Genomic DNA, 111,873 nt, shown 5'->3' with positions numbered 1-111,873 from the left:
GTCGTGCTTGCCGGCGCCCGCCAGTTGAGCCAGGCGCTCGCTGCGTTCCGGGGCATCCCAGGAGTTGGACAACTGCATGCCGTAGCCACGCGGTGCGGTGCGCTGGTTAGCCATGCCCAGCCAACCCTGGGGCGGGTCCTGGTCATACGGGTGGAGCATTGCATCGGCGTAGCCATCCCAGTCAAAGCGCCCATCCCAGCCTGGCGACGGCAGCAGGCCCTGGCCTTCGCGACGGTTGGGGAAGCGGCCGGTGACTTGCCAGCCAATGCTACTGGCGTCGGCGAAGATCATGTTCAGGGTGATGGCGCGGATTTCACGAGTGGCATCGGAGGCTTTGCTGGCGTTTTGTGCCCGGGACAGGTCGAACAGCGCGTCCAGGCTCTTGTCATCCTTGAGGTCTGCGGTTTGCAGGGCCAGGCCGTAGCCGCTGCCGAGAGACTGGGCGCTGTTGAGCAGGGCGCCATGCCGGGTTTCGTAGACTGTTTCGCGAATCGGTCGCTGACCTTTGGCGAAGAAGGTTTCGTTGCGCACCACGGCAGGCAACCATTTTCCATTGCTCTCGTAGTACAGCGCGCCGCCTTGGCGTCTGACTTTTTCCAGGAACAGGTCTTGGGTATCGCCCTTGGCTGCGCTCATGCTCCATGCGACTTTACCGTTGAAGCCCGCAAACAGCGTCGGCAGTCCTGCAATCGAGACGCCGGCGGCCTGGTACTTCGGTGCGCGAATCTGTACGTAGTTCCAGGGTGATGGTGTTTGCAGCCTGGATGACAGGTCATTGGCCAGCAGGCTCTTGCCGCTGCGACTGCGTTGCGGGGCAATGGCCCAGTTACTGGAAGTGGTCGAGCCCAGGCTATTAAAAGCGCGCAGTTGCTGGATGGCGGCGTCCAGCGCGGCGAGGCCGCTGATCTGGCTCAGGTTCACGCCCTTGAGATTGTCGGCCTCGCTCGATGCCAAGGGTTCATCCGGGGCTACAGGCGTCAGCCAGGCGAGTTTATCGGCCCCGACTGTTTGGGCGAGTACCAGCGATGACAACTCTTCCTGCAGGTTGGCCGACTCGCTGAAGTTCAGCAGGCAGAACAGAAGTGCCGAGTCTTCCGGTTTCCAGTACTCCGGTTTGTAACCAGTCTGGGCCAGGTCCGACGGCAGCTTGTCGCGGTAGCGGAACAGGTACGCATTGACCCCTCGGGCATACACCTCAAAGAAGCGCTTGAGGCGCGGTGAAGATGCGTTATATAGCTCGCCCGCGCTTTTTTTCAGATTGACGGCCCGCATCAAACGGTCGACATCCAGCGCGTCCGGCCCCGACATTTCTGCCAGGCGGCCCTGGGCCAGCAGCCGCAGGGTGACCATCTGGTTGATCCGGTCACTGGCATGGACGTAACCCAGGGAGAACAACGCGTCATGGAACGTATTGCTTTCGATCAGCGGCATGCCCTGGCTGTTACGTCGCACCGAAACGTTTTGTGCCAGCCCCTTGAGCGGCTGCACGCCGGAAAGAGGGGGAAGGGTGTCCTGGGTGTTCAGTGACTGGCAACCGGCCAGGCCCAGGGCGCTGACCACTGCCGCGACAACGCCGAACCGGGGAAGAAAATGTGAGAGGGCTGGCGAGGCCATGGCAAAGCTCCTGCGGGGGTTACGTCAGTAAAGGCGCTACGTTAGTGAGCGCGACGAAACGACGCAAGCGGGAGGCGCTGCTTATTTTGTGGTTTTGCTTGAGCAAATGTAGAAGCTGTCGGGCTTGCGTCGGCAGCTTCCGAATGAAAAGGCGTCACGGCTTCGGCGGATTTACCTTTGCCACCAGCTCATAAGCCCGCACTGTCGCCGGCCGGTCCTTGATATGGTTGAACCAGCGCAGCAGATTTGGAAAGTCTTCCAGTTTTTGGCTCTGCCACTTGTGGGATACGATCCAAGGGTAAATCGCCATGTCGGCGATGCTGTAGTCCTCGCCGCCGACAAATGTCCGGCCTGCCAGGCGCCGGTCGAGCACACCGTACAGACGGGCCGTTTCATCTACATAGCGTTTGATGGCGTAAGGGATTTTTTCCGGGGCGAACTGGCTGAAGTGATGATTTTGCCCGGCCATCGGACCAAGCCCACCCATTTGCCAGAACAGCCATTGCGAGACCTCCTGGCGTGCGCGTAGGTCTTTGGGCAGAAACTGGCCGGTTTTTTCCGCCAGGTACAGCAGGATCGCACCGGATTCGAACAGGGAAATCGGTGTGCCACCGTCGACCGGGTCCTGGTCGACAATCGCCGGAATGCGGTTGTTGGGCGATATTTTCAGGAAGTCGGGCTTGAACTGCTCGCCCTGGCCAATATTGATCGGATGCACCTTGTAGGGCAGGCCTGCTTCTTCGAGAAACAACGAAATCTTGTGGCCGTTGGGGGTGGTCCAGTAATACAAGTCGATCATGAAGCTCTCCTGTAGGGATAGCGCGTGAACAGACAAAAACAGCGCCGATGCGTGGGATCACCACACATCGGCGGGGTTCAGGGCATCAAGCCCCGTGGCACTTCTTGAACTTCTTGGCGCTGCCGCATGGGCAAGGATCGTTGCGGCCGACGTCCTTCAATGTATTACGCACGGGTTCCTGGTGCGCGTGGCCGCAATTGGGCCCGTGGACATGGCCATGGTCGTGATGATCGTGGTCATGGTTGCAGTCTGGACCATGGACATGGGGTTGCTGAGTCATCGATGTTGCTCCGGAATAAAATCGCCGGGGATTATCTCGCCACTGCGCATCACTTGCACGTCGTTACCGATGAATAAGCCGGTTTTGAGTTCGCCGTCGAGACGGTATGGAATGGGGCGCTCCGGGTTTTTCAGGAGTTCGGCGATTTGTCGCACTTGTGGCCACAGGTTGGTGCGCACCGATATTTTGAAAAAAGCCCGGCTGTGGGGTGGCACAGTCAGCCACTCGTTGGATTCACCTTCGGCCAGTTGCACGTCGGCCAGGCTGATCCTGTAGATCAGGCCGCGCACTGTCAGGTCCGAGTCGCTCTGGTTATCGACACGAAAGTGCAGCTTGAACTTCTGCTCCAGTAATTTGGCGCGGACCAGTTCCACTTTTACCAAGTGTATCTGGGGCGATGGGGCATCATCGGTGAACCAGGAGGTGCAGCCCGAAAGTCCGAGCATCAACGCCAGCAAAAGGCTGTGGGTTCGTAACCGGATAACCATGGCGTAGTCCCTGTAGGAGCGGTGCCATTACCGATAGCTGGAACAGCACTTCTTGAATTTCTGCCCGCTGCCGCACAGGCACGCGTCATTGCGTCCGATCTTCATCTCTACCGTAGGATCAATGAAGTACCAACGTCCATCGTTTTGTACGAAGGATGATTTTTCTTGGTGGCTATGTTCACCGTTGCTGTCGTGCCAGCGGGCGGTAAACGTGACGAAAGCATGCTCCGGCTGACCGCCGAACACTTCCGAACTTTCCACCTCCAGGCCCAGCCAAGTGCTTTGAGCGCTCCAGGCGCTGATGGCGTCGCGGTCCAGGTCTGCCTGTTGGGCCGGTAGCGTGGTGGCCACCAGGTAGTCCACCAGGCCCAATACATAGGCGCTGTAGCGGGAGCGCATCAACGCCGTGGCACAGGGGGCGGGGTGGCCAGCGTGGTAATGGCCGCAGCAGGCATCCAGAAGGTTGCTGCTGCCACAGGGGCAAATGGATGTACTCATCGGGTTACCACCAATACTTTCCGAAGTTTTGCGGGTTGGCCCAAAAGCGGGCGTTGAGCCAGTCCGGTACCTGTTTGTATTCAAGCAGATCATAGGTAAACAGCGTCAGTACCTGATTGTCGCGCTGAAAGCTTCCACTGGCTTGCAGTGCCAGGGAGAAAAAATCGGTTTCCTTCCAGCCGCAGGCCATCAGGTCCACCAACACCGCAATGCGGCTGGCATTCAGGTTGCGGACGCCACCCAGCAGCTCCAACCCTTCAGGTTTTGACAGGTGCTCCAGGCAATCCACCGCCACTGCCAGGTCAAAACGTTGTGCCGCCAGTTCCTTTGGCAAGGGACCCGGCCCGGCCATGGACACTACGGTGTCGGGGTGCGCATCGCGGAACGCATCAAGCGCTGGAAACTGACTGGCACCCAACAGCAACAGGCGTTTGGGGGCATGCAAGTCGAGCAAGGCCGCGAGGGCTTGCTGGGGCGTACGGGAAGAATTGCCGGCGATCATCGAAGTTCCTCACATCAGAGTCGTAGAGACTAGCCTGCTTGAGCGTGCGGGCCTAGAGCCGGTGGCTGCCTGGCCTTCGGTAAAAGCCGCCTGAGCCAATGAATACGGGGTTCGGCTTGCTGGCGCAGATCAAAAGAGCGGTCTTTACTCCACCCATCGGCTCCCGGCCGATCCTTTCAGGAGAAATCAGATGAGCATTATGCGGACAGCTCTACCTTTGGTTCTGCTAACCGGAGTATTGACAGGTTGCGCAGGCTTGCAAAAAACCGATTGGCCCACTTGCGCTGCCCTGGGCGGTGTAACCGGGGCCGCGCTTGGCGCGACCGAAAGCTCTGCGTGGGCTGGTGGTGGTGCCTTGTTGATCGGCGGCATGGCCGGCGCTTATTGCTGGGTTCATGGCGACGGTGACGAGGATGGCGATGGCGTCCCCGACAGTCGCGACAAGTGCCCTGGTACGCCTAAAGGTGTGCAGGTTGATGCAAGCGGCTGTCCTCCAACGCCTGAGGCGGTCGTTGTGGAGGAGGTCGTGGTAGTCAAGGAAGAGACCATCGTGATTCGTGACGTTCACTTCGAATTCGACTCGGCCAGACTGACTGCAGCCGATAAGGCCAAGCTTGATACCGTCGCCACCCGTCTGAAACAGGAAGCGCCGAGCGCCCAGCTAAGGGTCAGCGGTCATACCGACAGCGTCGGCAGAGACGGCTATAACCAGAAACTTTCGGAAAAACGCGCGTATTCGGTGACCGAATATCTGGTCGGTTCCGGAGTACCTCGCAGTAATTTTGTGGCGGTGACGGGAGCCGGCGAAACGCACCCTGTAGCCGACAATAAAACTGCCGACGGTCGTGCCTTGAACCGTCGTGTAGAAATCCAGATCAATCGCTGACCTGCCATGCCCCTGTGCGCGTCGCAGGGGCATTTCTGTCGGCAGCTTCTGACGATCCTCGTCGATCCGGTCGCCAAGTCGCTTTGTTATCAAGTTTTTTAAACCTTCACTGGCAAATCGCCTCTAGAACTCGTTACTGTGCGCCCAAAGAATAATGTGCAAGGGGAGCAGGCGGGATGAAGGTGCTTTTGGGGCTGGGGAAGGTTCTGACGTTGCTGTTCTGGGTGGTCGTGATCGTCAATCTGTTCAGGCCACTGATCAATCCGTTTCACCTGTTGGTCAATCTGGCCGGCAGTCTATTGCTACTGACCCACTTTCTGGAGTTGTGGTTATTCAACGCCAGTATCAAGCATCGTGCCCACCCTTGGCGGGACCGCCTGCAGATCCTGCTGGTGGGGATGTTCCATGTGCAGAGCCTTTCGGCGCCTGTCGTCGATGACGTGAACAAGGAAGTCAATCATGCGTAAGGTATTTCTGTTGGCCCTGCTGGCCAGCCCCCTTGCTCTGGCCGAGAGCGTCAGCGTCGAGACGAACTCGTTGATGCGCCTGCCCAACAGCAGCAGCGTGCTGCAACTGGAGCGCTTGGAAGTGGCGGATTACGGGACCTTGCTGATTCCGGCCAATATCACTCAGGTCAACGTTGCTCAACTGCACTTGGGCCGTGAAGCGCGGATTGCGATTGTGCCGAGTGTTTCGAGCCTTCAGCTGCAGGTCGGCCATGCGCAGTTGGAACAGGGTAGTCAAATCACCTCCCGTGGTGCGCCGGGGACGCATGAAAAGCCGGCCAGGCCGGGGCGTGACTTGAATCTGCGCATTGAGTCGTTGAACGCCGAACAATTGTCGGTAGATGCCCGTGGCGGTACCGGTGCCCAGGGTTATGCCGGATTGGATGGCGCCAATGGTGAGGATCCAGGCTGTACTTGGGGCTCGGCCGGGCGCGGAGCCAATGGCGACAACGGCGGTGACGGTCTGTCCGGGGCTGCGGGGGCGGCCGTGCGGATCGAGTTGCCCCGGGACTATCCGAGTGAGCAGATAAAGGTCCTGGTCGAGGGCGGCGCTGGTGGTTTGCCGGGGGTCGCGGGTAAGCCGGGCAAAGGTGGGCAGTCCAAGGGTTGCCTGGTATACCGCGCCGATGGAGGCGAAAAAGGCCGGCCTGGGATTGAGGGGCAGTCCGGGGCGGCAGGGGATGTGGGGTCTGTAACTGTTCAGCGGTTTTGAGTTGAGGTGGTTGGTTGGGGCCATGACCGCAGCAACGGATATGCCCCCGACCATCCCACCACGATTAAAACCCCGGTCGCGCCGAGGCCACAGCCACTACCACTAATCCAATCACCAAATTAACCCCCACCAACCTGCGAATCTGTCCTAGCACAGCGGCGCCCGCCGCCCAATCCTCAGCTTCTACCGCCGTGCGCAATTGCGGCAGATTCAACGCCTGAATCCGGATAAACAGCGCCGTCATCACCACAAACAATCCCATCATGATCTGCACATACCGCGGCGCGGTCTCAAAACCGCTGAAGCGCAGGTGCAACAGCCCGACACCGCTGATCGGCAAAACCAGCACTGCGACCCAGACCCACACGAAAAAACGTTGAAACACATTCACCCATAACCTGAGTCGGGCAGGTCCCTCAAGTGCAGCCACAGCGGCGGGACGCAGGATCATCCAGGCGAAAAACATACCGCCGACCCACACCAGGGCGGCTAATAAATGCAAGGTATAAGCAAGGCTAAAGACGGTCATCGAAGTACTCCGTTCTGCGCGGGATTAATTAGCGGGGTATGATAGCGACCGATCCGAACCACTGAAAATTTATCCAGCGTTTTTTGCGCCCGACTATCCATGATCAGCACTGAACTCAAAACCACGATCCAGGGCGCCTACTCGCGTTTTCTCGAAGCCAAGAGCTTGAAACCGCGGTACGGCCAGCGTCTGATGATCGCTGAAGTCGCCAAGGTCCTTGGGGATATCGACACCGACGACGAAGGTCGGCGCAGTGGCGACCCGGCCGTCGTGGCTGTGGAAGCCGGCACCGGTACCGGCAAGACCGTGGCCTACAGCCTGGCGGCGATCCCGACTGCAAAGGCCGCCGGCAAACGCCTGGTGATTGCTACCGCTACCGTCGCCCTGCAAGAGCAGATCGTCTACAAAGACCTGCCGGACCTGATGCGCAATAGCGGCCTGAGCTTCACCTTCGCCCTGGCCAAGGGCCGGGGGCGCTATATGTGCCTGTCCAAGCTCGACGTACTGTTGCAGGAAGGCCACGCGCAAACTGCCACTGCATCGCTGTTCGAAGAGGAAGGTTTCAAGATCGAGGTCGATGAGGCCAGTCAGAAGCTGTTTACCAGCATGATCGAGAAACTTGCCGGCAATAAATGGGACGGTGACCGCGACAGTTGGCCCAATGCCCTGGAAGACGCCGACTGGGCACGCCTGACCACCGATCACAGCCAATGCACCAATCGCCATTGCCCGAACTTCGGTCAATGTGCCTTCTACAAGGCTCGGGAAGGCATGGGCAAGGTCGACGTTATTGTCACCAACCACGACATGGTCCTGGCCGACCTGGCTCTGGGCGGCGGTGCCGTGCTGCCTGATCCGCGCGACACGCTGTACGTGTTTGACGAAGGTCATCACCTGCCAGACAAGGCCATCGGCCATTTTGCTCATTACACGCGCCTGCGCTCCACTGCTGACTGGCTGGAAACCACGGCCAAGAACCTCACCAAGCTGCTCGCTCAGCACCCGCTGCCGGGCGATCTGGGCAAGTTGATCGAACAGGTGCCGGAGCTTGCGCGGGAAATCAAGACACAGCAGCAGTTCATGTTCAGTGCCTGCGAGCAGGTGGCGGACTTCAGGCCCGGCGAAGATGTCGAAGGTCGCGAGCGCCCGCGCCACCGTTTTGTTGGCGGGATGATCCCCGAGCATATGCGCGAGATGGGCATTGAACTGAAGAAAGGCTTTTCGCGCCTGACCGACTTGTTCACCCGTCTCACCGATTTGCTCAAGGAAGGCATGGACGGCGAGGTCAATATCGGCATCGCGAGCAACCAGGCCGAAGAATGGTACCCGTTGTTTGGCAGCCTGCTGTCCCGTTCCCAGGGCAATTGGGAGTTGTGGACCGCCTTCACCGTTGAGGACCCGGAAGACAATCCGCCCATGGCCCGCTGGCTGACCCTGTCGGAAAGCGGTGCGCTGTTCGATATCGAGGTCAACGCCAGCCCGATCCTGGCTGCGGAAATGTTGCGGCGCAACCTGTGGAACGTGGCCTATGGCGCCCTGGTAACGTCGGCGACGCTGACGGCGCTGGGCACCTTCGACCGCTTCCGCATGCGTGCCGGCTTGCCGAAAGCAGCTGTCACCGCCGTGGTGCCGAGCCCATTCCATCACGCCGATGCCGGCGTACTGCGCGTGCCAGACCTCAAGGCAGATCCTCGCGATGCCGCGGCCCACACGGCGGCGATCATTCGTGATCTGCCGGAGCTGGTCGAAGGATCGAAGGGTACGCTGGTGCTGTTTTCCTCACGAAAGCAGATGCAGGACGTATTTGATGGCCTGGATCGCGATTGGCGCAAGCAGGTGTTTATCCAGGGCAACCTGTCAAAGCAGGAAACTCTCAACAAGCACAAGGCGCGTGTCGACGGTGGCGACTCCAGCGTGCTGTTCGGCCTGGCCAGCTTCGCCGAAGGAGTGGATTTACCTGGTGCCTACTGTGAACACGTGGTGATCGCCAAGATCCCGTTCTCGGTGCCGGACGATCCGGTGGAAGCCGCGTTGGCCGAATGGATCGAAGCCAGGGGCGGTAACCCTTTCATGGAAATCTCGGTGCCTGATGCTTCCTTGAAGCTGGTCCAGGCGTGCGGTCGCCTGCTGCGTACCGAACAGGATCGCGGGACCATCACCTTGCTTGATCGGCGCCTGGTCACCCAGCGCTATGGCAAGGCCATCCTCAATGCGTTACCGCCGTTCAGGCGTGAAATATCTTGAACCAAGATGGGCGAATTCGCCCATCTTGTGGTCTATCTCACCGTCACTGCTTTACTTCATCAGGCCATTCATCGGCCGTTTGGGAGAACCTTGCTCGTATGATTCGCACGCTGCCCGCCCTGTTTGCCTTGCTGTTCGCTGCGCCCTTGTGGGCTGCACCGACCGGTCAACAAACACTGTTCAACTTTGTCCGGCCCGCAGACGTGGTCAAGGTAGTGACCCAGGACGCCACTCTGCCGCAATACAATGCTGAACAAACCCCGGAAGGCGAAGTACTGCGCCGCATCACCTTTAATCCTACCCAGGAGCCGAGGCTGGTACTCAGTCCCCAGAGCGGCGCTTGGGACTGGTCGCAGTCAGGCGCCATGAGCTTGCGTATCCAAAGCGCAATGGACTGGGCGCTGACCCTGTATGTGAAAGTCCAGAGCAACGATGGCAAGACCCTGGTCAGCCGTGTCGACCTGCCGGCTGGCCCTGCGCAAACCTTGTTGATTCCACTGCAAGCCAACTCGCCGTCCAGCCAGGGCATGAAGGCAGGCCCGCCCATGCCGATCACCGTCGATGGCCAACGCGTATTACTGGCCAGCAGTACCTGCGAGATCGACCGTAGTCAGGTCGTATCGGTCACATTGTCAATGATCAAACCCGCAGCGCCCCAGAGCATCCTGTTGGAACGCTTTGGCGTGCAGGACAGCGAGCCGGTGTTCAAGGCAGCCTACAGCGAGTTGGTGGATGCCTACGGGCAATCCACCCGTGGGCGCTGGCCGGAAAAAGTCAGCAGTGACGAACAACTGAAGGCCGCAGCGGTCACGGAGCAGCAACAGCTCAAGGGTTGGCTGGGGGGGCGTGACAAGGCTTCCCTGGATAAATTCGGTGGCTGGACCAAAGGCCCTGCCTTCGAGGCCAGCGGTTTTTTTCGTACCGAGAAACGTGACGGACGTTGGTACCTGGTGACCCCGCTGGGGCATCCGTTCTACTCACTGGGCGTTAATGCTGTCACCGCAGATAACAGCCAGACTTACGTGGCGGGCCGTGAATGGATGTTCGGCGCACTGCCCAAGGCCGGTGAGCCCTTCGACAAATACTACGGCAGCGGCGACAACCGCAGCGGCAATGGTGCCGGTCAGGGGCGCAGTTTTGACGTCGGTCGCTGGTATGACTTCTATGGCGCCAACCTGCACCGCACTTACGGCCAGCCCTGCGCGGTCCCCGCTGACAAAGCCCCCGTCGCTCAGCTGCCGGCTGTTCAACAACCGCCTTGCACGCCTGAACGCTTCGACGCCCAGCGTTGGGTCAGTCACACGCTGGATCGCTTGCAGGCCTGGGGCTTCAACACGATCGGTAATTGGAGTGCTCCGCAGTTGGTCGCTGCGGATCGGCTGCCTTACACATTGCCGCTGTCAATTGTTGGTGATTACACCAGTATCAGTACGGGTATCGACTGGTGGGGCGGGATTCCCGATCCCTTTGATCCACGCTTTGCCATGGCCACTGAACGGGCCGTGGCGATTGCCGCCCGCGACCATCGTGACGATCCTTGGTTGATCGGTTTTTTTGCAGACAACGAATTGGCATGGGCCGGTCCTGGAAACGATGCGAAATCCCGCTATGCCTTGGCTTATGGCACGTTGCTCATGACTACCGATGTGCCGGCCAAGCGCGCGTTCCTCAAGCAACTGCGGGACAAATACCGTAATCAGGCAGGTTTGTCGAAAGCCTGGGGCATCGATATTCCGGCATGGGAACTGATGGAAGACCCAGGCTTTGTCCCGCCGATGCCCGATCCGCAGCACCCGCAAATCGAAGCGGACTTCAAGCACTTCCAGAAGACCTTCGCCGATATGTATTTCAAGACCATCTCCGATGCGCTGAAATGGCATGCGCCCAACCAGATGCTGCTGGGTGGGCGCTATGCCGTGAGCACCCCGGAGGCAGTGGCGTCGTGCGCCCAGTATTGCGATGTGCTGAGCTTTAACATGTACACCCTCAAGCCCCAGGACGGATACGACTTCGCGGCTTTGCGCGCCCTGGACAAGCCCGTCTTGATCACTGAGTTCAACTTCGGCTCGGTCGACCGTGGTCCGTTCTGGGGGGGCGTGACGCAACTGGCCAGGGAAGCAGACCGTGGCCCGGCGTATGCCACCTTCCTCAAGCAAGCGATGGCCGAACCTTCGATCGTCGGCGTGCACTGGTTTCAGTACCTCGACCAGCCGGTTACGGGTCGTTTGCTGGACGGTGAAAATGGTCACTTTGGCTTGGTTGGAATCACCGACGTGCCGTTCCATGGCTTCGTCGACAGTGTGCGCAAAAGCAACCTGGCGGCAATCCAGCAGGTGGGCAAGGAAGCCGAAAAAGCCAAGGTCACGAAGCATGAAGGGGAAGGCGCAAAACCGGGGCGCGACGGCAAGGCTGCGGGGCAGGGCACTGGGCATGCGGATGGCCATTCAGGCAGTGGACACTGATTTCGTCCTGTGTCGATTACGGCGGCAACGGGTTCCAAAAGTCTGTAATGACTGGAACAATGTGCGCCACTTTATGTAAGGCTTTTCCGAGGGGGTGCAGGTGCAGATTCAGGGTCATTACGAGCTTCAGTTCGAAGTGGTGCGTGAAGCCTTTGCCGCGCTGTTTGACGACCCTCAGGAGCGCGGCGCAGCGCTGTGTATCCAGATAGGTGGTGAAACCGTTGTCGATCTGTGGGCCGGTACCGCCGATAAGGATGGTGCCGAAGCCTGGCACAGCGACACTATCGTCAACCTGTTCTCCTGCACCAAGACGTTTACTGCGGTGACTGCCCTGCAACTGGTGGCGGAAGGCAAGCTGCAATTGGATGCACCCGTGGCCAACTATTGGCCGCAGTTCGCGGCGGCGGGCAAAGAGACCATTACCTTGCGCCAACTGCTTTGCCATAAGGCAGGGTTGCCGGCGCTACGCGAGACGTTGCCCGCCGAAGCCCTGTATGACTGGCAGGTAATGGTCGACGCCCTGGCCGCCGAAGCGCCATGGTGGACACCCGGTGAAGGTCATGGGTATGCCGCCATCACCTACGGCTGGCTGGTGGGCGAACTGTTGCGCCGTGCCGATGGCCGTGGGCCGGGAGAGTCGATTGTCGCCAGGGTTGCACGCCCGTTGGGCCTGGACTTTCACGTTGGGCTGGCGGACGAGGAGTTTTATCGGGTCGCGCATATTGCCAGGGGTAAAGGCAATATGGGCGATGAAGCAGCACAACGTTTGTTGCAGGTTACAATGCGCGAACCTACGGCAATGACAACCCGCGCATTTACTAATCCTCCTTCCATCCTGACCAGCACTAACAAACCCGAATGGCGGCGCATGCAGCAACCTGCGGCTAATGGCCACGGTAATGCCCGCAGTTTGGCCGGGTTTTACAGTGGTTTGTTGGACGGAAGTTTGTTGGAAGCCGATATGCTGGAACAACTGACTCGCGAGCACAGTATCGGGCCGGATAAGACTTTATTGACGCAAACCCGCTTCGGGCTCGGCTGCATGTTGGATCAGCCGCAGGTCGCCAACGCGACGTTCGGCCTTGGTCCACGTGCATTTGGGCATCCAGGAGCAGGTGGTTCGGTAGGTTTTGCCGATCCGGAACATGATGTAGCGTTTGGTTTTGTGACTAATACACTGGGCCCTTACGTACTTATGGACCCGCGAGCGCAGAAGTTGGTCGGAATATTAGCCGGTTGTCTGTAAATAGCTTGCTGCTTGGTGTTTTTTTGTTAAAAAGACGCTACAAAAGACGCTCGGTAGAATGTTGTAACTTTAATTATTTTGAAGCGTCTGTTAAATCGGTCATCTAGACCCCTGAAATTTTTCTCATTTTGTGGATATCTCATGTTATCGAACAAGTCCTTGGCACTGGCGCTCTGCCTCACTATTACTGGCTGTGCACAAACTCCACAGAATGATGCTGCAGGTGGCCCTTGGTGGTCATTCGGCAGCGACAAGACGACTACCCAAGACACGCCCACCCAGGCCGATGCCAAGGCTGACTTGAAGGCTGATCTCAAGGCCGCGACGCCTGCACCTTCTGCCGAGCCTGTAGTCGCCAAGGCGGATACCGACGCCAAGTGGTGGTGGCCGTTCCAGGCGGATGCCAAGGCCGCCGACGCCAAGGCTGATCTGAAGGCAGACCTCAAGGCCGCGACGCCTGCACCGTCCGTCGAGCCGGTAGTGGCCAAGTCCGATACCGATGCCAAGTGGTGGTGGCCGTTCGAAACCAAGCCAAAGTCCCTGAGCAAAGTCGACGTGTCCAACGTGCCGATGCCCGACCCGAAGGTCACCCAGGCTTGGCTTGATGACTACGAACCGCGCCTGCGCGCTGCCATCAAGGGCACCAAGCTGGAACTGGAGCGTCGCGATAGCGTGCTGGTGGTGATCGCGCCAGTCGATGGTTCCTACAACCCGAAACGCCCGGGGATGTTGCTGCCAGTAACGCTCGGCCCGTTCACTCGTGTTGCCAAGGCGGTTGAAAGCGATCCGAAGACCGCTGTATTGGTCCTGGGTCACGTCGATACCGCAGGCTCCACCGTCCAGAACCAGGCACTGACCAGGGAGCGTGCTCAGTCCATCGCTTCGATTTTCAGCCTCAGCGGCTTGAAACAGGATCGTCTGATGTTGCGCGGTATGGGCGACCTGATGCCTCGTGCAGCCAACGACAGTACCCAGGGCCGTGCCTTGAACCGTCGCATGGAGATCATGTTCACCCAGCGCTCCGCCATGTTGGCGCTGCTCAGCAAATACAACTCGCCAACCCCGCCGAAGGCTGAGCTGATCGCCGTACAGGACATACCTGCTCCGGCTCCCGCAGCTAAAAAAGCGGTCGCGACTAAGGGTAAAAAGGCGCCGGCCAAGAAAGCCGCAGCCAAGCCAACGGCTAAAAAAGCTGCTGCCAAGCCGGCTGCAAAAAAGTCGACGGCCAAGGCTGCTGTGCCAGCGAAAAAAACAGCGTCGAACACCCAGGCAAAAAACTGAGTCGTTGAGCAAGAAGGATAAAGCCGCATGACCCAGGCATTGGCCGATATGCGTCGTGACTACACACGGGACGGTTTAAGCGAGGCCCAGGCCCCGGATGAGCCGTTTGCCTTGTTTCACCAGTGGTTTGGTGACGCGGTGAAGACCGAACAACCTCCGGTGGAGGCCAACGCCATGACCTTGGCGACCGTAGATCAGGAGGGGCGGCCGCACTGCCGTATCCTGCTGCTCAAGGGGCTGGATGCGCAGGGCTTTACCTTCTTCACCAATTATCAGAGCGCCAAGGGTGAGCAACTGGCGGCACGCCCTTTTGCCGCCATGACCTTCTTTTGGCCGACCCTGGAACGTCAGGTGCGGGTTGAAGGTCGTGTGGTCAAGGTCACGCCCCAGGAATCGGATGCTTACTATCAGGTCCGTCCGCTGGGCAGTCGTCTCGGTGCCTGGGCTTCTCCGCAAAGCCGGGTGATCCGCGATCGTGAAGAGCTGCAAGCGTTGCTCCGGGAGACTGAGCAACGCTTTTGCGATACCCAGCCCGACTGCCCTGAACATTGGGGTGGTTATCGCCTGTTGCCGGAGCGTATCGAATTCTGGCAGGGGCGGGCGAGCCGCCTGCATGATCGCCTGAACTATCGCCTGCAAGGTAGCGCCTGGACCCGCGAGCGACTGGCGCCTTGAGGCGTATCTCATCTCCTGTCTGAACCCCGGGCCTCTTTAGTCAGAGACTTGCGGCGAATATCGCTGCGCTGCGTCCTGCAGCCATTGCGGCAAGTCCCGGCGCTTGACCTTCTCGGCCCGAGCGCGGTCCAGTTGCTGCAACATGAAAAGTCGCTTTTGCTGATCGCTCCCGGCGTGGGATAACGCCAGGTCGCGGTCGATCCAGCGCTTGATGCGTACATACAGCCACCAATGGAAATACAGGCCGGCTGCGGTAGTCGCTACAATAATGAAGTAGTCCATGAAGCTCCTTGTGATGATGTGGGTTCTACCGGTCATCGAGTTTTGCCGTACGGCCCAACTGTACTGGGGCTGAATAAAAGCAATTTTCTCCGGGCCGCGCCGTGACAGGCGTCAAGCAGCGGAGTTTAATGAATACCTGTCCTTTGGAGTTGATGCTATGCGTAAGTCTGTTCTGCTGGTTGCTTGCTTTACCACCATGTCGTTGCTGCTGGGTGGCTGCGCCTCCAGCCTGACCGGCGACTCTTACTCCCGTGACGAAGCGCGCCGCGTACAGTCGGTTCGCATGGGCACCATCGAATCCTTGCGCCCGGTGAAAATCGAAGGCACCAAGACCCCGATTGGCGGAGCTGCTGGTGCGGTCATCGGCGGCGTAGGCGGCAGTGCCATCGGTGGCGGTCGTGGCAGTATCGTGACCGCGGTTATTGGCGCTGTTGCCGGCGGCTTGCTGGGTTCGGCCACCGAAGAGGGCCTGACCCGTACACAAGGCGTTGAAATTACCGTTCGTGAAGACGACGGCAGCATGCGCGCCTATGTCCAGGCGGTTCAGGAAAACGAGATTTTCCGCATTGGCGACCGTGTGCGCATCATGACGGTTGATGGTACCAGCCGCGTAACGCGTTAAGCGTTAGCGGCGCGGCGAAAGAAAAACCCCGACCAGGTGACTGGTCGGGGTTTTTTATTGGGGGAAAATCCTGCCGCCTTCGAGGCACGTCAAGCGCTGACCACCGCCTGTTTGCGGCTGGCCATTGCCGTCACTGCGTAACCGATCAATGCCGCGAGGATCGAGCCGGTGAGAATGCCCATCCGGTCCATGCCAGCGTATTCACTGCTGCCCGGAATGAATGCGAGCGAGCCGACAAACAGGCTCATGGTGAAGCCGATCCCGCAGAGGATCGCGACGCCCATCACCTGACCCCAGTTGGCGCCCGTCGGCAGTGTTGCGAGACCGGCTTTCACCGCGAGCCAGGTCAGGCCAAAGACACCGACGGTCTTGCCCAATAGCAGGCCTGCCGCAATGCCCATCGGCACGTGATGCGTGAAACTCTCCAGGTTGACCCCAGCCAGCGACACCCCAGCGTTGGCAAACGCGAAGAGCGGCAGGATGCCATAAGCTACCCATGGATGCAGAGCGTGCTCCAGGCTCAGCAGTGGCGAGGGCTCGGCATTCCTGGTACGCAACGGGATGCAAAACGCCAGAGTCACCCCGGCCAGGGTGGCGTGGACACCGCTCTTGAGTACGCAGACCCACAGAATCAGGCCGACGATCATGTAAGGCCCGAGCTTCACCACGCCCAGGCGGTTCATGGCTATCAAGGCAATCAGGCACGCGCCTGCCCCCGCCAGCGAAGCGGTGGACAAGTCACTGGAATAAAAAATCGCGATGACAATGATCGCTCCGAGGTCATCAATGATGGCCAGCGTCATCAGAAACAATTTCAGCGATACCGGTACACGTTTGCCCAGCAGGGCGAGGACGCCAAGGGCAAAGGCAATATCGGTAGCCATGGGAATAGCCCAACCTGCCAGTGCCGACGGGTTGTCTTTGTTCAGGAACCAATAGATCAGTGCCGGGACCACCATGCCGCCGATAGCTGCCGCTCCCGGCAGCACGACCTGGGACGCCTTGGACAGATGACCGTCAAGTAGTTCGCGCTTGACTTCCAGGCCGATTAACAGGAAGAACAGTGCCATCAGGCCGTCGTTGATCCATAACAGCGACGGCTTGGCGATTTGCAATGCGCCGATCTGCACCGCCACGGGCACTTCAAGAAAGCCGCTGTAGAGATAAGACAGCGGCGAATTGTTGATGATCAAGGCTAGGGCGGCGGCCGCGATCAGTAACAGACCGCTAGCCGCTTCCAGCTGGAAAAACCGGGTAACCGTGCTTCGTAGAGGCAAGAGATGCTCTCCAATTATTGTTCAAGAGACGGCTACCCTAACCGGAACTGTTAGTTGTTAAAACAAAAGTTATATTCTTTTTTGTTATATGAAGTCGCGTATTGGAGGCTGTGCATAACCGGGAAATTGTGTCGCTTATTTCGTCAGGACTGTATCTGTGGAACCTCGGGAAATTGCCCTAAGATCAAGTCTGAAAACCTGAGGAAACTTTGATCATGACCGACAACCGTCCGTGGGCCCGAGAGGCCATCCGTATTATTGAGGCGGACTTCCAGCGCAGCGCCGACACCCATCTGATTCCCTTGCCGTTGCCAGGCTTGCCGGGGATCGAGTTGTACTTCAAGGATGAGTCCAGCCACCCCACTGGCAGCTTGAAACACCGACTGGCCCGATCATTGTTTCTGTACGCCTTGTGTAACGGCTGGCTAAAGGCTGGAGCACCGGTCATCGAGGCTTCCAGTGGTTCAACTGCCATCTCCGAGGCCTACTTTGCACGCTTGCTGGGGTTGCCGTTTATTGCCGTGATGCCAGCCACGACGTCCCAGGAAAAAATTGCCCAGATCGCCTTTTATGGCGGCAAGAGCCATCTGGTCCAGGACCCGACGCAGATCTACGCCGAGTCCGAGCGTCTGGCCAGGGAAAGTGGCGGTCACTTCATGGATCAATTCACCTACGCCGAGCGCGCCACCGACTGGCGAGCAAACAACAACATCGCCGAATCGATTTTCCAGCAGTTGCGTTTTGAGCGATACCCGGAGCCCAGTTGGCTGATCTCCAGTCCTGGCACAGGCGGCACCACTGCCACTTTGGGGCGCTATGTGCGGTATCGCCAGCATTGCACTCAAGTGTTATGTGCCGATGCCGAGCGTTCGGTATTTTTTGAGTATTACCAGAGCGGTGATGCGAGCTTGCGTCTGGATTGCGGCTCGCGGATTGAAGGCATTGGGCGGCCACGGGTGGAAGCATCGTTCCTGCCCAAGGTAATTGATGCGATGGTCAAGGTGCCGGATGCCTTGTCGCTGGCGGCTATGCATTACCTGGCGCAGCGTCTGGGGCGGCGGGTGGGTGGATCCAGTGGCACCAACCTGATTGGTGCCTTGATCGCGGCTCAGCAGATGAAAACCGCAGGTGAGTCGGGCTCCATCGTGGCGATTTTGTGCGACGGCGGCGAGCGCTATGCCACGACTTACTACGACCCGGCGTGGTTGGCTGGGCAAGGCTATGAACTGGAAGGGCTGGTGGCGGCTGTTGCCGCTTGCGTCGAACGTGGTCAGCCGCTGCCGGACACTGTATTGCGTGCCAACATCTGACACAGGCTACAAAACCAATGTGGGAGCCGCGTGCTCCCACATCAAGGCGGCGTCCCCGCGGATCAGGCTTGAATGCCGAGTAGGTCACGCGCCACGGCTTCGGCAATCCGGATCCCATCGACACCTGCCGACAAGATACCGCCGGCGTACCCCGCGCCTTCACCGGCCGGGAACAGTCCTTTCACGTTCAAGCTTTGCATCGAGGCGTCACGGGTGATCCGCAAGGGCGAAGACGTGCGGGTCTCGATGCCGGTCAGCACCGCGTCGTGCAACGAATAACCTTTGATTTGCTTCTCGAAGGCCGGTAGCGCTTCGCGGATAGCTTCGATGGCGAAGTCAGGCAGGGCCAGGGCCAGATCCCCCAGGGCGACGCCGGGTTTATAGGAAGGCTCTACCGTGCCGATGGTTGTAGATGGTTTGCCGGCGATGAAGTCTCCCACCAACTGCGCAGGTGCTTCGTAGTTGCTGCCGCCAAGGATGAATGCATGGGACTCCAGGCGTTCTTGCAGTTCGATCCCGGCCAGGGGGCCACCCGGGTAATCGACTTCCGGGGTGATGCCCACCACGATCCCGGAGTTGGCGTTGCGTTCGTTGCGCGAATACTGGCTCATGCCGTTGGTCACGACTCGATTCGGTTCGGAAGTGGCCGCTACCACCGTGCCGCCTGGGCACATGCAGAAGCTGTAGACCGAACGGCCGTTCTTGGCGTGGTGAACCAGCTTGTAGTCTGCGGCACCCAGTTTCGGGTGCCCGGCATATTTGCCCAGGCGTGCCGCGTCGATCAGCGATTGTGGGTGTTCGATACGAAAGCCCACCGAAAACGGCTTGGCCTCCATGTACACACCACGGCCGTGGAGCATGCGGAAGGTGTCCCGGGCGCTATGGCCGAGAGCCAGGATCACGTGCCTGGACAGGATCTGCTCTCCACCGTCGACGACAACACCGGTCAATTGACCGTCTTCGATCAACACGTCGGTCACACGCTGCTCGAAACGCACTTCACCGCCCAGGGCGATGATCTGCTGACGCATGTTTTCCACCACGCCGGTTAGGCGAAATGTGCCGATGTGCGGCTTGCTGACGTAGAGAATTTCTTCAGGCGCGCCGGCCTTGACGAATTCGTTGAGGACTTTGCGGCCGTGAAATTGTGGGTCCTTGATCTGGCTGTAGAGCTTGCCGTCGGAAAACGTCCCGGCACCGCCCTCGCCGAACTGTACGTTGGACTCGGGGTTGAGCACATTTTTGCGCCACAGGCCCCAGGTGTCCTTGGTGCGCTGGCGCACTTCGCGGCCGCGCTCCAGGATGATCGGCTTGAAGCCCATTTGTGCGAGCAATAAACCGGCAAAGATCCCACACGGCCCGAAGCCGACGACGATTGGCCGTTCGGTCAAGCCTTGTGGAGCCTGGCCCACCATTTTGTAACTGATATCGGGCGCCGGGTTGACGTTACGATCGTCGGCGAACTTCAGCAGTAAGGCCGCTTCGTCTTTGACTTGCAGGTCAACCGTGTAGATAAAGCAAAGCTGCGACGACTTTTTACGGGCGTCATAGCTGCGTTTGAACAAGGTGAAATCGAGCAGGTCATCACTGGCGATGCCAAGGCGCTGCACGATCGCAGGCCGCAGGTCTTCTTCGGGATGGTCGATGGGCAGCTTGAGTTCGGTGATTCGTAACATGACAGGATCCGGTATGCGGCGTTTGGTGAAGCCGGCGGTTTTGCAAACCGGCGATTATAAGCCCCAATGGCGGTATTCCGTCATGTTAAAACAGCACCGGTCGAATCAGTCGTCCCGAGAGCCGCCGAATGCCGCGCATCCACGTTGCACCTGGCCGTTGATCCGCAGCTCGGCGGTCATGTGTTGCAGGCTGCCGCTGACCTTATCGATGCAACGCTGCGGGGCGACCCATAATTCGATGTACTGGCCATTGGCCTCGGTGGTGAGATTGAAACGGCCATCGCCCAATTGCTCTTCCACATAGGGCACTGGCAACGGCGGCTGGCCTTCACGTTGCAATACCATGCCCTTGTTGGTGACATTCAGGGCCCAGGCAGGCTTGTGGCCATTGGCACGCAGGATCATGCGCTTGAAGTCCGGATCATCGCAGGCCGACGTCGAACGTTCGACACGGTACAGCTGCTGCAGGTCAACCTGGCCTTGAGTACCGCTGGCGACACCGGAAAACTTGCCGCGTAGATCGACGAACAGTTTATCTTGCTGACCGGCCAGGGACGCGGCTTCCTGGAGGATGCTGGTGCCGCCGGCATCGTTAACCACATAGTTTCGCTGGTCATGACAGGGCTGGAACAGCAGTTTGTCTCCCACCGCCGTCAGTTCACCCTGCATTCGGGTCAGCCCGGCGAGGGAGGGTTTGGCCGGCTCGCTGTCGAACATCTGACAGGCACTGAACAAGGGTAGCAGGACAAACAGGGCTAGCGTACGGGCAACGCGCATCATCGGGTCTCCAGGTAAGTGCCGTCACGTTACGCAGGCTGGCGGAGCATCACAACCCCGGGACACAGGTTGAAAACTGTGATCAGGCAACTTGAAGGCGAAAACAACCAAATCAGGCCTTTCCTACAGCGAGATGAGATGGGTTGTGTGAGGTTCAATTATTTTTACTTGGATGTTTGTGATGAACAAAAGGTGGTCTTTTTGCGCATTGCTGCTCATGACAACCGCCGCGTTTGCCGGGGAGCCTGTGCGGCTGGAGTTTTCGTCGGCAAACGACTTTGCCGAAGTCTCAATGACACTGAAAAACGTCGACAATCCCAACCCAGGCTACGTTCCGGTAACCGTCATATTGAGTGCCCAGGCCCGGGCCCGTGCCAAGGCCATCACGATGTTCGCATTCAAAAAACAGGTGGCTATGTACGTAGACGGTCGTTTTCTCAGTACCGCTACCGTACAGGAAGTAATGGACAGTGGCCGTATCCATTTTTCAATCCCTGCAGACCTGGCAGTGCAATGGGTGCCGCTGTACTTGAAATGAAAGGGGTGGCAGGCCGCAGGGGAATACTCATTTCTCAGCCGACATTATACGTTTGCCCAGTCTGCAAGCCTTCCACACTCTTGGCGTAGGCCAGTGCGACGTCCGCGCCGCAGACGGGCTTGAAGCCGCGGAAAAACGATGCATAGCTGTCCATGGCTTCTACCAGTACGGTCGGGCTCACCGAGTTGATACGCAAACCCCGCGGCAACTCGATGGCCGCAGCCTTGACGAACGCATCCAGCGCACCATTGACCAGTGCCGCCGAAGCGCCAGTACGGATCGGGTCGCGATTGAGGATGCCGCTGGTCAAGGTGAACGAAGCCCCGTCATTGGCGAATTCACGGCCGATCAGCAGCAGATTGACCTGGCCCATCAGTTTGTCTCGCAGGCCCAGGTCGAAATCACTGGCGTTCATGTCTGCCAGGGGCGCGAAGTTGACACTGCCAGCGGCGCAGACCAAGGCATCGAACCTACCGGTCTGCTCGAACAAATGTCGGATTGATGCGCTATCACTGATGTCGACTTGGAAGTCGCCGCTTTTGCGACCGATGCTGATTACTTCATGTCGCTGGGACAGATGTGCTTTTACCGCGGAGCCGATGGTACCGCTGGCGCCAATCAACAGGACTTTCATCGTGCCTTCCTCCAGGTGTGTAGATGAGTGGTCAGTCTAAAGTTGTTTTTCGCTGGCATAAGCGCACTAATTGGCAACCTTTGGTTTTCATATGGAAACAATCCATGAGCGAAATGGATGATCTCGCCGCATTTGCCGTGTTGGTCGAAGCTGGCAGTTTTACCCTCGCGGCCCAGCAACTGGGTTGTAGCAAGGGGCAATTGTCCAAGCGCATCAGCCAGTTGGAAAGTCGGTTTGCCGTGGTGCTGTTGCACCGAACCACCCGCCGGCTGAGCCTGACGGCCGCCGGTGCTGCGCTGTTGCCTCAGGCCCAGGCGCTAGTGGTACAAGTCGAACGGGCGCGTCAGGCATTGGCCAGGCTTAAGGACGATTTGGCCGGCCCGGTGCGTATGACGGTTCCGGTATCGTTGGGAGAAATCTTCTTCGATGGCTTATTGCTGGAGTTCTCCCGACAGTACCCGCAGGTGCAGATCGAGTTGGAGCTCAACAATAGCTATCGCGACCTGGCCCGGGACGGCTTTGACCTGGCGGTGCGTTCGCAAGTGGCCAATCATGAGCGTCTGGTGGCCAAGCCGCTGTTGGCCTGGCACGAAATGACCTGCGCCAGCCCTGCCTACCTGGAGCAATACGGCGAACCGCAGACACCTGCCGAGTTGACGACACACACGTGTTTGCTCAACAGCCATTACAGCGGCCGCGAAGAGTGGTTGTATCACCAGCAACATGAACTGCTGCGGGTGCGTGTAGGAGGGATCTTTGCGTCCAACCACTACAACCTGCTGCAAAAGGCCGCCCTGGCCGGGGCCGGTATCGCGCGGCTGCCGTCCTACATGTTGCATGCGCCGTTGGCTGATGGCAGTTTGCGTTGGCTCCTGCGCGACTATCAGACGCGCAGTATGCCGATGTATCTGGTCCATCCTTATCAGGGAGGCCTGCCGCGCCGAACCCAGGTACTGGCGGAATACCTGGTGGGCTGGTTCAAGCGCAGCGGCGAGGCTTTGGACCGGCTCTAGCGGTAGTGACGGGCAATCAGATGATCAATCGACAAGCGTCCCGGCCCTTTGCTCATCAACACCAGCAGCAGCGCGATCCAGGTGCCATGGGTGGGATAGGCATCCGGGTAGACGAACAACTGGATTACCAGCGCCATGCCCAGCAAGGCCAACGCCGAGAAGCGAGTGGCCAGTCCCAGCAGGATCAGTACCGGGAATATGTGCTCGGCAAACGTGGCCGCATAAGCGGCGGCCTCCGGCGTTAACAATGGCACATGATATTCACTGCGAAACAGCGGCAAGGTCGATGATGCCAATTGCGGTGGGTTCAATTGGAGGGTGCCGCTGATCAGGTCCACGGCAAACCCTTCAACCTTGGTCTGTCCGGACTTCCAGAACACTGCAGCGATGGAAAAACGCGCGATGAAGGCGATCAAACTATAGGGGATCTTCTCGAAGAGCTGGATGCTGCGGTGGATCAGATACCAAGGCGCGGTGTTCATGGCGTTACCTTTTGTGCGGTATGCAAGTGAGTGATGGCCCCCAGGCTGATCAGCAGCGAGAGGCATTGTTGCAGGTCAAATTCAGTGGAGACGTCCAGGCCGTAGGCCATGGCCATTTCCAGCGGCCATCCATTGGCCAGGCTGTTGATAAAAGCCACGGTGGCGCGGTCGATAGCGAATACCTTCACTTCCAGACCGTCACGCACCACCAGCGCACTTTGCGCACGCAAGGGATCGATGGCGGCGAGTGAGACGCCTGTCTGGTGCGCCGCCCACAACGCGACGATCGCGTAGGGCGAGTTCAACGTTGCCAGGGAGGGGTGCAACTGCAGGCGTATGCTCCCTATGTCCGATTGTTGTCGAAGGGTCGCGAGAATGGCGTGCTGGCCCAGGGCCGTTGCGTCGGCGGCGTGATAGGCCTGGACTCGCAAGTGTTCAAGGCGTACGACATCGGCCAGATATGGCACGCTCGCCGCAGGCGCAAAGCCTTGGACAAAGTCGGCAAAATCACCGCCGTACCGACTGATCAACCGGTTGCTTGGCGGGAACGCCTGGACGTAGAGCCCGGCCATGGCGCGAAAGAACTCATCGCCCACCAACTGCAACGTTACCGGATAACGAATGGCAAGCGCGTTGGTCAAGGCGCTGTGGACGTTATTGCGATACACCGCAAAGCGACTGGCCGGGTCAGCTCCGTTGCTGCTGAACACGCCTTCCGGGCACGCCTGCTCAAGGCGCAGCAGAGCACGAGCAAACATCGCTTGAGACGTCATGCACCGGCCTCCCGTAAATAGCGCTCGGCTTGACGCGCTTCGGCGTGCAGCACGCTGAATGCCGGTACGCGGTTGTCTCGCTCGATCAGCGTGGCCACTGGCCCGACTCGCGCCAGCACCTGCTGGTAAAGGAGCCATACGTCGTTGTCGACTGGCGCTCCGTGATCGTCAATCAGCAAGCGGTCCCCGAGACTGTCGATATCTTCGGCAAAACCTGCCAGATGAATTTCGCCCACAGCGTGCAACGGCAAGCCATTGATGTAGTCCAGGGGGTTTTGCTGGTGGTTGACGCAGGAGACGTACAGGTTGTTGACGTCCAGCAACAGCCCGCAGCCCGTACGACGGATGACTTCACTGATGAAGTACGTTTCCTTGAGGGTCGAGCACTGGAATTGCAGGTACGTAGACGGATTTTCCAGCAGCATTCTGCGTTTGAGAGTTTCTTGTACCTGGTCGACATGCGCGCATACACGCGTCAGGGTTTCGTCGTCATAGGCCAAGGGCAGCAGATCATTGAGGTACGCCAGACCGTGACTGGACCAGGCTAGGTGTTCGGAAAATACGTGGGGTTGGTAGCGCTCGATCAGCGTGGCCAAACGCGCCAGGTGTTCGCCGTCCAACGGGCCTTCGCCACCGATGGACAGCCCGACACCGTGCAGCGACAACGGGTAGTGTTCGCGAATCAGACCCAGATAGTGATGGAACGGGCCGCCGGCCACCATGTAGTTCTCGGCGTGGACCTCGAAAAAACCGATGTCGGGCCGCGTATCGAGCACTTCATGGAAGTGCTCGTGCTTGAGCCCCAACCCCGCCCGGCGGGGGAGCTCGGGCGCCTGAGTCTGGGCGGCTGTCGCTGACAAAAGCGCATGGGGGGATTGGAGTGACATCGTCAGTCCTCAGGCTTCAGGCGATTTCAGGACTTGGCAGTGAAAGCGGTTTCCTGGCCGAAACCGGTCGGCGAGGTGGTGCTTGGGATTTTCAGGCAGGTACCGGCTGGCACCAGTTTCCAGGCATTGGCCTGATCCTTGGTTTTCGAGGACCCGGCGCAGGAAGTACCCGCGCCTGCAGCGCAATCATTCTTGCCGGCTTCGGCCACGCCAAAGCATTTCTGCATGTCGTCGGCAGCGTGGGCAGTAGCGGACAGTGCGGACAGGCTCAAGGCGCAGCCCAGAACCAGGGTTGAGGCGGAAAGCGAACGGGTTTTGCTTGTCATGATGTATCTCCAGCGGTGGGTTGAGTCGGCAAGCGCGGTTGCTTGCCTACACCACTAGAGAAAGGGGGAGGGGATTCGTTACAGGCGTTGCAGAAAAAACAAAAAATGACCTGATGCGGGTGAAACCCTGTGGGAGCGAGCAAGCCCGCTCCCGCAGGTTCCGCTGTTTGTTCCGTCGCAGTATCAGCCGCCCAGGTAGGCTTCACGCACCTTTGGATCGGTCAGCAATTGTTCACCGCTGCCCTGCATAACCACACGACCATTCTCCAGCACATAGGCCCGGTCGGCGATTTTCAGTGCCTGGTTGGCATTTTGTTCCACCAGAAACACCGTCACACCGTCCTTGCGCAGCTGTTCGATGATGTCGAAGATCTGCTGGATGATGATGGGTGCCAGACCCAGAGACGGTTCGTCCAACAGCAACAGCTTGGGCTTACTCATCAATGCCCGGCCTATGGCGAGCATTTGCTGCTCGCCGCCGGACATGGTGCCGCCGCGCTGGCTGAAGCGTTCCTTGAGCCGGGGGAACAGGTGTAGCACCTTGTCCATCTGCTCCTGGTAATCGCCCTTGTCGGTAAAGAACCCGCCCATGGCCAGGTTCTCTTCCACGGTCAGGCGGGCAAATACCCTGCGACCCTCTGGTACCACCGCAATGCTCTTGCGCATGATTTCGGCGCTGTGCTGACCCACCAGCTCCTCACCCATGTAGCGGATGCTGCCGCTGTGAGCCTGGGGCGAACCGCACAGGGTCATCAGCAAGGTGGACTTGCCGGCACCATTGGCACCGATCAGCGTAACGATTTCGCCCTGGCGTACTTCGACGTTGACGTCGTGCAGCGCCTGGATCTTGCCGTAGAAAGTGGAAACGTTTTCGAATTGCAGCATTTACGCTTCCCCCAGATAGGCTTTGATCACTTCCGGATTGTCACGAATCTGCTCCGGCGTACCGTCGGCCAACGGCGTGCCCTGGTTGATCACGACGATATGGTCGGAAATGCTCATGACCAGTTTCATATCGTGTTCGATCAGCAGCACGGTGGCGTCGTTCTCTTCACGCAGCACACCAATCAGGGCCTTGAGGTCCTCGGTTTCCTTGGGGTTCAGGCCGGCGGCGGGTTCGTCGAGCATGAGGATCCGTGGACGGGTCATCATGCAGCGGGCGATTTCCAGGCGACGTTGCTGACCGTAAGCCAGGGTGCCAGCCGGGCGGTTGGCAAACTCGGTCAGGTTGACCTTATCCAGCCAATACGCGGCGTATTCCATGGCCTCGCGCTCGCTTTTGCGGAACCCCGGGGTCTTGAACAGGCCCGCGAAGAAGTTGGTGTTCAGGTGACGATGCTGGGCGATCAACAGGTTCTCGACCGCAGTCATGTCCTTGAACAGCCGTACGTTCTGGAAGGTGCGCACTACGCCCTTGCGGGCAATCTCGTGGCCAGCCAGGCCCTGGATCGGTTGGCCGTCCAGCAGGATGCTGCCGCCGCTGGGTTTGTAGAAACCGGTCAGGCAGTTGAAGACGGTGGTCTTGCCTGCGCCATTAGGGCCGATCAAGGCCACGACCTGTTTCTCTTTTACGGTCAGGGCCACGCCGTTGACTGCCAGCAGGCCCCCAAAGCGCATGCTCAGGTTTTCGACTTTCAGGATCTCGCGGCTCATTTGCGCAGCTCCATGTGTGGGCGTTGCATGGGCAGCAGGCCTTGAGGACGCCAGATCATCATCAGCACCATCATGGCGCCGAACATCAACATGCGATATTCACTGAACTCACGCATCATTTCCGGCAGCAGGATCATCACGATGGCCGCCAGGATCACGCCCAACTGCGAGCCCATGCCACCCAATACCACAATGGCGAGAATGATCGCTGACTCGATAAAGGTGAATGACTCCGGTGTCACGAGACCCTGGCGAGCGGCGAAGAAGCTGCCGGCGAAACCGGCGAATGCTGCGCCGAGGGTGAAGGCCGAGAGTTTGATCACCGTCGGATTCAGGCCCAATGCGCGACAGGCAATTTCGTCTTCACGCAGTGCTTCCCAGGCACGCCCGATGGGCATGCGCAGCAAGCGGTTGATCACGAACAGCGCCGCCAGTGCAAGCAGCAGGGCGACCAAGTAGAGGAACACCACCTTGCTGATCGGATTGTAGGCAATCCCGAAATACTCGTGGAAGGTCTGCATGCCTTCTGCGGCCCGGCGATCAAACGACAGGCCGAAGAATGTCGGCTTGGGAATACTGCTGATACCGTTGGGACCACCGGTGATATCGGTAAGGTTACGCAGGAACAGACGGATGATCTCACCGAAGCCCAGCGTCACGATTGCCAGGTAGTCACCGCGCAGGCGCAACACAGGGAAACCCAGCAGGAAGCCGAAGGTGGCCGCCATCAGGCCCGCGATGGGCAGGCAGATCCAGAAGCTCCAGCCCAGGTAGTGCGACAGCAGTGCATAGGTGTAGGCACCTACCGCATAGAAGCCCACATAACCCAGGTCCAGCAGCCCCGCGAGGCCGACCACAATGTTCAGGCCCAGGCCCAGCAACACGTAGATCAGTATCAGGGTCGCGATATCCACCGCGCCACGGGAACCGAAAAACGGCCAGATCAACGCCGCCACGATCAGGCCGATGATGATGTAGCGCTGGGTACGCGGAAGGGTCAGGAACTGGCTGACCTTGGGTGGCACCAAAGGCCCACGGTTAGCCTTGAACAAGGCTCCGACCTGCTGGGTGAACAGCACCCGCAGGAACATCAGCACCGAGCACAGGGCAATGATGGTCAGGGTGACGGGACCGGTACCATGCACTTCAAGGTGGATCCCGACGATGCTCAGCTTGAGACCGAGTACCGGAAAGGCCACGGCCCATACCAGCAGGGCGCTGAAAAACGCCGATTTAAGATATCTGCTCATACTTTCTCAACCTCCGGACGGCCCAGGATGCCGGTCGGCCGGAACAACAACACCAGAACCAAAAGACCGAATGCCACTACGTCCTTGTACTGGTCACCAAAGATATCGGCGCCAAAGGCCTCGGCCACACCCAGTACCAGCCCGCCGAGCATCGCGCCCGGAATACTGCCGATACCGCCCAATACCGCCGCGGTAAAAGCCTTGAGGCCTACCAGGAATCCAGCGTTGGGGTTGATCACGCCATACTGCATGCTCAGCAACACTGCTGCGACGGCAGCCAGGGCGGCACCGATGACGAAGGTCAGGGCGATGATGTTGTTGGTATTGATCCCCAGCAGGTTGGCCATCTTGATGTCTTCGGCACAAGCCCGGCAGGCGCGCCCCAGACGGGAGCGGGAGATAAACAGGGTCAGGCCCAGCATCGCGATCAGCGTGACCACGAAGACCAGGATCTGCATGTAGGAAATCAGGACCTCTTGCGCACCACCCGGACCGAAGGAAATGCTCCCCGGGATCAGGTTTGGAATGGATTTGTCCTTGGAATCCTGGGACAGCAAAACGGTGTTCTGCAGGAATATCGACATGCCGATGGCGGAAATCAACGGGATCAGACGGTTGCTGCCACGCAAGGGGCGGTACGCAACGCGTTCGATACTGTAGCCGTAGGCACTGGTTACGATGATCGACGCAAGGAACGCGGCCGTCATCAACAGCGGCAGGGAGTGGATACCCATCATGGCCAGCCCGGCAAGGGCGATGAAGGCCACGTAGGAGCCAATCATGTAGACCTCGCCATGGGCGAAGTTAATCATTCCAATGATGCCGTAAACCATTGTGTAGCCAATGGCTATCAAGGCATAGGTGCTGCCAATGGTCAGGCCATTAACCAGCTGTTGGAAAAAATGATAGATCTCAGGCATTACAGCGCTCCTAAAAACCCGATACGCATTTCACTGGTGGAGTCATCTTCCAGCCTGGTGCTGTGTTCTGTGACCACATTTGCACAAGACATTTGCCAGCGAACCGCTGGTGACGGTTTTAAGATTTTCAGGTGAACCAGCGCCCGGATCGCGGGTGCGTGGCCCATAAACCTCGTAAAACAAAACCCACTGCTTGCACAGTGGGCTTGTTATCCAGTAATGCCTGGCTTACTGAGGGGAAACTTCGGTTTTTGGTTTGCCGAAGTGCCATTCGTAGACCACGAACTTGAAGTCCTTCAGGTCGCCCTTGGCGTCGAAGCTCAGGTCGCCGGTCGGGGTCTTGAAGGTGCCGGCGTGGATGGCCTCGGCCACTTTAGTGGTGTCTTCGCTTTTTGCAGCAGTGATACCGCCAGCGATGATTTCAACTGCCGAGTACGCCGGGAATACGAATGGGCCGCTTGGGTCTTTGCCGTCAGCCTTGAGCGCGTCGACGATTGCCTTGTTCGCAGGGTCTGCGTCGAAGGATTTGGGCAGGGTTACCAGCAGGCCTTCGGAGGCTTTCTGGGCGATCTGCGAGATAGAGTCGTTGCCCACGCCTTCCGGACCCATGAACTTGGCCTTCAGGCCCTTTTCGCCAGACTGACGCAGGATCAAGCCCAATTCAGGGTGGTAGCCGCCGTAGTAGACGAAGTCGACGTTGGCTTGCTTGAGTTTCTGGATAATCGAGGAGAAGTCCTTGTCGCCGGCGTTCAGGCCTTCGAATACGGCGACTTTCACGCCTTTTTCTTCCAGGGTCTTCTTCACGGCAGATGCGATGCCTTCACCGTACTGTTGCTTGTCGTGCAGAACGGCGACGACCTTCGGTTTGACGTGGTCGGCGATGTAGTTGCCGGCCGCCGGGCCCTGGGCGCTGTCCAAGCCGATGGTGCGGAAGATCAGCTTGTAGCCACGATCGGTGATATCCGGGCTGGTGGCAGCCGGAGTGATCATGATCACGCCTTCGTCTTCGTAGATATCGGTTGCAGGTTGAGTGGAGCTGGAGCACAGGTGACCGACCACGAACTTGACGCCGTCGTTGACTACTTTGTTGGCGACGGCAACTGCTTGTTTAGGGTCGCAAGCGTCGTCGTATTCCTTGGCTTCGAGCATCTTGCCGTTGACGCCGCCCTTGGCGTTGATGTCCTTGATGGCTTGCTTGGCACCCATGAACTGCATGTCGCCGTACTGGGTCACAGGGCCGGTTTTAGGGCCGGCAATACCGATCTTGATGGTGTCAGCTGCGAACGAATGGCTGGCAACCCCGGCCAGGACCATAGCGGCAAACAGTTTGGAAATCTGCTTAGTAGCCTTATTCATAGTGCTCCACTCTTACTGTTGTAATTTTTATAGTTCTAGCGGCCTTGTGAGCTGCTGAACCGGATCAGATATCTCGGATATCCCCCGGCGGCGGCCTGGCAACTGTACCGGTACAGTGTAGAGCGCCGGTTCGTCGATTGAAAAGCTGGCTGCAGGGGGCAAACCTTGGGTGTGTCGCTTAAATGAAAGAAAAAGACAGAATTGCGGCGCGGTGATGCCAGAGTCTCGGGCAATCCTTGGCTTTCCTGGCGCTTTCTCTCGGGACTTCAATTGCAACCGGGTTTTTCTGCCTGGGGCTCGGCGGTATGATTGCGCCGATTTTTTCCTCAGGTGAACTCCCATGACGCAAGAACCTAGCACCCTCTATGCCAAGCTGCTTGGTGAAACCGCCGAAATTTCCTGGAAGGAGCTTGAGCCGTTCTTTGCCAAGGGTGCCCTATTGTGGGTCGACGCTAGCCAGGATTTGATCGAAGCCGCCGAAGGCATGGCCGAGGATAATCGCGATAAAGTGGCTGCCTGGTTGGCCGCGGGGACACTTGGCGAGGTCTCTGCGACGCGGGCGTTGGACCTGGTGGCGCGCGACCCGGCGTTGTGGGCAGTGGTGGTGTCGCCTTGGATTCTGATCCAGGAAAGGGCAGCACAGAAGTAAAGCGCACGAAAATAGTGCATCAAATATCGCTTTATAAGTGTGTAGCGGAGTAACTGCTGATGCGGTGATGGCATCTTGCCGTGAAGAAAGGTCACATAGGAGGGTGACGTTTGCGTCATGGGCACAGTTTTTGGGTAGATTGGAGAGTAAGAGAATTGTTTCCAGCCATTTTACGTGCGAACGCCATGCACCTCAGCGAATCGGCCTGACCACCGAGGAGGGACCATTACGCCTCTGCGCCGAGTCTTTTGCTGGCGGGGCAGGTGTGCCGTTTTGCACCGCCGATGGAGCCGGTGCAAAACGCTGATCAAGTTCGCTGATCACCGCGGCTATTTCACTGGCTGGCACCGCTGCGCTGAGTAGATATCCCTGAATGTAATCGCAGCCGTGTTGAATGAGTAAATCCAATTGTTGCTGGGTTTCGACCCCTTCGGTAATGACCTCCAAGTGCAGGGTATGGGCCATGCCAATGATTGCCTGAACGATCTCCGCATCGGTAGTGGACGTGGGAACGTCCTGAATAAACGAGCGATCGATTTTCAGGGTATTGAGGGGGAGGCGCTTGAGGTAGGCAAGGGATGAATACCCGGTTCCGAAGTCATCTATCGACAGTGAGACGCCCAGGGCACGGATCTGTCTCAGCAGCAACAGGGTGCTGCTGATGTTGCCCATCAACGCGTTTTCGGTGACTTCCAGCTCCAGGCGGCGGGGAGCTATACCACTGCTGCGCAAGGCATATTCGATTTCATCCGCCAGTTCGTCGCGGGCAAGGTTCAGGGCTGAACAGTTTACTGCCACGGCGAGTTCCCGGTGGCCCTGCTCAGTCAACCAACTCAGGTCGGCACAAGCCTGGCGTAACACCCAGTTGTCGAGCTCGGCGATCAAATCGTTGTTTTCAGCGATGCTGATAAACCGTTCTGGCGTCAGCAGGCCGTGTTCAGGATGCTGCCAGCGCACTAGGGCTTCGAGGCGGGTGACCTTGCCTTTTTGCAGATCGAGAATGGGTTGGTAATGCAGGACCAGGCCGTTTTTGACGCGCAGGGCGTTGCGTAGTTCTTCCTCCAGTTGCAGTTCGAGAAACGCTCGGGTTTTCAGATTGGAACTGAAAAAGTTCAGGTTGTTGCGCCCGGCATCCTTGGACTGATAGAGCGCCAGATCGGCAGTTTTGAGCAGTTCTTCGCTGGTCCGTCCGTCTTCGGGGAAAATGCTGATGCCAATGCTGGTGGTCATGACCATTCGCCGTCCCGCCAGCTCGATAGGTTCCTTGAGTTGCTGCATGATGCGCTGGGCCAGGTGCCGGGCCTCGTCGCGATGACGAATAGTGATCAGGATGCAGAACTCATCACCGCCGAACCGCGCCACCACATCGTCATGGCTGCGCACCGAGCTTTTGATATGGCTGGCCAGGACCTTCAACAACTCGTCGCCGGCGTCATGGCCAAGGCTGTCGTTGATCCGCTTGAAATGGTCAATATCGAGGAAGATCACAGCCAGCATGCCCTCGGTCCGGGTCTTTTCTTCCAACTTCTCGGCAAAAATCTGGTTGAAGCCACGACGATTGAGCAGGCTGGTCAAGGCGTCATAGTGGGCAACTTGTTGCAGGGATGCCCGCGCCTGATCGAGCTCACTGAGCAAAGCGTTGACCCTGCGCAGGTCTCGTTCCTTGTGCTCGAGTTTTTTCTCGGCCAGGGCAGCACTGATGCTGCTGCCAATCACCAGAAGGGTGATGACGGCTACTGAAAGGCTCAGTTGCGTTGGATCGATATCGGTGGCCAGCGATCCTGCAACGTCGGCAGGCAGCAGCAGTTTCATGGCGGCCATGCCGGTAAAATGCATGGCAATGATGGCACCGCCCAGCAACAAGCTGGTGCCATATTTGAGCAGTTGGTGGAACATCCCGCTGCCGTCACGCAGATGACGCGATAGCAGCAATGCAGCCAGGCTGGCACCTATGGCGATCACCACAGACAAGACGAACAGCCCGGTTTCGAAATACACCTGGGCTTCAGTGCGCATGGCGGACATGCCTACGTAATGCATCAGCGCAATGCCCAGCCCCATCCAGATGGATGCGACCAGATACTGGTGAAAACGCAGTTGGGCATGGCTGAGGGTTTGCATGGCGAACAAGGCAGCGATCATCGCGATCAGCAATGAGGCAAAGGTTAGGAATGTGTCGTAATGAATGGCGACGGGTGCCTGGAACGCGAGCATGCTAATGAAATGGGTCGACCAGATCCCGCCAGCCAGACAACCTGCGCCTATCCAACGCCAGCGGCGCTGGGCCGCAGGGTTATCTACATGGCTAACACGCTCGGCCATGTCCAGGGTACCAAAGCCCGCTGCACAGGCGACCAGGTAGGCCATCAGCACCAGAAAGGGGTTGTGGCTGCAATGGAGCAATAAATGCCCGCTCTTTGGAAGGTCGGTAAAAAAATGCAAACCTAGCCATTCCATAGCATGTCCCAATACAGAGTCATCTCGTGTCACTGCGCGCGGCTATGACCTATGAAATCGAGTATAGGAGGCCGGAGATGTTAGCAAAGGAATAATGGCATTTTGATTGCTTTTTTCGATGTGCCCGCTAAGCGCTGATGGGAAGATCGAGGTCGTAGACCGGCTGTTCCAGGGGCGGCAGACCGAAAGCGGCGCGTGCTGCATCGCAATCGACATTCACTTGCCCTTGGCTCCAGGACGCCTCGAACTCCCGGCAGACGCTGGAGCGCTGGTTATAAATGGTGCAACGGGTGCCCGTACCGACATCCCCTACCAGGCTACAGCAGCGTGTTGGCTTGCTATCGGTCCCGATCATCGCCACTCGGCTGGGGTTGATCTGTACGACCAGATCATCGGGCACGGTTCCTCCTGCTGAAGCGCATTCGCCCCAAAAGAAAGACACGCGAAAGTGTGAACAGCAGGCACCGCAATTCAGACACGGACTGGCATCGGACATGGCACGTCATCAATAAGAGGTAAGTAAGGGGGGGGCACTGCGCAAGGCTCGCTATTCTAATCTTGCCAATACGCTTGGGAAGGGGGGTGGGTGCTTATTTTTCTGTGGGCCGGAACCTGGGTACCCTGGATGAAATTACGGCCTATCAGCTTTACGAATCATTACAGACAATCAGGGCGCGGCTGACTAGATTGCAGGTTCCGGGCAGGATGCGCAGGGCATCGCAGCTCTATAACAATAAAAGAGACGGACCCATGCAGAACTCGACCCAAGCGGCGAATGCCTGGCGCATTCTGTTCCTGCTGTTTCTGGCCAACCTGTTCAACTTCTTTGATCGTACGATCCCGGCGATCATCATCGAGCCGATCCGCATGGAATGGAGTCTGAGTGACTTCCAGCTCGGTATCATCGGTACCGCATTTACCATCGTCTACGCCATTGCCGGCCTGCCACTGGGGCGCATGGCCGATACAGGCTCGCGCAGCAAGCTGATGGGCTGGGGCCTGGCGACCTGGAGCGGGCTGACCGCAGTCAACGGCATGGTTGGCAGTTTCTGGACTTTTCTGCTGGTACGAATGGGCATCGGGATTGGCGAGGCCAGCTACGCACCGGCGGCCAACTCATTGATTGGCGATCTCTTCCCGGCACATCGCCGCGCTCGGGCGATGGGTATTTTCATGCTTGGCTTGCCCCTGGGACTGTTGCTGGCGTTCTTCACCATCGGCGCGATGGTCGAAGCCTTCGGTAGCTGGCGCGCACCGTTCTTTATTGCCGCTGTCCCGGGGCTGATCCTGGCGGTGTTTATGTTTTACATCAAGGAGCCCAAGCGCGGTGCAGCCGAAACCGTGCAGGTCTCTCAAGAGAAGGTCGACCGGCCTATCCGCCGGGTGCTGGCGGTGCCGACCTTTCTGTGGCTGGTGTTGGCCGGGTTGTGCTTCAACTTTGCGACCTATGCTTGCAACTCGTTTCTAGTACCGATGTTACAGCGCTATTTTTTGATGCCGTTACAGGATGCGGCTGTTGCGACCGGGGTAATTGTCGGCGTAACGGGGCTGGTCGGGCTGACGCTGGGAGGTTGGATTGCTGACAAGATCCATCAACGGGTTGCCAATGGACGCCTGTTGTTTGCGGCCTTCAGCTTGATTGTCTCTACGGTGTGCACCGCCTGGGCGTTGCACGCGGGTCGCATCGAGATCGGTGTGTTCGTGGCGGTGTTCAGTGTGGGCTGGTTGTTTGCCTATAACTTCTACACCTGTGTATACACGGCGATTCAGGACGTAGTGGAACCGCGTCTGCGGGCTACGGCCATGGCACTGTTTTTCGCGGGCCTGTATCTGCTGGGTGGTGGTATGGGGCCGGTCGTGGTGGGGGCGCTGTCCGATCACTTTGCTCACGCTGCGATGTATGCGGCGGGCGCCGAGCAAATGACTGAAGCCTTTAAAGCGGTGGGCCTGCATGACGCCATGTATCTGATTCCGGTAGCGCTGTTTTTGACCATGCTGTTTCTGTTCCAGGCATCGCGGTGTTTTGTGCGTGATGCCAAGCGGATGAAGGACGGGCTGGGTGCGGCGGAAGTGCTTGGCTCTGCGGTTGCGGTCTGAGGTTTATCAGGGCGAGACGCACCCTCGCTCCTTGAGCGGCTCTTGCGATAAAGACCCGGTTAAGAAAACGCAGCAAGCCGGTGTGGGAGCTGTCTCGCTAAAGCTCGACAGCTCCCAGGGTTGATTTCACCAGAAATCAACCCGCGACCAGTACGCGAATCGCCTCTAGTCGCAGCGCCGCTTTATCGAGCATGGCCAAACCTTGCTCACGTTGCTTGCGCAACGCGACCAGCTCGCTCTCACGCACAGTCGGGTTGACCGCTTGCAGCGCAGTCAGGCGCGCCAGTTCTTCGTCGGTATCGGCAGCCAGGCGGCGTTGCGCCTCGGCCACGCGTTCGGCGTGACGTGGGGCGATTTTTTCTTCGCCGGCGTTGATCCGTGGCGTCAGTTGATCGCGCTGGGCCTGCACAAACTTGTTAGCGCTGGCCCGTGGCACGCTTTCCAGCTGATCGTTCAAGGTGGTGAACGACACTCGGCCCGACAAGTCATTGCCGTTGGCGTCCAACAGGCAGCGCAGCGCTGCCGGCGGCAAGTAGCGACCCAGTTGCAACGCGCGCGGCGCTACCACTTCACTGACGTAGAGCAGTTCCAGCAACACTGTGCCCGGCTTGAGCGCCTTGTTCTTGATCAGCGCCACGGCGGTGTTGCCCATCGAACCGGACAGCACCAGGTCCATGCCACCCTGGACCATCGGGTGTTCCCAGGTGATGAACTGCATGTCTTCGCGAGACAGCGCCTGGTTGCGGTCGTAGGTAATGGTCACGCCTTCGTCATCGCCCAGCGGGAAGCTGGCGTCGAGCATTTTTTCGCTGGGTTTGAGGATCAGCGCATTGTCCGAATGGTCTTCGCTGTCGATGCCGAACGCATCGAACAGGGTTTCCATGTAGATCGGCAAGGTGAACTGGTCGTCCTGTTCAAGAATCTCTTCCACCAACGCATCACCTTCGCCAGCACCGCCGGAGTTGAGCTCCAGCAAGCGGTCGCGACCGGTGTGCAGCTCGGCTTCGAGGCGCTCGCGCTCGGCGCGGGCTTCGTCGATCAGTGCTTGCCACTCACCGTCGTCGGCGTCTTCGAGCAGCGGCAGCAGGCGCGGGCCGAACTGATGTTGCAGGGCGTTGCCGGTCGGGCAGGTGTTCAGGAAGGCATTCAGCGCCTCGTGGTACCACTGGAACAACCGCTCTTGCGGGCTGGTTTCCAGGTAAGGCACATGCAGTTCGATTACATGCTTCTGTCCGATCCGGTCGAGACGGCCGATTCGCTGTTCCAGCAGGTCCGGGTGGGACGGCAGGTCGAACAGCACCAGATGGTGGGCGAACTGGAAGTTGCGACCTTCACTGCCGATTTCCGAGCAGATCAGTACTTGCGCGCCGAACTCTTCATCGGCGAAGTAGGCCGCGGCACGGTCCCGCTCGAGGATGTTCATGCCTTCGTGGAACACCGTGGCCGGGATGCCGGAACGCACGCGCAGGGCGTCTTCCAGGTCCATGGCGGTCTCGGCATGGGCGCAGATCACCAGGACCTTGGTGCGCTTGAGCATTTTCAACTGGTCGATCAGCCATTCGACCCGTGGGTCGAAGCGCCACCAACGCTGTTCTTCTTCAATGTCCGGCTGCGATTGGAAGCTGACTTCCGGATACAACTCGGCGTGTTCACCCAACGGCAGTTCGAGGTACTCGTCCGGGCATGGCAGCGGGTACGCATGCAGCTTGCGCTCGGGGAAACCTTGTACCGCGGCGCGGGTATTGCGAAACAGCACGCGGCCGGTGCCGTGGCGGTCCAGCAGTTCACGCACCAGGCGGGCGCTGGCTTCGGTGTCGCCATCGTTGACCGCGGTCAGCAAGGCTTCGCCTTCGTTGCCGAGGAAACCCTGGATAGTCTTGTGGGCAGCAGGCGAGAGGCGGCCCTTGTCCATCAGTTCCTGGACGGCTTCGGCCACCGGGCGATAGTTCTCGCTCTCGGCGCGGAAGGCCTTGACGTCGTGGAAACGGTTTGGGTCCAGCAGGCGCAGGCGCGCGAAGTGGCTGTCTTGGCCCAGTTGCTCCGGGGTTGCAGTCAGCAGCAGGACACCGGGAATGGTTTCGGCCAGTTGCTCCACCAGCCTGTATTCAGCGCTGGCTTGTTCTTCGTGCCACACCAGGTGGTGTGCCTCATCGACGACCATCAAGTCCCAGCCGGCGGCGAACAGCGCATCCTGGGCTTTCTCGTCGTCTACCAGCCATTCCAGGGCGACCAGCGCGAGCTGGGTGTCTTCGAACGGGTTGCTGGCGTCGCTTTCAATAAAGCGCTCTTCGTCAAACAGCGCGACTTGCAGGTTGAAGCGCCGGCGCATTTCTACCAGCCACTGGTGTTGCAGGTTTTCCGGGACCAGGATCAACACGCGGTTGGCCCGGCCGGAGAGCAACTGGCGATGGATCACCAGGCCGGCTTCAATGGTCTTGCCCAGGCCTACTTCGTCTGCCAGCAATACCCGGGGGGCGATACGGTCGGCGACCTCGCGGGCAATGTGCAATTGGTGAGCGATCGGCTGCGCACGCACGCCACCCAGGCCCCAGAGCGAGGACTGTAGTTGGCGGCTGGTGTGTTCCAGGGTGTGGTAGCGCAGGGAGAACCAGGCCAGTGGGTCGATCTGGCCGGCGAACAGTCGGTCGCTGGCCAGGCGGAACTGGATGAAGTTCGACAGTTGGGTTTCCGGCAGGGTGACCTGTTCGTTCTGCCCATTGAGACCGTGATAGACCAGCAGGCCGTCGACATCGTCGACTTCGCGCACGGTCATTTTCCAGCCTTCGAAATGGGTGATGGTGTCACCTGGTGAAAATCTTACGCGAGTGAGGGGCGCATTCCGTAGCGCGTACTGGCGGGTGTCGCCAGTGGCCGGATAGAGCACGGTCAACAAGCGCCCGTCCTGTGCCAGAACGGTGCCTAACCCCAGCTCTGCTTCGCTGTCACTAATCCAGCGTTGCCCCGGTTGATACTGCTGCGCCATGCTGCCTGACTCCCGCCGTGAAAAAGCCGACTATTCTAACGGAACAAGGTCCTCAGCCAAAGGATTCTGACAAAAACTACTCCGCTCGCCGGGTGATGGTGGTGCGGCGCGACAGGTGGCACGGCACCAAGGATTGACGACTGGGTCACAAGTTGGCGTCTACAGGCTCAAGTCGTTGGCGCGGCAGCCGACAGCTTGCTGACAGGAGACTCATAATCATGCTGCCACCCATCTTGCCGTTGAATGTTGTGCCGGTCACCTCACAACTCGACCCTGTGCGCCCCAAACCCGATATCCCACCAGTGGTGCCAGCGCAGGCAAGCTCCAACGAAAGCACCATCGACCTGAAAAATCGCGATGCCGAGCAGTCGACCTTGTTGCTGCGAGAAGAGCAACGGCGCCAGCAGGAGCAGCAAAAGCGCCGACGCGAGGCGCAGGACTATTCCGAGCAGCATCTGGCTATTCCAGGCGATGAGCTCAATGCCGATAACACCGTACCGGTCGTGCCGCTGATCGACGGTGCGCCCCGGCAGGGGTTGTGGGTGGATGTCGAGGTTTAACCGCAAAGCTCTTGCAGTGCTCGACATACATTTATTTGCGCGCAGGTTTGCTCCGCAGCTACCCAGGACGCATTATTGAGCCATTCCAGCCATTACGTAAGCCAAGCCATGAGTGACGACAAGCTGATCGACCTGAATGCCGAGCGGACCAAACGTGTCCACGATCTTAATGACAAGCGACTTAACGAGGTGCGCCAAGCCTTTGAGCAGGCGATGCCATTGGGCAAGGCGAAGAAAAAGTCGAAAAACAAACCGAAAAAACGCTGAAATGACCTGAATTGCTTGATACAGGTCAGTTATTTCCCTTCTTTATGCCCCGTTGTGGGCGGCATTGATCCTCGTCAATTTTTCCTTTCGGCTTCTTGGTTAACTTAGCCCCATCGCAACAGGGCAAGCGCAGGAGGCCGGTCATGTTTTTCGATAATGTGGTATTTGCCGGAGTGCTGACCGTCGGCCTCATGGTGCTGTTTTTTGTAGGGTTTGGAATTTTTATCTGGAAAGACGCCAATAAGCGTAAAAAACCTTAGGGTTTCTGGATTACATGAGCACGCAAGGCATTTTGGGCGACTTCGGTCGCCCTTTTTTTTGGCCGGGTTTTTAGGGCCTATCCGTTGTTACCGTGATCGCAACAAAAAGCCATGAAAAAAGGCGCAACCTCCAAAGGTTGCGCCTTTCTTGTTCAGCCGTGGACTATCAACTTCCCAGTGCGATGGACGCCAGCCAGAACAAGCCGGCCGACAGGGTCACGGTCGCAGGCAGGGTCAATACCCAAGCCATCAGGATAGTCTTGACCGTGCCACCTTGCAGGCCGCTTTTGTTGGCGACCATGGTACCCGCCACGCCAGAGGACAGGACGTGGGTAGTAGATACCGGCAGGCTGAAGATATTGGCAAAGCCGATCATGGTGGCCGTGGTGATTTGTGCCGACATGCCTTGGGCGTAAGTCATGCCCTGCTTGCCGATTTTCTCACCGATGGTCAGGACCACGCGTTTCCAGCCGACCATGGTTCCCAGGCCCAGGGCCAGGGCTACCGCGAGAATCACCCAGAACGGTGCATATTCGGTGGTGGCGGTCAGGTCTTTGCGCAGCTTGTCCAGGTCGGACTTCTCGCGGTTATCCAAACCTGGCAGTTTGCCGACTTTCTTCGCGGTATCGTCCAGGCAGAGCAGGTAGCGACGTACTTCAATGCGTTGTTCGGAGGTCAGTGAATGGTAGTCGGAGACACCCTTCAATGTGCCGAGAAGAGCGTTGATGGTCGGTTCGGTCTGTTGCGGGTTGCAACGGAACTTGCCTGGCAGGTCTTCTTTGACGCTTTTGCCCAGGGAGAGGAACTCACCGAGGGTTTCGTGGTTACGCTGGTAGAACTGATTGAGGTGCAACGTGGCATCACGGGTGCGCTCGATCTGGTAAGTGCTGCTGCCCAGATCGAGTACGAACTGCGCGGGCACGATACCTATGAGCACCAACATGATCAGGCCGATACCTTTCTGGCCATCGTTGGAACCGTGCACGAAACTCACGGCCATGGCGGAAATCACCAGTACCAGGCGGTTCCAGAACGGCGGATGCTTCTTGTCGTCGAGCTTGCGGCGCTGGTCCGGCGTCTTGTGCATCTTGGACAGTGGGCGCCACCATTTAAGGCCAATCAACACCAGGGCTGCGACCAGGAAGCCGGCCATGGGCGAGAACACCAGCGAAGCACCGATATCGATCGCCTTCTGCCAGTTGACCCCGTCCGCCAGGGGAATGTCGTTGATCAGGGCGTTGGCCAGGCCGACACCGAGGATCGAACCGATCAGCGTGTGGGAGCTGGAAGCCGGAATCCCGAAGTACCAGGTGCCCAGGTTCCAGGTGATGGCGGCTGCCAACAATGAGAACACCATGGCCAGGCCATGGCCGGTATTCACATTGATCAACAACTCCACCGGCAGCAGATGCACGATGGCGTAGGCAACACCCACCCCGCCGAGCAGCACGCCAAGGAAATTGAATACCCCGGAAAAGAACACGGCTAGGTGCGGCGGCATGGCCTTGGTATAGATGACTGTGGCCACCGCGTTAGCGGTGTCATGAAAGCCATTGATGAACTCGAAGGCGAGGACAAAGAACAGGGCGAGCAGCAGGCTCACAAGAACCCAAGCATCCAGTCCGCTGAATAAATCGATCATGAAGGTTTTATGACCAGGTCTAAAGGGGGCGCGATTATGCCAGAAAACCTGGCTAATCGATGCACTAGCTGCTCGCCGGTAACATTCTTCAACGAATTAATTTGTGACCGAGTAGCTCGCCCCCAGGATTCAAGGTGAAATTTAACCCGTTGATTTATATATTATAAGTCCCTGGAGGCGGGGTGCGACAACCGTGACGTCGACCTTGAAACGCTCGTATGAAATTTTGATACAGCCCAGAAAATGACATAGCAGGCCATAACAGAGCCGCCTCGCCAGCGATGTGCTGGCAAGGGCGCGAATGGCTCTTGAGGCTCAACCTGGTGGCTTATGACTCTTCGGCCTTAAGGTCCTTTTCGATCTTTTGGATCTCTTGGGCAAAAGCCTGGTCGAGCAGGCTGGCGCGCTTGCGCCATGGTTTGCGCTCAGGCTCTGGCTGGGCGGCGTAGGTGGTGACTTCCCCGCCGTAAACATCCTTGTAACGCTGTTCCTGGCGCTCAAGTTCCGCGCGCAGTTCGTCTTTCGTCACATTGTTACCTAATTGAGTTGAGTTGAGTTCCGGTGAAGCGCAATGCAATGACAGGTCTATCGTGTCACCTTCAAGCAATCCGCATTTGAGGGAGTACACGATAAACCGCTTCGTTATTGCAGGCGGCCACGGCACCGGAAAAACAGCTGTCGCAGCAACAGTTTTGTTTGCAGGTCATAAGCACATGGCAGGCATTTGGAATGTGCATCCAATGCCTGCGACAACGCTATGCAAGAGCGTGGGCAAGGTCCGGCGACATCTGCAGTCACGCGGGAAGCAAGGCTGACCTTGTCACAGGGTGCATTATAACGGCGCATTTGAATAACACTATCACCAACAAGTTGAAAAACGTCAACTTCGCAAGTGGCTGCTTGCGAGGCAATAGTCGAAGTTTTAGCGTAACACTTGTTTAGTGTTCTAAAAGTGATCCTCGCGGTTCGGGTTATTTGCTCAGCCATCAGCGCTACATCGCACCATCCAGCGAGAGCGGGCGGGCGTGCAAATTGCGATTATCGATGGGTCGTTCGATAATCGCACAATGTTGCAGGCCTCACCTTGTGTATCGGTTGCCGGCCAGCTTGTAATAGCCGTTGAAAACAATAGAAAGGACCTGAAATGAACGATCAATTGCGCAACTCCTTCGCGTCAGTGGCGCCGCCGATCGTTGCGTCACCGGCCAAGCGGATCCAGGCGTTTACCGGTGACCCTGATTTCATGACCTCTCTGGCCCGCGGCCTGGCAGTGGTGCAGGCATTCCAGGAGCGCAAGCGCCACCTGACCATCGCCCAAATCAGCCACCGCACGGAAATTCCTCGCGCCGCCGTGCGTCGCTGCCTGCATACCTTGATTAAACTCGGCTACGCCACGACGGATGGGCGAACCTATTCGTTGTTGCCCAAGGTCTTGACCCTGGGCCACGCCTATCTGTCTTCCACGCCGCTGGCTGTTTCCGCCCAGCCTTACCTCGACCGCATGAGCGAGCAGTTGCATGAAGCCTGCAACATGGCGACCCTTGAAGGCGACGACATCCTCTATATAGCGCGTTCCGCCACCACCCAGCGGCTGATCTCGGTGGACCTTTCGGTTGGCGGACGCCTGCCGGCTTATTGCACGTCCATGGGACGGATCTTGCTGGCCGCCCTCGATGATGCTTCGTTGCAGGATTACTTGGATCACGCCGACCTGCAGACCAAAACCAGCCGCACCCTGACCTCCCCCCAGGCTTTGCTCGAATGCCTGCAACAGGTTCGCCAGCAAGGGTGGTGCATCGTCGATCAGGAGCTGGAACAAGGGCTGCGCTCCATCGCCGTGCCGGTGTATGACGCGTCGGGCCAGGTACTGGCTGCGCTCAACATCAGCACGCATGCCGGGCGAGTCAGTCGCAGTGAATTGGAGCAGCGTTTTTTGCCGAGCATGCTCAGTGCCAGCCAGGAACTGAGCGCCCAGTTATTTGCGTAAGCGTTCGGTGACCGCACAGATCCCGTCTTGACGAATTGACGCTGTTTCCCTTGGCTCATTAATGTCGCGGCAGCGCAAGTGACCGCGATAGCCCGGCACCGTGGTTCATGTTTCGCGCCAACAATAATGACGACTCAATGTCGTTTGCCCGCCCATTGGTGTGGAAATAAGAATAATGAATCAACCTTCTGTAGGTACGTCCCTGGACGTGCAGTCCTTTATCAATGCCCAGCCGCTGTCCCGTTATCAGTGGCGGGTGGTGATCCTGTGCTTCCTGATTGTGTTTCTCGATGGTCTCGACACTGCGGCCATGGGATTCATCGCCCCGGCCTTGTCCCAGGATTGGGGAATCGACCGTGCCAGCCTCGGCCCGGTAATGAGTGCCGCGCTGATCGGCATGGTGTTCGGCGCCCTGGGCTCCGGCCCGCTGGCTGATCGGTTTGGTCGCAAGGTGGTGTTGGTGGGCGCGGTGCTGGTGTTCGGCGCCTTCAGCCTGGCCTCGGCCTATAGCACCAATGTCGACCAGTTGCTGGTCCTGCGTTTTCTCACCGGCCTGGGTCTTGGTGCCGGTATGCCCAATGCCACGACGCTGCTGTCTGAATACACGCCAGAACGGCACAAGTCATTGCTGGTCACCAGCATGTTCTGTGGTTTCAACCTGGGCATGGCCTGTGGCGGGTTTGTCTCGGCCAAGCTGATTCCGGCATTTGGCTGGCACAGTCTATTGATGATCGGCGGCATCCTGCCGTTGATCCTGGTGGGGGTGCTGCTGGTATGGCTGCCCGAGTCCGCACGCTATCTGGTGGTGCGCAATCACGGTACCGACAAGATACGTAAAGCCCTTGCGCCTATTGATCCTGCAACGATCGCCCAGGCTTCGAGCTTCAGTGTGCCGGAACAGAAAACCGTCAAGGCACGCAATGTATTTGCGGTGATCTTTTCCGGCACCTATAGCACCGGCACCTTGTTGTTGTGGCTGACCTACTTCATGGGCCTGGTGATTGTGTACCTGCTGACCAGTTGGCTGCCGACCCTGATGCGTGACAGTGGCGCCAGCATGGAGCAGGCCGCATTCATTGGTGCGTTGTTCCAGTTTGGTGGTGTGTTGAGTGCCGTTGGTGTGGGTTGGGCGATGGACCGGTTCAATCCCCACAAGGTCATCGGCACGTTCTATCTGCTGGCCGGGGTGTTTGCCTACGCCGTGGGGCAGAGCCTGGGCAATATCACGCTGTTGGCGACGCTGGTGTTGCTCGCGGGGATGTGTGTCAACGGTGCGCAATCGGCCATGCCTTCATTGGCCGCACGCTTCTATCCGACTCAGGGTCGTGCCACCGGCGTGTCATGGATGCTGGGCATCGGACGCTTTGGCGCGATTCTTGGCGCCTGGATGGGCGCGACGTTGCTGGGCCTGGGTTGGAACTTCGAGCAAGTGCTGACAGCACTGGTGATTCCCGCCGCACTGGCCACCATCGCTGTGGTGATCAAGGGCATGGTCAGCCATGCGGACGCCACCTGAGCGATAACCGATAGCTAGATAACAATCCGTTCGATAATCGAACGTTCTGTCGATTATCGGATTGTTTGGTGTAATTCCCCGGCTTAACCTTCTTGCACTTGGGCGCTGTCTCCAGCGCCATTTTCGATTCACACCGGGAGCCCAACCCCATGGCTGAAATTCTCTCGCTGTCTGACGCGGTGATGCGGTTCGTCAACGATGGCGATACCGTCGCGCTCGAAGGCTTCACTCACTTGATCCCTACAGCGGCAGGGCATGAAATCATTCGTCAGGGCAAGAAAGATCTGACGTTGGTGCGCATGACGCCTGATTTGATCTACGACCAATTGATCGGCACCGGATGTGCGCGCAAGTTGATTTTTTCTTGGGGCGGCAACCCAGGCGTGGGTTCGTTGCATCGCCTGCGGGACGCGGTGGAGAAACAATGGCCGCAGCCCCTGGAGATCGAAGAACACAGCCACGCCGACCTGGCGAATGCCTATGTCGCCGGCGCTTGCGGGCTGCCGTTTGCGGTGTTGCGCGCTTATGCAGGCTCCGACCTGCCCAAGGTCAACCCGCTGATCAAGTCTGTCACCTGTCCGTTTACCGGTGAAGTACTGGCGGCGGTACCTTCGGTGCGCCCGGACGTTACCGTGATCCACGCGCAAAAAGCCGACCGCAAAGGCAACGTGCTGTTGTGGGGCATTCTCGGGGTGCAGAAAGAAGCTGCCCTGGCGGCCCAACGGTGCATCGTGACCGTAGAAGAAGTCGTCGACGACCTGAATGCACCGATGAATGCCTGCGTGCTGCCGACCTGGGCCTTGACTGCCGTTTGCCATGTACCGGGCGGGGCGCATCCGTCCTACGCCCACGGCTACACCGAACGTGACAACCGCTTCTACCAGGCCTGGGACCCGATCGCTCGTGACCGTGGGACCTTTACCGCATGGATTGATGAATATATCCATGGCACTGCTGACTTCAGTGAATTCCAGGCCAAGCTGGCTGCCGCGCAGGAGGCCAAGTAATGACTTACTCGACCAACGAAATGATGACGGTTGCTGCCGCGCGTCGCCTGAAGAACGGTTCGGTGTGCTTCGTCGGTATAGGCTTGCCATCCAAGGCTGCCAATCTCGCACGTCTGACGTCCTCGCCAGACGTGGTGTTGATCTATGAGTCGGGCCCGATTGGCGCCAAGCCGTCGGTGTTGCCACTGTCCATCGGCGACGGCGAGTTGGCGCAAACCGCTGACACCGTCGTACCGACGGGTGAGATTTTTCGCTACTGGCTGCAAGGCGGACGTATTGATGTCGGTTTCCTTGGCGCAGCCCAGGTCGACCGCTTCGGCAATATCAACACCACGGTAGTTGGCGATTATCACCAGCCCAAAGTTCGCCTGCCGGGCGCGGGTGGCGCACCGGAGATCGCCGGTTCGGCCAAGAGCGTGCTGATTATCCTCAAGCAATCGGCGCGCTCGTTCGTCGACAAACTGGACTTCATTACCTCGGTAGGTCACGGCGAAGGTGGTGATTCACGCAAGCGTCTCGGCCTGCCAGGCGCGGGGCCGGTGGGGATCATTACCGATCTGTGCATCATGGAGCCGGAGGAGGGCACCCACGAGTTCGTGGTCACCGCGCTGCATCCCGGTGTCACCCGCGAACAAGTGGTTGCCGCCACTGGCTGGGCGATTCGTTTTGCCGATCAGGTCAGTACCAGTACCGAACCCACGGCGATTGAATTGACTGCCTTGCGTGATCTTGAGGCCCGTACGGCCGCCGCCCATGGCCAAGCCCCGGGAGAAGCCTGATGCGCGACGTATTTATCTGTGATGCGGTCCGTACGCCTATTGGTCGTTTCGGCGGAGGCTTGTCGAGCGTGCGTGCCGATGATCTGGCCGCGTTGCCGATCAAGGCGTTGATGGAACGTAACCCATCCGTGGATTGGAATGCCGTCGACGAAGTGTTTCTTGGCTGCGCCAACCAGGCGGGCGAAGACAACCGCAACGTAGCGCGCATGGCTACGTTGCTGGCCGGTTTGCCCGCGAGTATTCCCGGAGTGACCCTCAACCGTTTGTGTGCCTCGGGCATGGACGCGATCGGCACGGCATTTCGTGCAATTGCCAGCGGCGAGATGGAGTTGGCAATTGCCGGTGGCGTCGAGTCGATGTCACGTGCGCCGTTTGTGATGGGCAAGTCTGACGCGGCGTTCTCGCGCAGCATGAAACTTGAGGACACCACGATCGGCTGGCGTTTTATCAATCCGTTGATGAAAGCCCAATACGGTGTCGACGCGATGCCGCAGACCGCCGATAACGTGGCCGACGAATACAAGGTGTCGCGCGCCGATCAGGACGCTTTTGCCTTGCGTAGCCAGCAACGTACCGCCGCCGCTCAGGCCGCCGGTTTTTTCGCCGAAGAAATCGTTGCGGTGCGGGTCGCTCATAAAAAAGGCGAGATCCTGGTCGAGCACGACGAGCATCCCCGGGCCGACACCACACTGCAAGCCTTGGCCCGCCTCAAACCGGTCAACGGCGTGGACAAGACCGTCACCGCGGGCAATGCCTCCGGTGTCAACGATGGCGCCGCCGCGCTGATCCTGGCGTCTGCCGAAGCGGTAAAAAAACACGGCCTCACTGCCCGCGCCCGCGTATTGGGCATGGCCAGTGCAGGTGTGGCACCACGGGTCATGGGGATCGGCCCGGTTCCGGCAGTGCGCAAACTGCTGGAACGCCTGGGCTTGAACGTGACTGATTTCGACGTGATCGAACTCAACGAAGCCTTTGCCAGCCAGGGCCTGGCAGTGCTGCGTGAGTTGGGGCTGGAGGACGATGCACCGCAGGTTAACCCGAACGGTGGCGCCATTGCCTTGGGCCATCCGCTGGGCATGAGCGGCGCGCGCCTGGTGCTGACGGCCCTGCACCAGCTTGAAAAAACCAAAGGCAAAAAAGCCTTGGCAACCATGTGTGTGGGTGTCGGCCAAGGCCTGGCGCTGGCTATCGAACGCGTTTAGAACACAAGAACAACGAGGATGAACTGATGAGTGACAAGCCCGGATACCGGCGCCCGCAAGCGGGTACTCAACCTGATTACCTGCACCCCGAATACCAGTCGACGAACCTGCGCTCGCCGTCAAAACCCCTGGTGTTCCTGCCCCATTCGTTGTCGGAAATCACCGGCCCGACCATCGGCGCCGAATACATCGAGGCGAAGGACAACGACCTGACCGCCCAGCATGACGGCGAGCCGCAAGGCGAGCGCATCATCATCCACGGCCGCGTACTGGATGAGAATGGCCTGCCGGTGCCGGGCATCCTGGTAGAGATCTGGCAGGCCAATGCCGCCGGGCGCTACAACCACAAGCGCGACCTGCACGATGCACCGTTGGACCCCAACTTCACTGGTACTGGGCGGACCGTCACCGATGCCGAGGGTTGGTATCAATTCCAGACCATCAAGCCTGGCGCCTATCCGTGGGGTAATCACCATAACGCCTGGCGCCCGGCACACATTCACTTTTCGCTGTTCGGCCCCAGTGTGCTGACGCGGCTGGTGACACAGATGTATTTCCCCGGCGACCCGTTGCTTGAATACGACCCGATCTACAACTGCGTGCCGGACACTTCGGCCAAAGAACGCTTGATCGCCAGCTTCGACCTGGAAAAAACCGTACCGCATTATGCCCTCGGCTACCGCTGGGACATCGTCTTGCGCGGCCGCGACGCCACGCCGATGGAGAAATAATATGACTCTTTACGCGACCACCTCCCACACCGTCGGGCCTTATTACCACATTGGCCTGACCTGGCTGAACCGCGAAGACCTCACCACTGCCGACACGCTTGGCGAACGCCTGGCAATTAGCGGGCAAGTGGTGGATGGCAACGGTGATGTCGTCAACGACGCCATGCTGGAAGTCTGGCAAGCCAACGCAGCCGGCAAATATGACCATCCCGAAGACGACCAGGACAAATCCCTGGACCCTGATTTCAAAGGGTTTGGCCGCGTGCCGGTGGACGCTGAAGGACGCTTTCGCTTTACCACCATCAAGCCGGGCAGCGTGCCGGGGCTGAAGGGCACGACCCAGGCGCCGCACCTGGTGGTATTGGTGTTCGCCCGTGGGTTGGTGAAACACTTGCTGACGCGGATTTATTTCGCCGGTGAAGCGATGAATGCAGATGACCCGTTGTTGCGGTGTGTGCCTGCTGAGCGTCGCAGTACCTTGATTGCCGAGGCGGATGCAAACGGGGTGTATCAATGGAACGTGGTTTTGCAGGGGACAGAAAGGGAAACGGTGTTCTTCGATTATTGAGGTGGGTTTCAAGCCACCCACCAGATTCACTCCCAACACCACCTGAAAGTCTTCTTGTGGAACGACACTGTTACAAAGTATGTCTAGGGTTAAACCTGTTCCCTACGAGTGAAAAAACATGACAACCCATACCGGTCACTACACCGGAGAAGAACGCAGCAAGCGGATTTTTGCAATTGTCGGGGCTTCCTCCGGCAACCTGGTGGAATGGTTCGATTTCTACGTCTACGCCTTCTGCGCCATTTATTTTGCGCCTGCGTTTTTCCCCTCGGACGACCCCACAGTCCAACTGCTTAACACGGCTGGGGTATTCGCCGCCGGTTTCCTGATGCGCCCTATTGGCGGCTGGTTGTTTGGTCGGGTGGCCGACAAGCACGGGCGCAAGAATTCGATGATGATCTCGGTGCTGATGATGTGTGCAGGCTCGTTGGTCATCGCCTTCTTGCCCACTTACAAAGACATCGGCGCCTGGGCACCGGCTTTGCTGCTGGCGGCGCGGCTGTTCCAGGGCCTTTCGGTGGGCGGCGAATACGGCACTACGGCGACCTATATGAGTGAGGTCGCGCTCAAGGGCCAGCGCGGGTTCTTCGCCTCGTTCCAGTACGTGACGCTGATCGGCGGGCAATTGCTGGCGGTGTCGGTGGTGGTGATCCTTCAACAATTGCTGACCGAAGAAGAACTGCGGGCCTGGGGCTGGCGGATCCCATTTGTGATCGGCGCCATCGCGGCAGTGATCTCACTGTTGCTGCGCCGTTCCCTGAAGGAAACCACCAGTAAGCAAATGCGTGACAACAAAGACGCCGGCAGCATCGCCGCGTTGTTTCGCGATCACAAGGCCGCGTTTATCACCGTGCTCGGCTATACGGCTGGCGGCTCACTGATTTTTTATACCTTCACCACTTATATGCAGAAGTACCTGGTGAACACCGCCGGGATGCACGCCAAGACGGCCAGCTACATCATGACCGGCGCGTTGTTTTTGTATATGTGCATGCAGCCGCTGTTCGGCATGCTCTCCGACAAGATCGGCCGGCGTAATTCGATGCTCTGGTTCGGCGCCCTCGGTACGCTGTGTACCGTGCCGATCCTGCTGACCTTGAAAAGCGTGACCAGTCCGCTCCTGGCGTTTGTCCTGATTACCCTGGCGCTGGCGATTGTCAGCTTCTACACCTCCATCAGCGGCCTGGTAAAAGCCGAGATGTTTCCACCACAAGTGCGCGCACTCGGTGTGGGCCTGGCGTACGCGGTGGCCAACGCGATCTTCGGCGGATCGGCGGAATACGTGGCCCTTGGCTTGAAGTCCATCGGAATGGAGAACACTTTCTACTGGTATGTCACCGGCATGATGGTTATCGCGTTCCTGTTCAGCTTGCGCCTGCCCAAGCAAGCCGAGTACTTGCACCACGATCTGTAACCGGCCGGCGTGCGCCCTTGAGGGCGCGTGCCCCTAGGGATGGTTTATGACAACGCGCACGCGCAATCAGTTGTTCGATGTTTATTTCACGGCTGGCAGCATGGCCGAGGTGTTCTGTGATCAAGGCCGGCTGCAAGGCATGCTGGATTTTGAAGCAGCACTGGCTCGCGCCGAGGCGCAGGTTGGGGTGATCCCGCAAGCAGCCGTAATACCGATCGCCCAGGCGTGCCTGGCTTCGCTCTACGACATCGACGCGCTGGGGGAGGCGATAGCCACGGCGGGCAATTCGGCGATCCCGCTGGTCAAGGCACTGGGTAAGCAGGTCGCCAGCGCCGACGCCGATGCTGAACGTTATGTACACCTGGGCGCTACCAGCCAGGATGTAATGGATACCGGCCTGGTGCTGCAATTGCGCAGTGCCATGGAACTGATCGAAACCGATCTGGCGCGTTTGGGAGAAGTCCTTGCCGCCCAAGCGCAACGCTACGTTGCCATACCCATGGCGGGACGTACCTGGTTGCAGCACGCCACGCCCGTCACCCTGGGGATGAAGGTCGCTGGCTGGCTGGGTGCGGTGACGCGCAGTCGCGAGCGCCTGGCGCAGCTCAAGCCGCGCTTGCTGGTGCTGCAGTTTGGTGGGGCCTCCGGCACCCTGGCGGCCCTTGGCGACCAGGCGATGCCGGTGGCCGAGGCCTTGGCGACGCACCTGCAATTGAGCTTGCCGGACCAACCCTGGCACACCCAGCGTGATCGATTGGTGGAGTTTGCTGCGCTACTGGGTCTGGTCGCCGGCAGCCTCGGCAAGCTCGGTCGCGATATCAGCCTGTTGATGCAGACGGAAGCGGCAGAAGTGTTCGAGCCGTCGGCGCCGGGCAAGGGCGGCTCTTCGACTATGCCCCACAAACGCAATCCGGTGGGCGCCGCGGTGTTGATCAGCACCGCGACGCGGGTGCCCGGCCTGGTGGCGACGATGTTCAGCGCCATGCCTCAGGAACACGAGCGCAGCCTGGGCCTGTGGCACGCCGAGTGGGAGACCCTGCCGGAAATCTGTCGACTGGTCTCCGGTGCCCTGCATCAGGCGCTACTGGTCAGCGAAGGCCTGGAAGTCGACCCACAGCGCATGGGCAACAACCTTGATCTGACCCAGGGCCTGGTGCTGGCCGAGGCTGTGAGCATCGTGCTCGCCCAGCGCCTTGGCCGCGAAACCGCGCACCACTTACTGGAACAGTGCTGCAAACGCGCGGTGGCCGAGCAACGTCATCTGCGTGCGGTACTGGCCGATGAACCGCAAGTGACCGCCGAGCTCTCGGCTGCCGAACTGGATCGCCTGTTGGACCCGGCGCACTACCTGGGCCAGGCGCAAACCTGGGTCAGCCGCGCGGTCGCTGAACATTTTCGATTTTCTGCCTGAGGAGACTGCTGTGGGGACCGTACAACTCGCCGATGGCGAACTGAACTATCAACTCGAAGGCCCGCAAGGTGCGCCGGTATTGGTGCTCTCCAACTCATTGGGGACCGACCTGCATATGTGGGACACCCAAATGCCAGCCTTCACCGAGCACTTTCAGGTGTTACGCCTGGATACCCGCGGTCACGGTAAATCCCTGGTGACCGAAGGTCCCTACAGCATCGAGCAACTGGGCCGGGATGTCTTGGCGCTGTTGGATGCGCTGAACATCGAACGGGCGCATTTTTGCGGCCTTTCCATGGGCGGATTGATCGGGCAATGGTTGGGAATCAACGCGGGCCAACGCTTGCTGCGGCTCGTGGTGTGCAACACGGCGGCGAAGATCGGCAGCCCCGAGGTATGGAACCCACGGATCGAGATGGTCTTGCGCGACGGCCAGGCCGCGATGGCGGCCTTGCGTGATGCGTCGATTGCGCGCTGGTTCACCGCCGATTTTGCCGAGGCCAACCCTGGCCACGCCAAGCGCATTACCGACATGCTGGCGGCCACGTCGCCCCAGGGTTATGCCGCCAACTGCGCCGCGGTACGGGATGCGGATTTTCGTGAGCAAGTGGCGTCAATCCAGGCCCCGACCCTGGTGGTTGCCGGCACCGAAGATGCGGTCACGCCGCCGTCTGGCAGCCGGTTTATTCAACAGCAGGTGCAAGGCGCCGAGTATGCCGAGTTTTATGCGGCCCATCTGTCCAATGTGCAAGCCGGTGCTACGTTCAGCCATCGGGTTGTGGATTTTTTGTTGAACCGCTGAGGAGTTTTTCGTGGACGAGAACCAACGTTATGCCGAGGGGCTCAAGGTGCGTCGTGAAGTATTGGGCGATGCGCATGTCGACCGTAGCCTGAATACCCTGACCGAGTTCAACCGCGAGTTCCAGGAAATGATCACTCGCCACGCCTGGGGGGATATCTGGACTCGCCCTGGCTTGCCCCGGCACACCCGCAGCCTGGTCACGATTGCCATGCTGATCGGCATGAACCGCAGCGAAGAACTCAAGCTGCATCTGCGCGCCGCTGCCAGCAATGGCGTGACCCGTGCCGAAATCAAGGAAGTGTTGATGCAGAGCGCGATCTATTGCGGGATCCCGGCAGCCAACGCAACGTTTCATTTGGCTGAGTCTGTCTGGGATGAGTTGGGTGTCGAATCGCGTGAGCAGGATTGATCACGCGGCAATAGTCAGCGGGAGTCTGCATCCCACAACCAATTCCACACCCCTGGCAAATGTACGACTTCGTTGCTGTCTTTCACGGTGCGCGCCAAGGCGGCACGCTCCAGGGTTGCACGGTCGGTGTAGAACGGCTCGGCGGCGGTCTTGAGGGCGTTGGCCCGGGCACTGTCCATCAGGATCTGCAGGTACTCTTTCAGGTGCCGTGCGGTGTAGCGGTTGATGTCGTGAAAAGTCACCACCACCGGGATTACGCCATCCACCGTTGGCAGTTCGCCCAGGGCGATCCGTTCGCGCACCAGCGACAGTTGCCGCAGCAGGTTGGCCCGGCGCCTGGGGCTGGCATTGAAGCCCCAGATCTTGCCGTCATTGGCGCTCAAGTCGGTCAACAGGATCTGCATGCCCTGTTGCTGGTAGGCAGCGAAAGTACGACGATCGTAGTTCCAGAAGGGCGGACGCACCAGCTTCGGTGGCGCTCCGGTGATCGAGGCGATACTGGTGGCGCCTTGTTGCAGGGTCTGCTTCAGGTCTTCGGCGTTGAGCAGGCGATGATTGGTATGCCAGCGCGTAGCCGTGTGGAAGGCCAGGATATGGCCGGCTGCATGTTCGCGCTGCATGGTTTTGCGGCCACGCTCGCTGCCGCCGGCCCGTGCCGCCTCGGTCTGCAAAAAGAAGATAGCCTTGATGCCTGGTTGCACCGAATTGTTGGCCAGGTCGGCGATTACCGAGCGGCTGGGGTTAGCAAAACCGGAGGCGCTGGGGCCGTCATCGAACGTCAGCAAGAAGCGAATGGGGGCCTGGTTTTGCAGGCGTTGTTCGGTTTTGGACGTCAGGGCGACGGGCGCGCCAATGCAGCCGCTGAGGCTAAGCGTCAAGGCGAGTAATACTGAGGCGATGGCGAAGGTTTTCATGCTGTGTGCGGGCCCGGACAAAAGCCGCTGCCGGTGGTATCGGCAGCGACAGGCGCGCACCATACAGCAAGAAGGGCTGGGGTGATCAACTGGCTGACGAACGCTATATCACCCCACCCATTCAATTTCAGCCAGAGTAGGCGTTACGCAGTGGCAAGCCCATTTCCTCAAGCAAGGTGTTTTCAGTAAAGGGCTGGGGGTTAGTGGTGGTTGGAGGCGTCTGGGGGTCACTATCCAAATCCATTGGTGGTACGTCGCTGGGCAGGCCAACGGCTTGACGTTCACTGTTGGCGATTTCCACGCTTTCGCTTTCCCAGGTCGAGCCGGCCAGGACCGTGCCGCTGGCACCGTTATAGGCATGTGCCACTTCGTGATAAAGCCCGAAGACGGGAGCCGTTGCGCTCGCGTCCTCGTCGAGACTGGAGCGGTTGTAGACCACTTGTGCTCGGTCGGCCCGTGAACCTGGAGTGCCGTTTACCATAAAACCCCATTTTGGATCCTCAGGAACAATCTGGGCGGTCTCGCTTTGATACAGGCGTTTGAGCTCCTGGCTGCCGAACACATAGCGGCTGCCGTCATCGAATGTGTCTTCGAGGATTTTCACCGGCGCATTGTTCTGCCGTGCGAGGGCGTCCATCCCAGCCAGCATTTTCTGTCCTTGGGGTGAGCTGCGCAGCAGTGTCAGGTCGTCTTCGACACGCTGCCTGAATGCGTCAGAACCCTGTACGGTAAATCCTTGGGCACCTGCATTATTCGGAGAAACCTCGGTAAAAATCGACGTGCGCGCAGGGCTTATCCAGTCGTTGCGCTTGGCATAGATTAAATCGGTGGGTTTGTTGCCGAGAATGCTGTCGTGCCCCGGCCCGGTGTAGAACGTACTACGACCGTGACCGACCAGCAGGTCATCGCCCATGCCGCCATGCAGTACGGTTTGACCACGACCGGCGTACAGCCAGTCGTTGTCGTTACCACCATCGAGGTAGCTGTTTTGAGAGTGGGCGGCATACAACCGGTCGTTACCGTTGTTGCCATAAAGCACAGCGCTGCCCTTGCCGCCAATCAATATGTCATCACCGTCAGCGCCTTCAGCGTAGCCATTTGCATCGCCCAAGCACAGAATATCGTTGCCCTTGCCGCCCAGCAGCCGGGTGCTGCCCGCGCCGGCTTGAACCCGGTCATTGCCATCCCCGGCTTCCACAATCAGCGGCGTGATGACGTCGCCGTCGATCAGGATCCTGTCATCGCCGCCATGGGTGTTGATCTGCAAGGTCAGCAATTTACCGTCTTGGTCGAGCGCATCAACCGTGTAGCTTTCACCGTTTACCCGCAGTTTGAGTGTGCCGGGAGCTCCATTGCGGACACGAATTTCATCCGAAGCGTTACCCGTTTCCAGAATCAGGCGGTTATTGAGCCTATCGGGTGAGTATTTAGGGCTTAGTTCCCAGGCGGACTGGCTTTTAGCTTGTAAATTTTCGTCGTTGAACAACAGGCGTGTCTGATTCCGGATCGGATTGTCCGGATCAAATGTCAGGGCAGGTGCGCTGGCAGGTTGGTACTCAATGGTGTTGAGCGCCGACGCAGGGCGTGGTGAAACGGGGCCAGGCCCTGTGCCATCTGATTGTTTGATGGGTGAAGGGGTAAATAGGGTTGCACTCTTGAGTTGAGTCATCAGTCTTCCTTGTCATGTCTAGAGGCACACCCGGCCGGGCCCGTTAAAACGTGTGTGTTATCGGGCCGAAAAACAGCAGGGGTATGACTAGTTGGCAATGCCTTGGAAAATGTTCCGGTCATCAACGCTGACGACTGTAACAACCTGTTGAGTGCAGCGGCTCTTACAGAAGATTGAGGGGATAGCTGACGATCAAGCGGTTTTCATCAAACTCGTTGTTGCTGTAGTCCCGGCGCATGCTTGAATTGCGCCAGCGCAGCGTCAGGCTTTTCAAGCTGCCGCTTTGCACGGTATAGCCCACTTCGCTTTCCCGGCCCCATTCCTTGCCGTCGCTCTCGGTTGCGGTGTGGATGTTGCTGCCGCTGATGTAGCGGTTCATCAGCGTCAGCCCCGGTATGCCGAGGGCAGCGAAGTTGTAGTCGTGGCGCAGTTGCCAGGACTTTTCCTGGGCGTTGTCGTAGCTGGCGTTGAAGCTGTCGTTGGCCAGCGTGCCGCCGCTGGTGCCATTGACGCGCATCCAGGCACTGTCGCCGCTGAGTTTTTGCAGGCCGAGGTAAAAAGTATGGCCGCCGTACCTGGCCGAAAAAAGCCCGGACCAGGTTCTGTTATCCATGCTGCCTGCGCGGGCGCTGCCGTCGTCCTTGCCGTAGAAGAAGCCGAGGTTGGCGCCCAGTGTCCAGTCACCTGCGGGCTGGGTGTGGATCAGGTTGAGGTATTGCTGGCTGTAGATGTCCTTGAGCTGGGCATTCCAGACGCCTATCTGGGTGAGCTTGTCGTTGAACGCATACTCGCCGCCCTGGAAGTTGAACCGATCAGAGGTGAATGCGGTTTTACCGGCCATGCTCATATCGGTCATGCTGCTGTCGTCACGTGGGCTGTTGGCACGAAATTGCCCGCCATATAGGGTCAGGCCTTCGATTTCCCGCGAGGTGATCTGTCCGCCACGCAGGGTTTGCGGCAGGGAGCGGCCATCATCCGAGCGCAGGATGGGCAACACCGGCATCCACTCACCGACTTTCAGCTCGGTCCTGGAAATTCGCGCCTTGAAGGCCACCCCCAGCCGGCCGAAATTATCGGCAGGCCGGCCATCGTGGTCCAACGGCAATAACTGCGTCCCGCCGGAGCCTGCGCCGCCGTCGAGCTTTTGCGAGTACATCCCTAGCACATCCACGCCAAAGCCCACGGTGCCCTGGGTAAAACCTGACTTGGCGTCGAGGATGAAACTCTGCGTCCACTCTTGCGCGCCGCCCTGGGCCTTGGTCGGGTTGGTGAAATTGCGGTTGAAGAAGAAATTGCGCAGGTTGAGGTTGGCGCTGGCGTCTTCCAGAAAGCCGTGCTCTTCAGCGATGGCCGGCAGGCTAAAACTGGCAACGGCGGTGACCAGCAACAAATGGCGGGCGTGAAGGGTGCTCATGGTGGTGTACCTGTTTTTATTGGTTTTGCGGGTGCGGGCATGGTGCGAGGGAGTAGGGCGCGGATTCAATCGAGCGGGGTGGGTTGTGGGCGGTGATCGAACGCAAATCCTCAGGTATTAAAAAGCCCACCAGAGGTGGGCTTCGTTGTTGCCGGTTACGGTGCTATCAGAACAGCTTCAACGCTGGCGCTTCTTGTTTCTTCGCCGACGCGTTCTGCGCCGTTTGCTCATTCCAACCGCCACCCAAGGCCTTGTACAAGGTCACTTCGCTGGTCAGCTGGGCCAGGCGATCGGTGATCAGCGTTTGCTGGGCACTGAACAGTTGGCGCTGGGCATCGAGGAACGTCAGGTTGCTGTCGACACCGATGCGGTAGCGCCGCTCGGCCAGACGGTAGTAGTCCTGGTTGGCCTCGACGAAATCACGTTGGGCCTGCAACTGCTGGTTGTAGGTCGCACGTGCCGCCAGGCCGTCGGAGACTTCCTGGAACGCGGTCTGAATTGACTTCTCGTAGTTCGCGACGTTGATCTCTTTCTGGATCTTCGAGTAGTCCAGGCTTGCGCGCAGGCTACCGGCGTTGAAGATCGGGATGTTGATCTGCGGAGCGAACGACCAGGTACCCGAACCGCCTTTGAACAGACCGCCAAGGTCCGGGCTCAGCGTACCGGCATTGGCCGTCAGGCTGATGCTGGGGAAAAACGCCGCACGGGCCGCGCCGATATTGGCGTTGGCTGCCTTGAGGTTGTATTCGGCCTGCAGGATGTCGGGGCGACGTTGCAGCAGGTCTGAAGGCAGTCCGGCCGGTACTTCGCTCAGCAGGTCGTCTGACAGCGGCTTGCTGGCGATATTCGCCGGCAGGCTGGTGCCCAGCAGCATCGTCAGGTTGTTCTCGTCCTGAGCCACCTGGCGGGTGTAGCGCGCCAGTTGTACGCGAGCGCTCTCGACCGAGGTCCGCGCCTGGCTCAAGTCCAGGGCCGAGGCCACGCCGACTTCGTTGCTGCGCGAGGTCAGCTTGAAGCTCTGCTCGAACGCGCCGAGGGTGTCCTGGGTCAGCTTGAGCAGTTCCTTGTCGGCCTGCCAGGTCAGGTAGGCGTTCGCCACGCTGGCCACCAGGCTGATCTGTGTGCTGCGGCGTGCTTCTTCGGTCGCGAAGTACTTCTGCAGTGCCTCTTCGCTCAAGCTGCGAACTCGGCCGAACAGGTCCAACTCATAGGAGTTGATCCCCAACGTTGCCGAATACGAGCTGGTGATGTCCGCTTCGCCGGTTTGCGAAGCGCGTGCCGGAACCCGCTGGCGACTGCCGCTGCCATTGGCCGAGACGGCCGGGAACAGGTCGGCGCGCTGGATGCGATATTGCGCCGCAAACGCGTCAATGTTCAGGGCCGCGACGCGCAGGTCGCGGTTGTTGACCAGCGCGACCTGAATCAATTGCTGCAAGGCAGGGTCATGGAAAAACTGCTTCCAGCCTTGCTCGGCGGCAGCCTGGCTCGGCGCCTGGGCGGATGAGTAGGCCGGCCCCTGTGGGAACTGGGCGGCAACCGGCGCTTCAGGCTGCTGATAGTCAGGGATCAGCGAGCAGCCACTGAGCACAATGGCCGTGACTGCCAGGGAAAGTAGCGACTTGCGCATTAGCCAGCCTCTTTAGGAGTGTGCGGTGTATCGGACTTGTCGGTTTTCTTGCGGCTGCCAATGGCGGACACGGTTACAAAGAACAGTGGCACCCAGAAGATCGCCAGAACGGTTGCAGTGATCATACCGCCAATTACGCCGGTACCGATGGCATGTTGGCTGCCTGAACCTGCGCCCGAGGAGATCGCCAGGGGCAGTACGCCGAGGACGAACGCCATGGAGGTCATGATGATCGGACGCAGACGCATGCGGGATGCCTCGATGGCTGCCTCGACGATGCCTTTGCCCTGCTCGTGGAGTTCCTTGGCGAATTCCACGATCAGGATGGCGTTCTTCGAGGCCAGGCCGACGGTCACCAACAGCCCCACCTGGAAGAACACGTCGTTGGACAGTCCTCGCATGCTGGTAGCCATCAGTGCACCGATGACACCCAGCGGCACAACCAGTACCACCGCAATCGGGATCGACCAGCTTTCGTACAGTGCGGCCAGGCAGAGGAACACTACCAGCAACGACAGGGCGTACAGCGCAGGTGCCTGGGAGCCGGACAAGCGTTCTTCATACGACAGGCCAGTCCAGGCGTAGCCGATACCAGCTGGCAGTTCCTTGGCGATCCGCTCGACCTCGGCCATCGCGTCACCGGTGCTGTAGCCCGGTGCCGGGGTGCCGAGGATTTCCATCGCTGCTACACCGTTGTATCGCGACAGCTTCGGCGAGCCGTAGATCCAGGCGCCCGAGGCAATGGCCGAGAGTGGCACCATCTTGCCGTCGGCGCTGCGCACGAACCATTTGTTCAGGTCTTCAGGGGTCATCCGGCTGGCGGCCTCACCCTGGATGTAGACCTTTTTCACCCGACCGCGGTCGATGAAGTCGTTGATGTAGCTGCCACCCAGGGCAATCGCCAGGGTCTGGTTGATGCTGGACAGGCTGATGCCCTGGGCGCTGGCTTTCTCGTCGTCGATGGTCAGCTCGTACTGCGGCTCATCGTTGACGCCGTTTGGACGAACGCCTGCGAGGATCTTGCTTTGCGCAGCCATCCCGAGGAACTGGTTGCGGGCCTGCATGAGCTTGTCATGGCCGACACCGCCCTGGTCCTGCAGGAATACGTCGAAACCGGTGGCGTTACCCAGTTCCAGAACCGACGGGGGCACGATGGCGAACACCATGGCGTCCTTGAAGGTCTGGGAGAAGTAACCTTGTGCACGCTTGGCCACTTCAAACACCGATGTCGATGCATCGCGTTCATCCCATGACTTGAGCATGACGAACGCCAGGCCCGAACTCTGGCCACGACCGGCAAAGTTGAAGCCGTTTACGGTAAACACCGATTGCACGGCCTTGCCTTCGCCCGGCTCGCCTTCCTTGTCGTTCAACAGGTAGGCGCGCATGTCGTCGATGACCGTCTGGGTCCGTTCAGCGGAGGAGCCCACCGGCGTCTGCACCTGGGCGAAGATCACACCCTGGTCTTCCTCGGGCAGGAACGCGCTTGGAATGCGGGTGAACAGCCAGATCATGCCGACGATGACGAGCAGGTACACCAGGAACGACGGTGCCTTGTGCTTGATCATGTTGCTCACGCCACGCTCGTAGCTCAGTACGCCACGGTCGAAGGTGCGGTTGAACCAGCCGAAGAAACCACGCTTGGGTTGGCCGTGTTTCTCGGGATCGATCGGCTTGAGCATGGTGGCGCACAAGGCCGGGGTGAAGATCAGTGCAACCAGTACCGACAGCGCCATCGCCGAGACAATGGTGATGGAGAACTGTTTATAGATGACCCCCGTGGATCCGCCGAAGAACGCCATCGGCAGCAGTACCGCCGAGAGTACCAAGGCAATACCCACCAGGGCGCCCTGGATCTGCTCCATGGACTTGACCGTCGCTTCTTTGGGCGACAAGTGTTCCTCGGCCATTACCCGCTCGACGTTCTCCACCACCACGATCGCATCGTCCACCAGCAAGCCGATGGCCAGGATCATGCCGAACATGGTCAGGGTGTTGATCGTGAAGCCGAAGGCCGCAAGGATCCCGAACGTACCCAGCAATACTACTGGCACCGTCATCGTGGTGATGATGGTGGCGCGGAAGTTCTGCAGGAACAGGTACATCACCAGGAACACCAGGACGATCGCCTCGACCAGGGTATCGACTACCCCGGAAATCGATTCGGTCACCACTGGAGTGGTGTCGTACGGAACCACGGCTTTCATGCCAGGCGGGAAGAACGGTTCGAGGGACGCAACCGTTTCACGGATGGCCTTGGCAGTGTCCAGGGCGTTGGCACCGGATGCCAGCTTGATCGCCATGCCGGAAGCCGGCTTGCCGTTGAACTGCGCACTGATGCTGTAGTTCTGGCCGCCCAGTTCGACACGGGCAACATCGCCCAGGCGTACCTGGGAACCGTCGGCATTCACCCGCAGCAGAATATTTTCAAACTGCTCGGCGGTCTGCAGGCGCGTCTTGCCGATGATCGTGGCGTTCAGTTGTGTGCCAGGCAGGGCAGGCAAGCCGCCCAGTTGACCAGTGGCCACCTGCACGTTCTGCGCCTGGACGGCATTGCTGACATCCACCGGCGTCATCTGGAAGTTGTTCAGCTTGGCCGGGTCGAGCCAGATACGCATGGCGTACTGGGAACCGAAGACCTGGAAGTCACCTACGCCAGACGTCCGGGAAATCGGGTCCTGAATGTTGGAGACAATGTAGTTGGACAGGTCGTCCTTGGTCATGGAGCCGTCTTCGGACACCAGGCCGATCACCATCAGGAAGTTCTTCACTGACTTGGTCACGCGGATACCCTGTTGCTGCACTTCTTGAGGCAGCAATGGGGTTGCCAGGTTCAGCTTGTTCTGCACTTGGACCTGGGCGATGTCCGGGTTGGTGCCCTGGTTGAACGTCGCGGTGATGGTCATGCTGCCGTCGGAGTTACTGTCCGAGGAAACATAACGCAGGTTGTCGATACCGTTGAGCTGCTGCTCGATGACCTGTACCACGGTGTCCTGCACGGTTTGCGCCGAAGCACCTGGGTAGGTGACCTGGATATCAATGGCCGTTGGTGCAATGGCCGGGTATTGGTTGATGGGCAACTTGAGGATCGACAAAGCCCCGACCAGCATGATCACCAGGGCAATTACCCAGGCGAAGATGGGACGGTCGATAAAAAATTTCGACATGTATTACTCCCCTTTGCCAGCGGCGGCAGGAGCAGTACCGGCGGGCTTGGCGTTGGTGGCTTCCTTCGCTTCAACCGTGATACCCGGCTTGATGAACTGCAAGCCTTCGGTGATCACACGGTCACCGGCATTCAGGCCTTTTTCCACCAGCCAGTAGGCGCCGGCAGTACGGTTGGCCACCAGCTCGCGCTGTTCGACCTTGTTGTCGCCGGTGACGACCAGCGCAGTCGGGATGCCACGGATGTCGCGGGTCACGCCTTGCTGGGGTGCCAGGATCGCCTTGCTGTTCACGCCGGCCTGCAATTGCGCGTGGACAAACATGCCCGGCAGCAGGGTGTGGTCAGGGTTGGGGAACACGGCGCGCAGGGTCACGGAACCGGTGGTCTGGTCGACCGACACTTCGGAAAATTCCAACTTGCCTTGCTGGGCGTACTCGCTGCCGTCTTCCAGGGTCAACTTGACCATGGCGGCGTTGTCGCCGGACTTCTGTAACTGGCCGCTTTCCAGGTCACGACGCAGTTTCAGCATTTCGGCCGAAGACTGCGTGACGTCGACGTAGATCGGGTCCAGTTGCTGGATCACTGCCATGGCGTCGGCCTGGCCATTGCTGACCAGCGCGCCTTCGGTAACCGAAGAACGACCGATACGCCCGGAGATCGGCGCGAACACCTTGGTGTAGCGCACATTGATCTGGGCGCTCTGCAAGTTGGCTTCCGAGGTCATGCGGTTGGACACAGCGGTGTCGTATTCCTGGCGGCTGACAGCCTGTTCGTTGACCAACTGCTTGTAGCGATCGGCAATCGACTTGGTCTGTTGCAGGTTGGCCTGGGCGCTTTTCAAGGCGGCCTCATAGACCGACGGATCGATTTGGTAAAGCTGCTGGCCTTCCTTGACGTCGCCGCCTTCCTTGAACAGGCGCTTGAGGATGATGCCGTTGACCTGAGGACGGACTTCCGCAATGCGGAACGCAGTGGTGCGCCCCGGCAATTCGGTGGTCAGGGTATAGGCTTGAGGTTGAATGGTGACCACGCCGACCTGAGGGGTTTGAGCGGGCGGAGCCGCTTCTTCCTTTTTACATCCGCTGAGCAGCGATGCCAGGGCGACGGCAGTGACCAGAGCGGTAACAGCTGGCTTAAGTTGCATGTAGATCCTCGGGTCAGGCGCGCGTAGTGCGCACAAGAAGTGTGGAAGGGTAAAAAACAGGCATTGAGTGGATAAGTAGCTTGCTACGCAATATACTTACGTTCATGGTTGTTTGTAAACTCTTGACAGGCTTCGCGGATTCCTTACAACGGGCTGCGTAAAGCCTCGATTCTAGTACGTTCGGTGCCCATGAAGGTGCCGTCCCATAATTATTCAGATGGTGGTCATTGGCCACCGCCGGTGTCCTGATTGAGGTGTTACTGCCATGGTTCGTCGTACCAAAGAGGAAGCTCAGGAAACGCGCAGCCAGATTCTCCAAGCCGCCGAGCATGCCTTCTACGAACGCGGGGTGGCGCGTACTACGCTGGCGGATATCGCGACTCTGGCGGGTGTGACGCGGGGGGCTATCTACTGGCATTTCAGTAACAAGTCGGACCTGTTGCAGGCGCTGCTCGATACGTTGCACGAGCCGCTGGACGAATTGGCCAGGGCCAGTGAAAGCGAGGATGAAGTTGATCCGCTGGGCTGCATGCGCAAGCTGTTGATTCATCTTTTTCATCAGGTGGCCCTGGACCCGAAGACCCGGCGCATCAATGAGATTTTGTTTCATAAGTGCGAATTCACCGATGAAATGTGTGACATGCGCCGTCAGCGCCAGACTCACAGCCTGGAGTGCAACCTGCGCATAGGCCTGACACTGCGTAACGCGATTCATCGCGGGCAACTCCCGGAAAATCTCGACCCTGTCCGTGGTGCGATCTGTATTCACGCTTATATCAACGGACTCATCGGCCAATGGCTACTGGTGCCCGACAGCTTTCAGTTGCATCAGGCGGCCGAGCTTTGGGTCGATGCGGGGTTGGACATGCTGCGTTTGAGCCCCAGCCTGCGCAATTGAGACAAAATGCGTAATTGCCTCAAGTTGTGTCAACAGTAAAGTCCAAGAATGGTCAATCGTCCCTCGGACTTATTTGTGGGATGACTTTATATACGCGCTGGCGCCGGGTTGAAAGGTAGCTGGCTAAGTATTTTGTAGCGATATTGTTGCATTGCTGTGAAGGAGTGTTTCCTACAGGAACGGCAAACCCAAAAAAGCCCCGGCTCTCACGAGCAGGGGCTTTTGCCTATGTACTTTCTGTAGGCGGGTCAGAGCGCCAGGGTCGGGTAGTCGATATAGCCGACCGGGCCTTTGCCGTAGAAGGTTTGCGGATTCGGCTCGTTGAGTGGCGCATCGGTCTTCAGGCGAGCCGGCAGGTCGGGGTTGGCGATAAAGGGCACGCCAAAGGCTACCGCATCGGCCTTGCCCGAGTTCAGCCAGGCGTTGGCGCTGTCCTTGGTGAAGCGTTCGTTGGCAATGTAGGGACCGCCGAACGCTGCTTTCAGTTGTGGGCCAAGGCTGTCGGCACCTTCTTTCTCACGCGAGCAAATGAAGGCGATGCCACGCTTGCCCAGTTCGCGAGCGACGTAGGTGAAGGTTTCCTCCAGGTTGTCATCGCTCATGTCATGGGAGTCGGCGCGTGGTGCCAGATGCACACCCACGCGACCCGGGCCCCAGACCTCGATCACGGCGTCGGTCACTTCCAGCAGCAGGCGCGCGCGGTTTTCCAGGGAACCACCATAGTTGTCGCTACGCTGGTTGGTGCCGCTCTGCAGGAATTGATCGAGCAGGTAGCCATTGGCGCCGTGAACTTCCACACCGTCAAAACCAGCGGCCTTGGCGTTCTCGGCGCCGACACGGTAAGCGTCGACAATGTCGGCGATTTCCGCGGTTTCCAGGGCGCGCGGGGTCGGGTAGTCAGAGAGCGGGCGCACCAGGCTGACGTGGCCTTTGGGCTGGATCGCGCTCGGTGCCACCGGCGTTTCGCCGTCCAGGTACGACTCATGGGAGATACGCCCAACATGCCACAGTTGCAGGAAAATCTTGCCGCCCGCGCCGTGCACGGCCTTGGTGATATTGGCCCAGCCACGCACTTGGTCATTGGACCAGATGCCCGGCGTATCCGGGTAGCCCACGCCCATGGGCGTCACCGACGTGGCTTCGCTGAGAATCAGGCCGGCAGAGGCGCGTTGTACATAATATTCGGCCATCAGTGCGTTGGGTACGCGACCGGCATCGGCGCGACAGCGGGTCAGCGGCGCCATGATGATGCGGTTCGACAGTTCCAGGTCACCCAGTTTGATCGGATCGAAAATAGTCGTCATTGCAAGTACTCGTCTCTTAAGGTGTTCAGTTTGTGGCGGGGGCCAGTTCGACATTGCCGCTCTGACGGAACGTGATCAGCGTGACCAGCAGTGCCAGGACCGCCAGGGCTGCAGCGGCCAACGGCACGCTGGTGAGGCCGAAGCCGTGGGCGATAACACTGCCGCCGACCCAGGCACCCAAGGCGTTGCCGATGTTGAAGGCACCGATATTGAGGGTCGACACCAGGTTGGGCGCGGCCTTGCCGAAGGTCACCACGTTGATTTGCAGTGCCGGTACAGCGGCGAACGAGGCGGTGGCCCAGAGGAACAAAGTGATTTCAGTCGGGATAATCGCGACGCTGGTCCAACTGAGCACCGTGGATATCACCGCCATGCTGATGAATACGCCGATCAACGTGGCCGCCAGACGCTTGTCCGCCAGCTTGCCGCCGATGATGTTGCCCACGGTCAGGCCCAGGCCGATCAGCAGCAGGGTCCAGGTCACGCCTTTTGGCGAAATGCCGGTGACATCACCCAGCAACGGCGCTACATAGGTGAAGAGAGTGAACATCGACGCGGCGAACAGCGCGGTCATGCTCAACGACAACCAGATCCCGGCACCCTTGAGGGCAGCCAGTTCGGCGCGCATGTCGAGTTTCTCTTCGTCACGCTTGGCCGGCAGGAAGCGAACCAGGCCAATCAGCGCGATCACGCCAATCACCGTCACGGCCCAGAAGGTCGAGCGCCAGCCTGCTTCCTGACCCAATGCGGTGCCCAGTGGTACACCGAGCACATTGGCCAGGGTCAAGCCGGTGAGCATCAGGGCTACTGCCGAAGCACGCTTGTTGGCCGGTACCAGATTGGCCGCCACTACCGAACCGATCCCAAAGAATGCACCGTGGCACAACGCAGTCACTACACGGGCAAACATCAGCACGTTGTAGTCGCTGGCCAGGGCGCAGAGCAGGTTCCCAATGATGAAAATGCCCATCAACGCTACCAGGGCGGCCTTGCGTGGCAACTTGGCTGTTGCCAGTGCCATGAAGGGCGCACCAATGGCCACGCCCAGGGCGTAACCGGTCACCAGCCAGCCAGCGCCAGGAATCGACACGCCCAGGTCGGCCGCTACATCAGGCAGCAAGCCCATGATGACGAACTCGGTGGTGCCGATGGCAAAGGCGCTTAAGGCCAGTATGAGTAGCGAGAGGGGCATTGTCGGGTCCTTTACAGCGGTGGGCTGAGTTCTTTGGTGATGGCCTGGATGACTTCCTGGATCACGTCTTCATTGCGTTTGAAAAAATGCCACTGTCCGGCTTTCTGGCTGCTGATCAGTCCCGCCCGTTGCAGGGTCGCCAGGTGCGCTGAAACGGTGGACTGCGACAATCCGCAGCGCTGGTCGATCTGGCCGGCGCAAATGCCGTATTCGTGGTTGTGCAGTTGCTCGGGGAACTGCACTTTCGGGTCTTTCAGCCAGTTGAGGATGTCTCGTCGTACTGGGTGTGCCAGGGCTTTTATTATTTCGTCGAGGTCAATGGACATGGCAGTGCTCGGTGTCGATACAGCGTTATATCGCGATTAGGCGAACTTTAAATCGAGATATCCCGATATACCAATATGATTTTGATCTTATTACCGCCAAAATCGATATATCGGGTTATAACGATACGATGTGTGCAGTGCTAGACTGCGCGACATGAATTATCTCGCACATCTGCACCTTGGCGGCCAACTTCCTGCTCAATTGCTTGGCAGCCTGTATGGCGACTTCGTCAAAGGCCGCCTGCAGGGCCAATACGACCCGCAAATCGAGTCGGCGATTCAACTGCATCGCTCGATCGATCGCTTCACTGACAGTCATCCTCTGGTCGGGGAGGCGCTTTCACGCTTCAGCCTGACCCGGCGGCGCTATGCCGGGATTGTCCTTGATGTGTTTTTTGACCATTGCCTGGCGCGTGATTGGGCGATGTATGCCGATCAGCCGCTGGAGAGGTTTACTGCACAGGTCTATCGGGTACTGGCTGCCGAACCGCAGTTGCCGGGCCGGTTGGCGCAGATTGCGCCTTATATGGCGATGGATGATTGGTTGGGTTCTTACCGTGAGTTTGCGGTGATGGAGCAGGTGTTGCGGGGGATTTCGCGGCGCCTGACACAGCCTGAGGAGCTGGGCCATGCCATGCAGGAGTTGCAGGTGTTATATGAACCGCTGAGCGAAGACTTTCGGTTGTTCTACCCCCAGGTGCAGACGTTCTCACAAGCCCAACTGACTGCTGGAACCTGAAAATGCGGGTTTATGTGGGAGCAAGCCCGCTCCCACATTTTGAACCGTGCCCGCTTCAGGCTGCGAACGCTGGTCGAGCAGCCACGTGTTCGGTCTCCGGCAACGGCCCAAACAACGCCCTCTGCACCGCTTGCTGTGCCTGATACGCCAGCGCCGCGCGTTCTTGACCCGCGCAGGCAATCGGCTTGAGCAAATGAATCTCCACATCGCCCTGATCATTACCAAACAGGCGCATCAAATGCGAGAGCAAATCATCATCGCCAATAAACGGCGCCAGCGGATCAATCTGCCCATCGCGTAGATAGCGAATCGCCACCGGCTGCAACGACACCTCGGCATCAATTGCACTGGCCAGCAACCGACCATGAAACGTGCGTAAGGTGCGACCATCAGTCGTCGTGCCTTCCGGGAACATTAGCAGCGGGTGCTGTTGTTCCAGGTGTCGGGTCATCTGCTTGCGGATCAACTGACTGTCACCCGCGCCACGGCGGATAAACAAACTGCCCGCTTTTGCCGCCAGCCAACCGGCTACCGGCCACGTACGCACTTCAGCCTTGGACAGGAACGACATCGGCGTGACCATGCCCAGTAACGGAATATCAGTCCATGAAACGTGGTTGCTTACCCACAGCATCGGCTGTTGTGGCAGCTCGCCGTGAACGCTGACGCGAAAGGGCAGGGCGTTAGTCAACCGGGTCATGAAAAAACGTGACCAGCGCTGGCGCCGGACCATTGAGTTGGCAATCCCCAGGCGTTCAAACACACCAAAGACGGTGGCCATGCTCAAGCCCAGTGCGACCACCAGCAGTACGCGGGCGATCCGCCCGTAGACCCGAAGACGATTCATCACATGGCCGCCTTGAAGTGGCGGGCATAGCGCGGGCACAGCTCGTCACGCTTGAGCAGAATGAACACGTCGGCCACCTGGAAATCCTCGTCCCAGCACGGTTCGCCGCAGATTTTTGCGCCCAGGCGCATGTAGGCCTTGAGCAACGGCGGCATCTCGGCGATGACGTTGGACGGCAGATCCAGGGATGGCAGTGGCTTTTTTGGTTCGGCCCGCAGGTGTTCGTTGCACAGATAGCGTTCGCGCAGGCGCTGCATGATCGCGTGGGCCTGGATGCCGCCGTCGTGCATCGGGATGCTCGCGCAGCCCATCAGGTAGCTGTAGCCGCCCTGGTTGAGGACTTCGGCCAATTCGCCCCACAGCACGGCGATGGTGCCACCGTTGCGGTAGGCCGGGTCGACGCAGGTACGGCCGATTTCCAGGATGGGCCCCTGCAAATGCAGCAGACCATGGAGGCTGAACTCTTCTTCACTGTAGAACCGGCCCAGGGTGCTGGCCGCCTGGTGATCCAGCAGACGGGTGGTGGCCACCAGTCGCCCGGTGTTCAAGTCCCGTACGCCAATGTGGCTGCAGTGAACATCATAGTCATCCATGTCCAGCCCTTGTTCCGCGCCTTTCAGCTTGGCATTGAACTCGCCGCTGAATACGTTGAAACGCAGGGCCTGGGCTTCCTGCAAAGCCTGGGCGCCGATCAGGCGTTCGGCTTGCAGACGGCGTTCATTGCCGGTGTCGCTGATGCGGGCGATCTGAGTCATGGCGAGTCTCCAGGTGCCGGCCAGGGTTGCGGCCAGTCGACTTTGTTGTGCAAAGTCAGGCTATGTACCCCCGGTGTCATCTCCATGAAGTTACGGTGACGCTTAGATGACAGGCGTTTTGAACCCAGAGCTGTAGCAAATCTGTCATCGGCCTCGGCTAGGCTCGCGGGCTTGAACGCACCTTGAGTGAGTGTCCATGGTCAGAGGCCTGTTGTGCGTTGTCCTGCTTTTAGCCACCGTTACCGTCCACGCTGAAACATGGCCTGATAAGGACTGGGCCAACGGTACGCCACTCGTCGGCGTCGCAGTCGATGCCCTCGACGCCTACGCCTTCCCGCCGCGAGACGACACTACCCGCCAAGGCATTCGTACTGACGCGCTGCTGGTGATCCGCGACGGCGTAGTCATCTATGAACGCTACGCTGCACCCACCACTGCCAGCACACCGCACCTCACCTGGTCCATCAGCAAGAGCCTTATGGCGACCGTGCTGGGCGTAGCCTATGGCGATAAGCGTTTTAAATTGACTGACCCCGTCGCGCGCTTTTACCCACCGATGAAGCAGCACCCCACGGTAACCATGGCGGATCTGCTGCATTGGGCCTCGGGCCTGGACTGGCAGGAGGACTACGAATATGCGCCGCTGAAATCCTCGGTCGTGGCGATGCTCTATACCCGTGGTCGGGCCAATATGGCTGAGTTCGCGGCAGACACCGAGGCAAGCGTTGCTCCGGGCCAGGCTTTTCGTTATTCCAGTGGCGACAGCAATATCCTGTCCGCTGCGCTCAAAGGCATGCTCGGTCACAAGGCCTACGTGAGTTACCCATGGGATGCGCTGTTCAAACCGTTGGGCATTCGCAATGCCACCTGGGAAACCGATGCCGACGAGACCTTCGTCGCCTCGTCCTACGCCTACCTCACTGCCCGCGACCTGGCGCGTGTCGGCCTGTTGATGGCGCGGGACGGTCGTTGGGGTGACCAGCAGTTGCTGCCCCAAGACTGGATCGCCTTCAACCGCCAGCCTTTCGAGCAGTACAAGGCCGGCCAGGACGAAGCGGTACCGGGCGGTCATTGGTGGCTCAACCGCCCAATACAAGGCGCCCCGCGCCCCTGGTCCGACGCCCCAGCCGACACGTTCGCTGCCCTCGGCCACTGGGGCCAGGCGCTGTACGTGATGCCCGACGAACAGCTGGTAATCGTGCGCTACGCAGACGACCGCGATGGCAGCTACCGCCACAATGAACTGCTCAAACGCGTGCTTGCGGCGGTGCAACCATGATCCGTCGTCGGCCGTTTGCCAGTGTGTTTGTGCTGTTGCTGCTGGCCCTGTCAGGTTGGGTTTGGCACGAGCGCGTCAACCTGCAAGCCTTCCCTGACATCATCGCGGCATACACGGCCAAGGAGTATTGCTCGTGCCGCTATGTGGCGAAAAATCCGGTCGAGTATTGCCGTGGGTATGTGAAGCAATATGTGCCTGTCAGCGCATTCAGCGATAACCCCGGCCGCACTGAAGTCACCGCATCCGGGTTGGGGCGCACGCACAGTGCGCGGTGGTTGGGCGAGCGCGAGGGCTGCCGCCTTTTTCCCTGAGGTTCCACAGGGTGGAACCACCTTTGATTGTCCTCGCACGTACATCGCGGTTATCTGTCGATGTGCCACGAACGTGCCGCAAAAAGAACGGGAATACCCGCCTGCGAGGAGAGTCACCATGAGCCCACACCAGCACATCCTGGATTGGCTGAGCGATGTCGCCAGCGACCTGCACGCCGTGCGCCAGGATATCCACGCCCACCCCGAGTTGGGTTTCGAAGAAAACCGTACGTCAGCCTTGGTCGCCCACTCCCTGGAAAACTGGGGCTATGAGGTGCATACCGGCATCGGCAAGACCGGCGTAGTCGGCGTGCTGCGCAATGGCGACAGCCCGCGTACCCTGGGGATTCGGGCCGACATGGACGCCTTGCCGATCATTGAAAATACCGGCGTCGCCTATACCAGCCAGCACAGCGGTTGCATGCACGCCTGCGGCCATGACGGCCATACCGCCATGTTGCTGGGCGCTGCCCGTTACCTGGCGGCGACACGTCAGTTCGACGGCACCCTCAACCTGATTTTCCAGCCAGCCGAAGAAGGCCAGGGCGGCGCCGAAGCGATGCTGGCTGACGGCTTGCTGGAGCGGTTTCCCTGCGATGGACTGTTCGGCATGCACAATATGCCGGGCTTGCCCGCCGGCCATCTGGGGCTGCGGGTCGGGCCGATGATGGCTTCCCAGGATCTGCTTACCGTGACGTTGGAAGGTGTCGGTGGCCATGGTTCCATGCCGCACTTGACGGTGGATCCGTTGGTGGCGGCGGCCAGTATGGTCATGGCTTTGCAGACGGTGGTTGCGCGCAACATCAACGCCCAGGAAGCCGCGGTGGTCACGGTCGGGGCCTTGCAAGCCGGGCAGGCTGCCAACGTGATCCCCCAGCAAGCTGTATTGCGCCTAAGCTTGCGCGCGCTCAACGCGCCGGTACGTGAACAGATGCTCGAGCGGGTCAAGGCGATTATCCTGACCCAGGCCACGAGTTTTGGCTGTACCGCGCAGATCGAACACCGCCCGGCGTATCCGGTGCTGGTCAATCACCCCGAAGAAACCGAATTCGCCCGCCAAGTGGGCATCGCCTTGCTCGGCGAAGCCGCTGTCGACCCCAACACACCCACGCTGATGGGCAGCGAAGATTTCGCCTGGATGCTCCAGCGCTGCCCCGGCAGCTACCTGTTTATCGGCAACGGCGTGTCGCGCCCGATGGTTCACAACCCCGCCTATGACTTCAATGACGACATCCTGCTGACCGGCGCCGCCTATTGGGGCGCCTTGGCCGAGAGCTGGCTCAAGCCTGTCTGACGACCTTCCTTTTTCTGCCGCTGGACCTTTCCTCAACAGGTTGAATGGAGTGTTCTCATGCAGACTTCAATAAAAGGTGTGTCCCGCACCCGGCAAGTGGTCGCGGCGGTGGTTGGCAACGCCCTGGAGTGGTACGACTTTATCGTTTATGGCTTTCTTGCCAGCATCATCGCCCGGCAGTTTTTCCCCTCGGACGATGAGTACGCCTCGCTGTTGATGGCCCTGGCGACCTTTGGCGTGGGCTTTTTCATGCGCCCGGTGGGCGGCATCCTGCTGGGTATGTACGCCGACCGCAAAGGTCGCAAGGCGGCCATGCAACTGATTATCCGCTTGATGACGGTGTCCATCGCACTGATCGTGTTTGCTCCCAACTACGCGGCCATCGGCATGGGCGCGCCGTTGCTGATCGTGGTGGCGCGCATGCTCCAGGGTTTTGCCACCGGCGGCGAATACGCCAGCGCCACGGCGTTTCTGGTGGAGAGCGCCCCGGCCCATCGCAAAGGCCTGTATGGCTCCTGGCAATTGGTCGGGCAATGCCTGGCGGTGTTTGGCGGCGCGGCAATGGTTGCCTTGGTCACGCACTTTTTCTCTCCCGAAACCCTCGACTTGTGGGGATGGCGCCTGCCGTTTGTGTTCGGTCTGCTGATCGGTCCGGTGGGCTTGTGGATTCGCCGACATATGGAAGACCCGCAAGAGTTCATCGAAGCCCGTAAACAGGCCACCGGCCCCGCGCCGAGCCTGATGGCTGTGCTGCGTGATCACCGGCGCAGCATTTTGGTGTCCATGGGCCTGGCATGCGGGGCGACGGTGTCGTTCTACGTAGTGCTGGTGAACATGCCGACCTTCGCCCACAAGAACCTCGGCCTGCCCCTGGATCAGGTGCTGATGGTGCAGATGTTTGCCGTGGCGCTGATGACAGTGGTGATTCCATTGTCTGGCCTGTTGTCGGATCGCCTGGGACGCCGGCCGGTGTTGATGGCTTTTACCCTGGCGTTTTTCGTGATGGTTTATCCGTTGTATGTCTGGGTTGCCGCGGCACCGTCGATCGAGCGTTTGCTGGTGATGCAAGTCATGCTGTGCATCGCCATCGGCGGCTTCTTCGGTCCCGCTCCAACGGCCTTGGCCGAGCAGTTTCCCATTGAGGTGCGTTCTACCGGGGTGTCGGTGGCCTACAACGTGGCGGTGATGCTGTTCGGTGGTTTTGCGCCGTTGATTGTCACTTGGCTGAGCAAGGTCATGGGCACCCCCGTGGCGCCGGCATTTTATGTGCTGTTCGCTTGTGTGCTGACGTTGCTGGGCACTTACTGTATGCATGAGGTGCCGAAAGCATCGCGAGCGGCGCCGGTTCCCAGCGAGGTGAAGCCTTGAGTATTGTTGAGCTGGACGCCATCGGGCTGTCGCGTGCGATCCACGCCCGGCAAGTGTCATGTCATGAAGTCATGCAGGCCTATCTGGCGCAGATCGAGCGCTTCAACCCGGCCGTCAACGCACTGGTTTCGCTGCGTGCCCAGGAGGAGGTGCTGGCCGAAGCCAGGGTTCGTGACATTGAGCTGGACCAAGGCCGGTCCCGTGGCTGGATGCACGGCATGCCTCAGGCGATCAAGGACCTGGCGCCTACCCAGGGGCTGCGCACCACCATGGGCTCGCCGTTGTTCGTCGCGCAGGTTCCCGTCGAAGATGCCATCAGCGTGGCGCGGGTGCGGGCCAGCGGTGCGATTATCATCGGCAAGAGCAACGTGCCTGAGTTCGGTCTCGGATCGCAGACCTACAACAGCCTGTTCGGTACCACTGGCAATGCCTATGACCCTTCGTTGGCCGCGGGCGGCAGCAGCGGAGGGGCGGCGGTGGCCCTGGCGTTGCGCATGCTGCCGGTGGCCGATGGCAGCGACATGATGGGCTCGCTGCGCAACCCGGCGGCGTTCAATAACGTGTTCGGTTTGCGCCCGTCCTTGGGGCGTGTACCTCATGGGCCGGCGCCGGAGCTGTTTGTCCAGCAACTGGCCACCGAAGGTCCAATGGGTCGCAGCGTGGCGGATGTGGCACGGTTGTTGAGCATCCAGGCCGGTCACGACGCACGGGCACCGCTGTCGCTCAAGGACGACCCAAGCGTATTCGGCGCGCCGTTGGCCCGTGACTTCAAGGGCGCGCGCCTCGGCTGGCTGGGAGATTACAACGGCTATCTGCCAATGCAGGACGGTGTATTGCGTCTGTGCGAATCGGCCCTTGGCGATTTCACGGCGCTGGGGTGTGAAGTGCAAAGCTGCCAGCCGGATTTTTCCATGGAGCGCTTGTGGCACACCTGGCTAGTACACCGGCACTGGTTGGTCCAGGGCGCGCTGGGCGCTGTGTATGCCGACCCGCTGAAACGCCCCTTGCTCAAACCCGAAGCCCAATGGGAAGTGGAGGGTGGCCTGCGCTTGAGTGCGGCGGATGTGTACCAGGCCTCCCTCAGTCGCAGCGACTGGTATCGGGCTTTGGCCAAGTTGTTCCAGCGTTACGATTTTCTGCTGTTGCCCACCGCCCAAGTGTTCCCTTTCGATGCACGACAAACCTGGCCACGCGTCGTCGCAGGGCAGGTCATGGATACCTATCACCGCTGGATGGAAGTGGTGATCGGCCCGACGCTGGCAGGTCTGCCGAGCATGAGCGTGCCGGTCGGACTCAACCCCCAGGGCTTGCCCATGGGCCTGCAAATTATCGGCCCGGCCCAGGCGGACCGAGCCGTGTTGCAACTGGCCTACGCTCATGAACAGCTGACACGCTGGGTGCGCCGGTACCCTCCGCGGATGCTTGAGTAACCACGGCTGAAAAATCACGGCCTGTATCTTGCTGTCAAATCAGGATCATCCATCGGTATTCAGGAGATCGTCCCATGGGCAGCAACGCCGATACGGGGACTGTGCGTTCAGTGGAGCGGGCGCTGGCAATCATCGAGTTACTGGGTGAGCACCAGGCATTGGGGCTTGAAGAGCTGCATTACTTGACCTGCCTGCCCAAGGCCACGGTGTCGCGGATGTTGCTGACGTTGCAGGAGCAGGGCTGGATTTTCCGGGGGTTGAGTGATCGACGTTATCGTCTCAGCGCCCAACGCCTGTTTGGCGACACCCAGCAACGTTTCAAGCGTCGGCTGGTGGAAAGCGCAGCGCCTTGGCTGTTGGAGCTTAGCGAGCGCACCGGGCTGGTGGTGGACTTGTCGAGTTTTGACGGCGAGCGCCTGGAAGTTATGGAAAGCGCGATTCCCACGGTGTTGCGCAAGCTGTATCCGAACAACTGCCAGATCGTCGGGCAGCACGCCAGCCTGTTTCATTCGGCCATGGGCAAGGCGTGCCTGGCCGAACTTTCGGCAGATGAGGTGCAACGCCTGGCCTGTCGTGAGCGCGTGGCCGCGGACGACCGATACCGCGCCTGTGAACAATCCCAGCACCAGGGCTTCGGCCAGCGTACCGAAGGCTATTGGGAATACCCTGTGCGTTTGCCTTTTCTGATCCGCGCCGTGGCCTTGCCGGTACGCGCCAATGGCCGGCTGGTGGGCAGCATGGCGCTGCACTGGCCGATGCACCAGGCGCCGGTGGAGCGGGTGTTGAGCCTGCACCTGGCCAGCCTCGAAGCGACAGTGTGTGACGTGCAGCGGGTGTTGGCGTAATACCGTCGATGCGGTTAAGGTTCGTGCAGGTTTTTTCGCCCTCGAGTCTTTATGTTCAACGCATCCTTTTGCAAACCCCTGGCCTTGCTGCTGCTGGCCGCCGTTGCCGTGCCCGCGCAAGCCGCGTGGTACCTGGATAACGAGTCCTCGCGCCTGTCATTCATCACCACCAAAAACACCCATATGGCCGAAGTCCAGCGCTTCCTGGTCCTGCACGGCAAGGTCGACGGCAACGGTGCGGCGCAATTGGAGGTCGAGCTGGAGTCGGTCAACAGCGGTATTCCCTTGCGTGACGAGCGCATGCGCAATCAACTGTTCGAGATCAAGACCTTTCCAGATGCCCTGATCAAGGCGCAGATCAACTTGCAGCCGATCAACGACCTGGCCGCCGGCGCGCAACTGGAGTTGCGTTTGCCATTGAGCGTGACGCTGCACGGCAAGACCAAGACCTATAACGCTGAACTGCTGGCAACCCGCCTGGACGACCGACGCTTCCAGGTAGTGACCCTGGAACCCTTGGTGTTGAACGCCGCCGATTTTGACTTGCTGCCCGGCGTTACGGCCCTGCGCAAACTGGCTGGTCTGAAAAATATCAGCCTGTCGGTGCCGGTCGGTGCGGTATTGATTTTCACGGCACGCTGACGTGAGAGGCGCGGTGTTTGCGTGGCGCAGCGCCAATCAATTCGAATTATTGATCGACGGCCCGAACTTCTTCCCGCACATGCTGGTGGGTATCGCCCGCGCCGAACGCCAGGTGGAACTTGAGCTGTATCTGGTGGAGGCAGGCGCTTGCGCCGAGGCGATGGTCCAGGCGCTGGTCCAGGCGGCCGAGCGCGGCATCCGGGTGCGTTGCCTGTTCGATGATTACGGCAGCCTGGCGTTTACCCACAACCTGCGGCGGCGCTTGATCGAGGCCGGCGTCGAACTGCGCTTCTACAATCGCCTGCGCTGGCGGCGCGGGATGCGCAACCTCTACCGTGACCATCGCAAACTGCTGTTGATCGACCAGAGTGTCGCCGTTGTCGGCGGCACCGGTGTTACAGATGAATTCTGGACTCCGGGGCAAGACACCTGTGACTGGCATGAAGTGATGGTGCAAATCAGCGGCCCGCTGGTGCAGGACTGGCAGGTTTTGTTCGACCGTCAATGGCTGGCCAACGATGAGCGCTGTGCATGGAAACCGGCCACGCATTTTGGTCTGTCGCGACTGCCCAAAGTGCCGGCTACAGGTCCGGGACTGGGCCGGGTGGCGTATGCCGACGCGGCGCAACACCGTGACATTCTGCAGTCATTGATTCGCGCATTGCACAGCGGCCAGCGCCGGATCTGGCTGGCCACACCGTATTTCCTGCCGACCTGGAGCGTGCGCCGCGCCCTGCGCCGGGCTGCCGGGCGCGGTGTTGACGTGCGCCTTTTGCTCACCGGGCCACGCACCGATCATCCGTCGGTACGTTATGCAGGACACCGCTATTACCCACGCCTGCTCAAGTCCGGGGTGAAGATCTTCGAATACCAGCCCTGTTTCCTGCATCTGAAAATGGTCCTGGTGGACGATTGGGTGAGCATCGGCTCGTGCAACTTCGATCACTGGAACTTGCGCTTCAATCTGGAAGCCAACCTGGAAGCCTTGGATCCTGCGTTGACGCGGGCGGTGGAAGGCAGTTTCGAGCGTGACTTTGCCCAGAGCCAGGTGGTCAGCCTGGAGGCGTGGAAAGCCCGGCCGTTGTGGCGCCGGGTGAAACAACGGATGTGGGGCTGGATTGATCGGTTGGTGGTCAACCTGTTGAACCGACGGGGCTAGACAGCACACCTCGATCAAATGTGGGAGGGAGCAAGCCCCCTCCCACAATTTTTTGTATCTCGGGTGTTAGAGCAGTTCGAAGCTCTGTTGCTGCACATCCTGGGAGTCCAGGCCGATCTGCACGTTGAACTCGCCCGGTTCCGCGGCGAACTTGAGTTGGGTGTTGTAGAACTTCAAGTCGTCTTCGCCAATGGTGAAACGTACGAGCCGCGACTCACCGGCCTTGAGCAGAATCTTCTGAAAGCCCTTCAACTCTTTGATCGGACGAATCATCGAGCCGGTCACGTCCTGGATATACAACTGCACCACGGTTTCGCCATCGACCTTGCCGGTGTTTTTCAGGGTGACAGTGGCCTCAAGCTTGCCGGTCTTGTTCAAAGTGGTGGAGGACAGCGCCATGTCCGTCAGGCTGAACGTGGTGTAGCTCAGGCCATAGCCGAACGGAAACAGCGGCCCGGTGGTGTCGTCGAAGTACTGTGAGGTGTAGTTGCCCGGTTTGCCCGGCGTGAACGGCCGGCCAATGGTCAGGTGGTTGTAGTAAGTGGGAATCTGGCCCACTGAGCGCACGAATGTAATGGGCAGCTTGCCTGAAGGGTTGTAGTCGCCGAACAGCACATCGGCGATGGCATTACCGCCTTCGGTGCCGGAAAACCAGGTTTCCAGGATCGCATCGGCCTGTTGGTTTTCTTCAAGGATCGACAGCGGGCGGCCATTCATCAACACCAGCACCAGCGGCTTGCCGGTAGCCTTCAAGGCTTTGATCAGGTCGCGTTGGCTTTGCGGGATGTTCAGCTCGGTGCGACTGGAGGATTCATGGGACATGCCACGAGACTCGCCCACGGCTGCGACCACCACATCGGCGTTTTTCGCGGCCTTGACCGCTTCGTCGATCAGTACTTGGGCCGAGCGCGGGTCATCCACCACTTCCGGCGCATCGAAATTGAGGAAGTTGAGGTAGTCCACCACGGCCTTGTCGCTGGTGATATTGGCGCCACGGGCGTAGATCACTTTGCCTTTTTCGCCGATCACAGCGTTCATGCCGTCCAGCAGGGTCACCGACTGCGCAGGCCTGCCAGCGGCGGCCCAACTGCCCATCATGTCGATCGGTGCCTTGGCCAGCGGGCCGACCAGGGCGATGGTCGCGGACTTTTCCAGCGGCAAGGTGTGGTTGCGGTTTTTCAGCAATACCAAGCTGCGACGTGCAATGTCGCGGGCTTCGCTGCGATGCAGGCGGCTTTCGGCATAGGTGTCGACAGGATCATCCTCGGCCTTGCCAATGCGCAGGTACGGGTCGGCAAACAGGCCCATATCGTACTTGGCACCCAGCACTTCGCGCACGGCGTTGTCGATGTCGCGCTGTTCGATTTCGCCGGACTTGAGCAGGCCGGGCAGTTCCTTGCCGTAGAGCTGATCGTTCATGCTCATGTCGATACCGGCCTTGATTGCCAACTTGGCCGCTTCACGCCCGTCCTTGGCCACGCCGTGCTTGATCAGCTCGAAGATCGCACCGTGATCGCTCACGGTCAGGCCTTTGAAGCCCCATTCCTTGCGCAGCAGATCGTTCATCAACCAGGTATTGGCGGTGGCCGGGACGCCGTTGATGGAGTTCAGCGCCACCATCACGCCACCGGCACCGGCCTTGATTGCGGCGTGGTAGGGCGGCAGGTAATCCTGGTACATCTTGACCGGGCTCATGTCGACCACGTTGTAGTCGCGCCCGCCCTCCACTGCGCCGTACAGGGCGAAGTGCTTGACGCTGGCCATCAGGCTGTCGGCCTGGGCCGGGCTCGGGCCCTGGAACGCCCTGACCATCACTTCACTGATGCGCGACACCAGATAAGTGTCCTCGCCAAACCCTTCGGAAGTTCGGCCCCAGCGCGGGTCGCGGGAGATATCGACCATCGGCGCAAAGGTAATATCGAGGCTGTCGGCGGCTGCCTCTTTGGCGGCGATACGCCCGGAGCGGCCAATGGCGTCCATGTCCCAGCTCGAGGCCAGTGCCAGGCTGATAGGGAAGATCGTGCGATGGCCGTGGATCACGTCATAGGCGAAAAACATCGGGATCTTCAACCGGCTGCGCATGGCCGCGTCCTGCATCGGACGGTTTTCCGGGCGCGTGATGGAATTGAAGGTGCCACCAATGCGACCGGCGGCGATTTCCTTGCGGATCAGTTCGCGGGGCATTTCCGGGCCGATGCTGATCAGGCGCAATTGGCCGATCTTTTCATCGAGCGTCATCTGCCTGAGCAGGTCGCTGACGAAAGCATCCTTGTCTTTAAGCGCCGCGGGCCTGGTCTCGGCAATCACGGGGTAACTGGCCAGGGAGGCGACAAGGCCCAGCAAACACAGGTTTTTCATGAATATCCTTTTTTGGCGCACTGCGCGGCGTAACGCGAAGCACTGCTCGGCCAAAATGTTGGGAACGTCTATTGTTGTTCGGGTGTTGTTCAGAAAAATGCAGCACACTTCTGAACTCTCTATCGCGCTGGGCATCTTTTAGCTGATTGGCTCGATGCAATCCAGTGGCAGCGGATTATGCCCCAGGCGCGCGATTTATAGGGTTAGTCATCAAATTCCATAGGATTGGGCAGGAGAAACACCATGCAAGCAGCACAAAATCTACGATGGGGCTGGAAGGCCGCGGCCCTGTTACTGATCAGCACTGTGCTGAGCGGTTGCGGGATCAACAAGATCCCGACCCTGGACGAACAGGTCAAGGCGGCCTGGGCCCAGGTCCAGAACCAGTACCAACGACGTGCCGACCTGATTCCCAACCTGGTGGAAGTAGTCAAGGGCTACGCCGCCCATGAGCAGGACACCCTCACTGCGGTGATCGAAGCGCGGGCCAAGGCCACCTCGATCCAGGTGGATGCCAGCACCCTCGATAACCCGGAAAAACTCAAGCAGTTCCAGCAGGCCCAAGAAGGCTTGAGCGGCGCTCTCAGCCGCTTGATGGTGGTGTCCGAGCGTTATCCGGACCTGAAGGCCAACCAGAACTTCCTGGCCCTGCAATCACAGCTTGAAGGCACGGAAAACCGTATCAGCGTCGCGCGTCGTGATTTTATCGCTGCGGTGCAGGCGTTCAACACCGAGATTCGTACCTTCCCGGGCCGTTTGTGGCACAGCGTGATGTACAGCGACTTGCCGATGCGCGCCAACTTTGAAGCCACCAGTGCTGATGCCGATAAAGCGCCGCAAGTGAAATTCTGATGGGCCAGCGCGCTTGGTGGCTGGCGGCGTTGCTGCTGTCCTTTTGCCTGACTGCCCAGGCGGCGCCGGACTTCCCGGCGCTGACCGGGCGAGTGGTCGATAACGCGCAAATGATCGAGCCGGCGGTGCGCGAGCAACTGAGCCGGCAACTGCAGGCGCTGGAACAAACCTCCGGCGATCAGATCGTGGTCGTCACGGTCCCGGACCTGCAAGGGCTGCCGATTGAAGACTTCGGTTTTCAGTTGGGCCGGCACTGGGGCATAGGCCAGAAAGGCAAGGACAATGGCGCGCTGTTGATCGTCGCCCGGGATGAGCGCAAGTTGCGCATCGAAGTGGGGTACGGCCTGGAAGGCGTGCTCACGGATGCGCAGTCCTGGGTGATCATCAACCAGGTGATAGCGCCCAAGTTCAAGACGGGCAATTTCACCCAAGGCATCAGTGACGGCGTGGCGGCAATGATCCAGGTGGTCGGCGGCGAGCCGTTGGCGGTGCCGGCCCATGTGGCGGATCCCAACTTCGCCCAGGACAATCCGGTGTTCTCCATTGGCTTGTTCATTCTGTTGCTGGTGGTGCTGTGGCTGTGCAATCGCATGGGGCTGCCGGTAGGCGCCATCCTGCTGGCCATTCTCAGCAGCAGTGGCCGTGGCGGTGGCGGTGGTGGTGGCGGCGGCGGGTTCAGGGGCGGCGGTGGTGGTTTCGGTGGTGGCGGGGCTTCGGGCGGCTGGTAATGACAATAACTCAAGAGCATCTACAACCATGGCATTACTGAGTGAACACGAGCAACGCCAGGTCGCCGAAGCGATCGCCAGGGTCGAACAGCAGACCGACGCAGAGCTGGTTACCGTGCTCGCGGCCCGCGCTGATGACTACGCCTACATCCCGCTGTTGTGGGCCAGTGTGGTGGCATTGGTGGTGCCGGGGATTGTGCATTACCTGTCCGGTTGGCTGACCATGCATACCTTGCTGCTGGCGCAATGGGCGACATTCGTTGTGTTGTGCCTGCTGTTCCGGCTGCCAAAAATCACTACCCGCCTGATCCCGCGCTCGGTGCGGCACTGGCGGGCGTCGAACCTGGCGCGTCGACAGTTCCTGGAGCAGAACCTGCACCACACTGTCGGCAGTACTGGCGTGCTGATTTTTGTCAGCGAGGCGGAGCGGTATGTGGAGATCCTGGTGGATGACGGAGTTTCCAAACGGCTGGATGACAGCGAATGGGAAGTGATCGTCAAAGCCTTCACCCAGCAGGTGAAACAGGGACAGACGCTGGCTGGGTTTATCACGTGCATCGAAGCCTGTGGCGAACTGCTCAAGGTGCATGTACCGGCGACTCACGCGCGCAACGAGTTGCCCAACCGCCTGATCATCCTGAATTAACCGAGCTCACACGTAACCTAATGTGGGAGGGGGCTTGCTCCCTCCCACATTGGGATCGGCAGTGCTCGTCCAATCCTACCGTTGGGCAAATAACTCCGTGCCCTGGCGCCCCATCCCCCCTAAAATGCCCGGCATTCCCTGCCCGAGGCGTTTTTGTTCATGTCTGTCACCGCTAACCCTGCCAGCCCCACGCCGGATCATCACGCCCAGTTCATCGAACTGCTGGGCGCGAGCCTTGGGCAAAACACCTTTATCAAGCTGGTGCTGGCCAAGTACGTTGGCGATGAAGCAGACCTGCAGCGCCTGATCATCAAGCAACTGACGGTCAAGGACCAGCCATGCCTGTCCTTCGTCTACCGCTACAAGACCCGCGACATCACCAAGAACTTCGCCCTGCAAGAGGGCGTGGCGGTGATTGCCGGGCTGTTGCCGGCCTCGTTCAAGAACGCGCATTTGTTGTCGGTTACCGATGAAGCTCAGTTGGAGTACAGCAAAAAGAACAAAAGCTCGCTGTTCAAAAGCAAACCACAACAGTTGCGCGAGGCTCCGTCAGCCGAACATAACCGTGAGAAAAACCGCTTCCTTGACCTCAGCCGACCGTTCCTTGCCGACCTGGGCGTGACCAATGCCAAGCATGAGTTGATCCCGGCGATGTCGCGCAAGTGGAAGCAGATCAACAAGTTCATCGAAGTGTTCAGCCATGCCTTGACCTCTTCGCCATTGCAATTGGATCAGCCGGTGCGAGTCGCGGATTTTGGTTCGGGCAAGGGATATCTGACCTTTGCGATCCATGATTATCTGCGCAATACCCTCAAGGCCGAAGGCCAGGTGACGGGCGTCGAGCTGCGTGAAGACATGGTGACCCTGTGCAACAACGCCGCCGCTCGCCTGGAACATCCCGGGCTGGTGTTCAAGTGCGGTGACGTACGCAGCGTGGCACCGAGCGAGCTGGACGTGATGATCGCCCTGCATGCCTGCGACATCGCCACCGACTACGCGATCCATACCGGCATCCGCTCCGGCGCGTCGATCATCATGTGCTCGCCGTGCTGTCACAAGCAGATCCGCCTGCAGATCCAGAGCCCGTTATTGCTCAAGCCGATGTTGCAATACGGACTGCACTTGGGCCAACAGGCAGAAATGCTCACCGACAGCCTGCGGGCATTGTTCCTAGAAGCCTGTGGCTACGAGACCAAGGTCTTCGAGTTCATCTCCCTGGAGCACACCAACAAGAACAAGATGATCCTTGCGGTCAAACGCGCCGAGCCGGTTGATCCGACTCGGTTGCTGGGCAAAATCGAGGAATTGAAGGCGTTCTACGCCATCACCGATCATTGCCTGGAAAGCCTGTTGCGGGCCGATGGCTATCTGGCCTGAATGAGTGGCGTCAGAAAAACCGTGTCACGCTGATCAACTTGTGCATCCCCGCGTGCTCCTGGGTGGCAAAAAAGCGAGCATGACCTTTAATCCTACAGGTTGTTGATCGCATTCTTACGTCAAGGGAGTAAACCATGGCTGGATGGTATGAGTTAGGAAAAAGCAGTAACGGGCAGTTCCGTTTTGTGCTGAAGGCCGGCAACGCGGAAACTATTCTAACCAGCGAGCTATACACCACCCGCAGCGCGGCAGAAAACGGCATCGCCTCGGTCCAGACCAATAGTCCACTAGCTGAACGCTATGAAAAAAAGGTCGCCAGTAGCGGCCAACCTTATTTCAACCTCAAGGCCGCCAATCATCAGGTGATCGGCAACAGCGAACAGTATTCTTCGGAAGCCGCGCGGGACAAGGGCATCGAAAGCGTCAAGACCAACGGTCCCACAACCACCATCAAAGACAAGACCTGACAGCTCTTCGTAAACGCGAAAGCCCCGGCACACGAGTGCCGGGGCTTTTTTACGGTGCTGATTCTGGCTTAACGCAAGGTGACCAAAAGCTCGCTCAATTGCTGGCGACCTGGTTCGTCCAGTGGAAACACCGGCAGTCGCGGATCACCTGCTTCCAACCCGGTCATCCGCAAACCGGCCTTGATCGTCGCCGGTAAACCGCCTTTGAGGATGAAATCCAGCAAGGGCAACTGCCGATAGAACAGCTGCCGTGCCTTGTCGAGGTCGTTGGCCAGCACCGCCTGGTACAGGTCCAGGTTGAGTTGCGGGATCAGGTTTGGCGCGGCAGTACACCAACCTTGGGCTCCAGCGGCGAACGCCTCCAGCGCCAGTGGATTGCAGCCGTTGTAGAACGGTACGTCACTCAAACGCTGCAACTGATGCATGCGCTGAATATCACCCGTGCTTTCCTTGACCATCGTGACGTTGTCGACGTGCTTGAGAATGCGCAGAATCAAATCCACCGACATGTCCGTACCGCTGGTGGCCGGGTTGTTGTAAAGCATGATCGGCACGCCGATGCTGCCACCGATGGCGGCATAGTGAGCGAGGATTTCTGCCTCACTGAGCTTCCAGTAGGAAGTCGGCAGTACCATTACCACGTCAGCGCCATGTTCTTCGGCGAAACGGGCGCGACGCACGGCCTTGGCGGTAGTCAGGTCGGACACGCTGACAATGGTCGGCACCCGGTTGGCGACCTTTTTAATACTGTAGGCGCTGACCTCGTCCCATTCGGCGTCACTCAGGTAGGCACCTTCGCCGGTGCTGCCGAGCGGGGCGATGGCATGGACGCCGCTGTCGATCAAACGGTCGATGGAGTGACCCAGGGCGTCGAGATCAACGCGGGTGCCGTCGGCGCTGAAAGGGGTGATGGTGTAGCCGATGATGCCGTGAATAGTAGGGCTGGACATGGAGTGTCTCCGGTCGAAAAAGGCTTCAGTTCAGGCAATCGGCGTGTTGACGCAGGTTCTGCCGAGCGTAGTAGTTGAATGCGGCGCCGTGACGCTTGGGCTTGGAGATCCAGTCATGGGCCTCGCGTCCCAGCGCCGGCAGGATCGGCTTGATAGTCCCGGCAGCCATGGCCAGCAGTTGCAGTTTGGCTGCTCGCTCGATCAATTGCGCAATCACGCAGGCTTCTTCGATGCTGCTGCCAGTAGACAACTGGCCGTGGTGCGACAGCAGGATGGCGCGCTTGTCGCCCAGGGCGGCGGTGATGATTTCACCTTCTTCATTACCCACCGGCACGCCGGGCCAGGCCTCCAGGAAGGCGCAGTCTTCATACAGCGGGCAGAGGTCCATGTGCGACACCTGCAGCGGTACTTCCAGCATCGATAGCGCGGCGATGTGCGTGGGGTGGGTGTGGATGATGCAGTTCACGTCCGGGCGGCCACGGTAGACCCAACTGTGGAAACGATTGGCCGGGTTGGGCATACCGTGGCCCTCCAGCACCTCCAGGTCTTCGTTGACCAGCAGCAGGTTGCTGGCGCTGATTTCATCGAAACCCAGGCCCAACTGCTGGGTGTAGTAAGTGCCCGGCGTAGGCCCACGTGCGGTGATTTGCCCGGCCAGGCCGGAGTCGTGGCCGTTCTCGAACAGAATACGGCAGGTCAGGGCCAGCTTTTGCCGGTCAGTCCACGTATTATCCGCCAGGGTATTTTGCATCTGGGTCAGCGCTTGCTTGACCAGTTGTTCTTTCGGGAGTGCTAATGTCTTGGCCATATCGGTGTCCTTTGGGGTGGTTCAATGGACGTCGATTTGCTGGTTCCCGCTGCTCGCAAGGTCGTTGGGTTCGTGCAAATGACACTAAAGAGGCTATATGACACTTTGTGTCATTGGCAAGCAATAATCATCGCGTCCTGCCTGGATTAATCGCTGCGCATGTCTATCCGTTTGAAATTACTGAGAAAAAAACTTGGCGTAACCTTGGAAGCGTTGGCCGAAAAATCCGGCATGACCAAGAGTTATTTGTCGAAAGTCGAACGGGGCTTGAACACGCCGTCGATTGCCGCCGCACTCAAGCTGGCCAAGGCGTTGAACGTCAAGGTTGAAGAGCTGTTCAGCGAAGACAACGCTGGCCTCGACAGTTACAGCCTGGTGCGCAGTCACGAGCGCCAACCGCTGTCCGGCACCGAGGCGTCGCCGGGTTATGCGGTGCTGGCGCATCAGGTCAGCGAGCGCAGCCTGTTGCCATTTATCATCTATCCGCCGGCGGAGTTCAGCGACAAGACCTTCAAGGAACACATGGGGGAAGAGTTTCTGTTCGTTCATGAAGGTCGGGTGGAGGTGGATTTCATGAATGAGCGAGTGATTCTGGAGCGGGGCGACGCGCTGCATTTCAACGCACAAAAGCCTCATCGGCTCAGATCGGTCGGAGAGGTGCAGGCGCAGTTGCTGGTGGTGGTACACAGCAGCGAAGAATAACGCTGACCAAATGTGGGAACGGGCTTATGTGGGAGCGGGCTTGCTCCCACAATGGATCCTCATTGGGGTTGGGATCAGTGCTCTACGGGCACGCACAGCGCTGGACTACCCAATGCATGAGTGCGCGCGGCAAAGAACCGCAGTTGCACATCCACTCCCTCGAACAGCCCTGCATAACGGCGTTTCTGCTGCTGGATAAACCCTTCGCTGCGGCCAGACACCGAGATCGCCAGGGTATTGATTTTCGATTGTCGAATGGCGTCCACCAAGTGCGAATCCTGCTCGCTCAAGTGATGCCCGAAAATACACAGCGCGCCTGATTGGTTGAGCAATTGCTCGTAGCAGAACGATAGATAATCCGAACTGCGGATGGTCTTGAGCTTCTCGCCGCTCGGGCCTTCGTTGACGAACAACGGCACGTCGTCGAGGGTCTTGATCGTGTTGTTGATGGCAAAGCTGCTGAGCAATGTGCTGTCGGTGGACGGCAATTTACGCGCCGAGCCGTCGAGGTTGCGCACCAGGTGCAAGCCACCGTGCAGGTAGAGAATACGCGTGGCATCGGTCGCGGTGTGGCGCAGGTCAAAGCGCGCATCGGCGCCGCGAAACAGGTCATCGATACCTGGCGCATGGAGGGTTGACCAGTAGTTGAGCAGGTCGTAGTTACTGGTGAATACCGTCGGGTAACTCGCCAGTTCGCGGTGGATCGTATCCAGGGCTGTCGGCTGCACCAGACGCCACGGAATATGCAGGCTGTGGATGGTATTGATCAGCGCTTCCTTGATCGCATAGTAACGATTGCGCGGCGCGGCAGAACTGACGGCCAGGGCCTTGTTGACCCGGCTGGTGGTTTTCAGCGCGCCCAGCACTTGCTCGAAACTGCGGGTCTGCATGGCGTCGAATACGCTCAGTTCAGAGGCGCCCAGGGGTTTTTCTTCCACCGTGCGGGCATTTTCGAACAGCGAATCGTAGGCAAAGTCTTCCCACACTGTGCGACTGGCGCCGTTACCGATCAGGATTGCGGCAAAGGTGGTGGTGCTGCGCAGCACGTTCCAGTCTTCAAGGGCGGCGTCGATATCCTGAAAATCCTTCATTGCGGCGGGTCTACTCAAAATCGGCTGGACGGTGACTTTATCACGGGCCGGCATTGATCCTGGTCAAGATACCGCAGGCGGGCTGCGTTGATTCTGTAGGCATCAACGCACCTCGAGGAATCACCATGAGCAGCACCTTCTTCATTCCCGCCGTCAACATCATGGGCATCGACTGCCTCGACGAAGCCATGAGCGCCATTCGCAATTACGCTTTTCGCAAAGCCTTGATCGTCACCGATGCAGGGCTGGCCAAGGCGGGCATGGCTGCGATGATCGCCGAAAAGTTGGCGATGCAAGATATTGATTCGGTGCTCTATGACGGCGCCAAACCCAATCCCAATGTGGAGAATGTCGAGAAAGGCCTGGCGTTACTACAGGAAACTGGCTGCGACTTCGTGGTGTCCCTGGGCGGCGGTTCGCCCCATGACTGCGCCAAGGGCATCGCATTGTGCGCCACCAATGGCGGGCACATCGGCGATTACGAAGGTGTCGATCAATCGAGCAAGCCACAATTGCCGTTGGTGGCCATCAACACCACCGCCGGTACCGCCAGCGAGATGACGCGTTTTTGCATCATCACCGACGAAACCCGCCATGTGAAAATGGCCATTGTCGACCGCAACGTCACGCCGCTGTTGTCGGTCAACGACCCGGCGCTGATGGTTGCCATGCCCAAGGGCCTGACCGCCGCTACCGGCATGGATGCGTTGACCCACGCCATCGAAGCCTACGTCTCCACGGCCGCCAACCCGATTACCGATGCCTGCGCAATCAAGGCCATTGAACTGATCAGCGCCAACCTGCGCCTGGCGGTACGTGACGGCAGTGACATGGCCGCGCGGGAAAACATGGCCTACGCGCAATTTCTTGCCGGCATGGCGTTCAATAATGCGTCCCTGGGCTTCGTTCATGCCATGGCTCACCAGTTGGGCGGCTTGTACGACCTGCCTCACGGGGTGTGCAATGCGGTGCTGTTGCCTCACGTGCAGAGCTTCAATGCCAGCGTGTGTGCTGCGCGCTTGAGCGACGTGGGTCGCGCCCTCGGTGTCGAGACCCGGCACATCACGGAGCAGGAGGGTGCCCAAGCTGCCATCGCGGCGATTCGCTGCCTGTCCCGGGACATCGACATTCCCGCCGGCCTGCGCGAGCTGGGGGCCAAGTTGCAAGATATCCCGCTACTGTCCGCCAACGCGCTCAAGGATGCTTGTGGGTTGACCAATCCACGGCGCGCGGATCAGCGCCAAATTGAAGAGATTTTCCGCAGCGCATTTTGACCATCGCGTGCAAGCTTCAAGCTTCGAGCCACAAGCTGCTAATGTGTGAGCCAAACCCTACGTTTAACCAGCGTAAGAAGCTTGCGGCTTGCCGCGGAGGTCCGCTAATGAGAGTTCTGCTATTCGGTGCCACCGGCATGGTCGGCCAGGGCGTGTTGCGTGAATGCCTGTTGGCCGCTGACGTGCAGGAAGTGGTGGCGGTGGGGCGCACGGCCTTGACTCAGGAACACGGCAAGCTGCACCAGGTGCTACATGCCGATATGTTCGACTTCCAACCCCTGGAGCATTTGCTGCAAGGGTTTGATGCGTGTTTTTTTTGCCTTGGGGTGTCGTCGGTTGGTATGGACGAGGATACCTATACCCGCCAGACCTATGACCTGACGCTGGTCGCCGCCAGCACCCTGGTGCGGCTCAACCCGCAGATGACATTTGTCTACATTTCCGGTGCCGGCAGCGACAGTTCCGAACGGGGCAAGGTGATGTGGGCGCGGATCAAGGGCAAGACCGAGAACGCCCTGCTGCGCCTGCCGTTCAAGGCGGTGTATCTATTGCGGCCAGGGATTATCCAGCCATTGCATGGCGTGCGTTCGAAAACTGCGCTCTACCAGACGCTCTACAACGTCATTGGCCCGTTGCTGTCATTGGTTCGTCGTGTGCGGCCGGCCTCGGTAGTGAGTACCGAGACCGTGGGGCGGGCGATGTTGGCGGTGGTTCGGCATGGCGCTGCGCAACCGGTGATTGGCCCCGCCGACATCAACCATCTGGCCGCCGAGCGTATGTGATGTTGTCCAAAAGCCTGATTCGTCGCCTCGATCTGATCACTTTGCAACTGTTCCTCGCGGTGTATGAGGAAGGCACGCTGACCCGCGCCGCGGCCCGTGAATCCATTGCCGTATCGGCCGCCAGCAAGCGCCTGGTGGACCTGGAGAAAATGCTTGGCCTGACTCTGTTTGTGCGCCAGGCCAAGGGCATGAGCCTCACCGCGGCGGGTGAAACCCTGTTGCATCACGGCCGGCAGATGCTGTTCAACGTGCAGAAGATGGGCCTGGAGTTGGGCGAGTACAGTCATGGCGTGCGTGGCTATGTACGGATGCTGGCCAACCTGTCGGCAATCATCCAGTTCCTGCCTGAAGATTTACGCGACTTCACCGCGCTGCACCCGCAACTCAAGACTGATCTTGAAGAGCGGCCCAGCACTGGCGTGGTCCAGGGTGTGCTCGACGGTGTGGCGGACCTGGGGATCTGCTCGTGTGATACCGATACCAAGGGCCTGCCCAGCGTGACTTATCGTCGGGACAACCTGATGGTGCTGATGCCGATGGATCACCCGCTGGCCGACCGCGAAGGGCTGTCGTTTGCCGAGACGCTGGGCTGTGATTATGTCGGCCTGCACGTGGCCAGTTCGATCAACATGCGCGCCCACGCGGCGGCCCGTGAAGCCGGGAAAATGTTGCGCGTGCGCATTCGTGTGCCGGGTTTCGATGCGATGTGTCGCATGGTCCAGGCCCATATGGGTATCGGGATCGCGCCGCAGAAAGCCTATGAATTGTTCGGCCGCGCGCTGGGCCTTCAGGCGGTGCCGCTGTCGGATGAATGGGCGGCACGCCGGTTGATTCTGATCGTACGCGATGAAGCGTCGTTGTCGCCTGTCAGCCGTTTATTGTTTGAATACCTGCAAGCCTCTGACGAAACAGTCTGACAGAATATCCTGTCGGATAATTCCCTGTGCGTTCGCATTTCGCGAATGCCCGTTGCCAACTGAAGGTTGGATTTATCCGCTCTACGTCCTCTAGCCTTGGCTCACATTCCAAGCATAAGAGGTACGCCCCATGACGGCTCCCCTGAGCGGTATCAAGGTAATCGAGATAGGCACATTGATTGCCGCGCCGTTTGCCGCCCGCCTAATGGCTGATTTTGGTGCTGAGGTGATCAAGATCGAAGCCATGGGCTTGGGTGATCCACTTCGTAAATGGCGAAAGCTGCACCAGGGCACTTCGCTGTGGTGGTACGTGCAATCGCGCAACAAGAAATCCCTGGCGCTTGACCTCAAGTCCGCTGAAGGCCTGGAACTGGTCAAGCAGTTGCTGGCCGATGCCGACGTGCTGATTGAAAACCTGCGCCCTGGTGGTCTGGAAAAACTCGGCTTGGGCTGGGATCTGTTACATGTCCTCAACCCCAGGTTGACGGTGGTACGCATCTCGGGATTCGGCCAGACCGGGCCCTATCATGACCGTCCGGGATTTGGCGCAATCGGCGAAGCCATGGGTGGGATTCGCTATATCACTGGCAATCCCGATTCGCCGCCGGTACGGGCAGGGATCAGCCTCGGCGACTCCCTGGCTTCGCTGCACGCAGTGGTCGGCGCCTTGATGTCGTTGCTGCGGGTCAAGACCGGGCAGGGCGATGGCCAGGTGGTGGACGTGTCCCTGGCCGAAAGTGTGCTCAATCTGACGGAAAGCCTGGTGCCTGAATACGACATGCTCGGTCATGTTCGCGAGCGCAGCGGCAGCGCCTTGCCCGGTGTTGCGCCGTCCAATACATACCTGACCGCCGACGGCGCCTATGTGGTGATTGCCGGCAACAGTGACCCCATCTACAAGCGGCTGATGACTGCTATTGGCCGCGTCGATCTGGCCGAGGCCGAGGAGTTCGCCCATAACGAAGGGCGTGCGGCGAAAAGCAGCCTGCTGGATGCCGCCATTACCCAATGGACCAGCAGCCTATCCATCGAACAGGTGCTTGATGCCTTGCAGATGGCCGAGGTGCCCGCCGGGCGCATCTATTCGGCGGCTGATATCGTTGCCGATCCGCATTACCAGGCCCGGGGCATGCTGCTCGATGCCGAACTGCCTGGCGGGCTGACCGTGAAAATGCCAGGCATTGTGCCCAAGCTCTCGCAAACACCTGGCGGTGTGAACTGGCAGGCCCCCAGCCTGGGCCAGCATACCGACGAAATTCTCGGCGGCATGGGCCTGACCGACACTGATATTCAGCGCCTGAAAAACTCTGGAGTAGTGCAATGATCGTTGATTATTCCGACCCGCTGATTGTGCAGGAAGTCTGTCCCAGGGACGGCTTGCAAATCGAGCCGACCTGGGTCGAGACCGCCGATAAAATCACCCTGATCGACCAATTGTCCCTGGCCGGGTTTTCGCGTATCGAGGCAGGTTCCTTTGTCTCGCCCAAGGCTATCCCTGCACTGCGCGATGGCGAGCAGGTCTTCCAGGGCATTCGCCGTCGCGGCGGGGTGATCTACGTGGCACTGATCCCCAACCTCAAGGGTGCCCGGCGTGCGGTCGCGTCCGGCGCCGATGAGTTGAACCTGGTGATGTCCGCCAGCCAGACCCACAATCTGGCCAATATGCGTATGCGCTGCGAAGCCTCGCTGGCGGCATTCGGCGAAGTGGTGAGCTTTGCCAGCGAGTACCCGGTGGGCCTCAATGGCAGTATCGCCACTACTTTCGGTTGCCCCTTCGAAGGCCGGATTGACGAGGATCGTGTTCTGCAACTGGTAGATGCCTATCTCGAACTGGGGATGGACGGTATCACTCTGGCCGACACCACTGGTATGGCCAACCCGCGCCAGGTCCGGCGCCTGGTCAACCGCGTGTTGCAGCGGGTACTGGTCAGCGACTTGACCCTGCACTTCCACAACACCCGCGGCCTGGGGTTGTGTAACGTACTGGCCGCCTACGAGGCCGGTGCCCGGCGTTTTGATGCGGCGCTGGGCGGTCTCGGTGGCTGTCCGTTTGCACCGGGGGCGTCGGGCAATATCTGCACCGAAGATTTGGTCAATCTGTGTGAAGAGGTTGGCATTCCCACCGGTATCGATTTGCCGCATCTATTACAGATGTCCAGGCAATTACCGACCCTGCTCGGTCATGAGCTGCCTGGCCAAGTGGCCAAGGCAGGCCGTAACAGTGACCTGCATCCGCCTCCGGCCTATATCGCCACGCTGTAAATCTCAACCAGACAACAAAAACAATTCGGACGCCTGCCGGCAGTCCGCCTGGAGAAAACAATGAGCCCAAATACGATGGAGGCCGGTCTGCGCCCGGCAACTGAGTCCGATCAAATAAAAGCCCTGGTCAACAAGGTCGCCTGGCGCCTGTTGCCATTGATCATGGTGTGTTATCTGTTCGCATTTTTTGACCGTATCAATATCAGCTTCGCCAAGTTCCAGTTGCAGGCCGACCTGGGTTTGAGCAATACCGCCTACGGCTTGGGCGCGGGGTTGTTTGTCATCGGCTATGTGATCTTCGAAGTGCCGAGCAACATGATGCTGTATCGGGTCGGCGCCCGCCGCTGGATCGCCAGGATCATGGTGTCCTGGGGCCTTGCGACAGCGGCAATGGTGTTTGTGACGGCCGAGTGGCAGTTCTACACGCTGCGCTTTTTGATCGGCGCCATGGAGGCCGGCTTTGGGCCTGGTGTGCTGTATTACCTGACCTTGTGGTTCCCCCAGGATTTCCGTGGGCGGATTACCTCAATGCTGTTCCTCGCCTCGGCGTTTGCCGGCCTGGTGGGTGCGCCGTTCTCCGGCCTGGTGTTGGAACACATGGATGGCGTGTTGCAAATGCGTGGCTGGCACTGGTTGTTCCTGCTCGGTGGGTTGCCGTGCGTGGTGCTGGCGTGGATGGTCTTGACCCAATTCAAGGACCGCATCGAAGATGCCCCCTGGCTGACTGCCGAGGAGAAAACCTTGCTGGCGAGCCGCATCGCGGTGCATGAAGTTCACAAGAAAGGCTCGTTGCTCCAAGCTCTGAAAATGCCTGGGTTCCTCATGCTGGGGTTGATCTACTTCCTGATTCAGGTGGCCTCCTATGGCCTGAACTTCTGGGCGCCGCAATTGATCCGCAGTGCCGGCATCGAGAACTCGGTAACCATCGGGTTTCTGACAGCGGTTCCGTATATCTGCGGAGCAATCACCATGGTGGTGGTCGGGCGATGGTCGGACGCAACCGGAGAGCGGCGCAAGTTTGTCGCCGGCCTGGTGGCGTTGGGGGCGGTAGGCTTTTTCTGCGCCGGGATCTTCGATGACCAGGTGACGTTCCTGATCATCGCCCTGGGTCTGTTGGGCGCAGGTATTATTGCCTCGATCCCGACCTTCTGGATCTTGCCCACCAAGTTACTGACCGGCGCCGGTGCTGGTGCCGCAGGCGGGATAGCCCTGATCAACAGCCTGGGGCAACTGGGTGGCATCGTCAGCCCGGTAATGGTCGGACGCATCAAGGACATTACCGGCAGCACCACCCCGGCGCTGTATGTGATTGGCATATGCGCGTTGATTGCGGCGGCGTTGCTGCTCTGGGGCTTGCCGCAGATCCTGCGCACCTCGGATAAACGCTGAAATAGCTATCACCCCGCGGCGGCCAACGCCTTGGCTGGCGCGGCGCTGAACTGAATCAACACCACCCCCCCGAGTAACATCAGCGCCCCGATCAGTCGGGGCGCTGTCAGTTGCCGCTCCGCCAGGCCAAACAGGCCAAAGTGATCGAGCACCAGCGACGCGAGGATTTGCCCGGCCATGGCCAAGGCGATAAAACCCGAAGCGCCAAGCTTTGGCAGCAAGACCAGGGCCAGGGAAATAAAGCACACGCCGAAGGCGCCCCCGGTCCACATCCACAGCGGCGCCTTGGTGATAAAACCCAGGTTCGGCAACGGCAAGCGCAGTGCCAGGATCACCGGCAACAACACCAGGATGCTTACCAGCAACGAGGCCAGGGTCGCCCACAGCGGATGCCCCAGGCCACGTCCGAGGTTGGCATTGATTGCACTTTGAAATGGCACCACTGCGCCGGCAATCACCGCCAACAGTAATAAGCCCAGCCAATGCAACGTCGTCATGATCAAATCTCCCTAAAGTTTTACTGGACTCTACGGTATTCGCCGTGCAGATTTAAATTCCAAGTTCTTATGCTGAACATGCACGTCATGAATGATCTTCGTCGCGTCGACCTTAATCTGCTGGTGGTTCTTGATGCCTTGCTCAGTGAGCAGCATGTAACCCGTGCCGCCGAGCGCCTGCACCTGAGCCAGCCGGCGGTCAGTCACGCGTTGGCGCGCTTGCGGGATTTGCTTGCCGACCCGCTGCTGGTGCGCCTGGGAGGCGGCCTGGTGCCAACGGCCCGCGCGCTGGAGCTGGCCTCGCCCCTGGCTGAGGCGCTGGCCCAGGTGCAATCGCTGTTGGCGCCAGCCCCATTCGATCCGGCTTCGACCAAACGGACCTTTCGCCTGGCCATGTCGGATTACGGCGCCGCGCTGCTATTGCCGGGGTTGGTGCGCAGACTGCGCGAGCAGGCGCCAGGCATTGGCCTGTCGATCAGTCACGCCAGTCGTGAAGGTATGGTGGAGGGCGTGATCAACGGCGAACTCGATCTGGCTGCCGGAGTGTTTCCCGACCTGCCGGCTGAACTGCGCAGTTCACCGTTGTTCGATGAACACTATGTCTGCCTGTTGGACCGCGACAGCCTGCCTGAAGACGGCGTCCTGGATTTGCCCACCTACCTGGCGCGTCCTCATGTGCTGCTGGAAATGCGCGGCAGCGGCACACCGGAAATCGAAAGAGCGCTGACGGCGATTCGCGAGCGTCGCCACGTCGCCATCAGCCTGCCTCACTGGGGAGTTGCGCCACAATTGATCCAGGGCACCGACCTGATCCTGACAGTATCGTCGCGGGGGTTGTTGGGCACTGACCCGCAGCACCTGCGAATTTTACCGCCCCCCTTTCATATACCTACTTTCAAGTTCGAACTGGCCTGGCACACGCGACGTGGCGCCGATAGTGCGTTGCAGTGGCTGATCGAGCAGATGCAGGATGTACAGGGGCAATGCGCGCACTGACGTTGCAGTGCTTTGCAGATCATGCACAATCGATGGCTTGCCAATTTTTCTGTCAGAGCGTGAACACCATGACTTCATCGTTACTGCTTGCTGTCCTTGCGTCGGGTTTCATCTACGGCATCACTCCCGGTCCCGGTGTACTGGCGGTCTTCGGCATCGGTGCGGCCCGTGGTCGCCGGGCAGGCGCCGGGTTTTTGTGCGGGCACCTGTTGGGCGACGTGGTGTGGTGCAGTACCGCGTTGATCGCGATTGTCGGTGCGCGTGAAGTCGGCAGCAGTGCTTTTGATGTGCTCGGTGTGCTCAGCGGTTTGTACCTGTTCTGGCTTGGTCTGCGAGCCCTGCGTACCCGCAGCCGCAGCGGGGACGCGCCTCAAGGCGCTGCGCGGCAACCGTTCTGGCATGGGATCGTGTTTGGCCTGACCAACCCCAAGGCCTACCCGGTAGCGGTGGCAACCTTTACCGCGTTGCTGTCCAGTCGTGCCGAATTACTCACGTGGGGTATGCTGCCGTGGCTGATTTTCCTGAGCTTTGTCGGTGGACTGGTGGCGTATGCAATCTTGATCGGCATTGTCGGTGCCCGGCACGTGCGCACTGTCTATCAGCGCTATGAAGTACTGATCACCCGGCTTTGCGGTGTGATGTTTATCGGCTTTGCAATCAACGCATTGGCGCATGCGTTGCCAGGTTTGCTGGGGAGCAGAACTGCCTGAGCTGGCGACGACCGTTCGTCGCGCCGGCAAGTTTTTTCTAAACCTTTGTCCTTCAGAAAATTCAGATTCAGGGCGGGGCATGTTCCCCGGCATGTTTATTATCTGGAGGAACTCATCATGAGCCGCACGGCTATCCGGTTACGCGCCGCCACTTTCGCGTTGCTGCTGGGCCTCGGCGCCGGCAGTGCCATGGCCCAAGATCCGGCCGACTTTATCGAGCAGGCTTCGGCCAAGGGCATGGCCGATATCGAAACCAGTCGTATGGCCCACGCCAAGACTTCGTCCCAGGAGGTCAAGGATTACACCATCGAGGTGATCAACGAACGTACGTTGGCCAATCAGCATCTGGCAGCCATTGCCAAGAAACTTGACTTGCCCGTTGCGCCCCGAGAGCAGATCGTCGACAAGGCGCAAACCCTGATGCCCGAACTCACCGACGGCGACTCTTTCGACGCCGCCTATGCGGCTCAGCAGGTCAAGGCCAACGAAGACGCCATCGCGCTGTTTGAACAGGGAGGCGCGGCATCCGATGTTCCGGAGATAAAAGCATTGGTGGACGAGACTCTGCCCAAGCTGCAGACACGCCTGGAAAAAGCCCGGGCGCTGGCGTCGACCTACGGCAAGCGTCGCGAGGGTGAAGGCTGATAGCTGCTGTTGGGCGATTTCTGCGGCGAATATCGGAGAGTGCCTACGGCGTGTAGTAAATATGCAGGCAAGACTGGGGTTTTGCCTGGATATGTACATGCCTGCCACTGCCACCTTTTGCGTCAAGACGCTCTATCACCAGACAGAAGTCTATTTTTTCGCCGGTTCCTGCTCGTTTCACCGACCCTTCAATGCGTGCATCGACGCCTACTTGACCAATGATCACCTGAGCGACTGGAACCTGTTGTTCATCCGTATCGGCAGTCCGCCGCCAGGAGAGGCGTTGGACGACTGCCTGGCGTTGATCCGTACGGCTGCGTTGTCGGTGCGGATGGCGGTTCATCAGGATCACCTGCGCCAGGTTCAGCCATACCTGGAGGATCTGGGTTTTACCGTGGGCGAAACAAGCACCGCGATGGTGCTTGATCTGTCCACGCGGGCATCGCCGCCCACGTCGTTCCGTCCCTGTGACATCAGGCAGACGAGCAACCTGGATGTCTGGTCCGGTCCCGTGTGCAAAGCCTTCGGCCTGCCTGCCAACATTGCAGCCGACTATCAGGCCCGGCATCAAGCTGCTATCGATAGCGGCAGGCTGTTTTATCATTTTGTGTTGTCTGTCCAGGGGGCCGCAGTCAGCTCGTTGACTCTGACGATCTGTGATGGTCTGGCTCGTCTGAACGACATCTCCACGGACGCGGCTTTTCGTGGCCAAGGCTATGCCACGCAACTGATGCATGCAGCACTGGCCCATGCGGAAAAACTCGGTGCCCGCCAATGTTTCCTCGAAGCCTCGGCCCAAGGTCTGTCGCTGTATCGCAGCCAGGGGTTCTCGGCCTTGTTCGACTATCAGACCTTTTGGCGTGGGCCATTGTTGGCCGATGGAGATGGCATTACGGCTGGCTGAGGCTAGGCGTATCGGCGGTTCAGATAGCGGTGTTTGCCGAGTTGCCGGTCTCCAGTGCCAGCAAATACTGTTTGGCCGCCAGCCCTCCGGCGAATCCGGTCAAGGCACCCGACGTACCAATTACCCGGTGGCACGGCGTAACAATCGAAATGGGATTGCGCCCATTGGCCGCGCCTACCGCGCGTACCGCTTTCGGATGGCCGATCTGCAGGGCAATCTGGCTATAGCTGCGGGTTTCGCCGAAGGGAATGGCTAGCAACGCCGTCCAGACCTTTCTCTGGAACTCGGTGCCGGCGAAGTCCAATGCAAGCTCGAAGCGGTCACGAGTGCCAGCGAAGTATTCTTTCAACTGGCGTTCGACTTCCAGCAGCACCGCGCTGTCATTGGCTTCTTGCAATGCACCCAGGCGCACACGGTTGGCGCGCTCCTGCTCCCACAAAATCGCGGCAAGCTTCCCATTGCGCGCAACAAGGGTCAGTTGGCCGACGGGAGAGGGCATGAGTTTGTATTCACAGAACATGAGCGAACTCCTTGATGGCCGGCGAATCGCCAGATATGTCCGTACTTTAAAGCCATTCTCTTGTCGGTAAACTACGTTTCTTGCGCTCGAATTCCATGAGGTTGCCAGTGCGATGATTTGTGATCATCCCAGCGGCGGTGCTAAATCCTGCCCATAAAAAAACCGGCCACCAAGGGCCGGTTTTTCATGCGCTCGTACCATGAACATCCTGGCACGAGATCGAGTCTGAGTGGAGCGGGTAGAGGGAATCGAACCCTCAACTAAAGCTTGGGAAGCTTTCGTTTTGCCACTAAACTATACCCGCTCAGAACGGCTGACTTTGTACCAGATGCGCGCGCCGATTTGAAGTTTTTCTTTGAAAAATGTGCAACTTACGTAGGCCAGCCAAGCCTGGCGCTGCCGAGGCCTTTGGTTTACATCAACAAGGCATGCTGTGTCTGGCCTTGGTGACAGCGCAGCCGGTTGGCGGTTTGTTCCGGTTTCAAAAAGCTTATCAGCGCTTGTTGGCTGTCGTTGCACGCCGCTTTGTGTTCCATATCCAGAAAATGCCCGGTTGCCTGAATCGTCCCGAAGCTACTGTTGCGCACATATTGGCCAAACAGCCGGGCATCCTGGGCGCTGGTGTATTCGTCCCATTCTCCATTGATAAACAACACGGGTATGTCTATCTGTCGCGCTGCCTTGAGGTAGCACTGGCGGTCGCTGTCGAGCATCTGGCTGATGTGGAAGTGCATTTGCCCATACTCATGCTCGGCGAGGTTGCTGACGTGCCGGTAGTTGAACCGTTTGAACAGCGCAGGCAAGTGTTTGCCGATGGTGCTGTTGACCAGGTGACCGACGTTGTGACGGTCGAGGTTGCCGAGGTAGTCGACGCCGCGCTCCAGGTAGTCGCGCATGGGTGCATTGATCACTGGGGAGAACGAGCTGATCACGGCCTTTTCCACGCGGCGCGGGCGCTGCGCGAGGGCAACGATGGCCGCGGTGCCGCCCCAGGAGAACGACAGCACGTGCTCGGCAGCGAAGTGCTCGATCAACTCCAGGAGGATCTGGCCTTCGACGTCTTTGGTCAGCATGTGTTCATGATGGTTGTGGGCTTTGGAGCGCCCTGCGTAGGGCTGATCGTATAAGACCACATTGAACTGCGGGTGCAGGCTTTTCACGGTCTGGGCGAAAGATACCGTAGTGGCCATGGAGCCATTGACCAGGATGATGGTCTTGTCGGCCGCCTCCGAGCGGTAGAACTCCGTATAAACCCGATACTGACCCTGTATATCCAGCACAGCGATTTCTGGCCTCATGTCGTAGGACTCCTGGCAAGCGGGTAGCGCACTCAGGTCAGTCTGCACAAGCTTTGTGACAGGTAGGCATATGCCTTGAAGGAAGGTCCATGTGGGGCCGGCCAGACGGTCATATTTGCCGGATTTCGTCATCCGTCAGCGGGCGATACTGGCCGGGCGCAAGGCTTTCATCCAGCACCAGCGGGCCCATGCGTTCGCGATGCAGGCGCGTCACTTTGTTGTCGAAGTGCCCGAACATGCGCTTGACCTGGTGATAGCGCCCCTCAACGATGCTCAGGCGCGCACTGGTGGGGCTGAGCACCTGCAGATCGGCGGGCTGGGTGGTGAGGTTTTCGAATGCGAAGTACAGGCCGGCGGCAAACGTGGCCGCATATGCGGGCTCAATAGGCTGTTCGGTCTCGACGTAGTAGACCTTGGGCAGCTTGGTGAGCGGCTGGGTCAGGCGCCGGGACCATTGGCCGTCGTTGGTGATCAACAGCAGGCCGGTGGTATTGAAGTCCAGGCGGCCGGCGATATGCAATTCACCCTTGTCAGGTTCATTCAGCAGATCGAGGACGGTGCGGTGTTGCGGGTCAAGGGTGGCACTGACGCAACCTTGGGGCTTGTGCAGCATGAAGTAGCGCGCAGGCTTGCCGGCCTGCAGGAGTTCGCCGTCGCACTCCACGCGACTGAATGCCCGTACCTCGTGGCGAGGATCGCTGACCACTTGGCCATTGACCTTGATCCGCCGCTCGACCAGCAGCAAGCGTACTTGCTGGCGATTGAAGCGCGGCAGGTTGCTGAGGAAGCGGTCAATGCGCATTACGAGGGCTCGGCCCCGCGCAACTGCTCGTCGACCTGGGCACAGCGCGGGCACAGGCAGGCTTTGTTGCGTAACGCCTGGGGCAATGCCTCCAGTACCTTGGGGTCGATGGCGACGCTGTAGCACCAGCAGGCCTGGTCGGCGGTGCGCGGATCAGCCAGGCTGCAGTCGTTACGGGCGCCGCAGGCCGGGCAAAGGCTTGGAGTGGTCATCGGTCGATTCAGGCTGCGTCAGTAAAGGTTGCGGTGCAACCTAGTGTGGCGGGCACGATACCGCGCCGTGTGGGTGCTGCGCTACAGATGTATCAATCTATGTCCGCATCGCACCAGATTCTGTTTTTGATGTCAGATATTTCGTCATTCAGTGAAAGCTGTTTGTCGCCTCCCAGCGTCGCTGGTGTGTGCTCTTCCGCGGTCCAGGAGGCCGCCATGTATCGTCGACTACTACTCATCGCTGTGCTCGGTTTGACCCTTGGCGCCTGCGTGCCCTATCAGGATGGAGGTCGCAGCTACTATCGGTCCGAGGTTTATACGTCGCCTGCACCGGCCTATTACTACGGCGGCCCGTCCTATCAATACCGGCGTGGCTACTATGCACCACCACCCCGTTATTATCAGGCACCGCGATATTACCAGCCGGCGCCCCGGTACTATCCGTCAGGGCCAAGGGCGGGTTATCGGTTGTATCCCAATCAGCGGCGCGGTGATCATTGGCACAACGGTGGCCGTGGCCGGGGTGACGGTCGAGGCGGTGATCATGGGCGAGGTCGTGGCGGGCATCGTTGATCGGTTTTTTCTTGAAACGGCGCTAAATGCGCCGTTTTTTATGGGTGACCGTTTGTCGTGACTGTCATATTTGACAGGTAGTTTATAGGCCGCATTTGTACTTTACTGAACGGCAGGCGCCGTGCTCAGGCATGCTGGCGATAAACTGACGGAACGGTATATGGCAGCTCGCTTAGTCTTTTTGATCTTTTTTGGAATCTCCTGTGCCGCACAAGGTGAAGGCCGGCAGGGCTGTCCGTATCCTTCATCGATCAAATACGCCGACGGTTATTTTTATAAAAACAGCGCAGGGCATCGATGGGCCAGCCCGCAGGTGCCGCCTGGAGACTTTATCGATAAGTTCGTAGGTGCTGTATTTGTGCCTCGCAAGGAGCAGGAGTTAAAACAAGGCTATCTGGAAAAGTGCATCTATCGCACCGGGCGAGACCAGCTTCTTGTTGCCTTGAGATATACCCGGACAAGAGCCGGTTTGAGTATGTCGTTGACCGAGAACCTGTATTGGCGCCCGGGCAAAGACTCATTTGACCAAGACATCTTTCAATGTGATGACAGCCAGCCGGACAACTGCTCCTTCACACTCGACCATCCACAGTACTGACGAGTGCCCTAGATGTCGGATATATCCGCCAGCGGGTGTCTTCCTTCCCACACCTTATGAAAGTGCGCCTCAACGACCGCTTCGGGAATGCTGTTGATATCCGGCCAGTGCCAATGCGGCTGCTGATCCTTGTCGATCAACCGTGCCCGAACCCCTTCACTGAACTCCGGGTGCCGGCAGCAATTGAGGCTCAAGGTGTATTCCATCTGGAAGACTTGTGCCAGGGATAAATGTCGTGCGCGTCGGATCTGTTCCCACACTAGGCAGGCGGTCAGCGGGCAGCCTTCGCTCAAGGTCTTGCCGGCGCGACTGAATATCGGGTCGGGATGTTCGCGCAGTTGGCTCAGCGCGCGCCAGGCGCAACGTACATCACTCACATCCAGCCATTCGTCGATCTGTGCCCGCCGAGGCAGCCACTGTGCCTCGGGCTGCTGGTTGGCGGCTTCCCGGGCCAGGGCCTTGAGCAAGCTGTTGAGCTGCATGCTTGTCTGTTCCTGCCAGTTCAACTGCAGTAGACCTTCCAGCAGTTCGCCCTGTTGTTCATCCAGCAGCAAGCGATCGGCCAGGCCCAGGTCCAGTGCGTCCCGACCATTCATATGGGCGCCCGTCAGGCCGAGAAACAGCCCCAGTTTGCCGGGCAGGCGCGAGAGGAACCAACTGGCGCCAACGTCGGGGTAAAGCCCGATACTGATTTCGGGCATGGCCAGGCGACTGCTGGGGGTGACGATGCGTACCGACGCACTTTGCAGCAAGCCCATGCCGCCGCCCAGCACGTAGCCATGGCCCCAGCAGATCAGCGGTTTGGGATAGGTGTGCAGACGATAATCAAGACGGTATTCAGCGGCAAAAAACTGCGCCGCCAACGTCGGCACTTCGCCGGGCTGCGCACGGCAAGCCTCAGCCAGGCTGCGCACTTCGCCACCGGCACAAAAGGCCTTGGCCCCGTTGCCGCGCAGCAGCACACAGACGATTTGCGGGTCCTTGGCCCAAGTGTCCAGGCGTTCGCCCAAGGCCAGGATCATGGGCCGAGAGAGGGCATTGAGGGACTTTTCGGCATCCAGGCTGGCGATGCCGATGCGGGCACCGTAATTGCCGGTGTGCTCTTCAAAGTGCAGGTTCATCATGACCTCAATCGGTAAATTGAATGTTGAGTATGATCCTTTGGTGGGAAAGTGCCGGTTCTGCGTCAGATCAATTGACAAGCCGGGTAGGCTTTCCTAGGGTTCGCCTCATTCTTTTGACTAGATGATGCAACCATGACCGAAGGCGACCGTATCAAACTCGAACCCAGCTGGAAACAGGCCCTGCGCGATGAGTTCGAGAAGCCGTATATGGCGCAACTGCGTGAGTTCCTGCGCCAGGAACACGCGGCGGGCAAGGAGATCTACCCGCCAGGCCCGCTGATCTTCAATGCGCTCAATTCAACCCCGCTGGACAAGGTCAAGGTGGTTATCCTCGGCCAGGATCCGTACCACGGTCCCGGCCAGGCCCATGGCCTGTGCTTCTCGGTGCAGCCGGGCGTGCCGACACCGCCGTCGCTGGTCAATATCTACAAAGAGCTCAAGCGCGACCTGAACATCGACATCCCCAATCACGGTTACCTGCAAAGCTGGGCCGACCAAGGTGTGTTGATGCTCAACACCACCATGACCGTGGAGCGCGCCAATGCCAACGCCCACGCGGGCAAGGGCTGGCAGTTCTTTACCGACCGCATTATCGAAGTGGTCAGCGAGCATCAGCCGCATTTGGTGTTCCTGCTGTGGGGCGCCCATGCCCAAAGCAAGCAGAAGTTGATTGATGCCACCAAACACCTGGTGTTGACGTCGGTGCATCCGTCGCCTTTGTCGGCCTATCGCGGTTTTTTGGGTTGCGGGCATTTCAGCCGTAGCAACAAGTTTCTTGAGCAGAATGGCGAGACGCCGATTGACTGGGTGTTGCCGCCGGTCTGAAAAAGACGGGGCTCTCTCGATAACCTGAAAACCCCGGTTTATTGGGGCTGAAATGAGCCCACGATGTCTACGCCGTAAACGCTTCACCGCACTACCTGTTATTTCTGACAGTATCCGGCAAGTCTTTTTACCCCTTAACTAATCTCCTGGCCTTGTCGCTGTACTGCTCAGTGGGAGGTCAACGGCCAGTCAATGATCGTGTGTTGAGGAGAGTGAGAATGTCCAGGCAGAGACCACCAGCCAGAGCGTTACAAGCGAAGTGCCTCCCGAGCCCTAGAATGGCGGCGGAGCCTGTTGTGCCGCTGGCATTGCCTTTATTGGATGACGAGGTGGCATATACCATACCGCTTACGGCGCAAGCGTCGGATCTACCTGTTGAAGTCCAGGAGTTGTGGGGCGGTTCAGAGGGGCTTGATGATGGTGAGGTTACCCAGATACATTTTTACTGGGATAACGAAGTAGAACCATTCGACACTCAAGAACTGACTGCGCCTTACGATGAATTGGATCTGCCAGTGGTCGGTACCATACCAAAAATTAACCTGGAAGCTACTGGCCTGCACAGGGTGCGCTACACAGTTGAACTGGTACCGGGCAACGCCGCTGACCCTTCCCTTCCGATCCAAATCAACATTGACAAGCAAGCACCGAATCAGAATAACCGTGGCTTGCCGTTGATTTTCCCAGAAGAGATCGAGCTTTACGGGGTCACTGACGATTATCTGGACGATAACGGTGATCAGGTTGTCGCAACGGTGCCCCGCTGGAGTGGTATGCAGTTGGAAGACAAGGCGGAGGGTTACTTGACGCTTCTGCCGCGCCGCAGGAAAAGTGGCGTACGTCGTAGGCGTGTCAGTGCGGTAGCCAGCGTCACCATAACTCAGGAGCATCTGGATGGAGACCCCATCGAGTTGGCTTTCGAGGGCGATGTGTTGCGCGGTCACGCCAACGGCGAGTACAGCGCCAATTATTATTTGATCGACAGGGCAGGTAACGAGGGGCCTCCCGCTCGCAACAAGACCTTGTTTATCGACCTCACGCCGACACCCACAGAACTCAGGGCCGTGATTGTTCCGCAACTCTCGATTGATGGTTTGATCGACCTTGAGGACGCCCGCACATCGAGCGGCGTTTATATGGAGATACTGGAAGTGTTTGGAGCCGCGCCGGGAGATATTCTGGTGCCTTACTGGGACCTCATACATCTATCGCCAATTGAGATCGGATTTGCCCAAGCCTGGCCGATTCCAGTGCTGATTGACTATCCGATCCTGGCCAGCGGCGGCTTTGAATTCAATCGGGGCATTATCAGGGCTGACTACACTTGGCGGCGCGGTGAAAACACACCAAGACGTTCACTTCCAAGGTTTGTACCCGTCGACCTGACGGTTGCCGGGCCGGTAAGTCCCGACAATCCTCATCCGATCAACCGATTACTTCCAACCGTCACAGTCAAGGGCAGTGACGGTGATAATCGGCTGACCATCAACGACCGGGATCAGCCCGTCCGCGTAATAGTGCCGCTGTATGCAGGCCCGGTCGCTGATCAAGAGCTGGAGTTGATGTGGGGAGAGCCGCCGGTTCTGGCGGATACCTATACCGTGCGTGCGGAAGACAGGGAAGGCGACGAAATCGAGTTCTTTGTCGATTGGTCGCTGATCGAATCAGGCCCTCACGGCATCGTGCCGACGTTCTATTGGACGTACAACGGTGTGAACTGGCAGAGCTCGCCTGATACCGACGTATTGGTCAACATTATTCCTATTGAAGGCTTGCTAACGCCGCAATTTCCTGACGTCAATTATGAGCCAGGTCCTGACTCCGGTTTCATCGGTTGCACTACGCGACCGGAGCCTTGGATCGCCGGGGCCAGAGTCAGGATACCTGGTGATAGCACTCGCCTGCACGAAGGTGACGAAGTGATTCTGTCTTGGGCCAGTTATGCCAATACCAACGGCCAAGCCGCTGGTTTGATCCCGGGAACGACGACAACCTTCAACCATTTTCTGTCGGAACACGAGGCGCGCGAGGGTTATGACTTCTGGGTGCCATTTGACCCGTACATTGTGCTGCCGGGCCTGGTGAAACCACCTGAAGGGCAGGCCAACCCGCGTCATGGCTCGGCTATCGTGCAGTACCGGGTGGTCAAGCAAAACGGAGGGGGAATGGGCGACTCCTCGCGTGAGTTGGCGCTGATAACATTCAACAGGCCCGGCAACACTACCTGTTTGCCATCGAAACCAACCAGCTAGCCCTGTGTAGCAGAGTCGGCGGGGTGCAACGCACCCTCCGATTCAGCTCTTCGTCATGGCGTAACAGGCACCTTGTCGACAGATCTATGTTTTTATTTTTCGCGCTTGACAACCTGTCAACTTTCACAGTTACCCCGTGGCGCAATTGCTTGTTTAATAAGTTGGCCGTCAAGAGTAGATAGCTAAATCGTAGCTCTAGCACTGACGTATGGCGGTTAACACTACCTATTGTTCCGGGACGTTGTGTCGCCCTGGAGCCTGTCGCTACTGCAAGGAGTTCAGGGTTATGTCAAAGCAACCGTTACGCAAAGGTGCGCAAGGTACCTCAACTAAAACACAGAACAAAAAACCTCGTCCGCAGAAAGAAAAGCCTCGTATCGAGGAAGATCCACCGGCCCTTCCACCCATTATTCATACCCTGCCAGATGTCGAGGATGACGACCAAGAAAAAGTGGTGAGTGTTGCTCAGCAGTTGAACGGGCTGCCCGTTACTATCCAGCTATGGCCAAATGCAGCGGAGTTTGCAGGTGAGTTCGATTTGATCAAGTGTTATATCGACAATCACTTGGTTTCCAGTGAGGAGTTTGAAGGGCCCATTATTGCCGATGTGGACATGGAGGTGAAGTCGGCACGCCTGAGAAGCCACGGGCCCAAGAATTTCACATATAACGTCAAGCTCAATGATAGCGCTAATAATGCGACATCGCTTCCGATCAGTATATTCGTCGATACCATTGACCCTAACAGTAACCTCCAACCTGGGGCGCTGGTGCTTCCCGCCAACCTGCCCGTCGAAGGCGTGACTCCCACCTACCTGGAAGCAAACGGGGGCGTGACTGTGACCCTGCCTCGGCCATCAGATTCACGACCTGAGGATACTTACAAGGTTAGTTATGGCAGCACTGGCACTATCCATACCGGAACGGTACCCACCACTGGACTGATTACGGCTACTTTTACGAAATTGGAAATTGAAGCCGCCGGTGCTGGCGATTTTCTGCTTACGTATCAATTTTTTGATCGTGCGGGTAATGACACCGCAGTATCGACAGCGCGTACGCTTACGGTTATCGCGAGCGACCCGCCTGTCTTGTTAGCTGCGGAAATTCCAGATGCCATGCCACTGGTGGTTAAGGAAGAGGCGCGCAATGGTGTCAAAGTGACGGTGCCAACGATCACCGGATTTCTTCCGAATGATTTTCTGCTCATCTATTGGAACGGCATCATATTTGGCGAGATGCGTCTGGGTGTGACACCTATCTTTCCTCTGGAATTCACCGCTCACTATTCAACCATTGCGAAGGCCGGGAGTCTTTACACAGCAAGGATTCACTATGAGATTGTTCGTGGCAATAGACCCTATTCCTCTCCAGATACCTCGGTAAACGTAGACCTGGTCGAACCCGGCGGACCTATCATCGGTCCCGGCCCGGTCGACCCTAACCTGGTGCTCCCGTTGGTAAGAGGTGATTCCGGTGTCGATAACTCGTTGATTGCAAGCGATCTGGAAGATGGAAAAGAAGTTCATGCAACCTTCACTATCTATAGCGGTCATAAGGCCAATGAGTTTATCGATCTTTATTACGGAAAGAACGACGGTCAGCGAGTCGGTACTTATCCAGTGGAGGGGACTGAACCTGCTACTTTCGTGGTTGATATCACCATTCCGAAAAAAGCTATTGAAGATTACGGCAACGGGCTGGATATTCCGTGTTGGTATGTAGTGCGCAATGCCAATAATTACAAACAGTCGCGTCCGCAGCCAGTGAGAGTGGATATCTTTTCATTGGAGGGATTGGCTGACCCTGTATTTACTAACTTGAATGATGGGAAAATCCAGTGTCCACAAATGCCTTGGTTGAACGTACCCATCAAAATCTTCGACCCGGATAAGCTTCAGGACGACGACAAGGTCACTATCTCTGCGGTGCGTTATCTGTACAGCGGTGCTACGCAGCCAGCGACTCCAGTGCCTGGAAGCGAAGTAAGCAGTCCAGAAATAGGAATCGGCCCCTCTGAGCGACTCAACGGTTTCACCCACAACTTTGTCCTGCCTTATTTTGACGGTGATCCTACTAGGCGTCGTGGCTGGCTAGAGATAACGTGGAGCATTGAACGTGCGGGGCCGCCGCCGGAGCACGGTACATCTGGTTCCGTGGTGGCGCAGTGGGACATTCGCAGCAGCGCAGGGTCGGGCACTTGCGCGCCGACTACTCGAGGCCGTCGACGGGCTTAACGTGGTTTGGCGTTTCCTGCAGGCTTGTGTTCTTCAAGGTCCCCTGGCAACAGGGGACTTTCCAATAGGAGTTACAGATTAGTCCTACATAGCGTTTCCTTGTCGATCTCTAGTCTTTGCGTCCGAAGAAAACGGAAACCCATTCGAAACGGGGTCCGGGTTCGAACTGGATCTTTTTCTCAGAGACGCATGACATGACGCCTATCAAAGCACCACGCTTTCAGTACTCACGGTTGACTACCACTATCAAGTTGATGGCAGCCGCACCTTTTTATCTGTTGGGCGAGGCGGCTTTTGCTGTCACCACGGTGGACGGTGCCGGCGAGATCGGACGCCCCGTTGTCGATGTGACCGCTTCTACACAACCTGACAATTATGTATTGCTGCGAGCGGGTACCCTGAATGTCCTCGCAGGCGGCACAACTCGTGAAATCCGCGCCTCGGGCGGCTCCACCTTGAACATGCAGGGTGGGCGTGTTTCATCGTATTCCAGCTCAGACACCGCAGTATCGTTGAACAACAGCAATGCCACGATCAACAACGCCACCATCACCAGCCATGCTGCGGGCGGCCTGGACCTGGCCCGAAATCCGGCGGGAAATGGCCGTTCCAGCGCAGTGGTGAATAACAGCCAGATCAAGGGCGCGACCTACGGCGCGACAGTGACCGCATTCAGCAACCTGGAGCTCAACGGCTCGACATTGACGGGCGGCAGCCAAGAAGGGCTGCGCTTGGTGGGCGGCCTTGCAACAGCTGTCGGCAGTAGCATCACGGGTGCCACCAACGGTGTATTGATGAACCGTGATCGCACGGCGGCGGGTACGGATCCGCAGTTGGTGCTAGAGGGCTCACATGTCGAGGGCACCAGCGGCGCTGCCATCTTAGTGGATCGCCTGATCACCGCCGAGATCGATGTCAATAATGGTTCCAGCCTGGTGGGTGGCAACGGCAACATGCTGGAACTGGTCAACGGCGGCTCGGCCAACATACGCGTCAACAACAGCGCCCTCACCGGCGACATCCAGGTGGGCGAAGCCAGCGTGCTCGACTTGAGTCTGGATGGCGCGTCGATGACCGGTGACGTGATCAACAATGGCGGCAGCGCCAGCGTCGGCCTTAACAATGGTTCGATTCTCACCGGCCGCCTGGAGAACGTCGACAAGCTGGCGATCAACACAGACGCCACCTGGGTCATGGTTGATAATCAGCAAGTGGGCGATCTGTCCATGGCGGGTGGCAACGTCAAGTTCGGTGACACCGGTACGTTCTACCAGTTGGATGTAGCGAATCTGTCGGGTAACGGCACGTTCATCATGAGTGCGGATTTCGCCCAATTGAAGGGCGATTTCCTCAACGTGACCGGTACGTCTTCGGGCGCTCACCAGTTGCTGATCGCCAGCAGCGGTGCCGATCCATTGTCTGACGAGCGTCTGCATGTAGTACATACCGAAGATGGCGTCGCCCAGTTCAGCCTGGTCGGGGACCGCGTCGATGTCGGTACCTACTCCTATGGCCTGGTCAATGACAACGACGGCAAGGACTGGTTGCTCGACCCAAGCAACAAGGTCATCAGCCCGGGTACCAACTCGGTCCTGGCCTTGTTCAACGCAGCGCCGAGCGTGCTGTACGGTGAAATGACCACCTTGCGCACACGTATGGGCGAATTGCGCTACAGCGACGGCCAATCGGCCGGTTTCTGGACCCGTGCCTACGGCAACAAGTATGAAGTGGGCAACGACAACACCGGCCTGGGCTATACCCAGCACCAGCGCGGTTTCACCATCGGTGCGGACGCGCCGTTGCAGTCGGGTGATGGCCAGTGGCTGGTTGGTGCGATGGCCGGCCACAGCACCTCGGACCTGGACTTGAGCCGAGGCAGCAGCGCGACCATCAAGAGTTACTACGTAGGTGGTTACGCCACCTGGATGGACGACGAGAGCGGCTTCTATTTCGACAGCGTGCTCAAGCTCAACCGCTTGCACAGCGAATCCGACGTGGCGATGAGCGACGGCAAGAAAGCCAAGGGCAACTACACACAGAATGCGGTAGGCGCCTCGGTGGAAGTGGGTCGGCATATCAAGCTCGATAACGACTTCTTCGTGGAACCCTACGGTCAGGTCGCGGCCGCCATTACCCAGGCCCAGAGCTACACGCTGGACAACGGCCTGGATGCCAAGGGCGATCGCTCAAGTTCGGTGATCGGCGAAATCGGTACCACGGTTGGGCGCAATATCCAGCTGGAAAGCGGCAGCATATTGCAGCCGTACCTCAAGGCGGCGGTGGCGCATGAGTTCGACCAAAGCAACAAGGTGTTCGTCAACGACAACTCGTTCAACAACGACCTGTCGGGCTCGCGTTTGAAGGTGGGTGCCGGTGTGGCGATGTCGGTTTCTCAGAACCTTAAGCTGCATGCTGATTTCGAGCACAGCAAGGGCAAGAACATTGAGCAACCATGGGGTGTGAATGTGGGGCTGCGTTACGATTTTTGATGCAGCGCAAGGCTTCGGCGGGATGAGTCGAGGTTTGTTACGGGGTAAAAAATGTGGGGCATGGGCCCCTTGCGCTTGAAGGGAAATAAGCCCGGTCTCGAAAGAGGCCGGGCTTATGGTTTGGGTAGAGTGAATCTACGCTGAGTTAACCGCGTAAACGTTGCTTATAGGGCAATAACAGACACATGGTTACTACCTCCATTGCATACATAAGCATATGCACCGTTCTTGCTGATGCCAATGCCTTCAGGGGTGGTGAAACCGTCGATGGTTTCAATAATAGTGTCGGTACTGGTGTCGATAGTGCGCAATTTATTGCTCAAGGCTTCGGATATGTAGGCTCTTTCCAGAATGGGATGCATTGCAACTCCATTGGGTGAATTGAACCCAGTTAGTGTTTTACTGATTTTGTTAGTGGTTAGGTCTAGTACCAGGACAGTTGTTCCGGTGTTGTTCGGTCCGCGGTTGGTGATGTAAGCCTTTGGTGCATGAAAGTTATGCGGGCTGGTAGCTATGTCCTGTGGGTAAGACGTGCCTGGAATATCGCCAATGAGACTTCCATTTCCCACCGGATTAATCATTGTAATGACACTTCGGGAGGGAGCATACAGTCGAGTGTATTCAGGGTTGAATGCCAGTCCAGTGGGGTAGATGACTTTCAAACTGTTCAGGCGTGCTCCCGTTTGTGCGTCGTGAACATACACAAAAGCATCGAAGTTGCAGGAAAAGTAAACTTTTGATCCCTGTTCGTTGAACGCTATCCCAAGAATACGATTAAAGCCATTTATAGTCTGGACGATTTTGTTTGTTGCGAGGTTTACCACCGAAGCGGTTTTTGCTCCCATGTTGCCGACAAATAGGCGAGTACCGTCAGGATGTATGGCCAGCCTATAGGGGCTGGAGAACCCGGAGATAGTATCAATCACGGTGTTGGTATGGGTATCGATAACGGAAACCGTATGCGAGACCCAATTCGTGACATAGGCGCGAGAGCCATCAGCACTAAGTGCAATGTGGTGTGGTTTAT

The 111,873-nt window shown here is 58.9% G+C and carries 108 protein-coding genes and 1 tRNA gene (2 of these 109 only partly in view); 60 read left to right on the top strand and 49 right to left on the bottom strand.

The window, feature by feature from the left end:
- The 6 genes from OQ460_RS18465 to OQ460_RS18440 all read right to left on the bottom strand — a co-directional run.
- A protein-coding gene (locus OQ460_RS18465) for a penicillin acylase family protein (protein ID WP_410018825.1) crosses the window boundary here: on the bottom strand, positions 1–1,614 show its 5' portion. 828 nt of this gene lie to the left of the window's left edge; the window shows 1,614 of its 2,442 coding nt (coding positions 1–1,614); the start codon lies at positions 1,612–1,614; its stop codon lies beyond the left edge, outside the window.
- Positions 1,615–1,768: 154 nt separating this feature from the next.
- A complete protein-coding gene (locus OQ460_RS18460) occupies positions 1,769–2,413 on the bottom strand; it encodes a glutathione S-transferase N-terminal domain-containing protein (RefSeq protein ID WP_410018824.1) in 645 nt (214 codons plus the stop codon).
- Positions 2,414–2,498: 85 nt separating this feature from the next.
- Positions 2,499–2,693: an SEC-C metal-binding domain-containing protein gene (locus OQ460_RS18455; protein WP_410018823.1), complete on the bottom strand. Its 195-nt coding sequence runs from the start codon at positions 2,691–2,693 to the stop codon at positions 2,499–2,501.
- On the bottom strand, positions 2,690–3,181 hold the full coding sequence (locus OQ460_RS18450; protein ID WP_410018822.1) for an LEA type 2 family protein: 492 nt from the start codon (positions 3,179–3,181) through the stop codon (positions 2,690–2,692). The genes OQ460_RS18455 and OQ460_RS18450 overlap by 4 nt, the downstream gene beginning before the upstream one ends.
- A gap of 27 nt (positions 3,182–3,208) precedes the next feature.
- A complete protein-coding gene (locus tag OQ460_RS18445) occupies positions 3,209–3,679 on the bottom strand; it encodes a YchJ family protein (protein ID WP_410018821.1) in 471 nt (156 codons plus the stop codon).
- Between the two features lie 4 nt (positions 3,680–3,683).
- A complete protein-coding gene (locus OQ460_RS18440) occupies positions 3,684–4,181 on the bottom strand; it encodes a DUF6231 family protein (RefSeq protein WP_410018820.1) in 498 nt (165 codons plus the stop codon).
- Between the two features lie 190 nt (positions 4,182–4,371).
- On the opposite strand from OQ460_RS18440, the gene OQ460_RS18435 reads away from it, so the two are divergent.
- The 3 genes from OQ460_RS18435 (at position 4,372) to OQ460_RS18425 (ending at position 6,285) form a co-directional block, all read left to right on the top strand.
- Positions 4,372–5,067, top strand: a complete 696-nt coding sequence (locus OQ460_RS18435) for an OmpA family protein (RefSeq protein WP_410018819.1) — start codon at positions 4,372–4,374, stop codon at positions 5,065–5,067.
- A 176-nt stretch (positions 5,068–5,243) separates the two neighbouring features.
- Positions 5,244–5,534: a DUF1145 domain-containing protein gene (locus tag OQ460_RS18430; protein ID WP_410018818.1), complete on the top strand. Its 291-nt coding sequence runs from the start codon at positions 5,244–5,246 to the stop codon at positions 5,532–5,534.
- A complete protein-coding gene (locus OQ460_RS18425) occupies positions 5,527–6,285 on the top strand; it encodes a collagen-like protein (RefSeq protein WP_410018817.1) in 759 nt (252 codons plus the stop codon). The genes OQ460_RS18430 and OQ460_RS18425 overlap by 8 nt, the downstream gene beginning before the upstream one ends.
- Before the next feature lie 64 nt (positions 6,286–6,349).
- Here OQ460_RS18425 and OQ460_RS18420 read toward each other — a convergent pair whose 3' ends face one another.
- Positions 6,350–6,814 carry a CopD family protein gene (locus OQ460_RS18420; RefSeq protein ID WP_410018816.1) on the bottom strand — a complete coding sequence of 155 codons (465 nt, stop codon included), beginning with the start codon at positions 6,812–6,814 and terminating at the stop codon, positions 6,350–6,352.
- A gap of 99 nt (positions 6,815–6,913) precedes the next feature.
- Between OQ460_RS18420 and dinG the strand changes: the two genes are divergently transcribed.
- From dinG to pdxH, 5 genes are all read left to right on the top strand, one after another.
- Positions 6,914–9,058: an ATP-dependent DNA helicase DinG gene (dinG, locus tag OQ460_RS18415; protein WP_410018815.1), complete on the top strand. Its 2,145-nt coding sequence runs from the start codon at positions 6,914–6,916 to the stop codon at positions 9,056–9,058.
- Between the two features lie 98 nt (positions 9,059–9,156).
- Complete coding sequence (locus OQ460_RS18410) at positions 9,157–11,520, top strand: beta-galactosidase (protein ID WP_410018814.1); 2,364 nt, start codon at positions 9,157–9,159, stop codon at positions 11,518–11,520.
- A 100-nt stretch (positions 11,521–11,620) separates the two neighbouring features.
- Entirely contained in the window at positions 11,621–12,766 is a 1,146-nt protein-coding gene (locus tag OQ460_RS18405) for a serine hydrolase domain-containing protein (protein WP_410018813.1), read from the top strand.
- A 141-nt stretch (positions 12,767–12,907) separates the two neighbouring features.
- Positions 12,908–14,047: an OmpA family protein gene (locus OQ460_RS18400; RefSeq protein ID WP_410018812.1), complete on the top strand. Its 1,140-nt coding sequence runs from the start codon at positions 12,908–12,910 to the stop codon at positions 14,045–14,047.
- A gap of 27 nt (positions 14,048–14,074) precedes the next feature.
- The gene (pdxH, locus tag OQ460_RS18395; protein ID WP_410018811.1) at positions 14,075–14,722 is read left to right on the top strand and encodes a pyridoxamine 5'-phosphate oxidase; all 648 of its coding nucleotides are present in this window, start codon (positions 14,075–14,077) and stop codon (positions 14,720–14,722) included.
- 36 nt (positions 14,723–14,758) lie between these two features.
- On the opposite strand, the gene OQ460_RS18390 is transcribed toward pdxH, so the two are convergent.
- Entirely contained in the window at positions 14,759–15,004 is a 246-nt protein-coding gene (locus OQ460_RS18390) for a hypothetical protein (RefSeq protein WP_410018810.1), read from the bottom strand.
- 157 nt (positions 15,005–15,161) lie between these two features.
- Here OQ460_RS18390 and OQ460_RS18385 point away from each other — a divergent pair, with 157 nt between their 5' ends.
- Positions 15,162–15,626: a glycine zipper 2TM domain-containing protein gene (locus OQ460_RS18385; RefSeq protein ID WP_029297142.1), complete on the top strand. Its 465-nt coding sequence runs from the start codon at positions 15,162–15,164 to the stop codon at positions 15,624–15,626.
- Between the two features lie 89 nt (positions 15,627–15,715).
- Here OQ460_RS18385 and nhaA read toward each other — a convergent pair whose 3' ends face one another.
- Positions 15,716–16,903: a Na+/H+ antiporter NhaA gene (gene nhaA, locus OQ460_RS18380; RefSeq protein WP_410018809.1), complete on the bottom strand. Its 1,188-nt coding sequence runs from the start codon at positions 16,901–16,903 to the stop codon at positions 15,716–15,718.
- 215 nt (positions 16,904–17,118) lie between these two features.
- Here nhaA and OQ460_RS18375 point away from each other — a divergent pair, with 215 nt between their 5' ends.
- Positions 17,119–18,213 (top strand): PLP-dependent cysteine synthase family protein, encoded by a 1,095-nt coding sequence (locus OQ460_RS18375; protein ID WP_410018808.1) that lies wholly within the window; start codon positions 17,119–17,121, stop codon positions 18,211–18,213.
- Between the two features lie 62 nt (positions 18,214–18,275).
- Here OQ460_RS18375 and OQ460_RS18370 read toward each other — a convergent pair whose 3' ends face one another.
- Together OQ460_RS18370 and OQ460_RS18365 are read right to left on the bottom strand one after the other, a co-directional pair.
- On the bottom strand, positions 18,276–19,889 hold the full coding sequence (locus OQ460_RS18370) for an NAD(P)/FAD-dependent oxidoreductase (RefSeq protein ID WP_410018807.1): 1,614 nt from the start codon (positions 19,887–19,889) through the stop codon (positions 18,276–18,278).
- A 105-nt stretch (positions 19,890–19,994) separates the two neighbouring features.
- The gene (locus OQ460_RS18365; protein ID WP_410022048.1) at positions 19,995–20,666 is read right to left on the bottom strand and encodes a COG3650 family protein; all 672 of its coding nucleotides are present in this window, start codon (positions 20,664–20,666) and stop codon (positions 19,995–19,997) included.
- Between the two features lie 181 nt (positions 20,667–20,847).
- Here OQ460_RS18365 and OQ460_RS18360 point away from each other — a divergent pair, with 181 nt between their 5' ends.
- The gene (locus tag OQ460_RS18360) at positions 20,848–21,204 is read left to right on the top strand and encodes a hypothetical protein (RefSeq protein WP_410018806.1); all 357 of its coding nucleotides are present in this window, start codon (positions 20,848–20,850) and stop codon (positions 21,202–21,204) included.
- A gap of 34 nt (positions 21,205–21,238) precedes the next feature.
- On the opposite strand, the gene OQ460_RS18355 is transcribed toward OQ460_RS18360, so the two are convergent.
- Entirely contained in the window at positions 21,239–21,838 is a 600-nt protein-coding gene (locus OQ460_RS18355) for a short chain dehydrogenase (protein ID WP_410018805.1), read from the bottom strand.
- A gap of 104 nt (positions 21,839–21,942) precedes the next feature.
- Between OQ460_RS18355 and OQ460_RS18350 the strand changes: the two genes are divergently transcribed.
- On the top strand, positions 21,943–22,851 hold the full coding sequence (locus OQ460_RS18350) for a LysR family transcriptional regulator (RefSeq protein ID WP_410018804.1): 909 nt from the start codon (positions 21,943–21,945) through the stop codon (positions 22,849–22,851).
- Here the strand turns inward: OQ460_RS18350 and OQ460_RS18345 are convergent.
- The 9 genes from OQ460_RS18345 to OQ460_RS18305 all read right to left on the bottom strand — a co-directional run bounded on the left by OQ460_RS18345 (position 22,848) and on the right by OQ460_RS18305 (position 30,498).
- Positions 22,848–23,333: a DoxX family protein gene (locus OQ460_RS18345; RefSeq protein ID WP_410018803.1), complete on the bottom strand. Its 486-nt coding sequence runs from the start codon at positions 23,331–23,333 to the stop codon at positions 22,848–22,850. The two genes, OQ460_RS18350 and OQ460_RS18345, sit on opposite strands and share 4 nt — an antisense overlap.
- Positions 23,330–24,106 carry a putative DNA-binding domain-containing protein gene (locus OQ460_RS18340; RefSeq protein WP_410018802.1) on the bottom strand — a complete coding sequence of 259 codons (777 nt, stop codon included), beginning with the start codon at positions 24,104–24,106 and terminating at the stop codon, positions 23,330–23,332. The genes OQ460_RS18345 and OQ460_RS18340 overlap by 4 nt, the downstream gene beginning before the upstream one ends.
- The gene (locus OQ460_RS18335; RefSeq protein WP_410018801.1) at positions 24,103–24,993 is read right to left on the bottom strand and encodes a DUF692 domain-containing protein; all 891 of its coding nucleotides are present in this window, start codon (positions 24,991–24,993) and stop codon (positions 24,103–24,105) included. Before OQ460_RS18335 ends, OQ460_RS18340 begins: the two co-directional genes overlap by 4 nt.
- A 26-nt stretch (positions 24,994–25,019) precedes the next feature.
- Entirely contained in the window at positions 25,020–25,319 is a 300-nt protein-coding gene (locus OQ460_RS18330; protein WP_410018800.1) for a DUF2282 domain-containing protein, read from the bottom strand.
- Positions 25,320–25,502: 183 nt separating this feature from the next.
- On the bottom strand, positions 25,503–26,204 hold the full coding sequence (locus OQ460_RS18325) for an ABC transporter ATP-binding protein (RefSeq protein WP_308934968.1): 702 nt from the start codon (positions 26,202–26,204) through the stop codon (positions 25,503–25,505).
- Positions 26,205–26,972 carry a high-affinity branched-chain amino acid ABC transporter ATP-binding protein LivG gene (gene livG, locus OQ460_RS18320; RefSeq protein WP_410018799.1) on the bottom strand — a complete coding sequence of 256 codons (768 nt, stop codon included), beginning with the start codon at positions 26,970–26,972 and terminating at the stop codon, positions 26,205–26,207.
- Positions 26,969–28,222: a high-affinity branched-chain amino acid ABC transporter permease LivM gene (locus OQ460_RS18315; RefSeq protein WP_410018798.1), complete on the bottom strand. Its 1,254-nt coding sequence runs from the start codon at positions 28,220–28,222 to the stop codon at positions 26,969–26,971. The genes livG and OQ460_RS18315 overlap by 4 nt, the downstream gene beginning before the upstream one ends.
- On the bottom strand, positions 28,219–29,142 hold the full coding sequence (gene livH, locus OQ460_RS18310) for a high-affinity branched-chain amino acid ABC transporter permease LivH (protein WP_410018797.1): 924 nt from the start codon (positions 29,140–29,142) through the stop codon (positions 28,219–28,221). Before livH ends, OQ460_RS18315 begins: the two co-directional genes overlap by 4 nt.
- Before the next feature lie 228 nt (positions 29,143–29,370).
- Positions 29,371–30,498 (bottom strand): branched-chain amino acid ABC transporter substrate-binding protein, encoded by a 1,128-nt coding sequence (locus OQ460_RS18305; RefSeq protein WP_410018796.1) that lies wholly within the window; start codon positions 30,496–30,498, stop codon positions 29,371–29,373.
- Between the two features lie 340 nt (positions 30,499–30,838).
- Between OQ460_RS18305 and OQ460_RS18300 the strand changes: the two genes are divergently transcribed.
- Complete coding sequence (locus OQ460_RS18300; RefSeq protein ID WP_410018795.1) at positions 30,839–31,147, top strand: DUF2288 domain-containing protein; 309 nt, start codon at positions 30,839–30,841, stop codon at positions 31,145–31,147.
- Positions 31,148–31,339: 192 nt separating this feature from the next.
- Here OQ460_RS18300 and OQ460_RS18295 read toward each other — a convergent pair whose 3' ends face one another.
- Together OQ460_RS18295 and OQ460_RS18290 are read right to left on the bottom strand one after the other, a co-directional pair.
- Positions 31,340–33,604 (bottom strand): putative bifunctional diguanylate cyclase/phosphodiesterase, encoded by a 2,265-nt coding sequence (locus OQ460_RS18295; RefSeq protein WP_410018794.1) that lies wholly within the window; start codon positions 33,602–33,604, stop codon positions 31,340–31,342.
- 127 nt (positions 33,605–33,731) lie between these two features.
- A complete protein-coding gene (locus OQ460_RS18290; protein WP_410018793.1) occupies positions 33,732–34,100 on the bottom strand; it encodes a YkgJ family cysteine cluster protein in 369 nt (122 codons plus the stop codon).
- Between the two features lie 254 nt (positions 34,101–34,354).
- Between OQ460_RS18290 and OQ460_RS18285 the strand changes: the two genes are divergently transcribed.
- Complete coding sequence (locus tag OQ460_RS18285; RefSeq protein WP_410018792.1) at positions 34,355–35,701, top strand: spinster family MFS transporter; 1,347 nt, start codon at positions 34,355–34,357, stop codon at positions 35,699–35,701.
- 136 nt (positions 35,702–35,837) lie between these two features.
- Here OQ460_RS18285 and rapA read toward each other — a convergent pair whose 3' ends face one another.
- Positions 35,838–38,684 carry an RNA polymerase-associated protein RapA gene (gene rapA / locus OQ460_RS18280; RefSeq protein WP_410018791.1) on the bottom strand — a complete coding sequence of 949 codons (2,847 nt, stop codon included), beginning with the start codon at positions 38,682–38,684 and terminating at the stop codon, positions 35,838–35,840.
- A gap of 218 nt (positions 38,685–38,902) precedes the next feature.
- On the opposite strand from rapA, the gene OQ460_RS18275 reads away from it, so the two are divergent.
- The 3 genes from OQ460_RS18275 to ccoM all read left to right on the top strand — a co-directional run bounded on the left by OQ460_RS18275 (position 38,903) and on the right by ccoM (position 39,771).
- Positions 38,903–39,244, top strand: coding sequence for an aspartate-semialdehyde dehydrogenase (locus OQ460_RS18275; protein ID WP_410018790.1), 342 nt, complete (start codon positions 38,903–38,905; stop codon positions 39,242–39,244).
- Between the two features lie 75 nt (positions 39,245–39,319).
- On the top strand, positions 39,320–39,511 hold the full coding sequence (locus tag OQ460_RS18270; protein WP_410022103.1) for a hypothetical protein: 192 nt from the start codon (positions 39,320–39,322) through the stop codon (positions 39,509–39,511).
- Positions 39,512–39,654: 143 nt separating this feature from the next.
- On the top strand, positions 39,655–39,771 hold the full coding sequence (gene ccoM / locus OQ460_RS18265; RefSeq protein ID WP_339529084.1) for a cytochrome c oxidase subunit CcoM: 117 nt from the start codon (positions 39,655–39,657) through the stop codon (positions 39,769–39,771).
- A gap of 166 nt (positions 39,772–39,937) precedes the next feature.
- Here ccoM and OQ460_RS18260 read toward each other — a convergent pair whose 3' ends face one another.
- Together OQ460_RS18260 and OQ460_RS18255 are read right to left on the bottom strand one after the other, a co-directional pair.
- Complete coding sequence (locus OQ460_RS18260) at positions 39,938–41,413, bottom strand: inorganic phosphate transporter (RefSeq protein WP_410018789.1); 1,476 nt, start codon at positions 41,411–41,413, stop codon at positions 39,938–39,940.
- Between the two features lie 328 nt (positions 41,414–41,741).
- Positions 41,742–41,942, bottom strand: coding sequence for a hypothetical protein (locus OQ460_RS18255; protein ID WP_084377048.1), 201 nt, complete (start codon positions 41,940–41,942; stop codon positions 41,742–41,744).
- A 615-nt stretch (positions 41,943–42,557) separates the two neighbouring features.
- Here OQ460_RS18255 and pcaR point away from each other — a divergent pair.
- The 11 genes from pcaR (at position 42,558) to pcaC (ending at position 53,239) form a co-directional block, all read left to right on the top strand.
- Positions 42,558–43,400, top strand: coding sequence for a pca regulon transcriptional regulator PcaR (gene pcaR, locus OQ460_RS18250; RefSeq protein WP_410018788.1), 843 nt, complete (start codon positions 42,558–42,560; stop codon positions 43,398–43,400).
- 175 nt (positions 43,401–43,575) lie between these two features.
- The gene (locus OQ460_RS18245; protein WP_410018787.1) at positions 43,576–44,916 is read left to right on the top strand and encodes an MFS transporter; all 1,341 of its coding nucleotides are present in this window, start codon (positions 43,576–43,578) and stop codon (positions 44,914–44,916) included.
- A gap of 149 nt (positions 44,917–45,065) precedes the next feature.
- Positions 45,066–45,923 carry a CoA transferase subunit A gene (locus OQ460_RS18240; protein ID WP_410018786.1) on the top strand — a complete coding sequence of 286 codons (858 nt, stop codon included), beginning with the start codon at positions 45,066–45,068 and terminating at the stop codon, positions 45,921–45,923.
- Positions 45,923–46,702, top strand: a complete 780-nt coding sequence (locus OQ460_RS18235; protein WP_410018785.1) for a CoA-transferase subunit beta — start codon at positions 45,923–45,925, stop codon at positions 46,700–46,702. Before OQ460_RS18240 ends, OQ460_RS18235 begins: the two co-directional genes overlap by 1 nt.
- Positions 46,699–47,904: a 3-oxoadipyl-CoA thiolase gene (gene pcaF / locus OQ460_RS18230; protein WP_410022047.1), complete on the top strand. Its 1,206-nt coding sequence runs from the start codon at positions 46,699–46,701 to the stop codon at positions 47,902–47,904. Before OQ460_RS18235 ends, pcaF begins: the two co-directional genes overlap by 4 nt.
- Before the next feature lie 26 nt (positions 47,905–47,930).
- Positions 47,931–48,635 (top strand): protocatechuate 3,4-dioxygenase subunit beta, encoded by a 705-nt coding sequence (gene pcaH / locus OQ460_RS18225; protein ID WP_410018784.1) that lies wholly within the window; start codon positions 47,931–47,933, stop codon positions 48,633–48,635.
- A 1-nt stretch (position 48,636) separates the two neighbouring features.
- Entirely contained in the window at positions 48,637–49,203 is a 567-nt protein-coding gene (gene pcaG, locus OQ460_RS18220) for a protocatechuate 3,4-dioxygenase subunit alpha (protein WP_410018783.1), read from the top strand.
- A gap of 118 nt (positions 49,204–49,321) precedes the next feature.
- On the top strand, positions 49,322–50,617 hold the full coding sequence (locus OQ460_RS18215; RefSeq protein ID WP_410018782.1) for an MFS family transporter: 1,296 nt from the start codon (positions 49,322–49,324) through the stop codon (positions 50,615–50,617).
- A gap of 46 nt (positions 50,618–50,663) precedes the next feature.
- Complete coding sequence (locus tag OQ460_RS18210; protein ID WP_410018781.1) at positions 50,664–52,028, top strand: 3-carboxy-cis,cis-muconate cycloisomerase; 1,365 nt, start codon at positions 50,664–50,666, stop codon at positions 52,026–52,028.
- Positions 52,029–52,038: 10 nt separating this feature from the next.
- Complete coding sequence (gene pcaD, locus OQ460_RS18205) at positions 52,039–52,830, top strand: 3-oxoadipate enol-lactonase (RefSeq protein WP_410018780.1); 792 nt, start codon at positions 52,039–52,041, stop codon at positions 52,828–52,830.
- 10 nt (positions 52,831–52,840) lie between these two features.
- Positions 52,841–53,239 (top strand): 4-carboxymuconolactone decarboxylase, encoded by a 399-nt coding sequence (pcaC, locus tag OQ460_RS18200; protein ID WP_410018779.1) that lies wholly within the window; start codon positions 52,841–52,843, stop codon positions 53,237–53,239.
- A 14-nt stretch (positions 53,240–53,253) separates the two neighbouring features.
- Here the strand turns inward: pcaC and OQ460_RS18195 are convergent, their stop codons facing one another.
- The 6 genes from OQ460_RS18195 to OQ460_RS18170 all read right to left on the bottom strand — a co-directional run bounded on the left by OQ460_RS18195 (position 53,254) and on the right by OQ460_RS18170 (position 63,173).
- Complete coding sequence (locus OQ460_RS18195) at positions 53,254–54,153, bottom strand: polysaccharide deacetylase family protein (RefSeq protein ID WP_410018778.1); 900 nt, start codon at positions 54,151–54,153, stop codon at positions 53,254–53,256.
- Positions 54,154–54,280: 127 nt separating this feature from the next.
- A complete protein-coding gene (locus tag OQ460_RS18190; RefSeq protein ID WP_410018777.1) occupies positions 54,281–55,822 on the bottom strand; it encodes a M91 family zinc metallopeptidase in 1,542 nt (513 codons plus the stop codon).
- A gap of 163 nt (positions 55,823–55,985) precedes the next feature.
- Positions 55,986–57,236 (bottom strand): OprD family porin, encoded by a 1,251-nt coding sequence (locus OQ460_RS18185; protein ID WP_410018776.1) that lies wholly within the window; start codon positions 57,234–57,236, stop codon positions 55,986–55,988.
- A 166-nt stretch (positions 57,237–57,402) separates the two neighbouring features.
- The gene (adeC, locus tag OQ460_RS18180) at positions 57,403–58,863 is read right to left on the bottom strand and encodes an AdeC/AdeK/OprM family multidrug efflux complex outer membrane factor (RefSeq protein ID WP_410018775.1); all 1,461 of its coding nucleotides are present in this window, start codon (positions 58,861–58,863) and stop codon (positions 57,403–57,405) included.
- Positions 58,863–62,030 (bottom strand): efflux RND transporter permease subunit, encoded by a 3,168-nt coding sequence (locus tag OQ460_RS18175; protein WP_410018774.1) that lies wholly within the window; start codon positions 62,028–62,030, stop codon positions 58,863–58,865. The genes adeC and OQ460_RS18175 overlap by 1 nt, the downstream gene beginning before the upstream one ends.
- Positions 62,031–62,033: 3 nt before the next feature.
- Positions 62,034–63,173, bottom strand: coding sequence for an efflux RND transporter periplasmic adaptor subunit (locus OQ460_RS18170; protein ID WP_410018773.1), 1,140 nt, complete (start codon positions 63,171–63,173; stop codon positions 62,034–62,036).
- Between the two features lie 265 nt (positions 63,174–63,438).
- Here OQ460_RS18170 and OQ460_RS18165 point away from each other — a divergent pair, with 265 nt between their 5' ends.
- Positions 63,439–64,071, top strand: a complete 633-nt coding sequence (locus tag OQ460_RS18165; protein WP_410018772.1) for a TetR family transcriptional regulator — start codon at positions 63,439–63,441, stop codon at positions 64,069–64,071.
- Positions 64,072–64,319: 248 nt separating this feature from the next.
- Here the strand turns inward: OQ460_RS18165 and OQ460_RS18160 are convergent, their stop codons facing one another.
- Genes OQ460_RS18160 through OQ460_RS18150 form a run of 3 tightly spaced genes read right to left on the bottom strand, consistent with a single transcriptional unit; the run spans position 64,320 to position 66,893 of the window.
- The gene (locus OQ460_RS18160) at positions 64,320–65,375 is read right to left on the bottom strand and encodes an alkene reductase (RefSeq protein WP_410018771.1); all 1,056 of its coding nucleotides are present in this window, start codon (positions 65,373–65,375) and stop codon (positions 64,320–64,322) included.
- 25 nt (positions 65,376–65,400) lie between these two features.
- Positions 65,401–66,567 (bottom strand): MFS transporter, encoded by a 1,167-nt coding sequence (locus tag OQ460_RS18155; protein WP_410018770.1) that lies wholly within the window; start codon positions 66,565–66,567, stop codon positions 65,401–65,403.
- A gap of 11 nt (positions 66,568–66,578) precedes the next feature.
- Positions 66,579–66,893 carry an ArsR/SmtB family transcription factor gene (locus OQ460_RS18150; protein ID WP_410018769.1) on the bottom strand — a complete coding sequence of 105 codons (315 nt, stop codon included), beginning with the start codon at positions 66,891–66,893 and terminating at the stop codon, positions 66,579–66,581.
- Between the two features lie 154 nt (positions 66,894–67,047).
- Here OQ460_RS18150 and OQ460_RS18145 point away from each other — a divergent pair, with 154 nt between their 5' ends.
- On the top strand, positions 67,048–67,632 hold the full coding sequence (locus tag OQ460_RS18145; protein WP_410018768.1) for an ACP phosphodiesterase: 585 nt from the start codon (positions 67,048–67,050) through the stop codon (positions 67,630–67,632).
- 55 nt (positions 67,633–67,687) lie between these two features.
- On the opposite strand, the gene OQ460_RS18140 is transcribed toward OQ460_RS18145, so the two are convergent.
- Together OQ460_RS18140 and olsB are read right to left on the bottom strand one after the other, a co-directional pair.
- Positions 67,688–68,479: a lysophospholipid acyltransferase family protein gene (locus OQ460_RS18140; RefSeq protein WP_410018767.1), complete on the bottom strand. Its 792-nt coding sequence runs from the start codon at positions 68,477–68,479 to the stop codon at positions 67,688–67,690.
- Positions 68,479–69,234 carry an L-ornithine N(alpha)-acyltransferase gene (gene olsB, locus OQ460_RS18135; RefSeq protein WP_410018766.1) on the bottom strand — a complete coding sequence of 252 codons (756 nt, stop codon included), beginning with the start codon at positions 69,232–69,234 and terminating at the stop codon, positions 68,479–68,481. Before olsB ends, OQ460_RS18140 begins: the two co-directional genes overlap by 1 nt.
- A gap of 196 nt (positions 69,235–69,430) precedes the next feature.
- Here olsB and OQ460_RS18130 point away from each other — a divergent pair, with 196 nt between their 5' ends.
- From OQ460_RS18130 to OQ460_RS18095, 8 genes are all read left to right on the top strand, one after another.
- The gene (locus OQ460_RS18130) at positions 69,431–70,513 is read left to right on the top strand and encodes a serine hydrolase domain-containing protein (RefSeq protein WP_410018765.1); all 1,083 of its coding nucleotides are present in this window, start codon (positions 69,431–69,433) and stop codon (positions 70,511–70,513) included.
- Positions 70,510–70,824: an amidase gene (locus OQ460_RS18125; protein ID WP_410018764.1), complete on the top strand. Its 315-nt coding sequence runs from the start codon at positions 70,510–70,512 to the stop codon at positions 70,822–70,824. The genes OQ460_RS18130 and OQ460_RS18125 overlap by 4 nt, the downstream gene beginning before the upstream one ends.
- 118 nt (positions 70,825–70,942) lie before the next feature.
- Positions 70,943–72,118: a M20 aminoacylase family protein gene (locus tag OQ460_RS18120; RefSeq protein ID WP_410018763.1), complete on the top strand. Its 1,176-nt coding sequence runs from the start codon at positions 70,943–70,945 to the stop codon at positions 72,116–72,118.
- Between the two features lie 57 nt (positions 72,119–72,175).
- Positions 72,176–73,486 carry a citrate-proton symporter gene (locus tag OQ460_RS18115; protein WP_410018762.1) on the top strand — a complete coding sequence of 437 codons (1,311 nt, stop codon included), beginning with the start codon at positions 72,176–72,178 and terminating at the stop codon, positions 73,484–73,486.
- Positions 73,483–74,916: an amidase gene (locus tag OQ460_RS18110; RefSeq protein WP_410018761.1), complete on the top strand. Its 1,434-nt coding sequence runs from the start codon at positions 73,483–73,485 to the stop codon at positions 74,914–74,916. Before OQ460_RS18115 ends, OQ460_RS18110 begins: the two co-directional genes overlap by 4 nt.
- Positions 74,917–74,990: 74 nt before the next feature.
- The gene (locus OQ460_RS18105) at positions 74,991–75,761 is read left to right on the top strand and encodes an IclR family transcriptional regulator (protein WP_410018760.1); all 771 of its coding nucleotides are present in this window, start codon (positions 74,991–74,993) and stop codon (positions 75,759–75,761) included.
- 51 nt (positions 75,762–75,812) lie between these two features.
- Complete coding sequence (locus OQ460_RS18100; RefSeq protein WP_410018759.1) at positions 75,813–76,403, top strand: YceI family protein; 591 nt, start codon at positions 75,813–75,815, stop codon at positions 76,401–76,403.
- 1 nt (position 76,404) lies between these two features.
- On the top strand, positions 76,405–77,562 hold the full coding sequence (locus tag OQ460_RS18095) for a phospholipase D-like domain-containing protein (protein ID WP_410018758.1): 1,158 nt from the start codon (positions 76,405–76,407) through the stop codon (positions 77,560–77,562).
- A gap of 66 nt (positions 77,563–77,628) precedes the next feature.
- On the opposite strand, the gene bglX is transcribed toward OQ460_RS18095, so the two are convergent.
- Positions 77,629–79,920, bottom strand: a complete 2,292-nt coding sequence (gene bglX / locus OQ460_RS18090) for a beta-glucosidase BglX (RefSeq protein ID WP_410018757.1) — start codon at positions 79,918–79,920, stop codon at positions 77,629–77,631.
- Positions 79,921–80,163: 243 nt separating this feature from the next.
- Here bglX and OQ460_RS18085 point away from each other — a divergent pair, with 243 nt between their 5' ends.
- The 5 genes from OQ460_RS18085 to OQ460_RS18065 all read left to right on the top strand — a co-directional run bounded on the left by OQ460_RS18085 (position 80,164) and on the right by OQ460_RS18065 (position 83,990).
- Positions 80,164–80,772: a LemA family protein gene (locus OQ460_RS18085; RefSeq protein ID WP_410018756.1), complete on the top strand. Its 609-nt coding sequence runs from the start codon at positions 80,164–80,166 to the stop codon at positions 80,770–80,772.
- Complete coding sequence (locus OQ460_RS18080; RefSeq protein WP_410018755.1) at positions 80,772–81,500, top strand: TPM domain-containing protein; 729 nt, start codon at positions 80,772–80,774, stop codon at positions 81,498–81,500. The genes OQ460_RS18085 and OQ460_RS18080 overlap by 1 nt, the downstream gene beginning before the upstream one ends.
- Positions 81,501–81,528: 28 nt before the next feature.
- Positions 81,529–82,146: a TPM domain-containing protein gene (locus OQ460_RS18075; RefSeq protein ID WP_410018754.1), complete on the top strand. Its 618-nt coding sequence runs from the start codon at positions 81,529–81,531 to the stop codon at positions 82,144–82,146.
- Between the two features lie 159 nt (positions 82,147–82,305).
- The gene (locus OQ460_RS18070) at positions 82,306–83,523 is read left to right on the top strand and encodes a class I SAM-dependent methyltransferase (RefSeq protein WP_410018753.1); all 1,218 of its coding nucleotides are present in this window, start codon (positions 82,306–82,308) and stop codon (positions 83,521–83,523) included.
- A 134-nt stretch (positions 83,524–83,657) separates the two neighbouring features.
- Positions 83,658–83,990 carry a YegP family protein gene (locus OQ460_RS18065; protein ID WP_410018752.1) on the top strand — a complete coding sequence of 111 codons (333 nt, stop codon included), beginning with the start codon at positions 83,658–83,660 and terminating at the stop codon, positions 83,988–83,990.
- Between the two features lie 68 nt (positions 83,991–84,058).
- Here the strand turns inward: OQ460_RS18065 and OQ460_RS18060 are convergent, their stop codons facing one another.
- Together OQ460_RS18060 and OQ460_RS18055 are read right to left on the bottom strand one after the other, a co-directional pair.
- Positions 84,059–84,940 carry a dihydrodipicolinate synthase family protein gene (locus tag OQ460_RS18060; RefSeq protein ID WP_410018751.1) on the bottom strand — a complete coding sequence of 294 codons (882 nt, stop codon included), beginning with the start codon at positions 84,938–84,940 and terminating at the stop codon, positions 84,059–84,061.
- 25 nt (positions 84,941–84,965) lie between these two features.
- Positions 84,966–85,748 (bottom strand): aldolase, encoded by a 783-nt coding sequence (locus OQ460_RS18055; protein ID WP_410018750.1) that lies wholly within the window; start codon positions 85,746–85,748, stop codon positions 84,966–84,968.
- A gap of 159 nt (positions 85,749–85,907) precedes the next feature.
- Here OQ460_RS18055 and OQ460_RS18050 point away from each other — a divergent pair, with 159 nt between their 5' ends.
- Positions 85,908–86,450 (top strand): helix-turn-helix domain-containing protein, encoded by a 543-nt coding sequence (locus tag OQ460_RS18050; protein WP_410018749.1) that lies wholly within the window; start codon positions 85,908–85,910, stop codon positions 86,448–86,450.
- A 74-nt stretch (positions 86,451–86,524) separates the two neighbouring features.
- On the opposite strand, the gene OQ460_RS18045 is transcribed toward OQ460_RS18050, so the two are convergent.
- Entirely contained in the window at positions 86,525–87,541 is a 1,017-nt protein-coding gene (locus tag OQ460_RS18045; protein WP_410018748.1) for a DUF4917 family protein, read from the bottom strand.
- 125 nt (positions 87,542–87,666) lie between these two features.
- Between OQ460_RS18045 and yiaY the strand changes: the two genes are divergently transcribed.
- The 6 genes from yiaY (at position 87,667) to OQ460_RS18015 (ending at position 94,165) form a co-directional block, all read left to right on the top strand.
- On the top strand, positions 87,667–88,815 hold the full coding sequence (yiaY, locus tag OQ460_RS18040) for an L-threonine dehydrogenase (protein WP_410018747.1): 1,149 nt from the start codon (positions 87,667–87,669) through the stop codon (positions 88,813–88,815).
- A 107-nt stretch (positions 88,816–88,922) separates the two neighbouring features.
- Positions 88,923–89,597, top strand: a complete 675-nt coding sequence (locus OQ460_RS18035; RefSeq protein WP_410018746.1) for an NAD-dependent epimerase/dehydratase family protein — start codon at positions 88,923–88,925, stop codon at positions 89,595–89,597.
- Positions 89,597–90,514, top strand: a complete 918-nt coding sequence (locus tag OQ460_RS18030; protein WP_410018745.1) for a LysR family transcriptional regulator — start codon at positions 89,597–89,599, stop codon at positions 90,512–90,514. Before OQ460_RS18035 ends, OQ460_RS18030 begins: the two co-directional genes overlap by 1 nt.
- 130 nt (positions 90,515–90,644) lie before the next feature.
- Positions 90,645–91,838: a CaiB/BaiF CoA transferase family protein gene (locus OQ460_RS18025; RefSeq protein ID WP_410018744.1), complete on the top strand. Its 1,194-nt coding sequence runs from the start codon at positions 90,645–90,647 to the stop codon at positions 91,836–91,838.
- The gene (locus OQ460_RS18020; protein WP_410018743.1) at positions 91,835–92,776 is read left to right on the top strand and encodes a hydroxymethylglutaryl-CoA lyase; all 942 of its coding nucleotides are present in this window, start codon (positions 91,835–91,837) and stop codon (positions 92,774–92,776) included. Before OQ460_RS18025 ends, OQ460_RS18020 begins: the two co-directional genes overlap by 4 nt.
- Before the next feature lie 60 nt (positions 92,777–92,836).
- Entirely contained in the window at positions 92,837–94,165 is a 1,329-nt protein-coding gene (locus OQ460_RS18015) for an MFS transporter (protein WP_410018742.1), read from the top strand.
- 8 nt (positions 94,166–94,173) lie between these two features.
- Here OQ460_RS18015 and OQ460_RS18010 read toward each other — a convergent pair whose 3' ends face one another.
- Positions 94,174–94,662 carry a DMT family transporter gene (locus tag OQ460_RS18010; RefSeq protein WP_410018741.1) on the bottom strand — a complete coding sequence of 163 codons (489 nt, stop codon included), beginning with the start codon at positions 94,660–94,662 and terminating at the stop codon, positions 94,174–94,176.
- Between the two features lie 78 nt (positions 94,663–94,740).
- On the opposite strand from OQ460_RS18010, the gene OQ460_RS18005 reads away from it, so the two are divergent.
- The 4 genes from OQ460_RS18005 (at position 94,741) to OQ460_RS17990 (ending at position 97,917) form a co-directional block, all read left to right on the top strand.
- Positions 94,741–95,658 (top strand): LysR family transcriptional regulator, encoded by a 918-nt coding sequence (locus OQ460_RS18005; RefSeq protein WP_410018740.1) that lies wholly within the window; start codon positions 94,741–94,743, stop codon positions 95,656–95,658.
- 68 nt (positions 95,659–95,726) lie between these two features.
- Positions 95,727–96,368 carry a LysE family translocator gene (locus OQ460_RS18000; protein WP_410018739.1) on the top strand — a complete coding sequence of 214 codons (642 nt, stop codon included), beginning with the start codon at positions 95,727–95,729 and terminating at the stop codon, positions 96,366–96,368.
- A 117-nt stretch (positions 96,369–96,485) separates the two neighbouring features.
- Positions 96,486–97,013 carry a DUF4142 domain-containing protein gene (locus OQ460_RS17995; protein WP_410018738.1) on the top strand — a complete coding sequence of 176 codons (528 nt, stop codon included), beginning with the start codon at positions 96,486–96,488 and terminating at the stop codon, positions 97,011–97,013.
- Positions 97,014–97,110: 97 nt separating this feature from the next.
- The gene (locus OQ460_RS17990) at positions 97,111–97,917 is read left to right on the top strand and encodes a GNAT family N-acetyltransferase (protein ID WP_410018737.1); all 807 of its coding nucleotides are present in this window, start codon (positions 97,111–97,113) and stop codon (positions 97,915–97,917) included.
- A gap of 19 nt (positions 97,918–97,936) precedes the next feature.
- On the opposite strand, the gene OQ460_RS17985 is transcribed toward OQ460_RS17990, so the two are convergent.
- The 5 genes from OQ460_RS17985 to OQ460_RS17965 form a co-directional block, all read right to left on the bottom strand.
- A complete protein-coding gene (locus OQ460_RS17985) occupies positions 97,937–98,437 on the bottom strand; it encodes a methylated-DNA--[protein]-cysteine S-methyltransferase (protein WP_410018736.1) in 501 nt (166 codons plus the stop codon).
- Between the two features lie 230 nt (positions 98,438–98,667).
- A tRNA-Gly gene (locus OQ460_RS17980) sits at positions 98,668–98,741 on the bottom strand.
- Between the two features lie 109 nt (positions 98,742–98,850).
- The gene (locus OQ460_RS17975; RefSeq protein WP_410018735.1) at positions 98,851–99,735 is read right to left on the bottom strand and encodes an alpha/beta fold hydrolase; all 885 of its coding nucleotides are present in this window, start codon (positions 99,733–99,735) and stop codon (positions 98,851–98,853) included.
- A gap of 109 nt (positions 99,736–99,844) precedes the next feature.
- On the bottom strand, positions 99,845–100,537 hold the full coding sequence (locus tag OQ460_RS17970) for a 16S rRNA pseudouridine(516) synthase (protein ID WP_410018734.1): 693 nt from the start codon (positions 100,535–100,537) through the stop codon (positions 99,845–99,847).
- Positions 100,537–100,749, bottom strand: a complete 213-nt coding sequence (locus OQ460_RS17965) for a cysteine-rich CWC family protein (RefSeq protein WP_410018733.1) — start codon at positions 100,747–100,749, stop codon at positions 100,537–100,539. Before OQ460_RS17965 ends, OQ460_RS17970 begins: the two co-directional genes overlap by 1 nt.
- 216 nt (positions 100,750–100,965) lie before the next feature.
- Here OQ460_RS17965 and OQ460_RS17960 point away from each other — a divergent pair, with 216 nt between their 5' ends.
- Together OQ460_RS17960 and OQ460_RS17955 are read left to right on the top strand one after the other, a co-directional pair.
- Positions 100,966–101,322, top strand: coding sequence for a hypothetical protein (locus OQ460_RS17960; protein ID WP_410018732.1), 357 nt, complete (start codon positions 100,966–100,968; stop codon positions 101,320–101,322).
- Between the two features lie 160 nt (positions 101,323–101,482).
- A complete protein-coding gene (locus OQ460_RS17955; protein WP_410018731.1) occupies positions 101,483–101,920 on the top strand; it encodes a DUF3757 domain-containing protein in 438 nt (145 codons plus the stop codon).
- An 8-nt stretch (positions 101,921–101,928) separates the two neighbouring features.
- On the opposite strand, the gene OQ460_RS17950 is transcribed toward OQ460_RS17955, so the two are convergent.
- Positions 101,929–103,041, bottom strand: coding sequence for an enoyl-CoA hydratase/isomerase family protein (locus OQ460_RS17950; protein WP_410022046.1), 1,113 nt, complete (start codon positions 103,039–103,041; stop codon positions 101,929–101,931).
- A gap of 135 nt (positions 103,042–103,176) precedes the next feature.
- Between OQ460_RS17950 and ung the strand changes: the two genes are divergently transcribed.
- From ung to OQ460_RS17930, 4 genes are all read left to right on the top strand, one after another.
- Positions 103,177–103,869, top strand: coding sequence for a uracil-DNA glycosylase (ung, locus tag OQ460_RS17945; protein ID WP_410018730.1), 693 nt, complete (start codon positions 103,177–103,179; stop codon positions 103,867–103,869).
- 278 nt (positions 103,870–104,147) lie between these two features.
- The gene (locus OQ460_RS17940; protein WP_410018729.1) at positions 104,148–106,121 is read left to right on the top strand and encodes a hypothetical protein; all 1,974 of its coding nucleotides are present in this window, start codon (positions 104,148–104,150) and stop codon (positions 106,119–106,121) included.
- Between the two features lie 286 nt (positions 106,122–106,407).
- Positions 106,408–108,357, top strand: a complete 1,950-nt coding sequence (locus tag OQ460_RS17935; RefSeq protein ID WP_410018728.1) for a hypothetical protein — start codon at positions 106,408–106,410, stop codon at positions 108,355–108,357.
- A 194-nt stretch (positions 108,358–108,551) separates the two neighbouring features.
- A complete protein-coding gene (locus tag OQ460_RS17930; protein WP_410018727.1) occupies positions 108,552–110,846 on the top strand; it encodes an autotransporter outer membrane beta-barrel domain-containing protein in 2,295 nt (764 codons plus the stop codon).
- A 164-nt stretch (positions 110,847–111,010) separates the two neighbouring features.
- On the opposite strand, the gene OQ460_RS17925 is transcribed toward OQ460_RS17930, so the two are convergent.
- Positions 111,011–111,873, bottom strand: partial view of a YncE family protein gene (locus tag OQ460_RS17925; protein ID WP_421096170.1) — the 3' portion only. It continues 2,707 nt past the right edge of the window; only the last 863 of its 3,570 coding nucleotides appear in the window; its start codon lies beyond the right edge, outside the window; the stop codon is at positions 111,011–111,013.

Source organism: Pseudomonas imrae, assembly GCF_046352735.2.
Lineage (GTDB): Bacteria > Pseudomonadota > Gammaproteobacteria > Pseudomonadales > Pseudomonadaceae > Aquipseudomonas > Aquipseudomonas imrae.
Note: the sequence above shows the minus strand (reverse complement) of the source record. Positions and strands in the feature narration are given on the sequence as shown.

Excerpts from the sequence above, each read along its gene's own strand:
- OQ460_RS17990 (WP_410018737.1), top strand. The coding sequence starts at position 97,111 with ATGCCTGCCACTGCCACCTTTTGCGTCAAGACGCTCTATCACCAGACA.
- OQ460_RS17975 (WP_410018735.1), bottom strand. The coding sequence starts at position 99,735 with ATGAGGCCAGAAATCGCTGTGCTGGATATACAGGGTCAGTATCGGGTT.
- OQ460_RS18125 (WP_410018764.1), top strand. The coding sequence starts at position 70,510 with ATGATCCGTCGTCGGCCGTTTGCCAGTGTGTTTGTGCTGTTGCTGCTG.
- OQ460_RS18345 (WP_410018803.1), bottom strand. The coding sequence starts at position 23,333 with ATGAACACCGCGCCTTGGTATCTGATCCACCGCAGCATCCAGCTCTTC.
- OQ460_RS18025 (WP_410018744.1), top strand. The coding sequence starts at position 90,645 with ATGACGGCTCCCCTGAGCGGTATCAAGGTAATCGAGATAGGCACATTG.
- OQ460_RS18155 (WP_410018770.1), bottom strand. The coding sequence starts at position 66,567 with ATGCCCCTCTCGCTACTCATACTGGCCTTAAGCGCCTTTGCCATCGGC.
- OQ460_RS18445 (WP_410018821.1), bottom strand. The coding sequence starts at position 3,679 with ATGAGTACATCCATTTGCCCCTGTGGCAGCAGCAACCTTCTGGATGCC.
- OQ460_RS18115 (WP_410018762.1), top strand. The coding sequence starts at position 72,176 with ATGCAGACTTCAATAAAAGGTGTGTCCCGCACCCGGCAAGTGGTCGCG.
- OQ460_RS18085 (WP_410018756.1), top strand. The coding sequence starts at position 80,164 with ATGCAAGCAGCACAAAATCTACGATGGGGCTGGAAGGCCGCGGCCCTG.
- pcaG (WP_410018783.1), top strand. The coding sequence starts at position 48,637 with ATGACTCTTTACGCGACCACCTCCCACACCGTCGGGCCTTATTACCAC.
- OQ460_RS18020 (WP_410018743.1), top strand. The coding sequence starts at position 91,835 with ATGATCGTTGATTATTCCGACCCGCTGATTGTGCAGGAAGTCTGTCCC.
- OQ460_RS17970 (WP_410018734.1), bottom strand. The coding sequence starts at position 100,537 with ATGCGCATTGACCGCTTCCTCAGCAACCTGCCGCGCTTCAATCGCCAG.
- dinG (WP_410018815.1), top strand. The coding sequence starts at position 6,914 with ATGATCAGCACTGAACTCAAAACCACGATCCAGGGCGCCTACTCGCGT.
- OQ460_RS18385 (WP_029297142.1), top strand. The coding sequence starts at position 15,162 with ATGCGTAAGTCTGTTCTGCTGGTTGCTTGCTTTACCACCATGTCGTTG.
- OQ460_RS17930 (WP_410018727.1), top strand. The coding sequence starts at position 108,552 with ATGACGCCTATCAAAGCACCACGCTTTCAGTACTCACGGTTGACTACC.
- OQ460_RS18290 (WP_410018793.1), bottom strand. The coding sequence starts at position 34,100 with ATGTCCGATGCCAGTCCGTGTCTGAATTGCGGTGCCTGCTGTTCACAC.
- OQ460_RS18060 (WP_410018751.1), bottom strand. The coding sequence starts at position 84,940 with ATGTCCAGCCCTACTATTCACGGCATCATCGGCTACACCATCACCCCT.
- OQ460_RS18070 (WP_410018753.1), top strand. The coding sequence starts at position 82,306 with ATGTCTGTCACCGCTAACCCTGCCAGCCCCACGCCGGATCATCACGCC.
- OQ460_RS18305 (WP_410018796.1), bottom strand. The coding sequence starts at position 30,498 with ATGAATAAGGCTACTAAGCAGATTTCCAAACTGTTTGCCGCTATGGTC.
- OQ460_RS18165 (WP_410018772.1), top strand. The coding sequence starts at position 63,439 with ATGGTTCGTCGTACCAAAGAGGAAGCTCAGGAAACGCGCAGCCAGATT.
- OQ460_RS18410 (WP_410018814.1), top strand. The coding sequence starts at position 9,157 with ATGATTCGCACGCTGCCCGCCCTGTTTGCCTTGCTGTTCGCTGCGCCC.
- OQ460_RS18245 (WP_410018787.1), top strand. The coding sequence starts at position 43,576 with ATGAATCAACCTTCTGTAGGTACGTCCCTGGACGTGCAGTCCTTTATC.
- OQ460_RS18235 (WP_410018785.1), top strand. The coding sequence starts at position 45,923 with ATGACTTACTCGACCAACGAAATGATGACGGTTGCTGCCGCGCGTCGC.
- OQ460_RS17960 (WP_410018732.1), top strand. The coding sequence starts at position 100,966 with ATGTATCGTCGACTACTACTCATCGCTGTGCTCGGTTTGACCCTTGGC.
- OQ460_RS18350 (WP_410018804.1), top strand. The coding sequence starts at position 21,943 with ATGAGCGAAATGGATGATCTCGCCGCATTTGCCGTGTTGGTCGAAGCT.
- OQ460_RS17935 (WP_410018728.1), top strand. The coding sequence starts at position 106,408 with ATGTCAAAGCAACCGTTACGCAAAGGTGCGCAAGGTACCTCAACTAAA.
- OQ460_RS18260 (WP_410018789.1), bottom strand. The coding sequence starts at position 41,413 with ATGATCGATTTATTCAGCGGACTGGATGCTTGGGTTCTTGTGAGCCTG.
- OQ460_RS17940 (WP_410018729.1), top strand. The coding sequence starts at position 104,148 with ATGGCGGCGGAGCCTGTTGTGCCGCTGGCATTGCCTTTATTGGATGAC.
- OQ460_RS18190 (WP_410018777.1), bottom strand. The coding sequence starts at position 55,822 with ATGACTCAACTCAAGAGTGCAACCCTATTTACCCCTTCACCCATCAAA.
- bglX (WP_410018757.1), bottom strand. The coding sequence starts at position 79,920 with ATGAAAAACCTGTGTTTGCTGGGCCTTGTCGCCTCCCTGGCCAGTTAC.
- OQ460_RS18455 (WP_410018823.1), bottom strand. The coding sequence starts at position 2,693 with ATGACTCAGCAACCCCATGTCCATGGTCCAGACTGCAACCATGACCAC.
- OQ460_RS18440 (WP_410018820.1), bottom strand. The coding sequence starts at position 4,181 with ATGATCGCCGGCAATTCTTCCCGTACGCCCCAGCAAGCCCTCGCGGCC.
- OQ460_RS18050 (WP_410018749.1), top strand. The coding sequence starts at position 85,908 with ATGTCTATCCGTTTGAAATTACTGAGAAAAAAACTTGGCGTAACCTTG.
- OQ460_RS18170 (WP_410018773.1), bottom strand. The coding sequence starts at position 63,173 with ATGCAACTTAAGCCAGCTGTTACCGCTCTGGTCACTGCCGTCGCCCTG.
- OQ460_RS18100 (WP_410018759.1), top strand. The coding sequence starts at position 75,813 with ATGTTCAACGCATCCTTTTGCAAACCCCTGGCCTTGCTGCTGCTGGCC.
- OQ460_RS18370 (WP_410018807.1), bottom strand. The coding sequence starts at position 19,889 with ATGTTACGAATCACCGAACTCAAGCTGCCCATCGACCATCCCGAAGAA.
- adeC (WP_410018775.1), bottom strand. The coding sequence starts at position 58,863 with ATGCGCAAGTCGCTACTTTCCCTGGCAGTCACGGCCATTGTGCTCAGT.
- OQ460_RS18005 (WP_410018740.1), top strand. The coding sequence starts at position 94,741 with ATGCACGTCATGAATGATCTTCGTCGCGTCGACCTTAATCTGCTGGTG.
- OQ460_RS18140 (WP_410018767.1), bottom strand. The coding sequence starts at position 68,479 with ATGAATCGTCTTCGGGTCTACGGGCGGATCGCCCGCGTACTGCTGGTG.
- OQ460_RS18275 (WP_410018790.1), top strand. The coding sequence starts at position 38,903 with ATGCTGCCACCCATCTTGCCGTTGAATGTTGTGCCGGTCACCTCACAA.
- OQ460_RS18390 (WP_410018810.1), bottom strand. The coding sequence starts at position 15,004 with ATGGACTACTTCATTATTGTAGCGACTACCGCAGCCGGCCTGTATTTC.
- ung (WP_410018730.1), top strand. The coding sequence starts at position 103,177 with ATGACCGAAGGCGACCGTATCAAACTCGAACCCAGCTGGAAACAGGCC.
- OQ460_RS17965 (WP_410018733.1), bottom strand. The coding sequence starts at position 100,749 with ATGACCACTCCAAGCCTTTGCCCGGCCTGCGGCGCCCGTAACGACTGC.
- OQ460_RS18400 (WP_410018812.1), top strand. The coding sequence starts at position 12,908 with ATGTTATCGAACAAGTCCTTGGCACTGGCGCTCTGCCTCACTATTACT.
- OQ460_RS18355 (WP_410018805.1), bottom strand. The coding sequence starts at position 21,838 with ATGAAAGTCCTGTTGATTGGCGCCAGCGGTACCATCGGCTCCGCGGTA.
- livG (WP_410018799.1), bottom strand. The coding sequence starts at position 26,972 with ATGAGCCGCGAGATCCTGAAAGTCGAAAACCTGAGCATGCGCTTTGGG.
- OQ460_RS18360 (WP_410018806.1), top strand. The coding sequence starts at position 20,848 with ATGAACAAAAGGTGGTCTTTTTGCGCATTGCTGCTCATGACAACCGCC.
- OQ460_RS18420 (WP_410018816.1), bottom strand. The coding sequence starts at position 6,814 with ATGACCGTCTTTAGCCTTGCTTATACCTTGCATTTATTAGCCGCCCTG.
- OQ460_RS18195 (WP_410018778.1), bottom strand. The coding sequence starts at position 54,153 with ATGAAAACCTTCGCCATCGCCTCAGTATTACTCGCCTTGACGCTTAGC.
- yiaY (WP_410018747.1), top strand. The coding sequence starts at position 87,667 with ATGAGCAGCACCTTCTTCATTCCCGCCGTCAACATCATGGGCATCGAC.
- pdxH (WP_410018811.1), top strand. The coding sequence starts at position 14,075 with ATGACCCAGGCATTGGCCGATATGCGTCGTGACTACACACGGGACGGT.
- OQ460_RS18450 (WP_410018822.1), bottom strand. The coding sequence starts at position 3,181 with ATGGTTATCCGGTTACGAACCCACAGCCTTTTGCTGGCGTTGATGCTC.
- OQ460_RS17955 (WP_410018731.1), top strand. The coding sequence starts at position 101,483 with ATGGCAGCTCGCTTAGTCTTTTTGATCTTTTTTGGAATCTCCTGTGCC.
- OQ460_RS18015 (WP_410018742.1), top strand. The coding sequence starts at position 92,837 with ATGAGCCCAAATACGATGGAGGCCGGTCTGCGCCCGGCAACTGAGTCC.
- pcaR (WP_410018788.1), top strand. The coding sequence starts at position 42,558 with ATGAACGATCAATTGCGCAACTCCTTCGCGTCAGTGGCGCCGCCGATC.
- OQ460_RS18120 (WP_410018763.1), top strand. The coding sequence starts at position 70,943 with ATGAGCCCACACCAGCACATCCTGGATTGGCTGAGCGATGTCGCCAGC.
- OQ460_RS18145 (WP_410018768.1), top strand. The coding sequence starts at position 67,048 with ATGAATTATCTCGCACATCTGCACCTTGGCGGCCAACTTCCTGCTCAA.
- OQ460_RS18185 (WP_410018776.1), bottom strand. The coding sequence starts at position 57,236 with ATGAGCACCCTTCACGCCCGCCATTTGTTGCTGGTCACCGCCGTTGCC.
- livH (WP_410018797.1), bottom strand. The coding sequence starts at position 29,142 with ATGCCTGAGATCTATCATTTTTTCCAACAGCTGGTTAATGGCCTGACC.
- OQ460_RS18035 (WP_410018746.1), top strand. The coding sequence starts at position 88,923 with ATGAGAGTTCTGCTATTCGGTGCCACCGGCATGGTCGGCCAGGGCGTG.
- OQ460_RS18375 (WP_410018808.1), top strand. The coding sequence starts at position 17,119 with ATGACCGACAACCGTCCGTGGGCCCGAGAGGCCATCCGTATTATTGAG.
- OQ460_RS18150 (WP_410018769.1), bottom strand. The coding sequence starts at position 66,893 with ATGTCCATTGACCTCGACGAAATAATAAAAGCCCTGGCACACCCAGTA.
- OQ460_RS18175 (WP_410018774.1), bottom strand. The coding sequence starts at position 62,030 with ATGTCGAAATTTTTTATCGACCGTCCCATCTTCGCCTGGGTAATTGCC.
- OQ460_RS18300 (WP_410018795.1), top strand. The coding sequence starts at position 30,839 with ATGACGCAAGAACCTAGCACCCTCTATGCCAAGCTGCTTGGTGAAACC.
- OQ460_RS17985 (WP_410018736.1), bottom strand. The coding sequence starts at position 98,437 with ATGTTCTGTGAATACAAACTCATGCCCTCTCCCGTCGGCCAACTGACC.
- pcaH (WP_410018784.1), top strand. The coding sequence starts at position 47,931 with ATGAGTGACAAGCCCGGATACCGGCGCCCGCAAGCGGGTACTCAACCT.
- OQ460_RS18435 (WP_410018819.1), top strand. The coding sequence starts at position 4,372 with ATGAGCATTATGCGGACAGCTCTACCTTTGGTTCTGCTAACCGGAGTA.
- OQ460_RS18460 (WP_410018824.1), bottom strand. The coding sequence starts at position 2,413 with ATGATCGACTTGTATTACTGGACCACCCCCAACGGCCACAAGATTTCG.
- OQ460_RS18215 (WP_410018782.1), top strand. The coding sequence starts at position 49,322 with ATGACAACCCATACCGGTCACTACACCGGAGAAGAACGCAGCAAGCGG.
- OQ460_RS18130 (WP_410018765.1), top strand. The coding sequence starts at position 69,431 with ATGGTCAGAGGCCTGTTGTGCGTTGTCCTGCTTTTAGCCACCGTTACC.
- OQ460_RS18055 (WP_410018750.1), bottom strand. The coding sequence starts at position 85,748 with ATGGCCAAGACATTAGCACTCCCGAAAGAACAACTGGTCAAGCAAGCG.
- OQ460_RS18425 (WP_410018817.1), top strand. The coding sequence starts at position 5,527 with ATGCGTAAGGTATTTCTGTTGGCCCTGCTGGCCAGCCCCCTTGCTCTG.
- OQ460_RS18080 (WP_410018755.1), top strand. The coding sequence starts at position 80,772 with ATGGGCCAGCGCGCTTGGTGGCTGGCGGCGTTGCTGCTGTCCTTTTGC.
- OQ460_RS18340 (WP_410018802.1), bottom strand. The coding sequence starts at position 24,106 with ATGACGTCTCAAGCGATGTTTGCTCGTGCTCTGCTGCGCCTTGAGCAG.
- OQ460_RS18325 (WP_308934968.1), bottom strand. The coding sequence starts at position 26,204 with ATGCTGCAATTCGAAAACGTTTCCACTTTCTACGGCAAGATCCAGGCG.
- OQ460_RS18315 (WP_410018798.1), bottom strand. The coding sequence starts at position 28,222 with ATGAGCAGATATCTTAAATCGGCGTTTTTCAGCGCCCTGCTGGTATGG.
- OQ460_RS18160 (WP_410018771.1), bottom strand. The coding sequence starts at position 65,375 with ATGACGACTATTTTCGATCCGATCAAACTGGGTGACCTGGAACTGTCG.
- OQ460_RS18240 (WP_410018786.1), top strand. The coding sequence starts at position 45,066 with ATGGCTGAAATTCTCTCGCTGTCTGACGCGGTGATGCGGTTCGTCAAC.
- OQ460_RS18105 (WP_410018760.1), top strand. The coding sequence starts at position 74,991 with ATGGGCAGCAACGCCGATACGGGGACTGTGCGTTCAGTGGAGCGGGCG.
- OQ460_RS18010 (WP_410018741.1), bottom strand. The coding sequence starts at position 94,662 with ATGACGACGTTGCATTGGCTGGGCTTATTACTGTTGGCGGTGATTGCC.
- OQ460_RS18065 (WP_410018752.1), top strand. The coding sequence starts at position 83,658 with ATGGCTGGATGGTATGAGTTAGGAAAAAGCAGTAACGGGCAGTTCCGT.
- OQ460_RS18295 (WP_410018794.1), bottom strand. The coding sequence starts at position 33,604 with ATGGAATGGCTAGGTTTGCATTTTTTTACCGACCTTCCAAAGAGCGGG.
- ccoM (WP_339529084.1), top strand. The coding sequence starts at position 39,655 with ATGTTTTTCGATAATGTGGTATTTGCCGGAGTGCTGACCGTCGGCCTC.
- OQ460_RS17995 (WP_410018738.1), top strand. The coding sequence starts at position 96,486 with ATGAGCCGCACGGCTATCCGGTTACGCGCCGCCACTTTCGCGTTGCTG.
- rapA (WP_410018791.1), bottom strand. The coding sequence starts at position 38,684 with ATGGCGCAGCAGTATCAACCGGGGCAACGCTGGATTAGTGACAGCGAA.
- OQ460_RS18430 (WP_410018818.1), top strand. The coding sequence starts at position 5,244 with ATGAAGGTGCTTTTGGGGCTGGGGAAGGTTCTGACGTTGCTGTTCTGG.
- OQ460_RS18075 (WP_410018754.1), top strand. The coding sequence starts at position 81,529 with ATGGCATTACTGAGTGAACACGAGCAACGCCAGGTCGCCGAAGCGATC.
- OQ460_RS18000 (WP_410018739.1), top strand. The coding sequence starts at position 95,727 with ATGACTTCATCGTTACTGCTTGCTGTCCTTGCGTCGGGTTTCATCTAC.
- OQ460_RS18285 (WP_410018792.1), top strand. The coding sequence starts at position 34,355 with ATGCAGAACTCGACCCAAGCGGCGAATGCCTGGCGCATTCTGTTCCTG.
- olsB (WP_410018766.1), bottom strand. The coding sequence starts at position 69,234 with ATGACTCAGATCGCCCGCATCAGCGACACCGGCAATGAACGCCGTCTG.
- OQ460_RS18330 (WP_410018800.1), bottom strand. The coding sequence starts at position 25,319 with ATGACAAGCAAAACCCGTTCGCTTTCCGCCTCAACCCTGGTTCTGGGC.
- OQ460_RS18210 (WP_410018781.1), top strand. The coding sequence starts at position 50,664 with ATGACAACGCGCACGCGCAATCAGTTGTTCGATGTTTATTTCACGGCT.
- OQ460_RS18335 (WP_410018801.1), bottom strand. The coding sequence starts at position 24,993 with ATGTCACTCCAATCCCCCCATGCGCTTTTGTCAGCGACAGCCGCCCAG.
- OQ460_RS18030 (WP_410018745.1), top strand. The coding sequence starts at position 89,597 with ATGTTGTCCAAAAGCCTGATTCGTCGCCTCGATCTGATCACTTTGCAA.
- OQ460_RS17950 (WP_410022046.1), bottom strand. The coding sequence starts at position 103,041 with ATGAACCTGCACTTTGAAGAGCACACCGGCAATTACGGTGCCCGCATC.
- OQ460_RS18045 (WP_410018748.1), bottom strand. The coding sequence starts at position 87,541 with ATGAAGGATTTTCAGGATATCGACGCCGCCCTTGAAGACTGGAACGTG.
- OQ460_RS18365 (WP_410022048.1), bottom strand. The coding sequence starts at position 20,666 with ATGCGCGTTGCCCGTACGCTAGCCCTGTTTGTCCTGCTACCCTTGTTC.